This window comes from Pseudomonas fluorescens, assembly GCF_001648775.1.
Lineage (GTDB): Bacteria > Pseudomonadota > Gammaproteobacteria > Pseudomonadales > Pseudomonadaceae > Aquipseudomonas > Aquipseudomonas fluorescens_M.
In genome coordinates this window covers 113330-228672 of record NZ_LVEJ01000028.1, presented here as the reverse complement: position 1 = coordinate 228672, position 115343 = coordinate 113330, and the positions used below count along the sequence as shown (strand labels likewise).

General features: G+C 57.5%; 104 protein-coding genes (1 of these 104 cut by a window edge). 69 read left to right on the top strand and 35 right to left on the bottom strand.

Translation table 11 applies throughout. From position 1 onward, the window contains the following. Positions 1-41: 41 nt before the first annotated feature. Entirely contained in the window at positions 42-200 is a 159-nt protein-coding gene (locus tag A8O26_RS29210) for a DUF3309 family protein (RefSeq protein ID WP_169432680.1), read from the bottom strand. Between the two features lie 300 nt (positions 201-500). Here A8O26_RS29210 and A8O26_RS24860 point away from each other — a divergent pair, with 300 nt between their 5' ends. From A8O26_RS24860 to csrA, 3 genes are all read left to right on the top strand, one after another. Further along, entirely contained in the window at positions 501-1316 is an 816-nt protein-coding gene (locus A8O26_RS24860) for an SDR family oxidoreductase (RefSeq protein ID WP_064120337.1), read from the top strand. A gap of 63 nt (positions 1317-1379) precedes the next feature. Then, entirely contained in the window at positions 1380-1712 is a 333-nt protein-coding gene (locus tag A8O26_RS24855) for a YnfA family protein (RefSeq protein WP_064120336.1), read from the top strand. Between the two features lie 137 nt (positions 1713-1849). Next, complete coding sequence (gene csrA / locus A8O26_RS24850; RefSeq protein WP_064120335.1) at positions 1850-2035, top strand: carbon storage regulator CsrA; 186 nt, start codon at positions 1850-1852, stop codon at positions 2033-2035. A 5-nt stretch (positions 2036-2040) separates the two neighbouring features. On the opposite strand, the gene A8O26_RS24845 is transcribed toward csrA, so the two are convergent. The 5 genes from A8O26_RS24845 to mnmC all read right to left on the bottom strand — a co-directional run bounded on the left by A8O26_RS24845 (position 2041) and on the right by mnmC (position 9457). Next, positions 2041-2268, bottom strand: coding sequence for a YheU family protein (locus A8O26_RS24845; RefSeq protein WP_003192759.1), 228 nt, complete (start codon positions 2266-2268; stop codon positions 2041-2043). 171 nt (positions 2269-2439) lie between these two features. Then, complete coding sequence (locus A8O26_RS24840; protein WP_064120334.1) at positions 2440-3630, bottom strand: osmoprotectant NAGGN system M42 family peptidase; 1191 nt, start codon at positions 3628-3630, stop codon at positions 2440-2442. Positions 3631-3789: 159 nt separating this feature from the next. Next, positions 3790-5538: an N-acetylglutaminylglutamine synthetase gene (ngg, locus tag A8O26_RS24835; protein ID WP_064120333.1), complete on the bottom strand. Its 1749-nt coding sequence runs from the start codon at positions 5536-5538 to the stop codon at positions 3790-3792. Positions 5539-5541: 3 nt separating this feature from the next. Further along, a complete protein-coding gene (locus A8O26_RS24830) occupies positions 5542-7314 on the bottom strand; it encodes an N-acetylglutaminylglutamine amidotransferase (protein WP_064120332.1) in 1773 nt (590 codons plus the stop codon). A gap of 163 nt (positions 7315-7477) precedes the next feature. Next, positions 7478-9457, bottom strand: coding sequence for a bifunctional tRNA (5-methylaminomethyl-2-thiouridine)(34)-methyltransferase MnmD/FAD-dependent 5-carboxymethylaminomethyl-2-thiouridine(34) oxidoreductase MnmC (gene mnmC, locus A8O26_RS24825; protein ID WP_064120331.1), 1980 nt, complete (start codon positions 9455-9457; stop codon positions 7478-7480). A gap of 172 nt (positions 9458-9629) precedes the next feature. On the opposite strand from mnmC, the gene pap reads away from it, so the two are divergent. Both pap and A8O26_RS24815 read left to right on the top strand, forming a co-directional pair. After that, entirely contained in the window at positions 9630-11144 is a 1515-nt protein-coding gene (gene pap / locus A8O26_RS24820; protein ID WP_064120330.1) for a polyphosphate:AMP phosphotransferase, read from the top strand. Positions 11145-11246: 102 nt separating this feature from the next. Continuing rightward, positions 11247-12431 (top strand): thiolase family protein, encoded by a 1185-nt coding sequence (locus A8O26_RS24815; RefSeq protein ID WP_064120329.1) that lies wholly within the window; start codon positions 11247-11249, stop codon positions 12429-12431. Positions 12432-12566: 135 nt separating this feature from the next. On the opposite strand, the gene A8O26_RS24810 is transcribed toward A8O26_RS24815, so the two are convergent. After that, positions 12567-12761 carry a DUF6316 family protein gene (locus A8O26_RS24810; protein ID WP_064120328.1) on the bottom strand — a complete coding sequence of 65 codons (195 nt, stop codon included), beginning with the start codon at positions 12759-12761 and terminating at the stop codon, positions 12567-12569. A 210-nt stretch (positions 12762-12971) separates the two neighbouring features. On the opposite strand from A8O26_RS24810, the gene A8O26_RS24805 reads away from it, so the two are divergent. After that, positions 12972-13931 (top strand): DMT family transporter, encoded by a 960-nt coding sequence (locus A8O26_RS24805; protein WP_064120327.1) that lies wholly within the window; start codon positions 12972-12974, stop codon positions 13929-13931. Positions 13932-14053: 122 nt separating this feature from the next. On the opposite strand, the gene A8O26_RS24800 is transcribed toward A8O26_RS24805, so the two are convergent. Beyond that, the gene (locus tag A8O26_RS24800; protein WP_064120326.1) at positions 14054-15448 is read right to left on the bottom strand and encodes a class II fumarate hydratase; all 1395 of its coding nucleotides are present in this window, start codon (positions 15446-15448) and stop codon (positions 14054-14056) included. A 193-nt stretch (positions 15449-15641) separates the two neighbouring features. Here A8O26_RS24800 and A8O26_RS24795 point away from each other — a divergent pair, with 193 nt between their 5' ends. The 5 genes from A8O26_RS24795 to A8O26_RS24775 all read left to right on the top strand — a co-directional run bounded on the left by A8O26_RS24795 (position 15642) and on the right by A8O26_RS24775 (position 19967). Next, positions 15642-16163, top strand: coding sequence for a DUF2059 domain-containing protein (locus tag A8O26_RS24795; protein ID WP_016986973.1), 522 nt, complete (start codon positions 15642-15644; stop codon positions 16161-16163). 12 nt (positions 16164-16175) lie between these two features. Beyond that, positions 16176-16475 (top strand): BolA family protein, encoded by a 300-nt coding sequence (locus A8O26_RS24790; RefSeq protein WP_064120325.1) that lies wholly within the window; start codon positions 16176-16178, stop codon positions 16473-16475. A 102-nt stretch (positions 16476-16577) separates the two neighbouring features. Then, positions 16578-17519: an oxygen-dependent tRNA uridine(34) hydroxylase TrhO gene (trhO, locus tag A8O26_RS24785; RefSeq protein ID WP_064120324.1), complete on the top strand. Its 942-nt coding sequence runs from the start codon at positions 16578-16580 to the stop codon at positions 17517-17519. A gap of 35 nt (positions 17520-17554) precedes the next feature. Beyond that, positions 17555-18157 carry a DsbA family protein gene (locus tag A8O26_RS24780; RefSeq protein WP_172828209.1) on the top strand — a complete coding sequence of 201 codons (603 nt, stop codon included), beginning with the start codon at positions 17555-17557 and terminating at the stop codon, positions 18155-18157. Beyond that, positions 18150-19967: an ABC transporter ATP-binding protein gene (locus A8O26_RS24775; protein ID WP_064120322.1), complete on the top strand. Its 1818-nt coding sequence runs from the start codon at positions 18150-18152 to the stop codon at positions 19965-19967. The genes A8O26_RS24780 and A8O26_RS24775 overlap by 8 nt, the downstream gene beginning before the upstream one ends. 1 nt (position 19968) lies before the next feature. Here the strand turns inward: A8O26_RS24775 and A8O26_RS24770 are convergent, their stop codons facing one another. Beyond that, on the bottom strand, positions 19969-24393 hold the full coding sequence (locus tag A8O26_RS24770; protein ID WP_081265255.1) for a hypothetical protein: 4425 nt from the start codon (positions 24391-24393) through the stop codon (positions 19969-19971). Positions 24394-24626: 233 nt separating this feature from the next. Between A8O26_RS24770 and A8O26_RS24765 the strand changes: the two genes are divergently transcribed. Both A8O26_RS24765 and A8O26_RS24760 read left to right on the top strand, forming a co-directional pair. Beyond that, positions 24627-27086: an EAL domain-containing protein gene (locus A8O26_RS24765; protein WP_064120321.1), complete on the top strand. Its 2460-nt coding sequence runs from the start codon at positions 24627-24629 to the stop codon at positions 27084-27086. Positions 27087-27165: 79 nt separating this feature from the next. Beyond that, positions 27166-27927 carry a TenA family transcriptional regulator gene (locus A8O26_RS24760; RefSeq protein ID WP_437339889.1) on the top strand — a complete coding sequence of 254 codons (762 nt, stop codon included), beginning with the start codon at positions 27166-27168 and terminating at the stop codon, positions 27925-27927. Positions 27928-28064: 137 nt separating this feature from the next. Here the strand turns inward: A8O26_RS24760 and A8O26_RS24755 are convergent, their stop codons facing one another. The 5 genes from A8O26_RS24755 to A8O26_RS24735 form a co-directional block, all read right to left on the bottom strand. Further along, complete coding sequence (locus A8O26_RS24755; protein WP_064120319.1) at positions 28065-28991, bottom strand: GGDEF domain-containing protein; 927 nt, start codon at positions 28989-28991, stop codon at positions 28065-28067. Positions 28992-29352: 361 nt separating this feature from the next. After that, positions 29353-30093, bottom strand: a complete 741-nt coding sequence (locus tag A8O26_RS24750; RefSeq protein ID WP_064120318.1) for a YciK family oxidoreductase — start codon at positions 30091-30093, stop codon at positions 29353-29355. Positions 30094-30146: 53 nt separating this feature from the next. Then, positions 30147-30818 carry an N-acetylmuramic acid 6-phosphate phosphatase MupP gene (gene mupP, locus A8O26_RS24745; protein WP_038364376.1) on the bottom strand — a complete coding sequence of 224 codons (672 nt, stop codon included), beginning with the start codon at positions 30816-30818 and terminating at the stop codon, positions 30147-30149. Positions 30819-30822: 4 nt separating this feature from the next. Then, the gene (gene ubiG / locus A8O26_RS24740; protein WP_064120317.1) at positions 30823-31521 is read right to left on the bottom strand and encodes a bifunctional 2-polyprenyl-6-hydroxyphenol methylase/3-demethylubiquinol 3-O-methyltransferase UbiG; all 699 of its coding nucleotides are present in this window, start codon (positions 31519-31521) and stop codon (positions 30823-30825) included. Between the two features lie 56 nt (positions 31522-31577). Beyond that, positions 31578-32912, bottom strand: a complete 1335-nt coding sequence (locus A8O26_RS24735; protein ID WP_064120316.1) for a TRZ/ATZ family hydrolase — start codon at positions 32910-32912, stop codon at positions 31578-31580. 108 nt (positions 32913-33020) lie between these two features. Here A8O26_RS24735 and mtnA point away from each other — a divergent pair, with 108 nt between their 5' ends. From mtnA to A8O26_RS24645, 18 genes are all read left to right on the top strand, one after another. Beyond that, on the top strand, positions 33021-34097 hold the full coding sequence (gene mtnA / locus A8O26_RS24730) for an S-methyl-5-thioribose-1-phosphate isomerase (RefSeq protein ID WP_064120315.1): 1077 nt from the start codon (positions 33021-33023) through the stop codon (positions 34095-34097). Positions 34098-34520: 423 nt separating this feature from the next. After that, positions 34521-37295 carry a DNA gyrase subunit A gene (gene gyrA, locus A8O26_RS24725; RefSeq protein WP_064120314.1) on the top strand — a complete coding sequence of 925 codons (2775 nt, stop codon included), beginning with the start codon at positions 34521-34523 and terminating at the stop codon, positions 37293-37295. 223 nt (positions 37296-37518) lie between these two features. Next, entirely contained in the window at positions 37519-38604 is a 1086-nt protein-coding gene (gene serC, locus A8O26_RS24720) for a 3-phosphoserine/phosphohydroxythreonine transaminase (RefSeq protein ID WP_064120313.1), read from the top strand. After that, a complete protein-coding gene (gene pheA / locus A8O26_RS24715) occupies positions 38604-39698 on the top strand; it encodes a prephenate dehydratase (protein WP_007908404.1) in 1095 nt (364 codons plus the stop codon). Before serC ends, pheA begins: the two co-directional genes overlap by 1 nt. Positions 39699-39711: 13 nt before the next feature. Beyond that, positions 39712-40824, top strand: a complete 1113-nt coding sequence (gene hisC / locus A8O26_RS24710) for a histidinol-phosphate transaminase (protein ID WP_064120312.1) — start codon at positions 39712-39714, stop codon at positions 40822-40824. 28 nt (positions 40825-40852) lie between these two features. Beyond that, positions 40853-43060 carry a bifunctional prephenate dehydrogenase/3-phosphoshikimate 1-carboxyvinyltransferase gene (locus tag A8O26_RS24705; protein WP_064120405.1) on the top strand — a complete coding sequence of 736 codons (2208 nt, stop codon included), beginning with the start codon at positions 40853-40855 and terminating at the stop codon, positions 43058-43060. Continuing rightward, complete coding sequence (gene cmk / locus A8O26_RS24700) at positions 43057-43746, top strand: (d)CMP kinase (protein WP_064120311.1); 690 nt, start codon at positions 43057-43059, stop codon at positions 43744-43746. Before A8O26_RS24705 ends, cmk begins: the two co-directional genes overlap by 4 nt. 119 nt (positions 43747-43865) lie before the next feature. Beyond that, positions 43866-45548 (top strand): 30S ribosomal protein S1, encoded by a 1683-nt coding sequence (gene rpsA / locus A8O26_RS24695; RefSeq protein WP_007908431.1) that lies wholly within the window; start codon positions 43866-43868, stop codon positions 45546-45548. 213 nt (positions 45549-45761) lie between these two features. Then, a complete protein-coding gene (locus A8O26_RS24690) occupies positions 45762-46040 on the top strand; it encodes a hypothetical protein (RefSeq protein WP_064120310.1) in 279 nt (92 codons plus the stop codon). A gap of 153 nt (positions 46041-46193) precedes the next feature. Further along, complete coding sequence (gene ihfB, locus A8O26_RS24685; protein WP_007899751.1) at positions 46194-46490, top strand: integration host factor subunit beta; 297 nt, start codon at positions 46194-46196, stop codon at positions 46488-46490. A 27-nt stretch (positions 46491-46517) separates the two neighbouring features. Further along, positions 46518-46757: a LapA family protein gene (locus tag A8O26_RS24680; RefSeq protein ID WP_064120309.1), complete on the top strand. Its 240-nt coding sequence runs from the start codon at positions 46518-46520 to the stop codon at positions 46755-46757. A gap of 225 nt (positions 46758-46982) precedes the next feature. Then, the gene (gene rfbB / locus A8O26_RS24675) at positions 46983-48059 is read left to right on the top strand and encodes a dTDP-glucose 4,6-dehydratase (RefSeq protein WP_064120308.1); all 1077 of its coding nucleotides are present in this window, start codon (positions 46983-46985) and stop codon (positions 48057-48059) included. Next, positions 48056-48949 carry a dTDP-4-dehydrorhamnose reductase gene (rfbD, locus tag A8O26_RS24670; RefSeq protein ID WP_064120307.1) on the top strand — a complete coding sequence of 298 codons (894 nt, stop codon included), beginning with the start codon at positions 48056-48058 and terminating at the stop codon, positions 48947-48949. Before rfbB ends, rfbD begins: the two co-directional genes overlap by 4 nt. Continuing rightward, entirely contained in the window at positions 48946-49836 is an 891-nt protein-coding gene (rfbA, locus tag A8O26_RS24665; protein ID WP_064120306.1) for a glucose-1-phosphate thymidylyltransferase RfbA, read from the top strand. Before rfbD ends, rfbA begins: the two co-directional genes overlap by 4 nt. A 258-nt stretch (positions 49837-50094) precedes the next feature. Then, positions 50095-51537, top strand: coding sequence for a mannose-1-phosphate guanylyltransferase/mannose-6-phosphate isomerase (locus tag A8O26_RS24660; RefSeq protein WP_064120305.1), 1443 nt, complete (start codon positions 50095-50097; stop codon positions 51535-51537). A 154-nt stretch (positions 51538-51691) separates the two neighbouring features. After that, on the top strand, positions 51692-53056 hold the full coding sequence (locus A8O26_RS24655; RefSeq protein WP_064120304.1) for a phosphomannomutase/phosphoglucomutase: 1365 nt from the start codon (positions 51692-51694) through the stop codon (positions 53054-53056). A gap of 100 nt (positions 53057-53156) precedes the next feature. Beyond that, positions 53157-54380, top strand: a complete 1224-nt coding sequence (locus A8O26_RS24650) for a hypothetical protein (RefSeq protein ID WP_155740687.1) — start codon at positions 53157-53159, stop codon at positions 54378-54380. Next, positions 54377-55756, top strand: a complete 1380-nt coding sequence (locus A8O26_RS24645) for a glycosyltransferase family 4 protein (RefSeq protein ID WP_064120302.1) — start codon at positions 54377-54379, stop codon at positions 55754-55756. Before A8O26_RS24650 ends, A8O26_RS24645 begins: the two co-directional genes overlap by 4 nt. Positions 55757-55820: 64 nt before the next feature. On the opposite strand, the gene A8O26_RS24640 is transcribed toward A8O26_RS24645, so the two are convergent. The 8 genes from A8O26_RS24640 to A8O26_RS24605 are packed head-to-tail and all read right to left on the bottom strand — an operon-like array spanning position 55821 to position 63829. Next, positions 55821-57128 carry a glycosyltransferase gene (locus tag A8O26_RS24640; protein ID WP_064120301.1) on the bottom strand — a complete coding sequence of 436 codons (1308 nt, stop codon included), beginning with the start codon at positions 57126-57128 and terminating at the stop codon, positions 55821-55823. After that, the gene (locus tag A8O26_RS24635) at positions 57125-58159 is read right to left on the bottom strand and encodes a glycosyltransferase family 4 protein (protein WP_064120300.1); all 1035 of its coding nucleotides are present in this window, start codon (positions 58157-58159) and stop codon (positions 57125-57127) included. The genes A8O26_RS24640 and A8O26_RS24635 overlap by 4 nt, the downstream gene beginning before the upstream one ends. Then, positions 58156-59190: a glycosyltransferase family 4 protein gene (locus tag A8O26_RS24630; protein ID WP_064120299.1), complete on the bottom strand. Its 1035-nt coding sequence runs from the start codon at positions 59188-59190 to the stop codon at positions 58156-58158. The genes A8O26_RS24635 and A8O26_RS24630 overlap by 4 nt, the downstream gene beginning before the upstream one ends. Before the next feature lie 2 nt (positions 59191-59192). Further along, entirely contained in the window at positions 59193-60293 is a 1101-nt protein-coding gene (locus tag A8O26_RS24625) for a DegT/DnrJ/EryC1/StrS family aminotransferase (RefSeq protein ID WP_064120298.1), read from the bottom strand. A gap of 10 nt (positions 60294-60303) precedes the next feature. After that, on the bottom strand, positions 60304-60933 hold the full coding sequence (locus A8O26_RS24620; protein WP_064120297.1) for an acetyltransferase: 630 nt from the start codon (positions 60931-60933) through the stop codon (positions 60304-60306). Beyond that, complete coding sequence (locus A8O26_RS24615; protein WP_064120296.1) at positions 60923-62242, bottom strand: FkbM family methyltransferase; 1320 nt, start codon at positions 62240-62242, stop codon at positions 60923-60925. Before A8O26_RS24615 ends, A8O26_RS24620 begins: the two co-directional genes overlap by 11 nt. A 6-nt stretch (positions 62243-62248) precedes the next feature. Further along, complete coding sequence (locus tag A8O26_RS24610) at positions 62249-62992, bottom strand: ABC transporter ATP-binding protein (RefSeq protein ID WP_064120295.1); 744 nt, start codon at positions 62990-62992, stop codon at positions 62249-62251. A gap of 12 nt (positions 62993-63004) precedes the next feature. Beyond that, a complete protein-coding gene (locus A8O26_RS24605; protein WP_253757015.1) occupies positions 63005-63829 on the bottom strand; it encodes an ABC transporter permease in 825 nt (274 codons plus the stop codon). A 482-nt stretch (positions 63830-64311) separates the two neighbouring features. Here A8O26_RS24605 and gmd point away from each other — a divergent pair, with 482 nt between their 5' ends. The 18 genes from gmd to fabF all read left to right on the top strand — a co-directional run bounded on the left by gmd (position 64312) and on the right by fabF (position 83380). Next, positions 64312-65343: a GDP-mannose 4,6-dehydratase gene (gmd, locus tag A8O26_RS24600; RefSeq protein WP_064120293.1), complete on the top strand. Its 1032-nt coding sequence runs from the start codon at positions 64312-64314 to the stop codon at positions 65341-65343. After that, a complete protein-coding gene (locus A8O26_RS24595; RefSeq protein WP_064120292.1) occupies positions 65343-66239 on the top strand; it encodes a GDP-mannose 4,6-dehydratase in 897 nt (298 codons plus the stop codon). Before gmd ends, A8O26_RS24595 begins: the two co-directional genes overlap by 1 nt. Further along, positions 66240-67385, top strand: a complete 1146-nt coding sequence (locus tag A8O26_RS24590) for a glycosyltransferase family 4 protein (RefSeq protein ID WP_064120291.1) — start codon at positions 66240-66242, stop codon at positions 67383-67385. It begins immediately after the preceding gene. Then, positions 67382-68494 carry a glycosyltransferase family 4 protein gene (locus tag A8O26_RS24585; RefSeq protein WP_064120290.1) on the top strand — a complete coding sequence of 371 codons (1113 nt, stop codon included), beginning with the start codon at positions 67382-67384 and terminating at the stop codon, positions 68492-68494. Before A8O26_RS24590 ends, A8O26_RS24585 begins: the two co-directional genes overlap by 4 nt. Positions 68495-68771: 277 nt before the next feature. Beyond that, on the top strand, positions 68772-69512 hold the full coding sequence (locus tag A8O26_RS24580; RefSeq protein ID WP_064120289.1) for a metallophosphoesterase: 741 nt from the start codon (positions 68772-68774) through the stop codon (positions 69510-69512). A gap of 728 nt (positions 69513-70240) precedes the next feature. Then, on the top strand, positions 70241-71767 hold the full coding sequence (locus tag A8O26_RS24575) for a hypothetical protein (protein WP_064120288.1): 1527 nt from the start codon (positions 70241-70243) through the stop codon (positions 71765-71767). Between the two features lie 72 nt (positions 71768-71839). Continuing rightward, positions 71840-72838, top strand: coding sequence for an NAD-dependent 4,6-dehydratase LegB (locus tag A8O26_RS24570; protein WP_064120287.1), 999 nt, complete (start codon positions 71840-71842; stop codon positions 72836-72838). A 7-nt stretch (positions 72839-72845) separates the two neighbouring features. Continuing rightward, on the top strand, positions 72846-73553 hold the full coding sequence (locus tag A8O26_RS24565; protein ID WP_064120286.1) for a sugar phosphate nucleotidyltransferase: 708 nt from the start codon (positions 72846-72848) through the stop codon (positions 73551-73553). Beyond that, positions 73495-74409 carry an NAD-dependent epimerase/dehydratase family protein gene (locus tag A8O26_RS29580; RefSeq protein WP_081265253.1) on the top strand — a complete coding sequence of 305 codons (915 nt, stop codon included), beginning with the start codon at positions 73495-73497 and terminating at the stop codon, positions 74407-74409. The genes A8O26_RS24565 and A8O26_RS29580 overlap by 59 nt, the downstream gene beginning before the upstream one ends. A gap of 3 nt (positions 74410-74412) precedes the next feature. Continuing rightward, a complete protein-coding gene (locus A8O26_RS24555; protein ID WP_064120284.1) occupies positions 74413-75360 on the top strand; it encodes a glycosyltransferase family 2 protein in 948 nt (315 codons plus the stop codon). Continuing rightward, on the top strand, positions 75353-76036 hold the full coding sequence (locus tag A8O26_RS29575) for a class I SAM-dependent methyltransferase (RefSeq protein WP_172828206.1): 684 nt from the start codon (positions 75353-75355) through the stop codon (positions 76034-76036). Before A8O26_RS24555 ends, A8O26_RS29575 begins: the two co-directional genes overlap by 8 nt. Beyond that, entirely contained in the window at positions 76033-76407 is a 375-nt protein-coding gene (locus tag A8O26_RS30530) for a GtrA family protein (RefSeq protein ID WP_064120404.1), read from the top strand. Before A8O26_RS29575 ends, A8O26_RS30530 begins: the two co-directional genes overlap by 4 nt. A 114-nt stretch (positions 76408-76521) precedes the next feature. Next, entirely contained in the window at positions 76522-77493 is a 972-nt protein-coding gene (locus A8O26_RS24545; protein ID WP_064120403.1) for a UDP-glucose 4-epimerase family protein, read from the top strand. Continuing rightward, positions 77490-78539, top strand: a complete 1050-nt coding sequence (locus A8O26_RS24540) for an MraY family glycosyltransferase (protein ID WP_064120283.1) — start codon at positions 77490-77492, stop codon at positions 78537-78539. The genes A8O26_RS24545 and A8O26_RS24540 overlap by 4 nt, the downstream gene beginning before the upstream one ends. Before the next feature lie 84 nt (positions 78540-78623). Further along, the gene (locus A8O26_RS24535) at positions 78624-80618 is read left to right on the top strand and encodes a polysaccharide biosynthesis protein (RefSeq protein ID WP_064120282.1); all 1995 of its coding nucleotides are present in this window, start codon (positions 78624-78626) and stop codon (positions 80616-80618) included. Positions 80619-80728: 110 nt separating this feature from the next. Next, complete coding sequence (locus A8O26_RS24530; protein ID WP_064120281.1) at positions 80729-81064, top strand: ComEA family DNA-binding protein; 336 nt, start codon at positions 80729-80731, stop codon at positions 81062-81064. Between the two features lie 215 nt (positions 81065-81279). Beyond that, the gene (locus A8O26_RS24525; protein ID WP_064120280.1) at positions 81280-82083 is read left to right on the top strand and encodes an SDR family NAD(P)-dependent oxidoreductase; all 804 of its coding nucleotides are present in this window, start codon (positions 81280-81282) and stop codon (positions 82081-82083) included. Positions 82084-82105: 22 nt separating this feature from the next. Further along, positions 82106-83380, top strand: a complete 1275-nt coding sequence (gene fabF, locus A8O26_RS24520; protein ID WP_064120279.1) for a beta-ketoacyl-ACP synthase II — start codon at positions 82106-82108, stop codon at positions 83378-83380. On the opposite strand, the gene A8O26_RS24515 is transcribed toward fabF, so the two are convergent. The 3 genes from A8O26_RS24515 to eat form a co-directional block, all read right to left on the bottom strand. Next, positions 83377-83931 (bottom strand): TetR/AcrR family transcriptional regulator, encoded by a 555-nt coding sequence (locus A8O26_RS24515; protein ID WP_064120278.1) that lies wholly within the window; start codon positions 83929-83931, stop codon positions 83377-83379. The genes fabF and A8O26_RS24515 overlap by 4 nt on opposite strands. 138 nt (positions 83932-84069) lie before the next feature. Then, positions 84070-84237: a DUF2897 family protein gene (locus A8O26_RS29205; RefSeq protein ID WP_064503201.1), complete on the bottom strand. Its 168-nt coding sequence runs from the start codon at positions 84235-84237 to the stop codon at positions 84070-84072. A gap of 129 nt (positions 84238-84366) precedes the next feature. Beyond that, a complete protein-coding gene (eat, locus tag A8O26_RS24510; protein ID WP_064120277.1) occupies positions 84367-85731 on the bottom strand; it encodes an ethanolamine permease in 1365 nt (454 codons plus the stop codon). 397 nt (positions 85732-86128) lie between these two features. Between eat and kdpF the strand changes: the two genes are divergently transcribed. From kdpF to A8O26_RS24480, 6 genes are all read left to right on the top strand, one after another. Next, positions 86129-86218, top strand: a complete 90-nt coding sequence (gene kdpF / locus A8O26_RS24505) for a K(+)-transporting ATPase subunit F (protein WP_007899818.1) — start codon at positions 86129-86131, stop codon at positions 86216-86218. 8 nt (positions 86219-86226) lie between these two features. After that, positions 86227-87921, top strand: coding sequence for a potassium-transporting ATPase subunit KdpA (kdpA, locus tag A8O26_RS24500; RefSeq protein ID WP_064120276.1), 1695 nt, complete (start codon positions 86227-86229; stop codon positions 87919-87921). Between the two features lie 10 nt (positions 87922-87931). Then, the gene (kdpB, locus tag A8O26_RS24495) at positions 87932-89989 is read left to right on the top strand and encodes a potassium-transporting ATPase subunit KdpB (RefSeq protein ID WP_064120275.1); all 2058 of its coding nucleotides are present in this window, start codon (positions 87932-87934) and stop codon (positions 89987-89989) included. A 295-nt stretch (positions 89990-90284) separates the two neighbouring features. Beyond that, complete coding sequence (gene kdpC / locus A8O26_RS24490) at positions 90285-90830, top strand: potassium-transporting ATPase subunit KdpC (RefSeq protein ID WP_064120274.1); 546 nt, start codon at positions 90285-90287, stop codon at positions 90828-90830. A 132-nt stretch (positions 90831-90962) separates the two neighbouring features. Next, a complete protein-coding gene (locus tag A8O26_RS24485; RefSeq protein WP_064120273.1) occupies positions 90963-93614 on the top strand; it encodes a sensor histidine kinase in 2652 nt (883 codons plus the stop codon). Positions 93615-93662: 48 nt separating this feature from the next. Further along, positions 93663-94361: a response regulator gene (locus A8O26_RS24480; RefSeq protein ID WP_064120272.1), complete on the top strand. Its 699-nt coding sequence runs from the start codon at positions 93663-93665 to the stop codon at positions 94359-94361. Between the two features lie 91 nt (positions 94362-94452). Here the strand turns inward: A8O26_RS24480 and A8O26_RS24475 are convergent, their stop codons facing one another. Further along, a complete protein-coding gene (locus A8O26_RS24475) occupies positions 94453-95499 on the bottom strand; it encodes a patatin-like phospholipase family protein (protein ID WP_064120271.1) in 1047 nt (348 codons plus the stop codon). Between the two features lie 216 nt (positions 95500-95715). Here A8O26_RS24475 and A8O26_RS24470 point away from each other — a divergent pair, with 216 nt between their 5' ends. From A8O26_RS24470 to A8O26_RS24460, 3 genes are all read left to right on the top strand, one after another. Further along, on the top strand, positions 95716-95994 hold the full coding sequence (locus A8O26_RS24470) for a hypothetical protein (RefSeq protein ID WP_064120270.1): 279 nt from the start codon (positions 95716-95718) through the stop codon (positions 95992-95994). Between the two features lie 79 nt (positions 95995-96073). Next, positions 96074-96844, top strand: coding sequence for a CHAD domain-containing protein (locus tag A8O26_RS24465; RefSeq protein ID WP_064120269.1), 771 nt, complete (start codon positions 96074-96076; stop codon positions 96842-96844). 232 nt (positions 96845-97076) lie between these two features. Next, entirely contained in the window at positions 97077-97871 is a 795-nt protein-coding gene (locus A8O26_RS24460; protein ID WP_064120268.1) for an acyl-CoA thioesterase, read from the top strand. A 1-nt stretch (position 97872) separates the two neighbouring features. On the opposite strand, the gene A8O26_RS24455 is transcribed toward A8O26_RS24460, so the two are convergent. From A8O26_RS24455 to A8O26_RS24445, 3 genes are all read right to left on the bottom strand, one after another. Beyond that, on the bottom strand, positions 97873-98238 hold the full coding sequence (locus A8O26_RS24455; protein ID WP_034155260.1) for a terminase: 366 nt from the start codon (positions 98236-98238) through the stop codon (positions 97873-97875). A gap of 213 nt (positions 98239-98451) precedes the next feature. Next, the gene (locus A8O26_RS24450; RefSeq protein WP_064120267.1) at positions 98452-99930 is read right to left on the bottom strand and encodes a methyl-accepting chemotaxis protein; all 1479 of its coding nucleotides are present in this window, start codon (positions 99928-99930) and stop codon (positions 98452-98454) included. Positions 99931-100068: 138 nt separating this feature from the next. After that, complete coding sequence (locus A8O26_RS24445; RefSeq protein ID WP_253757012.1) at positions 100069-100941, bottom strand: TatD family hydrolase; 873 nt, start codon at positions 100939-100941, stop codon at positions 100069-100071. Positions 100942-101177: 236 nt separating this feature from the next. On the opposite strand from A8O26_RS24445, the gene A8O26_RS24440 reads away from it, so the two are divergent. The 3 genes from A8O26_RS24440 to A8O26_RS24430 all read left to right on the top strand — a co-directional run bounded on the left by A8O26_RS24440 (position 101178) and on the right by A8O26_RS24430 (position 103703). Beyond that, a complete protein-coding gene (locus tag A8O26_RS24440) occupies positions 101178-102599 on the top strand; it encodes a transglycosylase SLT domain-containing protein (protein WP_064120266.1) in 1422 nt (473 codons plus the stop codon). Positions 102600-102711: 112 nt separating this feature from the next. After that, the gene (locus A8O26_RS24435; RefSeq protein WP_007908568.1) at positions 102712-103146 is read left to right on the top strand and encodes a DoxX family protein; all 435 of its coding nucleotides are present in this window, start codon (positions 102712-102714) and stop codon (positions 103144-103146) included. A gap of 248 nt (positions 103147-103394) precedes the next feature. Beyond that, positions 103395-103703, top strand: a complete 309-nt coding sequence (locus A8O26_RS24430) for a hypothetical protein (RefSeq protein WP_064120265.1) — start codon at positions 103395-103397, stop codon at positions 103701-103703. 6 nt (positions 103704-103709) lie between these two features. On the opposite strand, the gene greB is transcribed toward A8O26_RS24430, so the two are convergent. The 3 genes from greB to A8O26_RS24415 are packed head-to-tail and all read right to left on the bottom strand — an operon-like array spanning position 103710 to position 107429. Beyond that, complete coding sequence (greB, locus tag A8O26_RS24425; RefSeq protein ID WP_003226818.1) at positions 103710-104207, bottom strand: transcription elongation factor GreB; 498 nt, start codon at positions 104205-104207, stop codon at positions 103710-103712. A 34-nt stretch (positions 104208-104241) separates the two neighbouring features. After that, a complete protein-coding gene (locus A8O26_RS24420; protein ID WP_064120264.1) occupies positions 104242-106746 on the bottom strand; it encodes an ABC transporter permease in 2505 nt (834 codons plus the stop codon). Then, positions 106746-107429, bottom strand: a complete 684-nt coding sequence (locus tag A8O26_RS24415; RefSeq protein WP_007908572.1) for an ABC transporter ATP-binding protein — start codon at positions 107427-107429, stop codon at positions 106746-106748. The genes A8O26_RS24420 and A8O26_RS24415 overlap by 1 nt, the downstream gene beginning before the upstream one ends. A 10-nt stretch (positions 107430-107439) precedes the next feature. Here A8O26_RS24415 and A8O26_RS24410 point away from each other — a divergent pair, with 10 nt between their 5' ends. The 3 genes from A8O26_RS24410 to A8O26_RS24400 all read left to right on the top strand — a co-directional run bounded on the left by A8O26_RS24410 (position 107440) and on the right by A8O26_RS24400 (position 109516). Then, positions 107440-108045: an arylesterase gene (locus A8O26_RS24410; protein WP_064120263.1), complete on the top strand. Its 606-nt coding sequence runs from the start codon at positions 107440-107442 to the stop codon at positions 108043-108045. A 57-nt stretch (positions 108046-108102) separates the two neighbouring features. Then, complete coding sequence (locus A8O26_RS24405) at positions 108103-108396, top strand: hypothetical protein (RefSeq protein WP_007908575.1); 294 nt, start codon at positions 108103-108105, stop codon at positions 108394-108396. Between the two features lie 148 nt (positions 108397-108544). Further along, positions 108545-109516 carry a L,D-transpeptidase family protein gene (locus A8O26_RS24400; protein ID WP_064120262.1) on the top strand — a complete coding sequence of 324 codons (972 nt, stop codon included), beginning with the start codon at positions 108545-108547 and terminating at the stop codon, positions 109514-109516. Positions 109517-109642: 126 nt separating this feature from the next. Here the strand turns inward: A8O26_RS24400 and oprI are convergent, their stop codons facing one another. Continuing rightward, the gene (gene oprI, locus A8O26_RS24395) at positions 109643-109894 is read right to left on the bottom strand and encodes an outer membrane lipoprotei OprI (RefSeq protein ID WP_003199355.1); all 252 of its coding nucleotides are present in this window, start codon (positions 109892-109894) and stop codon (positions 109643-109645) included. 639 nt (positions 109895-110533) lie between these two features. Between oprI and A8O26_RS24390 the strand changes: the two genes are divergently transcribed. Further along, positions 110534-110815 (top strand): GNAT family N-acetyltransferase, encoded by a 282-nt coding sequence (locus A8O26_RS24390; RefSeq protein WP_003226804.1) that lies wholly within the window; start codon positions 110534-110536, stop codon positions 110813-110815. A 60-nt stretch (positions 110816-110875) separates the two neighbouring features. On the opposite strand, the gene A8O26_RS24385 is transcribed toward A8O26_RS24390, so the two are convergent. Beyond that, positions 110876-111952 carry a 3-deoxy-7-phosphoheptulonate synthase gene (locus A8O26_RS24385; protein WP_064120261.1) on the bottom strand — a complete coding sequence of 359 codons (1077 nt, stop codon included), beginning with the start codon at positions 111950-111952 and terminating at the stop codon, positions 110876-110878. A 130-nt stretch (positions 111953-112082) separates the two neighbouring features. Then, positions 112083-112526 carry a PilZ domain-containing protein gene (locus A8O26_RS24380; RefSeq protein WP_064120260.1) on the bottom strand — a complete coding sequence of 148 codons (444 nt, stop codon included), beginning with the start codon at positions 112524-112526 and terminating at the stop codon, positions 112083-112085. Between A8O26_RS24380 and A8O26_RS24375 the strand changes: the two genes are divergently transcribed. From A8O26_RS24375 to A8O26_RS24360, 4 genes are all read left to right on the top strand, one after another. After that, positions 112525-112911: a thioredoxin family protein gene (locus A8O26_RS24375; protein WP_064120259.1), complete on the top strand. Its 387-nt coding sequence runs from the start codon at positions 112525-112527 to the stop codon at positions 112909-112911. The two genes, A8O26_RS24380 and A8O26_RS24375, sit on opposite strands and share 2 nt — an antisense overlap. Beyond that, positions 112908-113879, top strand: a complete 972-nt coding sequence (locus A8O26_RS24370) for a putative 2-dehydropantoate 2-reductase (RefSeq protein ID WP_064120258.1) — start codon at positions 112908-112910, stop codon at positions 113877-113879. Before A8O26_RS24375 ends, A8O26_RS24370 begins: the two co-directional genes overlap by 4 nt. Before the next feature lie 22 nt (positions 113880-113901). Further along, positions 113902-114807 (top strand): 5'-nucleotidase, encoded by a 906-nt coding sequence (locus tag A8O26_RS24365; RefSeq protein ID WP_064120257.1) that lies wholly within the window; start codon positions 113902-113904, stop codon positions 114805-114807. 97 nt (positions 114808-114904) lie between these two features. Then, positions 114905-115343, top strand: partial view of a universal stress protein gene (locus A8O26_RS24360; RefSeq protein ID WP_064120256.1) — the 5' portion only. It continues 65 nt past the right edge of the window; the window shows 439 of its 504 coding nt (coding positions 1-439); its start codon is at positions 114905-114907; its stop codon lies off the right edge, out of view.

Sequence of the window (115343 nt, the reverse complement as noted above, 5' to 3'; positions counted from 1 at the left end):
AGAGGCCCTGAACAGGGCCTCTTTTTTTGCCGGTTACATCGTTATATCCGACCGAGTAACAGCAGCACCAACAGCACCACCAACACCACGCCGATAATGCCCGACGGACCGTAACCCCAACTTCTGGAGTGCGGGAAGACCGGCAGACCACCGATCAGCAACAGGATCAGGATAATGATAAGAATTGTGCCCATGTCGATTTCCTTGTTGATAGTGTTCGAGAAGTCTTGGTATTCAAGGGCGACTGGAGACTAAGTAATTCCAGACGGCTTACCAATTCCGACTGGTGCGGGTGAAAGAAAATTCAATGTTTTTTTAATGTATTTGGATCGCAGACTTATTTCCTTTTTACCTTCGGCTAGTTCAGAACTCAGACCGTTTCGGGGAATCCAACGCGCCACGGTTTGCCCCCACCATTCAGCAATCTGATGGAGCGTGGGCGGGCGCCGATCCTTCGCTACACTGCGCGCATCTTCCCCGGAACAACAAGGCTGTCTGCTATGCAAAATCGCATGATGATCACTGGTGCGGGCTCGGGCCTGGGTCGCGAAATCGCGCTGCGCTGGGCGCGTGAAGGCTGGCGACTGGCCTTGTCCGATGTCAGCGAACCCGGCTTGCAGGAAACCCTGAAACTGGTCCGCGAGGCGGGAGGTGACGGGTTCATTCAGCGCTGCGATGTGCGTGATTACAGCCAGCTCACCGCGTTCGCTCAGGCTTGCGAAGAGAAACTCGGCGGCATCGACATTATCGTCAACAACGCCGGTGTAGCCTCGGGCGGGTTCTTCAGCGAGCTGTCGCTGGAAGACTGGGACTGGCAGATCGCGATCAACCTGATGGGCGTGGTCAAGGGCTGCAAGGCGTTCCTGCCGCTACTTGAACAAAGCAAAGGCAAGATTATCAACATCGCTTCAATGGCGGCGTTGATGCAAGGCCCGGCCATGAGCAACTACAACGTGGCCAAGGCCGGGGTCGTGGCGTTGTCGGAAAGCTTGCTGATCGAGCTGGCGCAACAGGAAGTGGGCGTGCACGTGGTGTGTCCGTCGTTCTTCCAGACCAACTTGCTGGATTCTTTTCGCGGTCCCACCCCGGCGATGAAAGCGCAGGTTGGCAAGTTGCTGGAAAGTTCGCCGATCAGTGCGGCGGACATCGCCGATTACATCTATCAGCAAGTCGCCGCCGGCGAGTTCATGATTCTGCCCCACGAACAAGGCCGGATGGCCTGGGCGATCAAGCAGAAGAACCCGCAGTTGCTCTACAACGAAATGACGGCCATGGCCGAGAAAATGCGCGCCAAGGCCAAACAGAGCAACGGCTGAACTTGCTCGCGAGGTGTCGCGTCGTTAGGGTGGCCGCAATAGTCACCCTGTCGAGACACATCAATGCTCAATTACCTGTGGTTTTTCCTCGCGGCGCTGTTTGAAATCGCCGGTTGTTTCGCCTTCTTCATGTGGCTGCGTCAGGGCAAAAGTGCGCTGTGGGTGATCCCGGCGTTGCTCAGCCTGACCCTGTTCGCGCTGTTGTTGACCCGCGTCGAAGCGGCCTACGCCGGCCGCGCCTATGCCGCTTATGGCGGGATTTACATCGTCGCATCGATTGGCTGGCTGATGGTGGTTGAGCGGGTTCGGCCGTTGGGATCGGACTGGATTGGCGTGGCGTTGTGCGTCATCGGCGCCAGCGTGATCCTCTTCGGACCGCGCTTTTCCGCCGCTTGATTTAGTGTTTTGCGGGAAACGTCTGACAGCCCGATGGCGAGCAGGGTGTAAGGCAAGACTGATTTCCTCTGCCGGCATTGTGCAGCGGCGTTCAGCCGCGCATCTTCAGGGTTCGCTAACCCTGAAGGACGTATCTCATGCTTGTACTCAGCCGTGTCGTTGGTGAGTTGATTTCAATCGGTGACGACATTACCTTGCGCGTGCTGTCGGTGAACGGATCCAGTGTGCGCTTTGGTGTCGAAGCACCGCAGAAGGTCAACGTGCATCGCTCGGAAGTCTATGAGCGGATCCAGCGCAAGCAAGCCACCGAAAAGGCCCGCTGAGGGTTTCAGTCGAACAGGTGCTTGGGCACGTCATGCTTGAGCATCAACTGGCACTGCTCGCTTTCCGGGTCGAAAACGATCAACGCCTGGCCTTTGGTCAACGCCTGGCGCACGCGCAATACGCGGGTTTCCAGCGGCGTGTCATCGCCATTGTCGGTGCCGTCGCGGGTGACGAAATCTTCGATCAGGCGGGTGAGGGTGTCGACTTCAAGAGCGTCGTAGGGAATGAGCATGGGCACCTCGGCTAAATCAATGACGGGATGCTACGGCGATTGTCGGTTGCCTGCCAGTTTTTGCGTTGACCGGTCTGGCCTCTTCGCGAGCAGGCTCGCTCCCACATTTGGAATGCGTTCCCATGTGGGAGCGAGCCTGCTCGCGAAGGCGATGGTTCTGCCAACAAAGATTTAACTGTCGGACCGCTGCCCCACCAGACTGTCCACCGACGGCACCCGCGTATCGCTCTCCATCTGCGTGTCATGTTCAATCTGGTGACTGAAGCGATCCAGTGAGGCATTGGCCGGCGCGGCATCGCTGGCGAACACCGGCGGGCTCAGAATGTAGGCGCCCAACAACCGGCTCAGCGCCGCCAGACTGTCGATGTGCGTGCGTTCATAACCATGCGTTGCATCGCAGCCAAAGGCGAGGAGGGCCGTGCGGATATCGTGGCCGGCGGTCACTGCCGAATGCGCATCGCTGAAGTAATAGCGGAACAGGTCACGGCGCACCGGCAGCTCGTTTTCACTGGCCAGGCGCAGCAAGTGCCGCGACAGGTGATAGTCGTACGGTCCGCCGGAATCCTGCATCGCCACACTCACCGCGTGTTCGCTGGAGTGCTGGCCAGGGGCGACCGGTGCGATGTCGATGCCGACGAATTCGCTGACATCCCACGGCAGCGCTGCTGCCGCGCCACTGCCGGTTTCCTCGGTAATGGTGAACAGCGGATGGCAGTCGATCATCAACTCCTGACCACTGTCGACGATGGCCTTGAGCGAGGCGAGTAACGCCGCCACGCCAGCCTTGTCGTCAAGGTGCCGGGCGCTGATGTGCCCGCTCTCGGTGAACTCCGGCAGCGGATCGAACGCCACCACGTCGCCGACGCTGATGCCCAGCGAATCGCAATCAGCCTTGGTCGCGCAGTAGGCATCCAGGCGCAGTTCGACGTGATCCCAACTGATCGGCATCTCGTCCACGGCGGTATTGAACGCGTGCCCGGAGGCCATCAGCGGCAGCACACTGCCGCGAATCACGCCGTTGTCGGTGAACAGACTGACGCGGCTGCCTTCGGCAAAGCGGCTCGACCAGCAGCCGACCGGCGCCAGCGTCAGGCGGCCGTTGTCTTTGACGGCCCGCACGGCCGCACCGATGGTGTCGAGGTGCGCCGAGACCGCGCGGTCAGGACTGTTTTTCTTGCCCTTGAGCGTCGCGCGAATAGTCCCGCGCCGGGTCATCTCGAAGGGGATGCCGAGCTCCTCAAGACGCTCGGCGACGTAACGCACGATGGTGTCGGTGAACCCGGTGGGGCTGGGAATGGCGAGCATTTCCAGGAGGACTTTTTGCAGGTAGTTGAGATCCGGTTTGGGGATTTGAAGGGTCATGGAAACTCCTGATGGGTTGAGCACATCGATGGTTTCGATGAGGAGGATTTGTGGGGCCTGCTGCGGCCCTTTCGCGAGCAAGCTCGCTCCCACATTTGGAATGCATTCCCCTGTGGAAGCGAGCTTGCTCGCGAAGGCGTCAATGGAAGCGCTGCATGATCAAAGTACAGCCGGCTGACTGTGCGGAAACAACAAATCGACAAACCGCTCCGCCGTCGGCTGTGGCTCATGGTTGGCCAACCCGGCGCGTTCGTTGGCCTCGATAAACACGTACTCCGGCTGATCCGCCGCTGGCACCATCAAATCCAGGCCAACCATCGGAATGTCCAGCGCCCGCGCCGCCCGCACCGCCGCATCGACCAGCGTCGGATGCAGAATTGCCGTGACATCCTCCAGCGTGCCGCCGGTGTGCAGATTGGCGGTACGGCGGACAAACAGATGCTCGCCGGCCGGCAAAATGCTGCTGTAGTCATAACCGGCCGCATGCAAGGTGCGCTGGGTTTCATGGTCCAGCGGAATTTTGCTCTCACCGCTGGTGGCCGCTTGGCGACGACGGCTCTGCGCCTCGATCAACGCACCGATCGAATGCTGACCATCGCCGACCACTTCGGCAGGCTTGCGAATCGCCGCCGCGACCACTTCAAAACCAATCACCACAATCCGCAGATCGAGACCTTCGTGGAAGCTTTCCAACAGCACACGGCTGTCGAATTGCTTCGCCGTTTCGATGGCCTGCTGTACCTCTTCGATGCTCTGCAAATCCACCGCCACGCCTTGGCCCTGTTCACCGTCGAGCGGCTTGACCACCACGCGTTGATGTTCATCGAGAAAGGCCAGATTGTCGTCGGCGTTGCCCGCCAGTTGCTGCGAGGGCAGGTTCAACCCGGCGCCTTTGAGCACCTTGTGCGTCAGGCTTTTGTCCTGGCACAGGCTCATGCTGATTGCGCTGGTCAGGTCGCTCAACGATTCGCGGCAACGCACGCGGCGGCCGCCATGGCTGAGGGTGAACAACCCGGCGTCGGCGTCATCGACCTGCACATCGATACCGCGCCGATGGGCTTCTTCAACGATGATCCGCGCATAGGGATTGAACTGCGCCTCCGGCCCCGGGCCGAGAAACAGCGGCTGGTTGATGCCGTTTTTGCGCTTGATGGCGAAGGTCGACAGGTTGCGAAAACCGAGCTTGGCGTAAAGGCTTTTCGCCTGCCGGTTGTCGTGCAGAACCGACAGATCCAGATAGCTCAGACCACGGCTCATGAAGTGTTCAATCAAGTGCCGCACCAACACTTCGCCAACACCCGGTCGCGAACATTGCGGATCAACCGCCAGGCACCACAGACTGCTGCCGTTTTCCGGATCGTTGAAGGCCTTGTGATGGTTCAGGCCCATGACGCTGCCGATCACCGCGCCGCTGTCTTCGTCCTCGGCCAGCCAATACACTGGCCCGCCCTGGTGATGCGGAGTAAGCAACGTTGCGTCGATCGGCAACATGCCGCGTGCCGAATACAGCTGATTGATCGCCTGCCAGTCCGCTTCACTCTGCGCGCGACGGATGCGGAAGCCGCGAAATACGCGTGTCGCCTGACGGTAATCGCTGAACCACAGGCGTAACGTGTCGGAGGGGTCGAGGAACAGTTGCGTCGGCTCCAGCCCGAGAATCTGCTGCGGCGCGGCGACGTACAGCGCGATGTCGCGCTCGCCGGGCTGCTCGTTGAGCAACTCCTGCGCCAGCGATTTCGGGTCAGGAAAGGTGTGGCCGATCAGCAACCGACCCCAGCCGCAATGCACCGCGATCGGCTCGGCGGCGGGGCTGCTGCCGTCTTCGGCCAGGCGCGCCTGCAAGCGTTCATACGACGGCGTCTGGCCGCGCAGCAGGCGTTGGTTGATGGCCGTAGCGTGAGGTTTCATCAATCAGATTCCTTGTTCACTGAGCCACAGGTTCAGGGCCGCCAGTTGCCACAGCTTGGAGCCGCGCAACGGGGTCAGTTGGCCTTGCGGATCAGTCAGCAATTTGTCGAGCATGGCCGGGTTGAACAGGCCGCGATCCTGACTCGGATCGAGCAGCAGTTCGCGCACCCAGTTCAGCGTATCGCCCTGCAAGTGTTTGAGACCGGGCACCGGGAAGTAGCCTTTTTTACGGTCGATCACTTCACTTGGGATGACTCGGCGCGCGGCTTCTTTCAGCACGTGTTTGCCGCCATCGGGCAACTTGAATTTGCCCGGTACGCGGGCCGACAGCTCGACCAGGCGATAGTCGAGAAACGGCGTGCGCGCCTCCAGGCCCCAGGCCATGGTCATGTTGTCGACACGTTTGACCGGGTCGTCGACCAGCATCACCGTGCTGTCCAGACGCAGGGCCTTGTCGACTGCCGCCTCGGCACCGGGTTGGGCGAAATGCTCTTTGACGAAGTCGCCGGCCGCGTCATGCGCGGTCAGCCATTGCGGTTGCACGGTGGCGGCATAGTCGTCGTAGCTGCGGTCGAAAAACGCATTGCGATAGGCTGCGTAAGGATCGGCCGCGCCGTCGACTTGCGGGTACCAGTGATAACCGGCGAACAGCTCATCGGCGCCCTGGCCGCTCTGCACAACCTTGCAATGCTTGGCCACTTCACGCGACAGCAGATAGAAAGCGATGCAGTCATGGCTGACCATCGGTTCGCTCATTGCGCGGAATGCCGCGGGCAGTTGCTCGATGATTTCTTTTTCGTCGATGCGCAGTTGGTGATGCTGCGTGCCGTAGTGTTTGGCGATCAGATCGGAATACTGAAACTCGTCGCCGCGCTCACCGCCGGCATCCTGGAAACCGATGGAAAAGGTCGACAGGTTCTCGACGCCGACTTCACGCAGCAGGCCGACGAGCATGCTCGAATCGACACCGCCAGAGAGCAGCACACCGACATCGACGGCCGCCCGTTGACGAATCGCTACCGCTTCGCGAGTGCTGTCGAGCACACGGTCGACCCAGTCTTCCAGCGTCAGATTTTTCTCGTCATCGTGCGGGCCGTACGGCAGGGTCCACCAGGTTTTCTGTTCGGTCGTACCGTCTGCTTCCACGCGCATCCAGCTCGCTGGCGGCAGCTTTTCGATACCAGCCAGCAAAGTGCGTGGCGCCGGCACCACGGCATGGAAATTCAGGTAATGATTGAGCGCCACCGGATCGAGGATCGGGTTGATGTCACCGCCCTTTAGCAGCGCCGGCAGGGCCGAGGCAAACCGCAAGCGCTGGCCGGTGCGCGACAGGTACAACGGCTTCACGCCGAGACGGTCGCGGGCGATGAACAGACGCTTGGCGTCGCGTTCCCAAATGGCGAAGGCGAACATGCCGTTGAGTTTCGGCAGCAGCGCTTCGCCCCAGGCGTGATAGCCCTTGAGCAGCACTTCGGTGTCGCCGCCGGAGTAGAAGGCGTAACCCAGCGCTTCGAGCTCAGCGCGCAATTCCGGGAAGTTGTAAATCGCGCCATTAAAGGCCAGCGACAGGCCGAGCTGGTTGTCGACCATCGGCTGCGCCGAGCCGTCCGACAGGTCCATGATTTTCAGGCGGCGATGGCCCAGGGCAATCGGCCCTTGAGCATGAAAGCCCCACGCATCGGGGCCGCGAGGCGCCAGGTGATGGGTGATTCGCTCGATGGCTGCAAGGTCTGCAGGTTGTTGATCAAAACGTAACTCGCCAGCTAATCCGCACATAAAATCCTTACCGGTTTTTCCGTTGGGGAGGGTATTTCTTCAGCGGCCAGAATGGCCGGTACTCAGAAACTGACCCGGTGCGGTTGTGGGAGTTTTAGAACGATAAGTTATAAGTGGGGCTGTCAGACCGGCGGGGCACCGTTGCGATGCCCCTGGTTTCCACTCATTTGCCGCGGATCAGACGGCGCAGGGCAAAGCGGTTTGGATGGCAGGCTTGGGCGACACTGCGTGGCAGCGGCAATGGTTCGTTATCGAGCCAGGCGGCGAGTAATTCACCTGACAGCGGCGCAGTAATCAGACCGCGCGAACCGTGGCCGCTGTTGACGTACAAACCATCGAGCCATGGGCAAGGGACGTCTGGCACCTGACGAGCGTCTTTGCTCAGCGCTGCGTAGCTATCGAGGAACGCGTCGCGGTCGGCGAGGGGGCCGACGATCGGCAGATAGTCAGGGCTGGTGCAGCGGAACGCGGCGCGGCCTTGCAGGCTTTCGACAGGCTGCTCGCTGATGTGCAGGCGCGCGACGAGATCGCTGGAAATCTCTTCGAGCATGGCCAGATTGCCTTGGTGTTCGGCGGTGGTGGGCGTCAGGTCATCGCTGTTGAAGTCGAAGCTGGCACCGAGGGTGTGCTCGCCCAGACGCGCCGGTGCGACGTAGCCTTCGGCGCAGACCACGGTGGTCAGCGCCTGGCTTTCTGCGGTTTCGGCAAGGCGAGTGATTTGCCCGCGAATACGCTTGAGCGGCAGCTCGGCACTTTGCGCAAAGCGTTTGATCTCGGCGGCACCGGCCAGCACCACGATTGGCGCGCTGGCGAGCAGTCGGTCACCGTCGAAGGCTTGCCACTGATCAGCGACCTTGCGCAGTTCCAGCGCTTCGCGATGGCTGAGCAGTTCGATGTTCGGTTGCGCCGCTTGTGCCAGACACAACGCGGGCGGGTGTACCCAGCCACCTTCGGGATAGTACAGACCGCCATGGGCCAGACCGATACCGGCGCGAGCCTGCGCCTCGGGTTGCTCCAGCCACTGCAACAAGTCTTGCGGGAATGCTGCCGCCAGTTGCGCGTGACGCTCGGCTTCCTTGGCGTTGAAGGCCAGTTGCAGAACGCCGCAATCATCCCAATCGGTGCCGCGTTGCAGGGTTTCCAGCAAGCGGCGGGTGTAGCCGAAACCGCTGACGATCAGTTGCGACAGCGCGGTGCCGTGAGCCGACAGCTTCAGATACAGCACACCCTGCGGATTGCCCGAAGCTTCTTGCGCCACACCATCGTGACGCTCCAGCAAACTGACCTGCCAACCGCGAGCGGCGAGACTGGACGCTGTGGCGCAACCGGCCAGACCGGCGCCGATCACCAGCGCGCGACGTTCACCGGTGAGCGGGGCAGGGCGGGCGAACCACGGTTTTTCCGGGGCGGGCGGTGCGACCTCTGCTGGCCAGCCGAGAAACTCGCCACGAAGGATTTCCCACTTGTGGCCGATGCCCGGCGTGCGCTTCATCTTGAACCCGGCAGCGTTGAGCAAGCGCCGAACCCAACCGGTACTGGTGAAGGTGCTGATCGTAGATCCCGGTGCCGCCAGACGTGCCAGTTCGACGAACAGTTCAGCCGTCCACATGTCCGGGTTTTTCGCCGGAGCGAAACCGTCGAGAAACCACGCATCGATCTGCGCATCGAGCTGCGGCAGTTGCTCCAATGCGTCGCCGATCAGCAAGGTCAGCGTGACGCGGCCGCCAGCCAGGGTGATGCGCTGAAAGCCTTGATGGATCGCGACGTAATGCGTGAGCAACTGATCGGCCAACGGTTTGAGTTCTGGCCACAGTGTCAGTGCCCGTTGCAGATCAGCCGGGCTCAGCGGGTACTTTTCAACACTGACAAAATGCAGCCGCGCACCGGCCACCGCGTGTTGCTCGAACAACTGCCAGGCGCAGAGAAAATTCAGCCCGGTGCCGAACCCGGTTTCGCCAATGACCAGTCGCCCACTCGTCGGCAACGCAGCAAAACGCTCGGCCAGGCGATTCTGTTCCAGGAACACATAACGGGTTTCATCCAGACCTGACTTGTCGGAAAAATACACGTCATCAAACACGCGTGAACGCGGGCGTCCTTGTTCATCCCAATCGAGTTGGGCGTGGGGCAATACGGGCTTCATGGCAGGCTCGGCAACGACAAGGCCGCCATTCTAGCTGATCGGGCGGAGGGTGCTTGATCCATGGCAAGGCTTGCGCCCGACGACTCGCGGACAATCCGCAACCTGCGGGAATTTCTGCGCCGCTGCTGTGCCCAATCCGCTAGTCTTGCTGAATCCTGGAAGGAGCCGTCCCATGTTTGAATCCGCTGAAATCGGTCACGCCATCGACAAAGACACCTACGAGGCGGCCGTCCCGGCATTGCGCGAAGCCTTGCTCGAAGCCCAGTTTGAATTGCAGCAGCAGAAGCGTTTCCCGGTGATCATTTTGATCAACGGCATCGAAGGCGCGGGCAAGGGCGAGACGGTCAAGTTGCTCAACGAGTGGATGGACCCGCGCCTGATCGAAGTACGCACCTTCGATCAACAGACTGATGAAGAGCTGTCCCGGCCACCGGCCTGGCGCTATTGGCGGATGCTCCCGGCCAAGGGGCGCATGGGCATTTTCTTCGGCAACTGGTACAGCCAGATGCTGCAAGGGCGGGTGCATGGCCTGTTCAAGGATCCGCGTCTGGATCAGGCGATTGCCGGTGCCGAACGTCTGGAAAAAATGCTTTGTGATGAAGGCGCGCTGATCTTCAAATTCTGGTTTCACTTGTCGAAGAAACAGATGAAGGCGCGGCTCAAGGCACTCGCCGATGACCCGCTGCACAGCTGGCGCATCAGCCCGCTGGACTGGCAGCAATCGCAAACCTACGACAAGTTCGTCAAATACGGCGAGCGCGTGCTGCGCCGTACCAGCCGCGATTATGCGCCATGGCATGTAATCGAAGGTGTCGACGCCCACTACCGCAGTCTGGCGGTCGGCAAGATTCTCCTCGAAGGTTTGCAAAATGCGCTGAAGCGTCCGGACGTGCATCCCCACGATGTCAGCGCCGCGCCGCTGGGCACACCGGTCGATCAATTGAACCTGCTCGACAGCCTCGACCTGACTCAGCGCCTGGACAAGAAAGACTACGAAGAACAACTGATCACCGAACAGGCGCGTCTGTCCGGGCTGATGCGCGACAAACGCATGCGCCGCCACGCCTTGGTGGCGGTGTTCGAAGGCAACGACGCGGCAGGCAAGGGCGGGGCGATCCGTCGGGTCGCGGCGGCGCTCGATCCACGTCAGTACAACATCGTGCCGATTGCCGCGCCCACCGAAGAGGAACGTGCGCAGCCATACTTGTGGCGCTTCTGGCGGCACATTCCGGCGCGCGGCAAGTTCACCGTGTTCGACCGCTCCTGGTACGGCCGGGTGTTGGTCGAGCGAATCGAAGGCTTCTGCACGCCGGCCGACTGGTTGCGCGCTTATGGCGAGATCAATGATTTCGAGGAGCAACTGGCGGACGCCGGAGTGATCGTGGTCAAGTTTTGGCTGGCCATCGACAAGGACACGCAGATGGAGCGTTTCCAGGCGCGCGAAGAGATCCCGTTCAAACGCTTCAAAATCACTGAGGACGATTGGCGCAACCGCGACAAGTGGGATGCCTACCGTGCCGCCGTCGGCGATATGGTCGACCGCACCAGCTCAGAGATTTCGCCGTGGACACTGGTTGAAGCCAACGACAAACGCTGGGCCCGGATCAAGGTGTTGCGCACCATCAACCGCGCACTCGAAGACGCCTTCGAGAAATCCGACAAGCATGCGAAGAAGCACAAGGACTGAACCGATGGACGCGCATACGCGGGGTGAATGATTGTCGCGGTCGGCAATGGGGTGGACTTATGCTCGGTCCACTCTCAACCGACAACAACAATGAGGTATGCCATGCGTGAAGTGGTGATCGTCGACAGCGTGCGGACTGGCCTGGCCAAATCCTTTCGCGGCAAGTTCAACCAGACCCGTCCCGATGACATGGCGGCTCATTGCGTCAACGCGCTGCTTGAGCGCAACGACATCGACCCGGCCAGCGTCGAGGATTGCATCGTCGGCGCCGGCTCCAACGAAGGTGCGCAGGGTTACAACATCGGCCGCAACGTCGCGGTGCTCTCGCGTCTGGGCACTGGCACGGCCGGCATGACCCTCAACCGTTTCTGCTCGTCGGGTTTGCAGGCGATTGCGATTGCCGCCAACCAGATTGCCTCGGGCTGCAGCGATATCATCGTCGCCGGTGGCGTTGAATCGATCAGCCTGACGATGAAAAGCGTCAACACCGATCACCTGATCAACCCGCTGCTCAAGCAGCAGACGCCGGGCATCTATTACACGATGGGCCAGACCGCCGAAGTGGTTGCGCGGCGTTATGGCGTCAGTCGTGAAGCGCAGGATCGTTATTCGCTGCAAAGTCAGATCCGCACTGCGCAGGCGCAAGCCGCAGGCCGCTTTAACGATGAAATCGTGCCGATGGCGGTGAAGTATCGCGTCGAGGACAAGAACACTGGCGAGGTGCAGATTCTCGATGGCGTGGTCGATCGCGACGACTGCAACCGCCCCGATACCACTTACGAAAGCCTCGCCGGGTTGAAGCCGGTATTTGCCGAAGACGGTTCTGTGACGGCGGGTAACTCGTCGCAGTTGTCCGACGGTGCGTCAATGACGCTGGTGATGAGTTTGGAAAAGGCCCTGCAACTGGGGCTCAAGCCGAAGGCTTTTTTTCGGGGTTTTACCGTGGCCGGTTGCGAACCGGACGAAATGGGCATCGGCCCGGTGTTCTCGGTGCCGAAACTGCTCAAGGCCAAAGGCTTGCAAGTGGCGGATATCGATCTGTGGGAATTGAACGAGGCGTTTGCTTCGCAGTGCCTGTACAGCCGTGACCGGCTGGAGATCGATAACGACAAGTACAACGTCAACGGCGGTTCGATTTCCATTGGTCACCCGTTCGGCATGACCGGATCGCGGCAGGTCGGGCATCTGGTGCGGGAGTTGCAGCGGCGTAACCTGCGTTACGGGATCGTCACCATGTGTGTGGGCGGCGGGATGGGCGCTACCGCGTTATTTGAAGCGGTGCGTTAACCGCCAAAAGATTTGTCGATTGATATACCGCATTCGCGAGCAGGCTCGCTCCCACAGGGTTCAGGGTGGACATATTTTCAATGTTCACCTAAATCCTGTGGGAGCGAGCCTGCTCGCGAATGAATTCACCACTGACTATCGGTTCGAATCCTGTAGTTGCATCCGCGAGATATAAGCCTTTATTTCCTGCTCAGCCTTCTCGGCACTGTCGAAAGGCCCCTCAAGGGTATTTTCCCGAGTACTGAAATACAGTTCGCCATTGACCCGACACAGCCGATCGCTGCGAAAGTGCGTGGCGGGGGCGTTGTCGAGAGCGCGCATTGCTAACATGACCGGTCTCCTTGGCTGATGTGCTGAAACGGATCCAATGAGCTTATGCCTGAAGCACTTGACGCGCCCGACCAGCCGATCAACGGCGCCGCGTCAATTTAATGCTGCGACCTGCACAGTTTCATTCGCGTCCTGGCCGTAACTGTCCCTGTGTGCCGATCCACGGCGCGCCTAGAATGGGCGCACTTGTCAGCAGGCTTTGGGGTTTCCATGCACATTTCTTCGGGTCGCTGGGTGTACGGCTTGTTCCTGGCGCTGCTGACCGCGTTTCTCTGGGGCATCCTGCCGATCAAACTCAAACAGGTGCTGCTGGTGATGGACCCGATCACGGTAACGTGGTTTCGCCTGCTGGTGTCCGGCGGTTGCCTGTTCATTTATCTGGCCGCGGTCAAGCGCTTGCCGAGTCGCAAAGTGCTCGGGCCCAAGGGTGGCTGGCTGGTGTTGATGGCGGTGCTCGGACTGGTCGGCAACTATGTGTTGTACCTGATGGGCCTCAATCTGCTCAGCCCCGGCACCGCGCAACTGGTGGTGCAAATGGGCCCGATCATGTTGCTGATCGCCAGTCTGTTTGTGTTCAAGGAGCGTTTCAGCATCGGCCAGGGCATTGGCCTTGCGGTGCTGTTGATCGGTTTTGTGCTGTTCTTCAATCAGCGGTTGGCCGAGTTGCTGACGTCGTTGTCGGATTACACCGCGGGCGTTTTGCTGGTGTTGCTGGCATCCACGGTGTGGACCTTTTATGCGTTGGGCCAGAAGCAATTGCTGACAGTGTGGAATTCGCTGCAGGTGATGATGGTGATCTACCTGTTCTGCGCCTTGCTGCTGACGCCGTGGGTGCATCCGCTCGAAGCGCTGAACCTCAGCCCGTTGCAGGGTTGGCTGCTGCTGGCGTGCTGCATGAATACCTTGATTGCTTACGGCGCGTTCGCCGAAGCGCTGGCGCATTGGGAGGCGTCGCGGGTCAGTGCAACGTTGGCGATCACGCCGTTGGTGACGTTTGGCGCGGTAGCGATCGCGGCCGGGGTCTGGCCGGACTATGTGCATGCCGAACAGATCAATGCGCTGGGCTATGGTGGGGCGGTGCTGGTGGTGCTGGGGTCGGCGCTGGTGGCGTTGGGGCCTTCGTTGATCGCCGGGCTCAAGGCGCGGCGGATGAAGATGGCGGCCAGTTAAATACAGTCGCTCCCATTCGCGAGCAAGCTCGCTCCCACATTCGACTGCATTCTCATGGTGGAAATGCGGTCCACTGTGGGAGCGAGCTTGCTCGCGAAGACGGATTTACAGCCGCTACAAAACTAACCCTTGGCGCCAGCCTCGATCATGTTTTCCGGGCGCACCCACGCATCAAACTCTTCATCCGTCAGATACCCCAACGCCAACGCCGCCTCACGCAAAGTCAGCCCTTCGCTGTAAGCCTTCTTGGCGATTTCCGCCGATTTGTCATAGCCGATGTGCGGGTTCAGTGCCGTCACCAGCATCAGCCCACGTTCCAGATGTCGGGCCATGACCTCCGCATCCGGCTCCAGTCCGGCAATGCAGTGCTGTTGGAAGTTACTGCAGCCATCGCCGAGCAGGCGAATCGATTGCAGCAGGTTGTGAATGATCACCGGTTTGTACACGTTCAACTGCAAGTGGCCCTGACTGGCGGCAATGCCGATGGTCACGTCATTGCCCAGTACCTGACAGGCGAGCATCGACAACGCTTCGCACTGGGTCGGGTTGACCTTGCCGGGCATGATCGAGCTGCCCGGTTCGTTGGCCGGCAGGCGCACTTCGGCGAAACCTGCGCGTGGGCCGGAGCCGAGCAGACGCAGGTCGTTGGCGATTTTCATCAGCGCCACGGCGAGGGTTTTCAGCGCGCCGGAGAGGCTGGTCAGCGGTTCGTGGCCGGCGAGGGCGGCGAATTTGTTTGGTGCGGTGACGAACGGCAGGCCAGAGAGCGCCGCCAGCTCGGCGGCAATCGCTTCACCAAAACCGTGCGGCGAATTCAGCCCGGTACCGACCGCCGTGCCACCCTGCGCCAGTTCACACACCGCCGGCAGTGCCGCACGGATCGCCCGTTCGGCGTAATCCAGCTGTGCGATAAAACCGGACAATTCCTGACCGAAGGTAATCGGCGTCGCGTCCATCATGTGCGTGCGCCCGGTTTTCATCAGCTTCATGTGCCGTGCGGCCAGTTCCGCGAGGCCGCCGGACAACTCGGCAATCGCCGGCAGCAGTTGTTCCTGCACGGCTTGCGCGGTGGCGATGCTCATGGCGGTGGGGAAGCAGTCGTTGGAGCTTTGCGAGCGGTTGACGTGGTCGTTCGGGTGCACCGGCGTCTTGCCGCCACGCGGGTTGCCGGCCAGTTCGTTGGCGCGACCGGCAATCACTTCGTTGACGTTCATGTTGCTCTGGGTGCCGCTGCCGGTTTGCCAGACGACGAGCGGGAACTGGTCGTCGTGCTGGCCGTCGAGTACTTCGTCGGCGGCCTGTTCGATCAGGCGGGCAATGTCGGCGGGCAGGTCACCGTTGCGGTCGTTGACGCGGGCGGCGGCTTTCTTGATCAGGGCCAGAGCGTGCAATACCGGCAGCGGCATGCGTTCCTGACCAATGGCGAAGTTGATCAGCGAGCGTTGCGTTTGAGCCCCCCAGTAAGCATCGTCCGGGACTTCGATCTGGCCCAGGCTGTCGGTTTCGATACGGCTCATCGTGCACACTCCTGTTGGTCTGTTTGCGCAGTTTAGGCCGGCTTCGGCCCCGGTGGTTCCATCGAACCGATTGTTGACCGGTAAAACCCGGGCAATCAAGCGCGGCAAGGCTCGGGGGTTGAGCCACGAGGTTTTTTAGGCGCAGAATGGTCGCCCTTGGGGTTTTACCTCGCCTAGCTGAAAAGGAAACTCGATGACTCGTCTTCGTGCCATCTGCACCGCGGTTGCACTGGTTTGCGCCAGCGGCCAGGTGCTTGCCGATACCGCCAGCCACAACGCCAGTGCTGAAGCTTTTCTGACCCTGGCGCACGCTGACAAGCTGGGCACTCCGGTGTACATGCAAGTGCAGCAAATGTTCGCTCAGCGTTTCGAACAGACCAAAGCCCCGGAAGCCAAGAAGGCCGTCCTGGAAACCTACCAGGCCAAGGCTAACGCTGCGCTGGACCAGGCCATTGGCTGGAACAAGCTGAAACCGGACATGGTCAAGCTCTACACCACTAACTTCAGCGAATCGGAGCTGAAGGATCTGGTCGCGTTCTACCAGTCGCCACTGGGCAAGAAAGTCCTGGAAAAAATGCCGCAGCTGACTCAGCAATCGGCCCAGATGACCCAGGCCAAACTGGAAAGCGCCGTACCGGTCGTCAACAAGCTGCTCGACGACATGACCAAAGAGCTGGACCCGAAAGGCGCTGCTGCGCCGGCCAAGAAGAAGTAAGCGGAGTTCGTGATGACCATGCAACAACGCATCGAATCGACGCTGGCCCTGCTTCAGCCTGAGCACCTGCAAGTGCTGGATGAAAGCCACATGCACAGTCGCGGGCTACAGACGCACTTCAAGGCAGTGGTAGTCAGTGCGCAGTTCGACGGCCTGAACCGGGTCAAGCGCCACCAGAAAGTCTACGGCACGCTCGGCGAGCTGATGGGCGAGTTCCATGCGTTGGCGCTGCACACCTACACCCCGCAGGAATGGGCAGAGATCGACGCCGCCCCGGCGTCGCCGACCTGTGCCGGCGGCAGCAAGCATTAAGCTTCGGTTTTTTGCTAGAATCCGCAACGCGCCGCTCACCCGGCGCGTTTTTTTTTGAATCCGGTTCACCCTTTGCGAGGGTAGCCACCTGGAGAAATACCCATGACACAACCGATTGTCGTGGCGGCACTGTATAAGTTCGTCACCCTCGAAGATTACGTCAACCTGCGCGAGCCACTGCTGCAAGCGATGGTCGACAACCAGATCAAAGGCACCCTGCTGATCGCCGAAGAAGGCATCAACGGCACGGTCTCCGGCACCCGCGAAGGCATCGACGGCCTGCTCGCCTGGCTCAAGAACGACCCACGCATGATCGACATCGATCACAAAGAGTCGTACTGCGACGAGCAGCCGTTCTATCGCACCAAAGTCAAACTGAAGAAAGAGATCGTCACCCTCGGTGTCGAAGGCGTCGACCCGAACAAAAAGGTCGGCACTTACGTTGATCCGCAAGACTGGAACGCGTTGATCAGCGACCCGGAAGTGCTGTTGATCGACACGCGTAACGATTACGAAGTGTCGATCGGCACCTTCGAAGGCGCCATCGATCCGAAAACCACCAGTTTTCGCGAATTTCCTGACTACATCAAAGAACACTTCAACCCGGCCGTGCACAAGAAGGTCGCGATGTTCTGCACCGGTGGCATTCGCTGCGAAAAAGCTTCGAGCTACATGCTCGGCGAAGGTTATGAAGAGGTTTACCACCTCAAGGGCGGCATTCTGAAGTACCTCGAAGAGGTGCCGCAGGAAGAAACCAAGTGGCAGGGCGACTGCTTCGTCTTCGACAACCGCGTGACCGTGCGCCACGACCTCAGCGAAGGCGACTACGATCAATGTCATGCCTGCCGCACACCGGTCAGCGTTGCCGATCGCACCTCGGAGCATTACGTGGCCGGCATCAGTTGCCCGCATTGCTGGGACACGCTGAGCGAGAAAACCCGCCGTAGCGCCATCGATCGGCAAAAGCAGATCGAACTGGCCAAGGCGCGCAACCAGCCGCACCCGATCGGCTACAACTATAAGCAAGCATCCACCGAGGCTTAATCATGTCAGCACGCCTGCTCTATGTGATGGATCCGATGTGTTCGTGGTGCTGGGGCTTTGCTCCGGTGGCCAAGGCATTGGTGGAGCAGGCGCAAGCAGCCGGGGTGGAGTTGCATCTGGTGGTCGGTGGCTTGCGCACCGGCAGCGGCTCGGCGCTGGAGCCGACCACGCGGCGCTACATCCTTGAGCACTGGCAAGCGGTCACCGAGGCCACCGGCCAGCCGTTCAAGTTTGACGGCGCCTTGCCCGACGGTTTTGTCTACGACACCGAACCTGCTTGCCGGGCGATCGTCACCGCGCGCAGTCTGGCGCCGGATTGTGCATGGACACTGGTCGGACTGATTCAGCAGGCGTTCTACGCCGAGGGCCGCGATGTCACTCAGGCCAGCGTGCTGGTCGAGTTGGCTGAGCAGGCCGGTGTACCGCGTATCGAATTCGCCGCGTTGTTCGATCATGCCGATCAGCACAAAGCGACTCAGGCCGATTTCAGTTGGGTGCAGGATCTCGGCATCGCCGGGTTTCCGACCCTGCTTGCCGAGCGCAACGGCCAGCTGGCGTTGCTGACCAACGGCTATCAACCGCTCAGCGAACTGTCGCCGTTGCTCGGCCGCTGGCTGGAGCGCGCTGCCTGTGCCTGACCTGGCCGATGACACGCCAGCCGTAAAGCGTGTCGACCGGCTGAGCTGGGCAGAAGTCCGGCGACTGGCTCTCACACACAAAAAATCCCTGTGGATCGCTAACGGCGTGGCCGTGCTGGCGACGCTGTGCAGCGTGCCGATTCCACTGCTGCTGCCGTTGCTCGTCGACGAAGTGCTGCTTGGCCACGGCGATGCGGCACTGAAAGTCATGAACCACGTGTTGCCAGGCATGTGGCAGCAAGCGGCGGGTTACATCGGCCTGATGCTGGTGGTGACGCTGACTCTGCGCTGCAGCTCGCTGTGCTTTGGCGTGTTGCAGTCGCGATTGTTTGCGCGACTGGCCAAGGACATCGTCTATCGCATTCGCGTGCGCTTGATCGAGCGCCTCAAACGCATTTCCCTCGGTGAATACGAAAGCCTCGGTAGCGGCACGGTGACCACGCACCTGGTCACGGACCTCGATACCCTCGACAAATTTGTCGGCGAAACCCTCAGTCGTTTCCTGGTGGCGATGCTGACGCTGGTCGGCACCGCGAGCATCCTGATGTGGATGCACTGGAAGCTGGCGCTGCTGATTCTGCTGTTCAACCCGCTGGTGATCTACGCGACGGTGCAGTTGGGCAAACGGGTCAAACACCTGAAGAAACTCGAGAACGACAGTACCTCGCGCTTCACTCAGGCGTTGAGCGAAACCCTCGATGCGATTCAGGAGATACGCGCCGGCAACCGTCAGGGCTTCTTCCTCGGGCGGCTCGGTCTGCGGGCGCAGGAAGTGCGTAATTACGCGGTCAACTCGCAGTGGAAAACCGACGCCTCGAACCGCGCCAGTGGGTTGCTGTTTCAGTTCGGCATCGACATCTTCCGTGCGGCGGCGATGCTCACGGTGTTGTTCTCCGATCTGTCGATCGGCCAGATGCTCGCAGTGTTCAGCTACCTGTGGTTCATGATCGGCCCGGTCGAGCAACTGCTTAACCTGCAATACGCCTACTACGCGGCGGGCGGCGCGCTGACGCGGATCAACGAGCTGCTGGCGCGTGCCGATGAGCCGCAATACCCCGGCGGTGTCGATCCGTTCAAGGGCCGTGACACCGTCGGCATTCAGGTGCAAGGCCTGAGCTTCGGCTACGGCGATGAACTGGTGCTGGATCAACTGGATCTGTCGATTGCTCCCGGTGAAAAAGTTGCGATTGTCGGCGCCAGTGGCGGCGGCAAAAGTACCCTGGTGCAATTGCTCCTCGGGCTGTACACGCCGCTGGCCGGCACCATCCGTTTCGGCGGCTCGACCCAGCAGGAGATTGGCCTGGAAACGGTGCGGGAAAACGTTGCCGTGGTGCTGCAACACCCGGCGCTGTTCAACGATACCGTGCGCGCCAACCTGACCATGGGCCGCACTCGCAGCGACGAAGCCTGCTGGCAGGCACTGGAAATCGCCCAGTTGGACGCGACCATCCGTGCCTTGCCGGAGGGTCTCGACAGCATCGTCGGTCGCTCCGGTGTGCGCCTGTCCGGCGGTCAGCGCCAACGCCTGGCGATTGCGCGGATGATTCTCGCCGAGCCGAAAGTGGTGATCCTCGACGAGGCCACCTCGGCCCTCGACGCCGCCACCGAATACAACCTGCATCAGGCCATGGCGCGCTTCCTCCATGGCCGCACCACGTTGATCATTGCTCACCGTCTGTCAGCGGTGAAGCAGGCCGACCGGGTACTGGTATTCGACGGCGGGCAAGTGGCCGAGGATGGCGACCATCAGCAACTGATTGCCGATGGTGGTTTGTACGCCAAGCTGTATGGGCATCTGCAACGCCTGTAGGTCATTCCCACATGACCTTCAGGCCATCCGCCGATCCGTTGAAGCCAAACTCTTTGACCACCACCGAACAGCTGGTGCAGGGCGGCAATGTGGTGACCACCTCGATGGAGGTGATCGTCGCCGGGTCCGGGTATTTTTCCCGCAGCACTTTGATCAGCTTGGCCTCGCTGTCCAGTGATGTCGGGCGAGTCGTCATTGTCGGTTTATAGTTTTCGATATTCTTTATCGTATGGGGAATGGCTAACAACCTGCCGTCTCCCGAGACATTCAGCGACGTCTCGGGGAATCTCCGGCCGGCATCTACGTTGAAGTATGTGGTGTTTTTTCCGACCTTGACGCTTTCGTTGGCAAACGGAGGGCTGAATAACGGCAGCTCTGAAGTCATGTCGTACTTGCCGGAAACACTGACATACACTTCACGCTCGCCGTCGGCTTTGACGATGTCGGCATAGGCGATGTTTCTGGCTTTCCCAGTGTATTGGCTAGGGGGAAGCAGGTTTTGCACTCTGGCGATGACTTGATCGGTGACCAGGTCGCTGTGCAAAATCCTTTCGAACACCGGGTAGAAGTGCCGCAAATCCTTGGGGATGGGTTTGCCAGCGCGCAGGGTATCGAAGATATCCGCCGCTCTCTGACGAAAATCCGCCGGGGCGTTTTGACTGCGAGACCATGAGGTCACCCCCTTGGCGCGCCGGCTGACAATCATGCGTGTGGAGTGATCGAACAACACCGCTTCGCCCGGACTGGTATCGACTTTCAGCTTGGTGAGCGTATTGGGCGGGATGGCATGGCCGCCAATCGGTATGGCGATCTGCTCCATGGTTTGCATCGCTCGCTCCACGGCTTCAATGCCGTAGATCCTTGCCATGTTGTTGGCGTTGAGCGAACCGGTGTAGACCGTGATCAATTCGCGACGCTCAACGTCCGACAGTGTCGAGGCTTTGAGAAACACCAGATTATCCTGCAGGCTCTTTCCGGGTAGAAGATTGGCCACATAGAAATCATCGGCGTTAAGGCGTGTAAATACATAGTGCTTCGATCCGTCGATGGCTTCGACAATGACTGCGCCGACTTCAAACAGGTGGAAGTCCTGCTGTTGAAACACATTGATTTGCAGGCGCCCATACAAGCCCTTGCGAAACACCATCAGGCCGTTGAGCCTGCTGATTGAGTCAAACGCATTGGCGCTCATCGGCGCATGGCCTTTAGGACGTGTATAGAGACTGTCGCCGAACCATGTCGCCCAACCTTTGCTTTCGTCATAGCTGCCGACAGCGGGCGTCGGAGCTGGATCGCGGGTGACCAAACGGGTTTCGCAGGATTGCCCTGGTGCGCGCTTTACCCGGCACGGTACGGCGATGAACCTTTCCGAAGTATCGATGTGAGTGGCGCGGCGCAAGGTGTTTGCGTCGAGTTGATAGGCGACATCATCGATAAACATCGTCGTACGGCCATCGACTTCAAGCACTTCACTGACGCTGGTCTGTTCGGAGATCTTTACGGTGACGTGCTGATCGGTGACTGCAACCGATCGGTAAGCGGAGCTGCCGATTGAAAACCTGTAGTTCTTGTCATTCAGCGACGGGCCGTACGGTTTGTTGGTGAGCGGGTCGACCATTCGATAATCGCGCTGCGGTGCACCAGCGGCTCGGCGAATCGGTATGTCGTCCACACCTCTGGAAGACCCCAGTTCATTGAAACCGCCAAGGGTTTTGTAGCGTCCCGGTTGGGTAATTTGTGGCAAGCCATTGATGATGTCGTAAGTGCCGGTTCTTGCGGCCAGTTTCTCGATTTTTTTGATCGCCAGCTTCAACAGGCTTTTGTTCAGGGCATAAAGCCCAACGAGCACGCCCTTCGTCAGCTGCGGTAGACCATTGAACGGGATGAACTCTTTCGCTGATGCCAACAGCAGTTTCGCGGACAGGTTCGAGAAACGCGGCAGGACCTGTTTGTAGCCCAGGCGCAGCGCAGTCGAGGCCAGCTTGACCGTGCCTGAAACGAATTTTCCGACCGGCATGCCAAACGACAGAATATCGGTCACGATGCCAAATATCGCCGCATGCCGTTTATTGGGATTGTCCGAGTCCAGATCGTCGAGGTTGCCGAAAAAGGGCAAGAATTTAAGAAGCTTTTCAAACAGCGAAGGGCCGTCCTCGCGCTTTTCGAGCTCGGTCTGTTGCCGGGCGTGGGCGTAGAGCATGGCCTCGTTGTAATAAAAGAACGACTGGGCGATGTATGTGGCCAGCTTTGAGCTGCCGGCTGAGGAAATCAGCGCAGGCGCATCGGCCGCTGGCGCCCCTGTAAACGTTTCACCCAGTTGTTCGATGATGGCGATACAGGAGGCGTCTTTCTTGGGGACATCACCTTTTTCATGAGCATCGCGATCAAACGGCACCGACGTCCCGCGCCGCACGTCGACGTTGACCGAGCCACGCCCGGTGCGCCAGTTCTCGCTGGTGATACGACCGTCGAGCAACGCGGTGGTCATGTCATTGCGCTCGCGGATGATCCCGGCGCGCGGCAGGCACTCGTACCATGAGGTTTTGCCGCGGTAGTCCAGCCTCAGGATAAAACCCATGCGCAGGCGTAGCGGCAGGGTCAGGCTGGGCTTCTCCTGACCCGACTCCAGCCCGGTGGTTGAATCGCGCAAGGTGTAGAGGCGCGTCTGACCATATTCGATGGCTTGCCGGGCATCATGCGGGAGGCGGAGGAACATTTCGCCGAGCAGGGTTTGATAGGCGGCTTTGGTGGCGGTGAGATAGCGGGTGTATTCGGTCTGGAACAGGTCATTGACGTCGGGCAGGGTCTTCGTAAGCAGCATTGGCGCAAGCCAGCTGGCCGTCGTGTGCAACGAACCGTCGGCGTTAATGCGCAATGTGCCAGTGGTCAGTGTTTCGCTGTTGGGGCGACTGATACTCCAGGTTCGGCCCTTGTGGCCCTTCCACATATACACCTCCTGGAGACTGACCCTGTGTTGCCGCACATCTGGAACCTGTCTGAAGCCGCCTCCTGAAGCTGGTTCGACGTACCTGGCCAGCTTTCGGCTGTCTCTGCTGAAATACAGATAGCCGAAAACCTTGCTGATTTCCCGATCGGCGATATCCGCTCTTTTCGGGCTGTCGACATCCATTTGCTTAAGGGCTTCGGTCAATTTGTTGATGTGCGTATCAAGTGCTTGCAGCGCTTGCTCTTGCTGCTCATCGCTGTACTGAGTGTCGGTGTGCGGCGGCAAGACGCCAGTGGCGACAGCCCAATCCACCGCCGGAGGTATTCGGCACCAGGCGATCAGGGCCAGTTCCTGTTCGCTGGCGACGGTGGACTCTTCCAGCGGAAAATCCACCAGTTGCTGAAAGGTCATGTGGGCCACGCGCTCAGGCTCGATCACTTCGGCCAGATTGAGCCCGTGGACGAAATTCACCCAGATGACGGAGCTTTTGTAGGGCAGGTCGGCCGGGATATCGGCGCGGTGGAAGTCGTTGGGAAATTCACAGCGGTACACACTGGCCAGCAAGACCGCTTCGGACGCCGTTGCGGCCCGGTTGCTTTGCAACAGGTGGTCCTCGAATTCACGCCAGATCGTCTGATAACTTTTGCCGTAGTGGCAGGGCTGTTGCCACGCATAGCCAGCGATAGCCTGCGCGGCGTCGGCAGCGCGCTGCCCCCAGACACGGATGGCACGGCTCAGGAGTTTGTTGCGTACCAGCGGCGAGGCCTGTTCTTCCGCCGCTTTGCCGAACCAGTCCAGCGCTACCAGTAATGCCTGGGCGAGGCGGCTGGCCTCGCTCGATTGGAGGATTTTTTCCAAGTACACCGTGGGTGTCTGGCGAATGTTCGCCAGCGTGGTTTCTGCCGGCAGTGTTTTCGCAAGATGGCTGAGCAACGACGTTTCAGTTGCCGGGAGGAAGTCGCGCACGGCCTGTTTTATTTTCGCGGCCGTCAGGCGTTCGAGTCCGGTGGCGAAGGACGCCGATTCTGCCGAGGGCAAGCGTTTTTGGTCACGCAGTGACTTGCGTTCGGCAGCGGTCGTTGTGCCGTTCAGCAGGTCGATGTCGACGCCGCTTTCCAGTTGCAGTGCATGCCGGGCGCGTTTTTCATCCAGCGCGTGCAGTGCCGCGTGATGTTGCGCCGGGTCGGCAGGGTCCCAGGGCGGCATGCCGTAGTACAACGCCATACTGGCGAGGCTGCACTGTCCATCCGGGTGCAGCAGCCCAGGCTTGTCAGGTGCAGTAGGTTGTTTGCCGGCCGCCAGGACCAGAGGGGCGAACGGCTGTGGTCGGATCAAGGTGTCGGTCAGGGCCGAGGCGACGGCAGGGATACTTCGCAGTTTCGCCAGCAACCTGCTGTACTCCTCCAGCAGCGCCTGATGTCGAATGGCAGCGGTGGCGGCGGGATCGGATTCGTCGGTGGAGGCAGACGGGGTTTGCATGATGCGTGGTCCTTTTGGTGATCATGGGGTCCGTGCGGTTTCGCCCGGCGGGCGGAGACCGAGGAGATGACCGCAGTAAATCGTTTCCAAAAGGTTGGGCGGTGGTACATATGTATGGCTGGCTGAACAAAGGTTGACGCAGGCGCCGCTTGCCTAGACAAGGAAGCCAACCTAGTCTCGTTGAAGCGATTTCGTCCGCACGACGAGCGGGCAGTGCTCATGCAAGGACTCTCATGAAGCAAAAGCGGACTCTCGGCACGCCACGGTTGTTAGGCATCGTCTGGCCATTCATTGCCGTCGTGTTGTTTCAGGCGCTGCTGGGCGGCGTCAGTCTTTACGTGCTTTCGGCCGTTCGCGGTTATGTCGCTGGCGAAAGCCTGTGGTCCAAGGGCCAGAAAGACGCGATCTACTACCTCAATTTGTATGCCGACAGCCGCGACGAGGCGATTTTTCTCAAATACCAGAACGCGATTGCCGTGCCTCAGGGCGGCCATCAGTTGCGGCTGGCGCTGGACCGCCAGCCACCGGATCTGGCGGCAGCGCGTGAAGGCATTCTCAAGGGTGGCAACCACCCGGACGACGTCTCCAGCCTGATCTGGCTCTATCTGAATTTTCGTCATTTCAGTTACCTGGAAACCGCCATCGACCGCTGGACAGTCGGTGACGCTTATCTGGTGCAACTCGATGACGTCGCCCGGGAGATGCAGCAGCGCATCTCGGACAATCAGGCCAGCTCGGCGGATATCCAGCGCTGGAAAGCTCAGATCCTCGCCATCAACGAAAGTGTGACGCCGGCGGCCAAAGCATTCAGCGATGCGCTGGGTGAAGGTTCGCGGATGATTCTGCGGCTGTTGCTGCTCACCAACATTGCCACGGCGCTAGGGCTGATCGTGTTGGCGCTGCTACGCACGCACAAACTGCTCAAGCAGCGCCATGCGTTTGCCGAAGCGTTGCAACTGGAGAAGGATCGGGCACACATCACTTTGCAATCGATTGGCGACGGGGTGATCACCACGGACGTCGCCGGCGCGATCGATTACATGAACCCCGCCGCCGAAGCCATGACCCACTGGAAGGCCGAGCAGGCGGCCGGCCTGCCGCTGGCGGCGCTGTTCAACTTGCTCGACGACAATGCCCAGGCCGAAGGCCTGACCCTGATCGAACACATCCTCAGCGGCAAGCTCAGTGGCGGCAGCGAACACTCCAAACTGATCCAGCGCCTGGATGGCAGCACCGTTTCGGTGACGCTGGTTGGTGCGCCGATCCGTAATGCCGGCAAGGTCAGTGGCACCGTGCTGGTGTTGCACGACATGACGCAGGAGCGGCAATACATCGCCAACCTGTCGTGGCAGGCCACCCACGATGCCTTGACCGGGCTGGCCAATCGTCGCGAGTTTGAATACCGCCTGGAACAGGCCCTGCACAACCTCACCCGTCAGCCTGGCCGGCACGCGCTGATGTTCCTCGATCTGGATCAGTTCAAACTGGTCAACGACACCTGCGGCCATGCCGCCGGCGATGAGCTGTTGCGGCACATTTGCACGCTGCTGCAATCGGGCCTGCGCGAGGGCGACACGCTGGCGCGGCTGGGCGGCGATGAATTTGGCATCCTGCTGGAGAACTGCGCGCCGGAGGCCGCCGAGAAAATCGCCGAGGCGCTGCGCCAGACCGTGCAGAACCTGCACTTTGTCTGGAAGGGGCGGCCATTTTTGACCACGGTGAGTATTGGCCTGGTGCATATCGCGCAGACCCCGACCACGCTCGAAGCGTCGCTGCGTGCTGCGGATATGGCCTGTTACATGGCCAAGGAAAAGGGCCGCAACCGCGTGCAGGTCTATCACGCCGATGATTCCGAGCTGTCCCTGCGCTTTGGTGAAATGGCGTGGGTGCAACGTTTGCACATGGCGCTGGAGGAGAATCGTTTTTGCCTGTACGCCCAGGAAATCGCCCCGCTGAAACACAGCGACGGCAAGGGTGGCCACATTGAAATTCTGCTGCGCCTGCACGATGAAGCAGGGCGGATGATTTTGCCGGACAGTTTCATTCCGGCCGCCGAGCGATATGGTTTGATGAGTCAACTGGATCGTTGGGTAGTGCAAAACGTATTTAAGGTTATTGCTCAATGTATTGCACAAGAACATCAAGGTCCTTTAGCGATGTGTGCGATTAATCTGTCAGGAATTACTATAGGAGATGACGCGTTTTTGCACTTCCTGCGCGAACAGTTTGTTAACTACGCCATACCGCCTGAAATGATTTGTTTTGAAATTACAGAAACCAGTGCTATTTCAAATTTGGGCAGCGCAATAAGATTTATTAATGAACTCAAAGGCTTAGGTTGCTACTTCTCGTTAGATGACTTTTGCGCCGGAATGTCTTCATTCGCTTATCTGAAACATTTACCTGTAGACTTCCTGAAGATCGACGGGAGTTTCGTAAAGGATATGCTGGACGACCCGATTAACCGCGCAATGGTCGAAGTGATCAATCACATCGGGCATGTCATGGGTAAGCAGACAATTGCCGAGTTTGTTGAAACAACCCAGATCGAGCAGGCACTGCTTGAAATTGGCGTAGATTACGCTCAGGGTTATGTCATAGAACGCCCGCAGTTGTTTACCTGTGACAGTTTGCAAAGTCGGCCCGCCAGACCGCAGCCGCTGTTATTCAAAGCGCCTGGCACGTTCCGTTGAAGTCTCTTGCCGATCCTTACAATCACAAATCAAAAGGAGCCGAACAGTGATCGACACATTCAACCGAACCGGACCCCTCATGGAAGCTGCAAGTTATCCTGGCTGGGCACAACAGCTGATTCTGGATTGCAGCGAGAGCAAGCGCCGGGTTGTCGAACATGAACTTTACCTGCGCATGCGCGATAACAAGCTCAGCGCCCGAACCATGCGCCAGTACTTGATCGGCGGCTGGCCGGTGGTCGAGCAGTTTGCGTTGTACATGGCGCAGAACCTGACTAAAACCAAGTTTGCCCGTCACCCGGGCGAAGACATGGCGCGGCGCTGGCTGATGCGCAACATTCGCGTCGAACTCAATCACGCCGATTACTGGGTGCACTGGAGTCGCGCGCACGGTGTCAGTCTGGAAGATCTCCAGGCCCAGCAAGTGCCGCCGGAACTGCATGCCTTGAGTCATTGGTGCTGGCACACCAGTTCTGCCGATTCGCTGATCGTGGCGATTGCCGCCACCAACTACGCCATCGAAGGCGCGACCGGGGAGTGGTCGGCGGTGGTCTGCTCCACTGGCGTGTACGCCGCGGCATTTCCTGAGGAAGACCGCAAGCGTGCGATGAAGTGGCTGAAAATGCACGCGCAGTACGACGATGCCCACCCGTGGGAAGCGCTGGAAATCATCTGCACGCTGGCGGGGCTGAACCCGAGCAAGGCATTGCAAGCCGAACTGCGTCAGGCGGTGTGCAAGAGCTACGACTATATGTACCTGTTCCTCGAGCGCTGCATGCAACTGGAAACCTCGGAGCGCTTGCTGGTGAGCCGCGAGCGCAGGGCGGTCGTCGAGAGCTGATTATCGGCGTCACGCATAACCAATGTGGGAGCGAGCCTGCTCGCGAAAGCGGTATCTCAGTCAACTCATGGTTGAATGTCAGATCGCATTCGCGAGCAGGCTCGCTCCCACACTGTTTTTCGCTGGTTTGAAAAGCTTTAGCCCGCCATCGCCAAGCGGTTTCGGCCTTCGCGCTTGGCCACGTACAGCGCACTGTCGGCACGCCGCAACAGACTCTCCGCCGACTCGCCCGGCAGCAAGGTCGAACATCCCAGGCTGACCGTCAGCTCGATCAATTGGCCATCGGCGTAATACTCGGCAGCCTGCGCCGCGTAGCGCAGCCGCTCGCCGACCATCGCTGCCGCTTCGCGGCTGGTGTTGGACAGCAGAATCAAAAACTCTTCCCCGCCATAACGAAACACCATGTCGACGTTGCGCAGTTGTGCCTTGATGGTGGCGGCGATCGCTTTGAGTACGTCGTCACCGGCGCTGTGTCCATGGCTGTCATTGACCCGCTTGAAATGGTCGATGTCGAGCATCAGCAGCGATAACGGCTGTTGATGGCGACGGGACATCTCGATCTCGCGCTGCAGGGTCTGCTCCATGGCAATGCGATTGCCGGCGCCGGTCAGCGGATCGCGCAAAGCGCTTTGAGTGGCTTCGCGATAGAGCAGGGCATTGCGCATCGGGTACAGCAAGGATGACAGCAACGATTCCAGCTGGCCTTGTTCCTTGTCGCTGAAACGCTGATTGCGGCGGAACGCCAATTCGCCCATGTGCTCGCCTTCGTGGCTGAGGCTATAGCTGATCGAGTGATGACCGCGGGTGCCGAATTCCAGGCGCAAGTCGCTGCCCTGATGCACATAGCTCAAGGCATCCAGCGGCACCAGACGCTGAACTTCGCGGAAAAACAGGCCAAGGATGCGTTGTGGCTCAAGACTGGTTTGCAGTTGCAGGCTCATTTGCTGGCGCAGTTGCGCCAGACTGGTCGGTCGCTCCAGCAGGGGAGGCACTTGACCAAAGCCCAGGCGTTGCAATTTGGCACTGTCAAAGTCAATTGCATTGGTCTGGGAGGGTGATTTCATGTGGCGTGAACCCTTAGCAGTAAGTCTGTCTTACAGGCTGGGTGAGAGCGGCTATGGGCTGCGCGTCATACTGATCCATCAGTCCCGTAGGACATTTGGCGTAAGTTTAGTCTGCCTGATGACGATTAGTCAGCTATCGAAATCGGCCTCGCCCCATTGCCATCACGTGGCTTGCATTGAGGAAAATTAGAGCGAAAGTCGTGCCATTCGGTTCGGTTTTATTTAAACCGTTTGGAATCAATGGTTTGACTGATGGAGGGGAAAAGGCGTGCTGGAAAATTGACTGAAATGTGACAGTCACCAGCGGCAAATGTATGCCGCGACAGGAATCTGCCGCGGCAACAAAAGCGACGTATGGCAGTTATTGCGCGTTGAATGCCTGACCATTGATGCCGTTGCTGTCCGGGCCCATCAGGTAGAGGTAGACCGGCATGATCTCCTCGGGCGTCGGGTTGTTCAGCGGGTTTTCGCCCGGGTAAGCCTGAGCACGCATGCTGGTCCGCGTGCCGCCCGGGTTGATGCTGTTGGAGCGCACTGGCGCGACGCCGTCGACTTCATCGGCCAGGGTTTGCATCAGGCCTTCGGTGGCGAACTTCGACACGCCATAAGCGCCCCAGTAAGCGCGACCCTTACGGCCGACGCTGCTGGAGGTGAACACCACCGAAGCGTCTTGCGACAGTTTGAGCAGGGGCAGCAATGTGCTGGTCAGCATGAACATCGCGTTGACGTTGACCTGCATGACGCGCATGAAGTTCTCGCCGGACAATTGCTCGATCGGCGTGCGCGGACCAATGATCGAGGCGTTGTGCAACAAGCCGTCGAGGTGGCCAAACTCGGTCTCGATCATTGCGGCAAGCTCATCGTATTGATGGGGCAGGGCGGTTTCGAGGTTGAACGGAATCACCGCCGGTTGTGGGTGGCCAGCCGCCTCGATCTCGTCATAGACCTGAGTCAGGTTGGCTTCGGTCTTGCCCAGCAGCAGCACGGTAGCGCCATGGGCGGCGTAGGTTTTCGCCGCCGCCGCACCGATGCCACGACCGGCGCCGGTGACCAGAATGACCCGATCCTTGAGCAATTCGGGCCGAGCTGAATAATCAAACATAAAAACCTCACAATCCATTCATGAAGACCTGCTTCACCCTGAGTCGAGTCAGATCAGCAGCTGCAAAGCGCGCTATCGAGTACCTTGCGCAATTCCGACGGATGATCCACCACCACGTCCGCGCCCCAATGCCGCGGATTATCGTCCGGGTGGATATAGCCAAACGTCACCGCAGCGGTTTTCGTACCGGCATCGCGCCCCGATTCGATATCGCGCAGATCATCGCCGACAAACAGCACCGTCGACGGATCCAGATCAAGCATCTTGCACGCAAGGATCAACGGTTCCGGATCCGGCTTGCTGTTTTTCACATGATCCGGGCAGATCAGCAGCGCCGAACGCTCGGCCAGCCCCAGTTGCTGCATGATCGGCTCGGCAAAACGCAGTGGTTTGTTGGTGACCACGCCCCAGATCAGATTGGCCTTCTCGATATCGGCGAGCAGTTCGCCCATGCCGTCGAACAGCTTGCTGTGCACCGCGCAGCCAACCAGATAGCGCTCCAGGAACTCCAGACGCAGTTCCTCGAAGCCCGGCGATTCCGGGTCCATCGAAAACGTCACCGCGACCATGGCTTTGGCGCCGCCGGAAATCTCGTCGCGAATGTGTTTGTCGTTGATCGGCGGCAGGCCACGATCGGCGCGCATCGCCTGGCAGATGGCGATGAAGTCCGGCGCCGTGTCGAGCAGGGTGCCGTCCATATCGAAGAGAACTGCTCTGATGGCCATCGGCTTATTCCTCGCGCAGGGTCTGGATCATGTAATTGACGTCAACGTCATTGGCCAGCTTGTAGTGCTTGGTCAGCGGGTTGTAAGTCAGGCCGATGATGTCCTTGACGGTCAGGCCAGCCATGCGGCTCCAGGCACCGAGCTCGGACGGGCGGATGAATTTCTTGAAGTCGTGGGTGCCGCGCGGCAGTAACTTCATGATGTATTCCGCGCCGACGATGGCGAACAGGTAGGCCTTCGGGTTGCGGTTGATGGTCGAGAAGAACACTTGACCGCCCGGTTTGACCATGCGGAAACAGGCGCGGATCACCGACGATGGATCAGGCACGTGTTCGAGCATCTCGAGGCAGGTCACTACGTCGAACTGCTCAGGCATTTCTTCAGCGAGGTCTTCGGCAGTGATCTGGCGGTATTCGACGTTGACGCCGGACTCCAGTTGATGCAATTGCGCGACCGCCAGCGGCGCTTCGCCCATGTCGATGCCCATCACAGTGGCGCCACGCTGGGCCATGGCTTCGCTGAGGATGCCGCCGCCGCAACCGACGTCGAGGACTTTCTTGCCGGCCAGGTTGACCCGCTCGTCAATCCAGTTGACCCGCAGCGGGTTGATGTCGTGCAGCGGTTTGAATTCGCTTTCACGGTCCCACCAGCGATGGGCCAGGGCTTCGAATTTGGCGATTTCAGCGTGGTCGACGTTGCTCATGTTAAATCCTCTGAAACTTGAAAAAGGCTGTAGCCGCGGATTGTGCTCCGCGGTGTTTACGATTCGGTGTGGCCGCTGATGCGCCGGCCCCAGGCCCGGGCGGTGGCGCCCAGCTGTTCTTCGTCGAGTCGGGTCAGGCGGCGGTCATCGAGCAGTTGTTTGCCGGCAACCCACAGGTGTTTCACGCAATCGCGACCGGTGGCATATATAAGCTGCGAAACCGGGTCATACACCGGTTGCTGCGCCAGACCGGACAGGTCGAAGGCGACGATGTCCGCGGCTTTGCCGATCTCCAGCGAGCCGACTTGTGCTTCGATGCCCAGTGCCCGCGCACCATTCAGCGTGGCCATGCGCAGTGCTCGGTGGGCATCGAGCGCGGTGGCCGAACCGGCGACGGCTTTGGCCAGCAGCGCGGCGGTGCGGGTTTCGCCGAGCAGGTCGAGATCGTTATTGCTCGCCGCGCCATCGGTGCCGATCGCGACATTGACGCCAGCCTGCCACAACCGCTCGACCGGGCAGAAACCGCTGGCCAGCTTCAGGTTCGACTCCGGGCAGTGGATCACGCTGGTGTTGCTTTCTACCAGCAACGCCAGGTCGTCATCGCTGATCTGGGTCATGTGCACGGCCTGGAAACGCGGACCGAGCAAGCCCAGGCGGCCGAGGCGGGCGAGCGGGCGTTCGCCACGCTGCTCCAGCGCTTGCTGGACCTCAAAAGCGGTTTCGTGGACGTGCATGTGGATCGAGGCGTCGAGCTCCTCGGCAATCACGCGGATTTTTTCCAGGTTCTCATCGCCAACGGTGTACGGTGCATGAGGGCCGAAGGTGATCTTGATCCGTTCGTGATGCTTCAAGTCGCCGAACAACTCGACGCCCTGACGAATGGCCTCGTCGGCACTGCTGGCGCCCGGAATCGGGAAATCGAGGATCGGAATGGCGATCTGCGCGCGAATACCACTGTTGTGCACGCGCTCGCTGGCGACTTTCGGAAAGAAATACATGTCCGAGAAGCAAGTGATGCCGCCCTTGATCTGCTCGGCGATGGCCAGATCGGTGCCATCACGGACGAAGTCTTCATCGACCCATTTGGCTTCGGCCGGCCAGATGTGATTTTCCAGCCAGGTCATCAACGGCAGATCGTCGGCCAGGCCACGGAACAGCGTCATCGCCGCGTGGCCGTGCGCATTGATCAGGCCCGGAGCGAGCAACACATCCGGCAATTCGCGCACTTCAGTGGCGTTACACTTCAACGCTTCGGCGCGGGGGCCGATAAACACGATGCGACCGTCGCGGATGCCCAGGCCGTGCTCCTTGAGCACAACGCCTGCCGGTTCGACGGGTACCAGCCAGGTCGGCAGCAATAATAAGTCGAGCGCAATGGCAGGTTTCGGCATCGAGGGTCGGTTCCAGTGCTTTTGTAAAGGATGGCGAAGTATACCCGAGCGTCTTCGCGGGGGGATCGCTATAATCGGCGGCTTTTGTTCATGAGTGCGGGGTGAGGGATGCGCGATCGACTGTTGGCTGCGGAGAAAGTGAAGGCCATCGATTGGCGAGATGGCGCGCTCCACCTGCTGGATCAGCGTATTTTGCCGTTCGAGGAAACCTGGATCGCCTACACCAGCGCCGCCGGCGTGGCTGAGGCGATTCGCACGATGGTGGTGCGTGGCGCGCCGGCCATTGGCATCAGTGCCGCGTATGGCATCGTCCTCGCGGCCCGTGCGCGGATCGCCGAAGGTGGTGATTGGTACGCGGCGCTGGAAGAGGATTTCGCCCTGCTGGCCGATTCTCGTCCGACCGCCGTCAACCTGTTCTGGGCGCTCGGTCGTATGCACGATCGTCTGGATCGTTTGAAGGAGAACGCCGATCCGCTGGCGGCGCTGGAAGCCGAAGCCATCGCCATTCATGAAAGCGACCGTGAAGCCAACCTGACCATGGCGCAGCTCGGCGTCGATCTGATCCGCAAACATCAGGGCAATGCCCAGGCGATTCTGACTCACTGCAACACCGGTGCACTCGCCACCGGCGGTTTCGGCACGGCACTGGGGGTGATTCGCGCAGCTTTTCTTGAAGGCATGGTCGAGCGCGTTTACGCCGACGAAACCCGTCCGTGGCTGCAAGGCTCGCGTCTGACTGCGTGGGAGCTGGCCAATGAAGGCATTCCGGTGACCTTGAATGCCGACTCCGCCGCGGCGCACATCATGAAAACCAAAGGCGTGACCTGGGTGATTGTCGGCGCTGACCGCATTACGGCCAACGGCGACGTGGCGAACAAGATCGGCACCTATCAACTGGCGGTCAACGCCATGCACCACGGCGTGCGTTTCATGGTGGTGGCGCCGAGCTCGACCATCGACATGAATCTGGCCAGCGGCGATGACATCCCGATCGAGGAGCGTGACGGTGCCGAATTGCTCGAAGTCGGCGGCAAGCGTGTCGGTGCCGACGTTGAAGCGTTCAACCCGGTGTTTGACGTGACTCCGGCGGACCTGATCGATGCGATCGTCACCGAGAAAGGCATCGTCGAACGCCCGGACACCGCGAAAATGGCCCAGTTGATGTGCCGCAAACGCCTGCATTGATTGGCTTGATGTCTGCGTTGTCCTCTTCGCGAGCAGGCTGGCTCCCACAGGTTTTGTGAGCACCACAAAACAATGTGGGAGCGAGCCTGCTCGCGAAGGGGCCTTAAAAGTCAATAAACATCCGCAAATCCGCCCTCAATTCTACGTTCAAAGAAGCTCTGAGCTTCTCTCGTCCCCGTTAAGCCTGTCACCGGTCAACTAACTATGCTCCATGCGCATCTGGGGGATAGGTGCGTGGCGGCCTTTGTGATAACATCCGGCGTTTTCCGAGGCAGCTCCACGGAGCTGTCTTTACTGCGCAAATCCGCGATCCAGTGTTGATTTGTCGTAAGTCGGCGCATGGCACTCGGCCTGCCCCGACGAGCTTCGTTGCTCCCACATGGATATGACGAAGTTTCACCAGAAAAAGGAATCAGGCTTCTCATGGGCGAACTGGCCAAAGAAATCCTCCCGGTCAATATCGAAGACGAGCTGAAACAGTCCTACCTCGACTACGCGATGAGCGTGATCGTCGGCCGTGCACTGCCGGATGCGCGCGATGGCCTCAAGCCCGTGCACCGTCGCGTACTGTTCGCGATGAGCGAGCTGGGCAACGACTTCAACAAGCCGTACAAGAAATCTGCCCGTGTTGTCGGCGACGTGATCGGTAAGTATCACCCGCACGGTGATACTGCGGTGTACGACACCATCGTTCGTATGGCTCAGCCGTTCTCCCTGCGCTACCTGCTGGTCGACGGTCAGGGCAACTTCGGTTCGGTCGACGGCGACAACGCTGCGGCCATGCGATACACCGAAGTGCGCATGACCAAGCTGGCGCACGAGCTGCTGGCTGACCTGCACAAAGAAACCGTGGACTGGGTGCCGAACTACGACGGCACCGAAATGATCCCGGCGGTCATGCCGACCCGTATCCCCAATCTGCTGGTCAACGGCTCCAGCGGTATCGCCGTGGGCATGGCGACCAACATTCCGCCGCACAACCTCGGTGAAGTCATCGACGGTTGCCTGGCGCTCATCGACAACCCTGAGCTGACCGTCGACGAGCTGATGCAGTACATCCCCGGTCCGGACTTCCCGACCGCGGCGATCATCAACGGTCGCGCCGGCATCATCGAAGCCTATCGCACCGGTCGCGGGCGCATTTATATGCGCGCCCGCTCGATCATTGAAGACATCGACAAGGTCGGTGGCCGTCAGCAGATCGTCATCACCGAACTGCCGTACCAGTTGAACAAGGCGCGTCTGATCGAGAAGATCGCCGAGCTGGTCAAAGAGAAGAAGCTCGAAGGCATCACCGAGCTGCGCGACGAGTCCGACAAGGACGGTATGCGCGTCGTGATCGAATTGCGTCGCGGCGAAGTGCCTGAGGTCATCCTCAACAACCTCTACGCGCAGACCCAGCTGCAATCGGTATTCGGCATCAACATCGTTGCGCTGATCGACGGCCGCCCACGCATCCTTAACCTCAAGGATCTGCTGGAAGCCTTCGTCCGTCACCGTCGCGAAGTGGTTACCCGTCGTACCGTGTTCGAACTGCGCAAGGCGCGTGAGCGTGGTCACATCCTCGAAGGCCAGGCCGTTGCCCTGTCGAACATCGACCCGGTGATCGCCCTGATCAAGGCTTCGCCGACGCCGTCGGAAGCTAAAGAAGCGCTGATCAGCACGCCGTGGGAATCCTCGGCCGTGGTGGCGATGGTTGAACGTGCCGGTGCTGATTCATGCCGTCCGGAAACCCTTGATCCGCAATACGGTCTGCGCGAAGGCAAATACTTCCTCTCGCCAGAACAGGCGCAAGCCATTCTGGAACTGCGTCTGCACCGTCTGACCGGTCTGGAACACGAAAAACTGCTGGCCGAGTATCAAGAGATCCTCAACCAGATCGGCGAGCTGATCCGCATCCTCAACAGCGCCGTGCGCCTGATGGAAGTGATCCGCGAAGAGCTGGAAGTGATCCGCGCCGAATACGGCGACCAGCGTCGCACCGAGATTCTCGATGCCCGTCTCGACCTGACCCTGGGTGACATGATCCCGGAAGAAGAGCGCGTCGTGACCATCTCCCACGGTGGCTACGCCAAGACCCAGCCGCTGGCTGCGTACCAGGCTCAGCGTCGTGGCGGCAAAGGCAAATCGGCGACCGGCGTCAAGGATGAGGACTACATCGCTCACCTGCTGGTTGCCAACAGCCACACCACGCTGCTGCTGTTCTCCAGCAAGGGCAAGGTGTACTGGCTCAAGACCTACGAGATTCCGGAAGCGTCCCGCGCCGCCCGTGGTCGTCCGCTGGTCAACCTCTTGCCGTTGAGCGAGGGTGAATACATCACCACCATGCTGCCGGTCGATCTCGAAGCCATGAAGCGTCAGGCTGATGAAGAAGAAGCCGAAGGCGTCGAGGCTGATGTAGAAGACATCGAAAACAGCAACGAGACCGACGAAGAGCGTCGTGCCCGTATCAAGGCTGCCGACCGCAAGAAGGCGCCGTTCATCTTCATGTCGACCGCCAACGGTACCGTGAAGAAGACCCCGCTGGTGGCTTTCAGTCGTCAGCGCAGCGTCGGTCTGATTGCGCTGGAGCTGGACGAAGGCGACATCCTGATCTCCGCTGCTGTCACCGACGGCGAGCAGGAAATCATGCTGTTCTCCGACGGCGGCAAAGTGACGCGCTTCAAGGAGTCCGAAGTTCGCGCCATGGGCCGTACTGCCCGTGGTGTGCGTGGCATGCGTCTGCCAGAAGGGCAGAAGCTGATCTCCATGCTGATTCCGGAAGAAGGCAGCGAAATCCTCACCGCTTCCGCGCGCGGTTACGGCAAGCGCACGGCGATCGCCGAGTTCCCTGAGTACAAGCGTGGCGGTCAGGGCGTTATCGCCATGGTCAGCAACGAGCGTAACGGCCGTCTGGTCGGCGCGGTTCAGGTGCAGGACGGTGAAGAGATCATGCTGATCTCCGATCAGGGCACCCTGGTGCGCACCCGTGTCGACGAAGTGTCGAGCCTGGGTCGTAACACTCAAGGTGTGACGCTGATCAAGCTGGCCAAGGATGAAACCCTGGTCGGGCTGGAGCGGGTTCAGGAGCCTTCGGAAGTCGAAGGTGAAGAGCTTGAAGGTGAAGAGGGCGAGGAATTCGAAGGCAGCGTCGTGAGCGACGATGCTGGCGAAGACCAGCAACTGGACGCCGCAGCAGACGAAGAACCGCAAGAATAAGCGGACAAACGAGGGGGCGGATGAGAATTCGCCCCCTTGTTATTTGTCCGGTATGAAATTTCGACGCCCATGGAGATCCTTGTGGGAGCGAGCTTGCTCGCGAAAGCGGAGTATCAGGCGACATTGTTGTTGAATGTCAGTCCGCCTTCGCGAGCAAGCTCGCTCCCACACACGATTGGCGTCGACTGATATGTGATACCACCAAATCAGAGCGAGATTGGATGTGAGCAAGCGAGCCTATAACTTCTGCGCCGGTCCTGCGGCGCTTCCTGAAGCTGTCCTGCAGCGCGCCCAGGGTGAACTCCTTGATTGGCACGGCAAGGGTCTGTCGGTCATGGAAATGAGCCATCGCAGCGATGAGTTCGTGTCCATCGCCACCCAGGCCGAGCAGGATCTGCGTGACCTGCTGAATATCCCGTCGAACTATAAAGTGCTGTTTCTGCAGGGTGGCGCCAGCCAGCAATTCGCGCAGATTCCACTGAACCTGTTGCCTGAAGGCGGCTCGGCCGACTACATCGACACTGGTATCTGGTCGCAGAAAGCCATCGAAGAAGCTTCGCGCTACGGCCACGTCAACGTTGCTGCCACTGCCAAGCCTTACGACTATTTCGCCATTCCGGGCCAGAACGAGTGGAAGCTGTCGAAAGACGCCGCTTACGTTCACTACGCGCCGAACGAAACCATTGGTGGTCTGGAATTCCAGTGGATCCCGGAAGTCGGTGACGTGCCGCTGGTGGCCGACATGTCCTCGGACATTCTCTCGCGTCCGGTCGACATCTCGCGTTTCGGCATGATCTACGCCGGCGCGCAGAAGAACATCGGCCCGAGCGGCATCGTCGTCAACATCATCCGCGAAGACTTGCTCGGCAAGGCGCGCTCGCTGTGCCCGACCATGCTTGACTATAAAGTCGCGGCCGATAACGGCTCGATGTACAACACCCCGCCGACCCTGGCCTGGTACCTGTCCGGTCTGGTGTTCCAGTGGCTGAAAGAGCAGGGCGGCGTTGAAGCCATCGCCAGGCTCAATGACGTCAAGCAGCGCACGCTGTACGACTTCATCGACGCCAGCGGCCTCTACAGCAACCCGATCAACAAGTCGGACCGCTCGTGGATGAACGTGCCGTTCCGTCTGGCCGATGATCGTCTGGACAAGCCGTTCCTCGCCGGTGCCGACGCGCGTGGTCTGCTCAACCTCAAGGGCCACCGCTCTGTGGGTGGCATGCGCGCCTCCATCTACAACGCCGTCGACATCACTGCGGTTAACGCGCTGGTGGCGTACATGGCTGAATTCGAGAAGGAACACGGCTGATGTCCGAGCAAGAACTCAAGGCACTGCGCGTTCGCATTGACGCTCTGGACACCAAAGTCATGGAGCTGATCAGTGAGCGTGCGCGTTGCGCCCAGGAAGTCGCGCGAGTAAAGATGGCCTCGCTGGCCGAAGGCGAAGTGCCGGTGTTCTATCGTCCTGAGCGCGAAGCTCAGGTGCTCAAACGCGTGATGGAACGCAATCAGGGGCCGCTGGGCAACGAAGAGATGGCGCGGCTGTTCCGCGAAATCATGTCGTCGTGCCTGGCACTGGAGCAACCGCTGAAAGTGGCTTACCTCGGTCCTGAAGGCACCTTTACCCAAGCTGCCGCGATGAAACACTTCGGTCACGCTGTCATCAGCAAGCCAATGGCCGCGATCGATGAAGTGTTCCGCGAAGTGGCGGCCGGAGCGGTGAATTTTGGCGTGGTCCCGGTGGAAAACTCCACCGAAGGCGCGGTCAACCACACGCTGGACAGCTTCCTCGAACACGACATGGTCATCTGTGGCGAAGTCGAGTTGCGTATTCACCATCACCTGTTGGTCGGTGAAAACACCAAGACCGACAGCATCAGCCGCATCTATTCCCATGCGCAGTCGCTGGCCCAGTGCCGCAAGTGGCTGGACGCGCACTACCCGAATGTCGAGCGCGTCGCGGTTTCCAGCAACGCCGAAGCGGCCAAACGGGTCAAAGGCGAGTGGAATTCGGCGGCGATTGCCGGCGACATGGCGGCGGGTTTGTACGGCCTGACCCGTCTGGCCGAGAAGATCGAAGACCGTCCGGACAATTCGACGCGCTTTTTGATGATCGGTAACCAGGAAGTGCCGCCGACCGGCGACGACAAGACTTCGATCATCGTGTCGATGAGCAACAAACCCGGCGCGCTCCATGAGCTGCTGGTGCCGTTCCACGACAACGGGATCGACCTGACTCGTATCGAAACCCGTCCGTCGCGCAGCGGCAAATGGACCTACGTGTTCTTCATCGACTTCGTCGGCCATCACCGTGATCCGTTGATCAAAGGTGTGCTGGAAAAGATCAGTCAGGAAGCAGTAGCACTCAAAGTGCTGGGTTCCTACCCGAAAGCAGTTCTCTAAGGGGTGGTAGCAAATGAGTGGCAATTTCCTCGCTCTGGCACAGCCGGGCGTGCAACAACTTTCGCCGTACGTTCCGGGCAAGCCTGTGGACGAACTGGCGCGCGAGCTGGATCTGGATCCGGCAAAAATCGTCAAACTGGCCAGCAACGAAAACCCGTTGGGTGCCAGTCCGAAAGCCTTGGCGGCGATCCGTGAAGAGCTGGCCGAGCTGACCCGTTATCCGGACGGCAACGGTTTCGCATTGAAATCGCTGCTGGCCGAACAGTGCCGCGTAGACCTGAATCAGGTCACACTGGGCAACGGTTCCAACGACATTCTTGAGCTGGTCGCGCGTGCCTATCTGGCACCGGGCCTCAATGCCGTGTTCAGCGAACACGCGTTTGCGGTGTATCCGATCGCCACTCAGGCCGTTGGCGCGCAAGCCAAAGTGGTGCCAGCGAAGGATTGGGGGCATGACCTGCCTGCAATGCTGGCGGCCATCGATGCCAACACCCGCGTGGTGTTCATCGCCAACCCGAACAACCCGACCGGCACCTGGTTCGGCGCTGAAGCGCTGGACGAGTTCCTGCAGGACGTTCCGGAGCATGTGCTGGTAGTGCTCGACGAGGCTTACATCGAGTATGCCGAAGGCAGCGACTTGCCGGACGGTCTGGACTTCCTCGCCGCTTACCCGAACTTGCTGGTCTCGCGCACCTTCTCCAAGGCTTATGGTCTGGCAGCCCTGCGTGTTGGCTACGGCCTGTCGACTCCGGTGGTAGCGGACGTGCTGAACCGTGTACGCCAGCCATTCAACGTCAATAGCCTCGCCTTGGCGGCGGCTTGTGCTGCATTGAAGGACGAGGAATATCTGGCGCAAAGCCGTCAACTCAACGAATCGGGCATGCAGCAGTTGCAGGCCGGTTTCCGTGAGCTGGGCCTGAGCTGGATCGAATCCAAAGGCAACTTTATCTGCGTCGATCTCGCTCAGGTCGCCGCCCCGATTTTTCAGGGCTTGCTGCGCGAAGGCGTGATCGTGCGTCCGGTGGCCAACTACGGCATGCCTAACCACCTGCGGGTGACCATCGGGCTGCCGGCAGAAAACAGCCGCTTCCTCGAAGCGCTGCGCAAGGTTCTGGCTCGTGGGTGATGTCACTGCACTGCAATCTGCTGCACCTATGATCGGGCGCCTTGTGGTGGTCGGTCTGGGGTTGATCGGTGGTTCGTTTGCCAAAGGCTTGCGTGAAAGCGGCGTGTGTCGCGAAGTGGTCGGGGTCGATCTCGACCCGCAATCGCGCAAGCTGGCGGTCGAGTTGGGTGTTGTGGATCGTTGTGAGGATGACTTGGCGGCTGCCTGTCAGGGTGCTGACGTGATTCAACTGGCGGTGCCGATTCTGGCCATGGAAAAAGTGCTCGCGCGGTTGGCGAGCATGGATCTGGGCTCGGCGATTCTGACCGATGTCGGCAGTGCCAAAGGCAATGTCGTGCGCGCGGCAACCGAAGCGTTTGGTGCTATGCCGCCGCGTTTCGTGCCGGGCCATCCGATTGCCGGTTCCGAGCAGAGCGGGGTGGAAGCCTCCAATGTCGAGCTGTTCCGCCGCCACAAAGTGATTCTCACACCGCTTGAGCAAACCGATCCGGCCGCATTGGCTGTGGTCGATCGTCTGTGGCGCGAACTGGGTGCCGACGTCGAGCACATGCAGGTCGAGCGTCACGATGAAGTGCTGGCTGCGACCAGTCATCTTCCGCACCTGCTGGCCTTTGGTCTGGTCGACTCGTTGGCCAAGCGCAATGAAAATCTTGAGATCTTCCGTTACGCTGCGGGCGGTTTCCGCGATTTCACAAGAATCGCCGGAAGCGACCCGGTGATGTGGCACGACATCTTTCTCGCCAACCGTGAGGCTGTCCTGCGCACACTCGATACATTTCGCAGCGACCTCGACGCCTTGCGCGACGCGGTCGATGCAGGGGATGGGCATCAATTGCTGGGCGTTTTCACTCGCGCCCGGGTTGCCCGCGAGCATTTCAGTAAAATCCTGGCCCGCAGGGCCTATGTGGACGCTATGAATTCCAACGATCTGATCTTCCTGGCTCAACCTGGTGGCCGCCTGTCCGGTCGGATTCGCGTACCGGGTGACAAATCCATTTCCCACCGTTCGATCATGCTCGGCTCGCTGGCCGAAGGCGTCACCGAAGTCGAAGGCTTCCTCGAGGGCGAAGATGCCCTGGCGACCTTGCAGGCATTTCGTGACATGGGCGTGGTCATCGAAGGCCCGCACCACGGCCGCGTGACCATCCACGGTGTCGGCCTGCATGGCCTGAAACCGGCGCCGGGCCCGATCTATCTGGGCAACTCCGGCACTTCGATGCGTCTGCTGTCCGGCCTGTTGGCTGCGCAGAGCTTCGACAGCACGCTGACCGGCGATGCCTCGCTGTCCAAGCGTCCGATGAATCGCGTGGCCAATCCCCTGCGTGAAATGGGCGCCGTAATCGAAACCGCTGCTGAAGGTCGTCCGCCGATGATCATTCGTGGCGGGCACAAGCTCAAAGGCCTGACCTACACCATGCCGATGGCCAGTGCGCAGGTGAAATCCTGTCTGCTGCTCGCTGGTTTGTACGCTGAAGGCAAGACCACTGTGACCGAGCCGGCACCGACTCGCGATCACACCGAGCGCATGCTGCGCGGCTTCGGTTATCCGGTCAGTGTTGAAGGCGCTACGGCTTCGGTCGAGTCTGGCGGCAAGCTCACTGCAACTCATATTGAAGTCCCGGGCGACATCTCGTCGTCGGCGTTCTTCCTGGTCGCGGCCTCGATCGCCGAAGGTTCGGAGCTGGTGCTTGAGCACGTCGGCATCAACCCGACCCGCACCGGCGTCATCGACATCCTGCGTCTGATGGGTGCGGACATCACTCTGGAAAACCAGCGCGAAGTCGGCGGCGAGCCTGTGGCTGACCTGCGCGTGCGAGCAGCTAAACTCAAGGGTATCGAGATTCCGCAGGCGTTGGTTCCGCTGGCGATCGACGAATTCCCGGTGCTGTTCGTCGCCGCTGCCTGTGCCGAAGGGCGCACCGTGCTGACCGGCGCCGAAGAGCTGCGGGTCAAGGAGTCGGATCGCATCCAGGTGATGGCGGACGGCTTGCTGGCGCTGGGCGTCAAATGCCAGCCGACCCCGGACGGCATCATCATCGACGGCGGCCAGATTGGCGGCGGCGAAGTGCATGGTCACGGCGATCACCGTATCGCGATGGCCTTCAGTGTGGCCTCCCTGCGTGCCACTGCACCGATCCGCATTCATGATTGCGCGAACGTCGCGACGTCGTTCCCGAACTTCCTCGCGCTGTGCGGGCAGGTCGGTATTCGTGTGGCACAAGAGGCTCAGTCGTGAAAAACATTGCACCGGTCATCACCATCGATGGGCCAAGCGGCTCGGGCAAAGGCACCGTAGCCGGGATTCTGGCCAAGCGTCTGGGCTGGAACCTGCTGGATTCCGGTGCGCTTTACCGTTTGCTCGCCTTCGCTGCGCACAACCATGGTGTCGACCTGACCAATGAAGAGCTGCTGAAGAAACTCGCCGCTCATCTGGATGTTCAGTTCATCGCGGCGACCGAAGGTCAGTTGCAGCGCATCATTCTGGAAGGTGACGAAGTCAGCGATGTCATCCGCACCGAAAGCGTCGGTTCGGGTGCTTCGCAGGTGGCTGCATTGCCCGCCGTACGCGAGGCGCTGCTGCAGCGCCAACGTGCATTCCAGGAAACGCCGGGCCTTGTCGCCGATGGTCGCGACATGGGTACGGTGGTATTTCCGGACGCACCGCTGAAGATTTTCCTGACCGCCAGTGCCGAGGAGCGGGCGCGCCGTCGATATTTGCAGTTGAAGGGCAAAGTCGAGGGTGTTAGTCTGTCGAGTCTGCTAGATGAGATCCGTGCACGCGACGAGCGTGACACCCAGCGAGCGGTAGCCCCGCTTAAGCCGGCGGCTGACGCCATACAGCTGGATTCCACGGAGTTGTCCATCGATCAGGTGCTGGAACGCATCATGAGCGAGATCGCCATTCGCGATATCGCCGGGTGACCAAGAAGGCCGCAGGGGACCAGTCATAGTCCTGTGGTGCTTCTTTTTAATGAAACTAACCCACACCGTCTGGGGTGTGGAGATGGGCGTATCCTTCGCCCTCATTTACAGGAATTAAAATGAGCGAAAGCTTTGCGGAACTCTTTGAAGAAAGCCTAAAAACCCTGAACCTTCAGGCAGGCTCCATCATCACCGGTGTTATCGTTGATATCGATTACCAAGCTCGCTGGGTAACCGTTCACGCTGGCCTGAAGTCTGAAGCACTCATCCCGCTTGAGCAGTTCTACAACGACGCTGGCGATCTGACTATCAATGTCGGTGACGAAGTTCACGTTGCGCTGGACTCGGTTGAAGACGGTTTCGGTGAAACCAAGCTGTCCCGTGAAAAAGCCAAGCGCGCTGAATGCTGGATCGTTCTGGAAGCAGCCTTCGCAGCTGAGGAAGTGGTCAAGGGCGTTATCAACGGTAAGGTTAAAGGCGGCTTCACTGTCGACGTTAACGGCATCCGTGCGTTCCTGCCAGGTTCCCTGGTTGACGTCCGTCCAGTGCGCGACACCACGCACCTGGAAGGCAAAGAGCTGGAATTCAAGGTCATCAAGCTGGACCAGAAGCGCAACAACGTTGTCGTTTCCCGTCGCAGCGTCCTGGAAGCCGAGAACTCCGCCGAGCGTGAAGCTCTGCTGGAATCCCTGCAGGAAGGCCAGCAAGTCAAAGGTATCGTCAAAAACCTCACCGATTACGGCGCATTCGTCGATCTGGGTGGCGTGGACGGCCTGCTGCACATCACCGACATGGCCTGGAAGCGCATCAAGCATCCTTCCGAGATCGTCAACGTTGGTGACGAAATCGACGTTAAGGTTCTGAAATACGATCGCGAACGCAACCGTGTTTCCCTGGGCCTGAAGCAACTGGGCGAAGATCCATGGGTTGCTATCAAAGCCCGTTACCCAGAAAGCACTCGCGTTACCGCTCGTGTAACCAACCTGACCGACTACGGCTGCTTCGCTGAGCTGGAAGAAGGCGTTGAAGGTCTGGTACACGTTTCGGAAATGGACTGGACCAACAAGAACATCCACCCTTCGAAAGTCGTACAAGTCGGCGACGAAGTGGAAGTTATGGTTCTGGACATCGACGAAGAGCGTCGTCGTATCTCCCTGGGCATCAAGCAGTGCAAATCTAACCCATGGGAAGATTTCTCTGGCCAGTTCAACAAGGGCGATAAAATCTCCGGCACCATCAAGTCGATCACCGATTTCGGTATCTTCATTGGTCTGGACGGCGGCATCGACGGTCTGGTTCACCTGTCCGACATCTCCTGGAACGAAGTGGGCGAAGAAGCCGTACGTCGTTTCAAGAAGGGCGACGAGCTGGACACTGTTATCCTGTCGGTTGACCCAGAGCGCGAGCGTATCTCCCTGGGTATCAAGCAACTGGAAAGCGATCCGTTCTCCGAGTACGTTCAAGAGAACGACAAAGGCGCCATCGTTAAAGGCACTGTGAAAGAAGTTGACGCCAAAGGCGCCATCATCGTTCTGGCCGACGATATCGAAGCGACTCTGAAAGCCTCCGAAATCAGCCGTGACCGCGTTGAAGACGCGCGCAACGTTCTGAAAGAAGGCCAGGAAGTAGAAGCCAAGATCATCAGCGTTGATCGCAAGAGCCGCGTAATCCAGCTCTCCATCAAGTCGAAAGACGATGCTGAAGAGAAAGAAGCTATCCAAAGCCTGAAGGCTGAAGAAGCTCCTGCTGGCGACACCACCATGGCGGCACTGCTGCGCCAGGCAATGGCCAAACAGAACTAAGTTCTGCTTGATCATTAAAAAGGGCGACTTCGGTCGCCCTTTTTTGTGCCTGCGATTTACTGAAAAGCAAGAGCCTGTTCTGCGGATGGGGTGCGGGTGAAACCAAATCATTCTCCTGGTGGTCTGTTTCTTTAATCGGATCAATCGCCTATTCACGACTAAGCTAGGTCTTAAGCGTGTAGTCGTCGGGTTTTGCCTGGCATAAGGAAGTGAATGAACAAGCTCATCGTCATTGTGGTTGTGATGTTCTTGGCGGGCTGTACTACCAGTGCCAAGACCCACGCCGTGCGCGGAGTCAGCGGTATAGAGATCGACTGCTCTGGATTGGGGTCGGGCTGGGAGAAGTGCCAGAAGCGTGCAGCGAAGGAGTGCAAGGGGGCGGGCTACAAGGTTTTGACGCGATCTGATGAGGCCAAGGATGAAGACGAGTTTCCTTTTGGCTTTAATCCGGCAGGTTACGTGACTCGAACGATGCTGGTGATATGTCGTTGAGTGCGGGGTTATCCGGTTTGGCGATTTGCTGCCCTGAAAATGGGCGTTTTGGTGCCGAGGAAGATATGTCAATCCCTGGGCTGTTCAAAATCTTCCGGGCATGCTAAAACCTTTCAAGCGCTGATCTAGCTGCTTGAAAAAGAAGGGAAAAATATGACGAAGTCGGAGTTGATCGAACGAATTGTCACCCATCAAGGGCTGCTCTCATCCAAGGATGTGGAGTTGGCCATCAAGACCATGCTTGAACAAATGTCCCAATGTCTGGCCACCGGTGATCGTATCGAGATCCGCGGGTTTGGCAGCTTCTCTTTGCACTACCGTGCGCCGCGTGTCGGCCGCAACCCGAAGACCGGCCAGTCGGTGAGTCTTGACGGTAAATTCGTTCCGCACTTCAAGCCAGGTAAGGAGTTGCGTGATCGAGTCAACGAAGAAGAGGAGGAGGGGCTTTGACAGTCGCTATCTATCAAGGAGTTACTCATGCGTAACCTCAAGCGCATACTTCTTGGCGTATTTCTCTTACTACTGGTATTGGTCATTCTGGCGTTCGTGCTGGAAAACCAGCAATCGGTTTCGCTGATGTTTCTCGGTTGGTCTGGTCCGCAACTCCCGGCATCTCTTGTAATAGTTTTGGCATTGCTAATCGGGATGTTGATTGGGCCAATACTTGGCTGGATTTTGGGCCGTTCGTCCCGCGCTGCGCGCAAGCATCTCGTCTGAAAGCGATAGTTGCGGGCGTCTGTCGAAATTGCGTTCACCCGGTCCATATCCATTCGTAAAACGTTCATTAAGCTGTAAAATGCCGCCCTTATTCGATTGCGGCATGTTTGCGCGTCGTCAATGACTGACTCCAGTAGAAGCCTTTCGCTTTAAAGGTTTTTGCAATCATGGATTAGACAGCGCCCGGTCCGCGGTGCTGTCAGCAACTCAAGGGTATGGTTTCGCGTGAAAATTCTAGTGACCGGCGGCGCCGGGTTTATTGGCTCGGCAGTTATCCGTCATATCATTTCCAATACATCCGACTCCGTAGTGAACGTCGACAAGCTGACGTATGCCGGTAATCTTGAATCATTGGCGCAAGTCAGTCAGGACGAGCGCTATGTGTTCGAGCGCGTGGATATTTGTGATCGCCAGCAGATAGAGCGTGTGCTGCAAGCGCACCAACCGGATGCAATCATGCACCTGGCGGCAGAGTCGCATGTCGATCGTTCGATTTCCGGTCCGTCCGAGTTCATCCAGACCAATATCATTGGCACCTACACCTTGCTTGAAGCTGCGCGGCACTACTGGCTGGCCCTGGACGATGCGCGCAAGGCGGCGTTCCGTTTTCACCATATTTCGACGGACGAAGTGTACGGCGACCTTGAAGGGCCGGACGAGCTTTTCACCGAAGAAACGCCGTATCAGCCGAGTTCTCCGTATTCGGCCAGTAAAGCCAGTTCCGATCATCTTGTTCGCGCCTGGGCCAGAACCTATGGCCTGCCGACGCTGGTGACCAACTGCTCGAACAACTATGGCCCGTGCCATTTTCCCGAAAAGCTGATTCCGCTGATCATCCTCAATGCACTGGAGGGCAAGCCTCTGCCGGTGTATGGCAAAGGTGATCAGGTGCGTGACTGGCTTTACGTCGAAGATCATGCCCGCGCGCTATACAAAGTCGTGACCGAGGGCGTGATCGGTGAGACTTACAACATCGGCGGTCATAACGAAAAGCAGAACATTGAAGTGGTGCAGACGCTGTGTGCCCTGCTTGACGAATTGCGCCCTGATTCGGCTCATCGCCCGCACGCCAATCTGATCACCTATGTTCAGGACCGTCCTGGCCATGACCAGCGCTACGCAATCGATGCCAGCAAGATCCAGCGTGAGCTGGGCTGGACGCCACAGGAAACTTTCGAGACCGGGATCCGCAAAACGGTTGAGTGGTATCTGAATAATGCTGAATGGGTCGCGCATGTGAAGAGCGGCAGCTACCAGCAGTGGATCGACCAGAACTATGCGGATCGTTCGAGCAAGTCATGAAGATTTTGCTGTTGGGCAAGAACGGGCAGGTGGGGTGGGAATTGCAGCGCTCGCTTGCTCCGCTGGGGCAATTGATCGCCCTCGACCGGCACCCTGCAGAAGGGCTTTGCGCAGATCTTGCCGACCTCGACGGGCTGCGCGCGACAATTCGCAAGATTCGTCCCGATATCATCGTCAATGCGGCGGCTTACACCGCCGTTGACAAAGCCGAAGCGGAGCCGCTACTGGCTGAATGCGTGAACGCCGCTGCCAGTCAGGTCATGGGCGAAGAGGCTGCGACGCTGGGCGCATGGCTGATTCACTATTCGACCGACTATGTATTTAACGGCCAAGGGGCGACGCCTTGGGTGGAAACCGACGCGGTTGATCCGCTGAATCAATACGGCGTCAGCAAGGTAGCCGGTGAAAACGCCATTATTGCCTCTGGCTGCAAACATCTGATATTTCGCACCAGTTGGGTTTATGGCGCGCGAGGCGGTAACTTTGCCAAGACCATGATGCGCTTGGCCAAGGAGCGCGAGACGCTGAACGTTATTGTCGATCAGATCGGTTCGCCAACGGGGGCTGACCTGATCGCCGATGTCACGGCGTTGGCCATTCAGCGCGCCATCCTGGATCCGCACTTGTCTGGCGTGTATCACCTGGTCGCTGGTGGTGAAGTGTCCTGGCATGGCTATGCCTCGTTTGTAATTGATTTTGCCCGAACTCATGGCGAAGAGTTCGCAGTGAGTTCGATCAATGCCATTCCCACCAGTGCCTATCCAACGCCAGCATGCCGTCCATTGAATTCTCGTTTGAATACACGGAAGTTGTGTGACGCCTTTTCTTTATACTTGCCGGATTGGCAAAGTGGTGTAACCCGAATGCTCAGGGAAATTCTGAATAAATGATCAAGACTAACCGTAAAGGCATCATTCTGGCTGGCGGCTCGGGGACGCGGTTGCACCCGGTCACGCTGGGGGTGTCCAAACAACTTCTGCCAATCTACGACAAACCGATGATTTTTTATCCGTTGTCGGTTCTTATGCTGGCAGGAATGCGTGAAATTCTGATCATTTCCACTCCTGAAGACTTACCCAATTTTCGCAAGTTGCTGGGTGACGGCAGCCTGTATGGTATCGAGTTGAGTTATGCCGAGCAGCCAAGTCCGGACGGGCTCGCGCAGGCGTTCATCATTGGCGAAGAGTTCATCGGCGAAGACCCTTGCTGCCTGATCCTCGGGGACAATATTTTCTATGGACAATACTTCACCGAGAATCTGCGCTCTGCCAGCGCGCAACCTTCGGGCGCAACCGTGTTCGGTTATCACGTTTCCGATCCGGAGCGTTTCGGGGTGGTGGAGTTCGACGCCAATGGCAACGCGCTGAGCATTGAAGAGAAGCCGCAAAAGCCGAAGTCCAATTACGCGGTAACGGGGCTGTATTTCTACGATAATCAGGTCGTGGAGATCGCCAAGAACATCAAGCCTTCAGAGCGCGGCGAGTTGGAAATCACCGACATCAACCGTGCCTATCTGGAGCAAAAGACCCTCACCGTCGAAATGCTCGGGCGTGGTTTTGCCTGGCTGGATACCGGTACGCACGATTCGCTGCTTGAGGCCGGACACTTTGTGCATACCATTGAGCATCGTCAGGGGCTGAAAGTCGCCTGCCTGGAAGAGATTGCATATCACAACGGCTGGATTACGGCAGAACAGGTCGAAGCTCAGGCTCAGCGCCTGAAAAAAACCGGTTATGGGCAATATCTGCAGAAGTTGCTGGATCATCCCGCACGTTGATGATGAATGGTCCCTCGCGATCCATCCATTGCTTGTAATTGTCGAGTTATTAATGATGGCTGCCGCTGTAGAATGGTCAACAGGATTGAGCAATGTATTCGGCCTTTGCAGGGCATAAGCGTCATGGGTCCGCTTGCCGTGAAGCGAGCAGGCGGGGCAAGGATTTTGCACTGGTTACGGTGCAGAAACGACTAGAAACATAACTGAGCCTGCTTTCCTGAAGATGACCCACAGGAAAGGGGATTAAGGACTTAGAGCATGGAACTGATTCCCGTAATTTTGTCTGGCGGAGTGGGTAGCCGTTTGTGGCCCGTTTCCCGTGAAGCCCATCCGAAGCCTTTCATGGATTTGCCTGGTGGCCAGAATCTGATCCAGAAGACATTTCTGCGTGCTTCCCGTCTGGAAGGTGTCGTAGAAGTCCTTACGGTGACCAATCGTGAGTTGCTGTTCAAGACCGAAGACGAGTACGGAGTAGTCAACACTGCAAAGCATGCACAAGGCTTTATCCTTGAACCGTTCGGCCGTAACACGGCAGCAGCGGTAGCGGCAGCGGCGCTGCAGTTGGAGGCTACCCATGGCCCTGACGCCCATATGCTGGTGTTGGCAGCCGATCACTTGATCAAGGATGAAAAAGCGTTTGCCACGGCTGTGGCTAACGCCGTTGCTCTCGCCAGCGAGGGCTGGCTGGTCACCTTCGGGATTCAGCCAACCTATCCTGAAACCGGCTTTGGCTACATCGAAGCGCAAAAGGATGCACCGCTCAAAGGTGGCTTGAAAGTTGCGCGTTTTGTCGAGAAGCCAGATCTGGAAACTGCCCAGGCCTACGTCAGTGCCGGCAACTATTTCTGGAACTCGGGCATGTTCTGCTTTCGAGTGGGCACCGTTCTGGAAGAACTTCGCCAGCATGCGCCCGATGTCGTGGACGCCGTAGCCAAAACCATTGAAGCGTCTCGCCTGACCTCGTCCAGCAAGTATCGTTGCCTGGCGCTGGACAGCGAAAGTTTTGCTCAGGTGCCGGATATCTCCATCGACTATGCCCTCATGGAGCGTTCGCAGAAGGTGGCGACCATTCCTTGCGACATCGGCTGGAGTGATATCGGCTCCTGGAACGCAGTGAGCGAATTGACTGCACCGGACGAGAATGGCAACCGCTTCGAAGGTGAAGTGCTGTCCCATGGCTCGCGCAACAACTACGTGAACAGTGAAGGGCGCTTGACTGCGCTGGTCGGTGTTGAAGACTTGCTGGTCATCGACACGCCTGACGCGGTAATGATTGCTCATAAAGACCACGCTCAAGACGTGAAGCATATCGTCAACCAGCTCAAGGCTTGCAGCCATACGGTGCACTTGCTGCATCGCACGGTCCATCGTCCATGGGGTACCTATACCACTCTGGAAAATGGCGAGCGCTTCAAGATCAAGCGCATTGTTGTAAAACCGAAGGCGTCGCTGTCATTGCAGATGCATCACCACCGCAGTGAGCACTGGATCGTTGTTAGTGGGATGGCAGTCGTGGTCAACGACCAGCAGGAATTGATGCTTAATACCAATGAGTCGACGTTCATTCGTGCCGGCCATCAGCATCGCCTGATGAACCCGGGCGTGATTGACCTGGTCCTTATTGAAGTGCAAAGCGGCGATTATCTGGGTGAAGACGATATCGTCCGTTTTGAGGATAACTACGGCCGCGTCGACAAGTAAAAAGCGGGCTGGAAGTCATAAGCCTGATCGGTGATTGTTCATCCGGTCAGGCTTATTTGCATGTGTTCACCCGTGACTTCAATCCATATCGATGACGCACGGCCATGGCTCTCCCTTCCATGTGCCGTCTTAGATTCCAAGGCAAGAGATCAAAATGCATACCCCTATCAAAACCCGATGCTTCAAGGCTTATGACATCCGGGGCGAAGTGCCGTCCGACCTCAACGAAGACGTTGCCTATCGGATTGGCCGTGCAATGGTTGTCGAGTTGCGAGGCAAAAGCATCGTGTTGGGCCGGGATATGCGACTGGAAAGCCCGATGCTAGCTGATGCGATGACCCGCGGCCTGAGAGAGGCTGGCGCGGATGTCATCGATATCGGATTGTGCGGAACTGAAGAAGTCTATTTCGCCACCAGTGCTTTCAATGCCGACGGTGGAGTCATGATCACTGCCAGCCACAACCCCAAGGGCTACAACGGGATGAAGCTGGTCAAGTCGCAGTCACGCCCGATCAGTGGCGACACCGGTCTCAATGCGATTCGTGATCGAGTCGAAAGCGGTGATCTCGGAGCGCTGGCCGACGAGGCGGGAGAAGTCCGCCATGAGCTGGATAAAAGTCAGTACATCAAGCACTTGCTCACTTACATCGACGTTGCGGACCTCAAGCCGCTGAAAGTGTTGGCAGACCCTGGCAACGGCGCCGCTGGTCCGGTCCTGCAGGCCTTGATCGACAAGCTGCCCTTTGAGTGGGTACTGATCAATGCCGAGCCGGACGGCAACTTCCCCAATGGCGTCCCTAATCCGCTGTTGCCGGAAAATCGTGAGCTGACCCGGCAGGCTCTGCTCGCCAACAGTTGTGATGTCGGGCTGGCATGGGACGGCGACTTCGACCGTTGCTTCTTTTTCGACGAAACCGGCCGCTTTATCGAAGGCTATTATCTGGTCGGCCTGTTGGCGGAAATGCTGCTCAAGCAACATCCTGCAAGCAAGATCATTCATGACCCGCGTCTGACCTGGAATACCATAGATCAGGTAGAACAGGCGGGCGGTGTGCCTGTGCTGTGCAAGACAGGTCATGCCTTCATCAAGGAGCGCATGCGCCTCGAAGACGCCATTTATGGCGGCGAGATGAGCGCTCACCACTACTTCCGTGATTTTGCCTATTGCGATAGCGGCATGATTCCATGGTTGTTGGTCACAGCGCTGATGTCCACAACGGGCAAAACTTTGGCGCAACTGGTGGATGAGCGTATCGCTGCTTATCCGTGCACCGGCGAGATCAACTATCGGGTAGAGGATGTGCCGGCGATGCTGCACAAAGTGCTGGAGCACTTCCTGCCGCTCAACCCTGAGCTAGATAGAACGGATGGCATCAGTGTTTCCTTCGCCGATTGGCGCTTCAACCTGCGCGGCTCCAATACCGAGCCACTGTTGCGGCTCAATGTCGAGGCCAGAGGCGATCAGGATTTGATGTGGGCGCGTCTGAAAGAGATCGAATTGTTGATCAAGGGCGCTTGAGTCACTGGTTCTTTGGTATCCAACGGCGCCTGTGCTTCGGTGAGCGAAACATTGCGGTGCGGTCGTGGGTTGTGAAATATCAATTCAATAGGTTCATATTTTGAAAACGGTTTTATTGTTAAGTACCTATCCGATCGCCAGTCCCCGACACGGTGGACAGGTCCGGGTTGCCAACATCGCGAAAACCTTTGGCGAAAATGGCTGGAGCGTTACCCACCTGGCCGTTTACGAGCCAGAGGGCTATCCGCCGTCGACGCTGGGCTCCAATGATGTCAGCTTTCCCGCTGGCAGCACTTTCAGGAAGTACAAGGGCACGTATGTGCCGTTGATCAACGATTTGCTGTCGGGTGAATTCGCCGCTTCGGAACAGGGCGGGTTTGCCGAAATCCTCAAGAAACTACCTCCCTTTATCGACGTGATCCATGTCGAGCAACCCTGGTTGTGGCCGTTGGTTCTGAAGATCAAGCAACTGCCGCAATATGCCAATGCTTGTCTGATTTACGGCTCGCAAAACATTGAGGCTCCGCTAAAGCAGGAAATCCTCGACAGTTACGCGATCAAAGGAACTGAGTCAGTCATTGCTGATATTGAGGCACTTGAGCGCAAGGCGACTCTGGAAGCCGATATTGCCGTGGCCGTAACCCAGGCTGATTACGACATCCTCAAGGCTTGGGGGGCGAAGAAACCGCTGCTCGCTTCCAACGGTATCGCGCCGTGGTCGGCCAAGCCGGAGCTGCTGAAGAGCTGGAAAGAACGTCTGCCGCCGTCGCCCTGGATTCTCTATGTCGCCAGCGCTCATCCACCTAATTTCAAGGGCTTCAATGAATGCCTCGGAAGTTCTCTGGCCTGCATTCCCCCGGACAGCAAACTGGTGGTAGTTGGGAGTGTGTGTGAGCACTTGGAATCGACCCTTCGCGACAGTCGCTGGGGGCAGTTGAACCTGTCGCGTCTGCAGTTGCTGTATATGCTGCCGGACGAAGACCTGGATGCCGTGAAAACGCTGGCGCATGCGTTTCTGTTGCCTATTCCCCATGGCGGCGGTTCCAACATCAAAACCGCCGAAGCCATCTACTCGGGCAAGTACGTGATCGGTACCGAATCGGCTTTCCGGGGTTTCGAACAGCACTTGGGCCTGCCGGAGATCAGTGTGGCGCGTACGCCGCAAGAGTTTCACGCGGCGATTCGCATGCGTCTGACCGGGTCGGCAACGATTGACGACAACGGGCCGGACAAAGCGTCTCGCGAGCCGCTGACCTGGGCCCGAAGCCTGGAATCGATCCCGCGTGCAGCGGCAGAAGTCATTGAAAAGAAGGCGCAAGCATGATCACCTGGTTTGATGTAACGACCATCCTTGGCTGGCGCCGGCCAGCGGTAGGCATTATTCGTACTGAGGCGGAGGCTGCCGCTCACGCGCTTGAATTGATCGCTGCGGGCGAAGAGGTGAAGTTCTGCTTCTATAACTCTGCGACGGGTTACAGCGCGATCGACGCTGCAGAAGTGGCTGCGACCCTCAAGCGAATTTCCGGCTCACACCAGACTATGCCAGGCAGTGTAGCCGCAGTCAGCTCGAACAAAAGTTCGATCGAGGCTCGGTTGAAGGAAAAGGCGATCAAGGTTCTGAATCGCCTTCCGCCTAAATTGAGCGGGCGCATTTATCAGTTTTTTCAATTGCGCCGCACTTCCATCGTTGAGGCAGTGATTGGTGTTCGACACTTGAGGTCGGCGACCAGAGCATTTTTCAAGCCAGCCAATCGTAGTCATGTATTTACTCCATCGCCCGCGAAGGCGCAGGCCGCCAGTCATCCCTTTGCCGAAGGCGACAGTTACATTTCGGTAGGGTTGGATTGGGAAAACAAAGATCTTCCGTATCTTTATCGGCTGAAGAAGGAAGTCGGTCTGCGCGTCGTTTTGTGTTGTTACGACGTCATCCCGGTTCGCCTGCCGCACCTCTGCGTTGGCGATGTGGCTGCTCGATTTGCCAACTACTTTACCGATGTTGCCTGGTGCGCTGACAAGATACTTTGTATCTCCGAGTGTACTCAGAGAGACCTCCTGGCTCTGTTGAGCGAGCTAGGGGCGCCTACTCCTGAAACAATAGTGGTTAAACTAGGCTGTCAAGTCTCTCATACGTTGGATGCTAATATAAGCGCTGAGGTTAAAGCTATATTGGAAGACAAGTTTATCTTGTTTGTTTCAACCATTGAACGCAGAAAGAATCATGAAGTAATGTATCGCGCCTATACACGTTTAGTGGACAAGGGGGTGACTCGTCTCCCTAAGTTGGTGTTCGTCGGTATGCCGGGGTGGGGTGTGAATGAGTTTTTAACTGATATCGGACTCGACCCAAGAACTAAAGAATACATCCGAGTGCTGAACAATGTGTCTGACTCCGACTTGATGCGTTTGTATCAGAGTTGCACGATGACCGCTTTTCCGTCGTTGTATGAAGGGTGGGGGCTTCCAGTGGCTGAAAGTCTTGCCGCCGGTAAATACTGCCTAGCTTCTAGCGCTGCATCGGTTCCGGAGGTGGGGGGTGATTTGTTGGACTACCTAGACCCTTGGAATATTTCGGAGTGGGTGGATGCGTTGGAGAAATATCTGTTTGTACCGGGCGAGTTGGCGTTAAAAGAAGCTGACATAAAACATCGCTACAAACCTATCAGTTGGAAAGAAACGGCTGGTAAAATATTAAAAGGTTGATGGCTGTTTTTAGTGAGTCGACGGCTTTAAATGCCCGTCGACTCACTAACATTAGAGCAATAAATTAATGCGGATAGCTTTCGTTGAAAATGGCCAGTGGGGCAAGTGACTCACTGTTTTGTATTATGCTGGTGTCGGTGCCCCAGCCGTGAAGTATGCCTGCGTAATACGATGCCGCGTTCAGCGAGGGAATGTTTCTGATGCAAGTAGAACTGATATCGAATAACTGAGTGGCATAGTTTTCAGCCGTGAATGTCAAACTTGCCCATTTTTGCGCTTCCTGACCTCTTTTCTTCAATAGGTCAGGATTGGCATGGAGAGACAGTAGCGTTGCTCTAAGCTCTTCGATCTCATGCTCATGGTTTATTTTTAGAACGTATTGCTCGGGAAGCTCGCTGTAAAAGCCCGTATTGGTGACAATTGTGGTTTTTCCATAAAGCATTGCTTCGATTGCTGAAGCAGATGCTGCCTCCAGGCTAGGCCAGCGCAGGCAGCTAATTACATCTGCGTCGATAATAGCGAGTGCGAGGGTGTCGCCGTCAACCTCTCCCGAAATCTCAACATCTACGCCTTGGCTTTGCGCGAGTTCGAGGATTTTAGTTTTCACTTCAGGTTGAATGGCACCTACCAATCGATAAGACACTGCCTCTCGAAGCGTTGGGTTGCCGCCAATAGCCTTGATGCAGCTTTCAACTCTCTTATTGGGGTTCACATGTCCAATTGTCAGTAGTTTGAGCTTGGTCGTTGGCAAGTGCTTTTGCTGTGTTCCTGCAAGTGAAAGGCCGGGGGAGTCATAGGCCAACGGGACTACACGCACGGGGCCGGGGCAAGAGCTCAAGACTCTATCGCAACCCCAGTTGCTATGAGTCACCACACCGTTTGCCATTGAACAAATCCACTCCGTCATGGGGGACTGATCTTTGGTAAATGCTATGAATTCTTCATGACCACTAATGCTGTAAAAGCGCTCCGCAGTCTCTGTCGAATAATAAGTCTTAAGAACTTTTTTAGCCTGCTCAGCATTATGTTGAGACCAGTCCCAAAAAAGATGGCCCAAGAAAAAATCATGAAGGCAAACTATCCCGCCAAAGCGTGCCAGCCAATCAATATTGCCTTGGTGAAATTCATAGTTGTCTCCAATCTGATGAATACAAATATCAGAGCGCTCGATGGTGGCCTCGACATCGGCCGTGTCTCTCCAGGAAATAACATCGCATCCGAAATCATGTGTTTCGGAATTTAGATGGTCGGTCATTTCCGTGCGGACAACGACTACTTCATGGTTTTGAGATCTGAGAGCATGCGTCACTAGACTAGTCATTCGGCCAATGGCCGAGGTTTTAGTGGCCGGAGTGAAGATTAGAAACTTCATTTCAGAAGCGCCTCGATGGTTTCATTCCAGTTGATACCCAGGCTATTCCATAGTGCGTTTGCGGCAGCCCCGTATTCGATAGTTGTGGATCTGTTTGCGACTACGGCGCTCATGGTGGCCGCCAGGCTTTCAATGCTAGGTTCTGCCACCCAGCCGGTCACACGGTCCTTAACCAATGCTAATACTCCGCCGCTGTCTGTGGTGGTGATCAGCGCCTTGGAGGCGGTGGCGGCTTCCATGGTTACATAACCCATCTCTTCATCGAATGGTATATAGGCGACAGCCATTGCCCCATTTACGTAGTCAGCATAGGTAGAGCGTGGCAGAAAGCGCAGATCCAGTCGAACTCTGTCCGTTACACCCAGTGTTTGGGCCATTTTAACCAGTTTCTCGGCATCCGCTGGAGAGTCCGGAGGCCCGGCGATAATCAACTTGACGCGCTTATCGGTCTTAACCAAAGCCTGCAGGAGCAGGTGCTGGCGTTTCATGTTGTTGACTCTACCGCCAGCAAAAATATAGTCCCCGTGGGTGCCATTGATAAATGCTTCTGGGTCATTGACGGGGGGCACCAATACGGTGGAGTCAAACCCGTTGTTTTTCAAAAGGCGTTGGCGAGTATTTTCCGAGATGCTGTAGATATTCCGACTATTAGAAAAGCACTCGTTATCTGCATTCAGAATCGTGGAGCGAATATCTTCTCCACTTTTGCCGGGCGGTAGATTGGTTTGACCTACATCGAATAAATCGTAAGCTTGGCGATACTGGTGAACTAGCCACAATGTTTTTCTTTGATGCTGAATCAAGTAGGCTGGAAACTTAAGCGCGATTACATGATCCACGTTCATCAGTTCGAATGCGCGCGCCATCAACATCTGTGAGGGGATTTTTGTCGAGGGTTCCCATTGAAATGGAATGCGCAAGATCTCTGATTCGTGTCCCGCAAGAATAAGATTCTTTCGTAAATTAGCGGCGAGTTCCTCAGCACCACCCCATAAGAAAGGCGCCATGTTGTTGACAACCAATACTTTCATGCTAGGAGTCGCTCCAGGACGTGTTTCCAGGAAATGTTCAAGTCAACCAAACGTTGTTTTGCGTTGACGCCCATGGCTGCGGTGTTGGAGCGATTCAAATAAAGGCTGTCCATTGCCGCTGCAAGGGACTCTGGCGTGGGCTCAGCTATAAGCCCGTTGAAGCCATCCTGTACAAGTTCTAGAACGCCGCCCGAGTCCGTTGTAGTCAGGATCGCCTTGGAGGAGTGGCTGGCTTCCAGGCTAGGATAGCCATAGGAGTCCTCATCCACCGGTAGATAGGCAGCCGCTAGGCATTCTGCGAATTGCTCAACTTTTTCTTCTTCGGTAATCCAGCGATTGTCCAGAAAAACCCGGTCGGTAAGATCAGCTGCGTTAATTATTTCTTCAATCGATTTGGGATAGTCTGCCCCGGCACTTGAGCCTAAAAGCCTTAATCGAACTGGTGTCTTGGTAAGCGCCATAGCCTCTACCAGCAAATGTTGGCGTTTATGGTGTTCCAGTCTGCATATATACACAATTTCATCATTTTGACCTGAGCAATGGTAACGCTCAGGTTGAAAAACTGGCGGGTACAAAACTTCGCTTTTAACGCCGTTGTAACGTTCGAGTCTCGTCGACACAACTTTCGAATTTGTAAACACCGCTTTTGCTTCACGCAGTGCTTGATCATCAACTGAAAACAGAGCGTCGCGAAAACCGCGGAACTTTTCGTCGTCAGGGTATGGGCGGTATTCAGACTCCCATAGATCATAAAAAATGCGCACGTGGTGTATAAACCACAAAATTTTATGTCGGTGCGGAATTAAGTGAGATTGCGGGCGAAAGCAAATGATACGGTCGGCGGATTCAAGATCTACCCAGCGCAATGCCATCATCTGCTGAAACAAAGTGTCGGGATTGTCTATCTCTGGTAGATAGACAATTTCAACTTGGTGGCCTGCTTCCTGTAAGGTGGTCGCAAGCCAGTCCACGATGTTACGGCCTCCGCCGAATACGAATGGCACCATTGTAGAACAAAGCGCAATCTTCATTTTTACAATAGAACCTTTTTCAAGCTATCCGCTATACGAAGAATGTCTTCTTGAGTCAAATCCTGGTGCGTTGGCAAGTTAATGCCGCGGCCGGACCAAAGATCTGCAATTGGGTAGATACCGTCTTCTTTGTAAGGCGGCAGTACATGCATCGGATAAAATACCGGCCTTGTTTCGATGCCCAGATCGTCCAGCATCTTCATCACGGTATCACGCTTGTTCTCGTCGCCGTCGCGCAAGAAAATGTTGTACATCCAGAAAACTTGCTTTGCCCAAGTAGCTTGGGTTGGAAGTACAATCTTGTCTTGCAAGTCTTGAAGGGCATCGTTGTACCAGGCTGCTAGACGGTTGCGCTCAGACAGTGCTGTATCGATGTTTTCCATTTGTGCCAAGCCAATGGCGGCTTGAATATTCGTCATCCGGTAGTTGTAACCGACGACAGGAAACCAATAGCGACGTTGTGGGTCCATTCCCTGGCCGCGCAATAGACGAAGCTTGGCAGCCAGCTCATCGTCATTGGTTGTGACCATTCCACCTTCACCGGTGGTGATGATCTTGTTGCCAAAGAAGCTGAAGGTGGCACAGGTGCCCAACGTGCCGACTTTCTTGCCTTTTACTTCGGCTCCGTGCGCTTCTGCCGCGTCCTCTACAACCCAGAGATTATGTTTGCGAGCGATGGCGTCAACCACGTCCATTTCAGCAGGATGACCATACAAATGAACAGGAATAATGCCCTTTGTTTTCTCGGTAATCTTGCTCTCGATTTCCTGCGGATCAATGTTCATGGTCTCGGCGCAGACGTCGACCAGGACCGGAATCGCGCCGCAGTAACGGACAGCGTTAGCAGTAGCGATATAGGTCACAGTTGGAATGATTACTTCATCCCCGGGCTGAAGATCCAGAGCTACCAATGCAAGGTGTAGTGCAGTCGTGCCATTGTTTGTTGCTATTGCATGTTTGACGTCGCAGAATTTGGCGAAACTTTCTTCAAATGCGCCGATGTACTTTCCGTTTGACGAGATCCAGTTGGTATCAAGGCAGTCGAGTACATACTTTCGTTCGTTTCCAGCCATTTTTGGTTGCGCTACAGAAATACGTTTCATGCTACATCCTTTAAATTTTATTTATAGCTTTGGCTGGAACACCAACGACCGTGGCTCTCGAGTCGATATTCGAGATTACCACGCTTCCTGCACCAATCATCACGAACTCACCCACGCGAATGGTAGGAATGATCTTGGTGCCGATACCCACAAATGACTCTTTGCCGATCTCTACATTGCCGGCAAGGGCAGATTGTGGGGCGATGTGAGCAGCGCGTCTGATTTGGCAGTCGTGGTCAACCGTAGCCCCGGTATTGATGATGCACAAGTCATCAATTGAGGCTTCCGCGTTTATCACGGCGCCAGCCATTACCGCCACACCTTTGCCTATCTTGGCAGACGGGGAAATGACGGCGTTTGGACTAAGTGCGTTGACCAACTCGAAACCCAGGTCGATGGCAGACTGGGCCAGGCGATTTCTCAGGGCATTTGAGCCGATGGCCACGAACACTTTCCTATAGCCTTCTTTTCCCAGTGTCGCGAGGTAATCATCGGACTTGAGCACTGGCACCCCCACGCAGGTGTCTGAGCTGTCTGTGGAGCCAATACAGAAAGCGACTACGTCGCCCTGTGCCCGTAGCAGCTCAATGCAAACTTTTGCATGGCCGCCAGCGCCTATTACCACGATTTCACTCTTCATGCTTTGTTTCCAATGTATCGGTATCGGCAGTCCCGCTCTTGGCAAAAAACAGGTTTACGGACTCCGCTGCCTTGAGCTTCTCAATGCTGTAGGTCTCAAGTTCGCCGGAAAGAGCATTGATGACCTGATAGTCGAAACCTAGTCTGGTAAATTTTTCGAGCCAGTCTGTAAGGGTATGACCAGATCGCTCCAGGTGGGAAAGGCCTAATTCTACGATCAGTTTGATTTGCGGATTATTCTCTATCACTCGACTGGCCCCCTCAAGGACGTCTAGCTCTGCACCTTCTGCATCAATCTTCAGTAGGTGTACCGCCTGGTCCGGCTCTATGATTTCATCCAGGGTAGTCAGGTTGACTTGTACGGGCGGGGGGGCTAAACCGGCAGGGGTATCCAGCTTAAACAGTGAATGGTGGCCACTTGTTGCTCCCAGATTGAGTAGCTGCGAGCCTGACTTGTTTGATACCGCCAGTTGGTGGATTTCAGCAATGTTTGAAAAACCATTGATCCACATCGTTTTGTCGATCAAAGCCTTCGTGGGGCCAAACGGTTCGAAACCTATTATTTTTCCGGAGCCTTTCATGACCTGAGCTGCGGCGAGTATGTGCATGCCGATATTGGCGCCAACGTCGATATAACCATCACCGGGCTTGAGTATGTTTTGGATGAGCCGGCGGGTGCCAGGTTCCAGTTCTCCAGCTTCGAGCAGGACCGCGATCAATGCATGATCACTTGCTGAGCACAGAACAAAGCCGACTTCGGTCCTGATCATCAGCTCATCGGAGCCACAGTTCACGGCGACGCGTCGGGCAGAAGCGTATGTGTAACTTTCAATTATTTTGATTTGCTGACGCTGTTCACTGAATGCGACTCGCTGAGCGCGTGTGAGTTGAGCTGTTTGTTTCGCAGTTATTTGTTGGGTCGATGCTATGGATTGTTGGGTCGATACTATGGACGCGACCTGCTGTTCCAGCGCTTCGAGTTTGGAGAGTAGAGCTTCGGTGGCTGCTTGCTGTCGCTGCGCGATATCGACGAACTTGTCATTAAGGCCTGCGAGGAAATAATGGCGAATACGGAAGACGATTGGCTTTATTAGCGGCCTTAGGCACCTGTAGGCGTGCTTTGCAATGAATCGCAGTGCTCGTTTGACGCTAGTTCTCAAGCTGGTGTGCTGGACATAGGTTTCTTCGGCGGGCAGTGGATCTGCAGGCAGGTGATCTTCAGGTAAAACATTAGCGGCGCTTTGCATCCGCTTGGAAGCGGATGAAAGCGCGGTGCCGACATGGATGTTTTCGCGTTTTATCGTCTTCATTAGTGCCTAAGCTCCAAAATACGCGGCGGTGACGGTTTCTGGATCGCCGTCCATTTTAATCTTGCCGTGTTCCAGCCATAGAACCCGATTACATGTGTGCATGACCAGTTCGCGGGAGTGGCTGGCAATGACCAGAATATTGGTCGACTTTACAAGCTCATTCATTCGTACTTCGGCTTTTTGCTTGAAGCCTTCATCGCCCACAGATAGCCATTCATCCATCAACAGGATTTCAGGTCTGACTGTGGTAGATACGGCAAAAGCCAGACGCAAATGCATCCCGGTAGAGTAAGTGCGCAATGGCATATCCACGAAGTCACCCAGTTCGGAGAACTCAATGATCTCATCGAGCTTATTTGCGATTTCAGCCTTGGTCATTCCAAGGAGGCCGCCACGCAGAAAGATGTTCTCCCTGCCGGTTGCCTCCGGATCGGTGCCCAGGGATATGTCGATTAGCGAACCGATTTCTCCGCTGATTCGGGCGGTGCCAGAGGAGGGTTCGTATACGCTGCTAAGCAAACGTAACAAGGTGCTCTTGCCTGCACCGTTATGCCCCAGCAGGCCGACACGATCACCTTTGTTGAACGTGAATGTCAGGTCTTCCAGGGCTCGGACGACTACACGACCTTGTTCGTCGGAGCCAAGTTGTCCGCCGGTTGCAACCTGAATTAGTCGCTTTTTCAAGGAGCGGCCGTTGGCGTTGTAGATTGGGAAATCCACGCAAACATTTTTGAATTCAATAGAGGACATTAGGATTTCTTCTTAGAGCCAGTAGGCGATTCGGCGCTTGTATCGGCCGTAGATCACGAGTGCGATGAGCCATCCGGCGGCCGCCATTCCAAGCGAAACCCACCAGTTGGTGTCGGTCGGCATCTGTCCGATAAGAGGGGAGCGCACGATGGAGATCAGGTGATAGGCCGGGTTCAGATCCAGTAGATAAAGACCAGCTCGTTGCGGCAGCAGGCTTGGCATCCACATGATTGGAGTGAGGTAGAAGACGACTTGCAGCAGACTGCCGATGATTTGTGGAAGATCACGATAACGTGCACACAAAACTGCCAGCAGCAACGAGATCCAGGCCAGATTCACGACTACGATGAGCATGCCCGGGATGCTGACTAGTGAAATCCAGGTCAGTGGCTTGCCGACGGCCAGCAGCACTAGCGGGAAGATCAGGATGTTGTGACCCAGAATCAATATATTCCGCCAGATCATGCGCAATATGTGGGTGAACATTGGAATCGGCAGTTGCTTGATGATCCCTTCTGCGGCAATGAACCCGGTGCATCCTTCATTTATGACGGTTGACATAAAGCCCCAGAGAATCATGCCGATCGCGAGGAAAGGCAGAAATTCCTGGATGGGCGAATTGAATATCTGACCGAAAACGACACCAATGGTGCCGATCATTACCCCCATGCTGATTGTTAGCCAGAACGGACCGAGCGCGGACCTTCTATAACGCTGACGAACGTCTTGCCAGCCAAGCATCCCTACCAAAGCGTATCGCCTTGTCGCAGCGATGATGTCGGACAGGGCGATACTTACTGAACCATTGCGCATTAAAGACACCAGATTATTGATCAAAAAAACACGCCATTTTAGGCTGGCGTCAGGGGAGTGTCACTCTTTCTGGTTTTTTTCTTTCAGACTTCAGTCGGTTGTTTGAATCGTTGTCTGAACCGCTCCCGATGTTGCTTTTCATGCCCCACGGTGACGTGTCATGGGCGCGCCTCCAGAGGGTGGGGCTGATGGCTTGTACATCCCAGGCTGGAAGGTATAAGGAAATGCTGACTTGTCGCGCCTGAGACTGCCTTTCCGGATGTTACGCAGCACTTAAACCACAGGATTGAATCGCTCAGTCAGGCGCTTTGGAGGGCAGGTCGAACAGTCGCTCGCGATGATGGCAAAAAACGCCTGTCAACTCATTGGTTACAGCTTGGGTATCGTCCTGACGGAGTGCATTCTGTATGATCTGCAAGATTTTGAGGCTCGGTTGGTCGGAGCCAAACGGCATATATATGCAAAAGGGCCTGTTTAGGCGCTCAAATGGAGTTTAGAGGATTCGCATGAAAGCTATCGTTACTGGCATCACTGGGCAAGACGGCGCCTACCTGGCGGAACTGTTGCTGGGCAAAGGTTATACGGTGTATGGCACCTACCGTCGGACCAGTTCTGTCAATTTCTGGCGTCTGGAAGAACTTGGCGTAAGCCAGCACCCTAACTTGCATTTGGTCGAGTACGACCTGACTGATCTGTCGGCCAGCATTCGCCTGCTTCAGACCACCGAAGCCACCGAGGTATACAACCTTGCGGCCCAAAGCTTTGTGGGTGTGTCGTTCGACCAGCCATTGACCACTGCGGAAATCACTGGTCTGGGCTGTGTAAATCTTCTGGAAGCGATCCGTATCGTCAATCCGAAAGTGCGCTTCTACCAGGCATCGACTTCCGAGATGTTCGGCAAGGTGCAGGCTATTCCACAAGTCGAGAGCACTCCGTTCTACCCTCGTAGCCCTTATGGTGTTGCCAAGCTGTATGCGCACTGGATGACGATCAACTACCGTGAGTCGTACGGTATCTTCGCCACCAGCGGTATCCTCTTCAACCACGAATCGCCACTGCGCGGTCGTGAGTTTGTGACCCGCAAAATCACCGACTCGGTCGCTAAGATCAAGCTCGGCCTGCTCGACAAAATCGAACTGGGCAATCTCGATGCCAAGCGCGATTGGGGTTTTGCCAAGGAATACGTCGAAGGCATGTGGCGCATGCTGCAGGCTGACGAGCCGGATACTTTTGTGTTGGCGACCAACCGTACCGAAACCGTGCGTGATTTTGTTTCGATGGCTTTCAAAGCTGTCGGCATCAACATTTCGTGGGCTGGCGTGGCGGAAGACGAGCAAGGCACGGACGCGGCAACGGGCAAAGTGCTGGTCACCATCAATCCAAAGTTCTACCGTCCGACCGAAGTCGAGCTGTTGATCGGTGATCCGGCCAAGGCCAAGGCTACGCTGGGTTGGGAGCCGAAAACCACATTGGAGGAGCTGTGCCGGATGATGGTCGAAGCAGACCTTCGTCGCAACGAACAAGGATTCTCGTTCTGATGAGTATTGCCGGTAAACGCGCGCTGATTACAGGTATTCAAGGTTTCACGGGTCGCTACATGGCCGCCGAGCTCGAAGCTAACGGCTATGAAGTGATCGGATTGGGTTCTCAGCCCTCCGATGAACCTGGTTATTACCAGGTCGATCTGGCCGACGGTGCGGCGCTTCGTGATTTGCTGGCAACTATTCAACCTGATGTGGTGGTTCACCTCGCCGCGTTGGCATTTGTGGGACACGGTGCTGCCGACGCGTTTTATCGGGTCAACCTGATAGGAACGCGTCATTTGCTGGAGGCGATCGCTGCCTGTGGCAAGCAGCTGGACTGTGTGTTGCTCGCCAGTAGTGCCAATGTTTATGGTAACGCCTCCGCCGGCTTGCTGAGCGAGTCGACACCGCCGGCACCTGCCAACGATTACGCTGTAAGCAAGCTGGCCATGGAGTACATGGCCAGCCTCTGGCATAACCGGTTGCCCATCGTTATCACTCGCCCGTTCAACTACACCGGTGTCGGCCAGGGTGACAATTTCCTGCTGCCGAAGATCGTTTCGCATTTCCGTCAGCGTGCTAAAAAGATCGAGCTCGGCAATCTCGATGTCTCTCGAGACTTCAGTGATGTCCGGGCCGTAGTCAAGGCTTATCGTGGCTTGATAGAAGCCCGGCCTTTGGGGCAGACAGTCAATGTCAGTTCGGGTAGCAGCCATACTCTTCGAGAAGTTATCGACATGTGCGCGGCTTATACCGGGCACCAAATCGAAGTCGAAGTGAATCCAGCGTTCGTCCGCGTCAATGAAGTGAAGATGTTGTGCGGTGACAATGCACGTCTGATCGAGTTGGTTAAGGGGTGGCAAACACCTCGGCTTGAAGAAACGCTGAGCTGGATGCTGTCGGAGCAATAAATGAAGCTGGTTTTATCTGTTGAGCCGATTAGATTTCCTCTGACTGGTATTGGCCGTTATACCTATGAGCTCGCGCTCAAACTTCAGCAGAGCACTGAAATTACAGACCTGCAGTTTTTTGCCGGTCGACGCTTTTTGCCTGAGTTGCCGACGGCCGCCAACGAATCCGGCAGTGGCTATGGTTTGAAGCGCGCAGTGCAGAAGAGCTTTCTCGCTGTGGAAGCCTATCGGCTGCTGATGCCTATGCTGCGCAAGGCTGCTTTGAAGGGACATGGCGATTTTCTGTACCACAGCCCCAATTACTATTTGCCGCCCTTTGCGGGGCGTAGCGTGGCGACGTTTCACGACCTTTCGCCTTTCACTTGGGCCCATTGCCATGCGCCGCAATTAGTTCGATATCTGCAAAAAGAACTGAAAACGACGCTGGTCAGGGCTGACGCGCTGATTACCGATTCGGAGTTTACTCGTCAGGAACTGGCTAATTACTTCTCTTGGCCCATCGAGCGGATCCACACTGTTCCGCTGGCTAGTTCGCCGGAATTTTACCCCAGGTCTCCCGATGAGCTCAGTACAACATTGGCCAGGCATGGCCTGGAGGCAAACGGTTACACCCTCTTCGTGGGCACCATCGAGCCGCGCAAGAACATCGAAACGCTGCTCGCTGCCTATAGCCGGCTCCCAATGGCAGTGCGCACGCGCTGGCCGCTCATTCTCACTGGCTACCATGGCTGGCGTAACGATGTCGTCCATCAAAAGCTTGAATGCGCGAGGCGCGAAGGCTGGGCCCACTACCTCGGGTTTGTACCGAGTGAGGATTTGCCTCTGCTTTTTGCGGGGGCGCGCCTGTTTGCCTTTCCATCACTCTATGAGGGCTTCGGCTTGCCGGTGCTCGAGGCCATGAGCTCCGGTGTGCCGGTGGTGTGCTCCAATAGTTCGTCGCTACCCGAGGTGGCTGGGGAGGCCGCACTGATGTGCGCGCCGATGGATGTCGATGAGCTGACCCGGCTGCTTGAGCGCGGCCTGACTGACGCGGCGTGGCGCGAGACCGCCGTTGCCAAAGGAATGCAGCACGCACAAGGTTTTTCCTGGGAGCGCTGCGCCCGGGAAACCCTGCAGGTCTATCGAAGGGTGCTCGACGGAAAATGATCAAGGTTCTGCATTTTTTCAAAACCTACTACCCGGAAACCATGGGGGGGATCGAGCAAGTCATTTTTCAGATCGCCCAAGGCGGTGCCGAACACGGTTTTTCCTCGCAGGTGCTCTATCTCAGTGAGCGCGGTGCTGCTCGAAACGAAGCGGTTGGCAATCATGTAACCCACCGCTCAAAACTGGATTTGCACGTGGCCTCGACAGGCTTCTCGCTGTCGGCATTCAAGGATTTTTCGCAGCTGGCGAAAGAGGCTGATGTGGTTCATTACCACTTCCCTTGGCCGTACATGGATCTTGTCCATTTTGCGACCCGTCACGGTAAGCCATCGGTCGTCAGCTATCATTCCGATATCGTGAAGCAGAAGACGCTGCTCAAGCTCTATCAGCCGTTGATGAACCGCTTTCTGTCTAGCGTGGATTGCATTGTTGCGTCCTCCCCTAACTACGCGCAGAGCAGCCCGGTGTTGAATAAATTCCGGGATAAGGTGGAGATCATTCCATATGGGCTGGACAGGGCGACATATCCTGTCGCATCTGCGGAAAGGCTTGCTTACTGGCGCAGTAAGGTCGGTGAGAAGTTTTTTCTTTTTGTGGGGGCGTTGCGTTACTACAAAGGGCTCGACTACTTGCTCGACGCGGCAAAAATCAACGGGCTACCTGTTGTGATTCTGGGCGGAGGGCATCAGGAGGCGGAACTCAGGGAGCAGGCGTTCCGGCTCGGGATTTCCAGCGTGCACTTTTTGGGTGGTTTGGGTGACGACGATAAGGCCGCACTGCTGACGCTGTGCCATGCGTTTGTGTTTCCATCGCACCTGCGCTCGGAATCGTTCGGCATCTCGCTGCTCGAGGCAGCCATGTATGGCAAACCGCTAATTTCCTGTGAGATCGGTTCGGGTACCACTTACATCAACATTGCTGGTGAAACCGGCTTGGTTGTTCCTCCGCGGGATGCTGTTGCTCTTTCCGCTGCGATGGTGCGGCTTTCGCAAGATTCAGTGCTTGCCGAGATCATGGGGCAGCGTGCATTGCAGCGATATGAGGACGTGTTTCGTGCGGACTCAATGGTGGCTGCCTACGCAACTATTTATAAAAAGTTGTTGCAATAAAAGCTTAAGCTGAGCTATCAAAAATTGGACCTCCACCATAGAAGTACCGAGAGAACGCATTCGTAAGGGTAGTAGTGTCGACCCAGCGACCCAGCAATTGACTCTTTTTAATGAGACTGAAACTATTGCTGAACCTGCGACGTTGCTCCAGCCTAGCATTGACTGCACTGAAGTTGGGGTCTCTTCCGTCTGCTCGCCTTTTCAATTGTATAAAAACAACGCTCCCACAAAATGATATGCTTTTCGATTGCCTGCAATCCTACCCCCAGTAATAGTCATGCACAAACCCACTCCTTCCCCCGCAGTTAAGTCATACGCCGCCAATAGCAATGGTCGTGATTTTATTGTGGGCGACATCCATGGCCACTTTAAGCTCCTAAGCTCACTTTTGAAACAAGTCAAGTTTAATGCAGCGCAAGATCGCATTTTCTCAGTAGGTGATCTTGTTGACCGTGGGCCAGATTCAGAGCAAGTAACTGCATGGCTGAAAGAGCCGTGGTTTCACGCAGTGCGCGGTAATCATGAACAAATGATCGTTGAGTGCATGTCGGGTTGCGGAGATATGGCAAGGCATACTCGAAATGGAGGCGCGTGGCTCTACGACCTGCCATCTATCGTTCAACTCGATATTTCTAGAGCATTACATGCCCTCCCAATCATGATTGAGTTAGATTTATCGAATGGTCAGAAAATCGGAATTGTACATGCCGAAGCACCACTTCTTCTAAAGACCGATGGCTGGGAAGAAGCTAAAGTCTCTATAGCCTGCGAGCTTGGTGAGGAGGCCCAGCAGCAGGCTCTTAAACTGGCTCTGTATTCGCGAGCAAAAATTGATCACCAAGATCACTCCCTAATAAAAGGACTAGATAAACTTTACGTCGGTCATTCAACGGTGTCCAACGTAATGAGCTTGGGGAATGTAGTATACATCGATACCGGCTGCTCTTTTGCAGATGGGGCATTAAGCTTGATAGAGTTAAACAGCGGTATTGTTAGTACGGTAATTATGAGTGAATAGCCGACCATGCAAATGGTGGTGTTCCTGAAAACTGTGATCGACGGAGTCATTCGGTCGCTAGATATTTAGATCAAGTTCTACATTGTGTGCACTGGCTTTTGGTTTGCTTGCTGGGGGGAAGCCGTCATTGTTTATTGTACCCCTGACGCTCTCGGTATCAGCCATACTCGTCGCGAATGGGCTCGATGACAGTGCACGCAAGATATCGCGGTCATTCTGGCAGTATACATCATGGTCTCCAAACCAAAAAACGGCTTGGCGGGTACGTTTTTGCAGTTGGAGCTGGGCGCGCATGACTGCGCTAGCCAGGTTGTTCATTCCTTATCCGCGCGAGCTGTCCATGCATCCCCATCCCATATCCTGCTTCCGCGCTAAACCTAAGGCAGGAGTCGTATGCGATAAATCTGCACGTACGGATCTCCGCAGCGGTGGCAGGCATTCCCATTTCTAGTGCTACCAAAGAAGCGCGGTTTTGAAGACTGTCATCGTGAGCAGTATGCTCAGCGATGCTGGTCATCCAGCCTTTGCATTGAGCCTTAGGACCGCCTGATTTCAGTCGAAAAGTGGGCGGCTTGGGTGTTCGTCATAGCGAAAAGCATCAATGTGGATAATGCGACCCGAGCTGATAAAAAATGTGACATCACCTCCTCTGTAGATTAGAGTAACGCGCGCCACGTAATTACGAGCCAGCATGTCCCTTGAGTGGCTTGATTTTAAAAGGAATTCGAATGATCAATGTTTCAGCTAGCCCGGAAAAATTGATCCCGGTGCCATCGCCATTGAGTGTTGTGAGCAAGCGTAGGCTGATAATTCTTGAGTCTTTTACAGTCTTAACTCTGATGGCTTTGACTTTCTGGTCAGTAGGGCCGTTGCTTGAGGAGTGGGACTTGTTTCGTGCGTTTAATGAGCACGGTTTGGCTTACATCCAAACATTCGCCCCATCAATTCCAATGCGTCCGTTGCATTTAACTGCATATGCATTGCAATGGTTTCTTGGCGCTGGCCAGCCTGTTGGGGTAGCGCTTGGTACTGGTTTGTTGATGATAATACGTTACTTAGTCGCTAGATGGGCCGTGACGCCATTGTTGTTTGGGTATGATCGCTGGGTAGTAGCTGTTTTGGCGGCAACACTTGTGTTCTGGCCAGGAGTTTGGTTGGGGCGTTATGGTTCTGCACAATTTTCGGCCATATTGTTTTTTGTTGCTCTTGGATTTTCGATTCGACTATATCAGCGTTGGTCCACTATATGGGCAATAGGCTGCGCCGTTAGTGTTGCACTGATGTTGGCCATGTATCAGGGGTTGACGTTGTGTTTGGCGGCTATACCGTTTGCTTCGCTCGTGTGGGGTAGAATCAGTGATGCAAAAATTGCGGGTTCGTTTTCAAAGTTCAATAATACTATCCGTATCTGTTTCGCCGTTGGGGCAGGGTTTGTGCTGTATGGCACATACTGGCTTGTCGTGTCCAAAATGGTTGGTGATACAGGGTACGAGGGAGCTCTAGTTGCCGATAGTGCTAGGCTATTTACTGCGGCTGGGCTATGGGCGCATATTGAAGCGGCGTATAAGACGGCTTACGGGCAAGAGCCGCAGTTGCTTCCGCTTTTGCTAATGATGGCTTTTGTGCTGTGCAAGGGGTCGCTAGAGAAACTTGAAACACCGAGTTCTCGGATATATGCAGCCGGGCTGGTATGTTTTCTTGTGGGTTTGCTGCCCATCTTATCAATGATTTATGTCAGTGTTTTGCATATCGGCGATGTGGATCGAGTTCTCTTCCCTGTGTCTGCGGGTTTTGTCCTGGTATGTATTTCGCTCTTGGCACACTTTGGAAAAGACAACTCAAGCAATCTTGCATTGTTCAATGCCTCGGTTGTGGTTGTTGCTGTGCTGACTTCGAGTGTTTTAGTCGCTTATGGAACTCGGCACTATGTCCAACTTCAACGAAGTGTCATAGATCAAACATGGTCTGCCGTCGAGAAAGGTAATTGGACGTCAGTTATGATCCGCGACACCACGGGAACATTAGGAGATGTTTACACGTTTCTGGGGCCAACCTTAGGCGAAGCGAGTACTGTTCTAGGGCGAAACCTGACCGCAAGTATCTGTACTCCTTTATCAGTTGATCGTCTCCATCCTGTCGCCCACAGATTCCCTATTCCAACTACTCCTCGCTGCGAAGAACTGCCCGTGACGCCTGACTCAACGCTCGTCCTGACCGCAAGAAGGATTAATGGCGTGCTAATGGTCGGGCCATGACTGCATATTGTAGTTCACTACAATATCGTCAGCTTGTTTAGTTAATAACTCATTTTTTAGGCGGTGAATCAATTGAATCTTGTAGGTAAAAAAGTACTCGTCACCGGTGCCGATGGTTTTATCGGCAGTCACCTCGTTGAAGCATTGCTTGCTCATGGATGTGATGTACGTTCGTTTGTTTACTACAATTCATTTAATAGCTGGGGCTGGTTAGATTCCTTGCCGCTTGACGTAGTTAAAGGTCTTGATGTCTTTGCAGGAGACATCCGCGATCCTCATGGTGTTGAGCTAGCTATGCAGGGATGTGATGTGGTATTCCACCTCGCGGCACTCATCGCCATTCCTTTTTCCTACCACTCACCTGACTCATACGTTGACACCAATATCAAAGGTACGCTCAACGTCTTACAGGCCGCGAAAAAGCTGAATGTCGAACGTGTACTGGTGACATCGACGTCCGAGGTTTACGGCACAGCGCAGTATGCTCCTATCGATGAAAAACATCCCTTCCAAGGCCAGTCACCCTACAGTGCGACAAAGATTGGAGCGGATCGACTCGCAGAGTCATTCTATCGGTCCTTTCAAACTCCTGTCACAATTGTTCGTCCATTCAATACTTACGGTCCACGACAGTCCGCCCGAGCAGTTATTCCAACAATCATCACTCAGCTCTTGCTGGGAGCGACAGAGCTTAAGTTAGGAAGTTTGGCGCCGACGCGGGATTTTAACTACGTAAAAGATACGGTTCAGGGGTTTATTGCGCTGGCGAGTTCTGATGAAGCAGTAGGGCAGGAGGTCAATATTGCCACTAACTCAGAAGTTTCTGTTGGTGATATTGCTAAAGTTTTAATTGATGAATTAAATCCGAACGTCAAGATTGTGACGGAAGACGACCGACTGCGTCCTGATGCATCCGAAGTGTTTAGGCTAATTGGTGACAATACACTTATTAAGTCCTTGACTGGCTGGACACCTGAGTACGACTTGCGCCACGGATTGCAAGATACTATTCAGTGGTTTAAGCATCCTGAAAATCTGGCTCGCTATAAAGCCTGGCTATATAACATTTGAGGTGTGTATGAGAGCGATTATACTTGCAGGTGGTAAAGGCACTCGTCTTCGTCCCTATACAACCTTGATTCCAAAACCACTTGTTCCATTGGGTGGGAAGTACTCGATTCTAGAAATCATTATTTTGCAATTGCGCAAAGGTGGTTTTACACACATTACATTGGCTGTGAACCATTTATCACATCTAATCATGGCTTATTTCGGTGACGGCTCCAGGTTTGGTCTGAAAATCGATTATTCCATTGAGGAGACAGAGTTAAGCACAATTGGTCCGCTTACTCTTATCCCTGATCTGCCAGAAAATTTTTTGGTTATGAATGGTGATATTTTATCTGACTTGAACTATCGGAATTTTCTCGACTCGCATGTTCAGAATGGTAGCAAAGTTTCGGTTTCGGCCTATCGTCGCAATGTGAAAGTTGATTTCGGCGTACTCAAATATGATGAAGCTGGCAGTCTGACTGCATTTGTGGAAAAACCTGTTTACGATTTTGATGTGAGTATGGGGATCTACTGTATTCACAAGTCGGTGATCGACTCGCTGTCCAAGGGCGAGCCTTATGGATTTGATCATCTAATGATTGATGGGCTTGCAGCGGGTAAGCCAGCAACCATTTGTCCATTTTCTGGATATTGGCTCGATATTGGCCGCCCTGATGATTATCAGTACGCTGATGAAAATTTTGAAGAATTGTCGGCCAAGTTGGGGCTTTGAACGGATGTCAACTGTATTGGTTACCGGTGGTGATGGAACGCTTGGGAAGTCGGTAACGGCGGGTCTGCGTTCATGTGGATATGATGTTGTATGTGGCACTCGACGTGCTTCACCGAACGAAACACATTGTTACTTGGACGTTACGGACCCTGTCAATGTATCAGCGGTCATTCATTCGGTTAAACCTTCCGCGATTATCCATTTGGCGGCCACCTTTGTAGGTGACTACGACGTAGCATTTGCAACAAATGTTCTTGGGGCAAAAAATATCCTTTCTGCGGTGAAGGAGTCAGGCCAGCCAACACGCGTAGTATTGGCTGGCTCGGCGGCTGAATATGGATTGGTCTCCCCCGAAGAAAACCCTGTTCGGGAAAGCCATATACTTCGTCCGGTATCAATCTATGGACTGACCAAATCTTGGCAAACGAACTATGGACTCATGTGTTCCTATCAGGGGATGGATGTTTTAATTGCCAGAATTTTTAATCTTGATGGAGTTGGGCTCTCAGATCGGCTCTTTGTCGGTCGCATCAGTCAGCAAATCCAAGAGGTAGTTTCAGGTATGCGACAGCGCATCGAAGTCGGTTCGCTGGATGCGGTACGGGATTATATTTCCATTACTGATGCTGCACTTCATCTGATAAAAATTACCGAGCGGGGGCGTTCGGGAGAGATATATCATGTTGCAAGTGGACAGCCGATCAAGATGCGTGACTTCCTCATGCAGCGACTGAGTACGGTAGGATTGGACTTCAGTATTGTTGACGAGGGTGCCGCTCTTAATGTTCGTGCCGGCTATGATGTTCCAGTGATTTACGCTGACATCAGCCGAACCGTTGCACTTCTGGACGAGTAAAAAATGACTATTACCAAGCTTACTATTGTGGCCCCCGTCTTCAATGAAGAGGCTGTCATCGCTCAGTTTCATTTGCGAGTTTCTGCGACATTGTCCACCCTGCAGGATGTGGATTCACAAATTATTTATGTTGTTGATAAGTGTACTGATAATACACTTGAAGTTTTGCGTTGTATTGCCAAGGACGATTCTCGGGTCAAGGTGTTGGCAATGTCTTCTCGGTTTGGGCACCAAATGTCGCTCTTGGCAGGTATTGAGCAAGCATTAGAAGCGGATGCTATCGTTATGATGGATAGCGATTTGCAGCATCCCCCCGAGTTAATTCCGGTATTAATAAAAAATTTTCTCGAAGGCGCGGATGTTGTTTATACCGTTCGAAGTGACACCCTGGATGTTAACCCTATCCGCAAGGCATTGGGGAACCTATTCTACAAGTTTTTAAACCGCCTTTCTGATGTAGAAATCAATCCTAATGCCGCTGATTTTCGGCTGATCTCTCGTCGAGTTGCCAAGATCCTTGCTGAGGGGTTCGCAGAACGTAATATGTTTCTGCGAGGTTTGTTTTCGTGGATCGGTTTTAAACAGGTTGGGATTGAATACGTTGCAGAAAAACGGGCTGCCGGAGTTTCTAAGTATTCTTTTTCTCGGATGGTACAGCTTGCGATATCGGGTATCCTCTCATTCAGCACAAAGCCTCTACAAATAGGGATATTTGTCGGTATTTCGTTTTCGGTAGTGGCTTGTCTACTGATGTTTGCGACTCTGTTCACCTTCATGTTTGATCGCTCATTGCCTAGCGGCTGGACAACAATTGTTATGCTTCTTCTTCTTTTTAACGGTATCCAATTGTTTGTCATTGGTGTGCTAGGTGTTTACCTTGGTGGCATCTATGAGGAAGTTAAGTCTCGGCCTAGATACATACTTGAAGAGGAGATCTCATACCGTGAGTAAAAAAGTCGACTTTGATAATTTCACCGATAATTACAATGAGCTTCTTCGGGAAAGTACTCAGTTTTTTTCGTCCAGTGAAGAGTACTTTGCAAAGTATAAAATTGGATTGGTTCGCGCGCAAATTGACCGTCCAGTAAAACGGATTCTGGAATACGGATGTGGAATTGGCCGAAATATTCGTTATCTGCAGGAGGCGTTTCCAGGTTCAGAAATTATTGGTACTGATATTTCTGAAGCTAGCCTGAGTATCGCTGCATCCGAAAATCCGGATGTACGATTTGAGAAGGAAGGCCCCGATACTGACATTGGTCTCTTCGACCTGATATTTGTAGCAGGCGTTTTTCATCACATTCCTCCCTCTGATCGGATCGAAGCTTCGCGGCTATTAGCAAGACGACTAGCAAATAACGGGGAGCTGTATGTTTTTGAACATAACCCCTACAATCCGGTGACCAGAAGCATTGTCAATAATTGTCCATATGACGCGGATGCAGTGCTCCTCAAACCTTCAGAGCTAAGTGGGCTATTTGAGCGGGTTGAATTGTTTGCCCACGGACAAGGCTACTGCCTCTTTATTCCACCCAAGTTTTCTTGGCTTGCGCCTCTTGAAAAGTATCTCGAGTGGCTTCCGCTTGGAGGGCAGTATTGGGTAAAAGCGACTCACAAAACAAAATGAAACAATTAATTAAGTTTTTGGTCGTCGGTGTACTGAACACATTGCTGGGCTATGCGATTATTTTTGCCTGCATGTATCTTTTAGGTGCCACAGCAGTGGTTAGCAACATAATTGGGTATATGACGGGGCTCGTTCTGTCTTATGTGCTTAATCGTAAGGTTACGTTTCAGAGTACTTCAAAGTCGAAGGCAGAGATTTTTCGGTTTTTACTTGTATTCTTGGTGGCGTACCTTGCTAACTTAGGAGTTCTTCTGATGTTGATTCGCATCGAGGGAGTCCATGAAGGAGTGGCCCAGGTTCTTGCAGGTATAATTTATGTGTTCGTTTCTTTTTTCTTGAACAAATATTACGTATTTTATCATGCTTCTTAATTACGTCTAGAAGATTGAATATTCGACCACTCTTTAGAATTGAAGTCGGCGTGGTTTGCTTCCTAAACTATTTATATGGGTAGGACGACGTTGATAGGTAGCTTTCAGTCACCAATGAGCTTTAAGACATTCCTGGTTACCGGCGGCAGCGGTTTTGTGGGGCGGGCGTTAATCGACCGATTGGCGTTGTTATCAGAGTATTCCGTGATCGCGCCGGTCAGGGATATGTCTATGAGTTTCCCCTTGGGTGTGCGTTCGATACCCATTACCAGTCTCGATGCAGCGTTTGACTTGAGTAACGTGCTGAAGGACGTCGACTGTGTTGTGCATGCTGCCGCGCGGGTTCACGTCATGAATGACGTTTCTGCTGATCCGCTGGCTGCGTTTCGCAAGGTGAATGTCGAGGCTACCTTGAACCTCGCACGCCAGGCTGCGGCGTCCGGGGTGAAGCGTTTTATATTCATTAGTTCAATCAAGGTGAACGGTGAGGGTACTGAGTCGGGCATTGCATTCAACGCCGATGACGCACCTGCTCCGATTGACGCCTATGGGATCTCGAAGCTTGAGGCGGAGCAAGGCTTGCAGGTGCTTGCTGCAGACACAGGCATGGAAGTGGTCATCATCCGTCCTGTGCTGGTCTATGGGCCTGGTGTCAAAGCCAACTTTCTCAGCATGATGCGCTGGTTGTACCGTGGCGTTCCCTTGCCGTTTGGCGCTGTCCACAATCACCGCAGTCTCGTCGCCATAGATAATCTGGTGGACCTTATCGTGACCTGTTCCCATCACCCAGCGGCCGCCAATCAAGTGTTCCTGGTCAGTGACGGCGAGGACGTGTCGACCACGCAGTTACTACGCAAGTTGGCGGGCGCCTTGGGCAAATCTGCCATATTGTTGCCAATACCTGCCCCGTTCATGAGCAGTGCGGCAGCATTACTGGGCCAGCGAGCGTTGTCGGATCGTATTCTCGGGTCCTTGCAGGTTGATATCAGTAAGAACCGACAATTATTAGGCTGGACTCCTCCGGTCACCTTCGATAAAGCGTTGAGCCTGACGGCGCAACATTTTCTGGATTCCCGTAAATCATGAGTTATGGCTGGTTTATCCCTGTCATCGTTGTCGTGTCTTTTTTCCTCACTTGGACGCTGCGTCGTTACGCTCTGTCTCGAAGTCTGATGGATATTCCTAATGCCCGCAGCTCTCATTCGGTCCCCACTCCTCGAGGAGGCGGGGTTGCAATTGTCCTGGCGTTTACATTAGCGCTGGGAATGCTGTTATTCGCAGGGCTAATGTCGTCTTCGGCGTTTTTTGCGATTGCTGGAGGGGGAGCACTGATCGCCGTTATCGGATTTATGGATGATCACGGACACATCGCGGCCCGTTGGCGTTTGTTGGGGCATTTCGCTGCATCAACGTGGTTGCTGTTCTGGTTAGGTGGATTGCCGGCCGTCGAGATATGGGGGGGGGCTTTCGACTTCGGGTGGTTTGGCCATGTGTTAGCAGCGTTCTATCTTGTATGGCTGCTCAATCTTTATAACTTTATGGACGGTATAGACGGGATAGCCAGTGTCGAGGCAGTTTGCGTGTGTCTTGGCGCCTGTATTTTGTACTGGCTGTCAGGCGCGTTTGATTTGGTCTGGGCGCCGTTGCTGCTGGCCGCTGCGGTTCTGGGATTTCTGGGCTGGAATTTTCCGCCGGCAAAAATATTCATGGGTGATGCGGGAAGTGGCTTTCTCGGCATCGTACTGGGGGGATTATCTCTTCAGGCTGCGTGGAGCAGCCCGGCGCTGTTTTGGGGATGGCTAATTCTGCTCGGTGTATTTATCGTCGATGCTACCCTCACACTGTTTCGTCGTCTGCTGAGGGGGGACAAGGTTTATGAGGCGCATCGGAGTCATGCCTATCAGTTCGCCGCCAGGCAGTTTGGTCGACATCTACCGGTGACGCTCGCAACCGGGCTGATCAATCTATGCTGGCTGCTGCCGATTGCTATAGCCGTGACACACTATGGTTTAAGCGGCGTAGGCGGTGTCCTTTTGGCCTACCCCCCGTTAGTCATTCTCGCAGTCAAATTTCATGCGGGCGAACTTGAGCAGACCGCGGAGAGCGGTAAAGATAACAAGACTGTTATTTAGGTTTAGAGTAATGGCGCTGGGTTGATGTGTTACGCCACGGGCATCAGTAGTTGAAAGAGGGATGCAGGAGTGCTTGAAGAGTTAATGGACAAGGTCAGAGAGCGTCTCGTTGGGCTTCCACGGCGGCGCAAACGACTGATACAGGTTGGCACAGACATTTTTCTGGTCTGGATGGCTTTGTGGTTGGCGTTCATCGTGCGCTTGGGTATCGATGATATGTACAACCCCTTCAAAGTCCACTTCTGGCTGTTCGTCTGCGCCCCTGTTGTGGCCATTCCATTGTTCATTCGCTTCGGCATGTACCGTGCCGTCATGCGCTATTTCGGCAACGATGCACTGATCGCGATTATCAAGGCTGTCAGTTTATCTTCGCTGATTTTGGCCGTAGTCGTTTATTGGTACAGCAATCACGAAGCGGTTGTGCCTCGCTCGATCATTTTCAATTACTGGTGGTTGAGCCTGGTCATCATTGGAGGATTGCGGTTATGTATGCGGCAATACTTCATGGGGGACTGGTTTACAGCCGCGCAGCATGTTCCTTTTGCCAACCGTGACGATGGTCTGACCAAAGTTGCGATATACGGCGCAGGTGTTGCAGGCAATCAACTCGTTGCCGCACTGCGCATGGGGCGCGTTATGCGCCCTGTTGCCTTTATCGATGATGACCCGGGTATTTCCGATCGCTCGATCTCGGGCCTGCAGGTCTACAAACCCAAGCATATACAGCAGATGATCGACGTCACAGGCGCGCAGGAAATCCTTCTCGCGTTGCCATCGTCGACTCGTGCTCGTCGCCGGGAAATTCTCAACTTGCTGGAAGGCTTTCCACTGCATGTTCGCAGTGTGCCGAATTTTTCCGATCTGGCGAGTGGCCGGGTCAAGGTCGAAGATATTCAGGAAGTCGATATTGCAGACCTGCTGGGGCGCGATGCCGTTCCAGCTCAGCCTGATCTTTTGGAGCGTTGTATCAAAGGCAAGACTGTCATGGTCACAGGTGCCGGTGGTTCGATCGGTTCGGAGCTGTGTCGGCAGATTTTTGCGTTGGAGCCAACCGCGCTTCTGTTGTTCGAACACAGTGAATTCAATCTCTACAACATTCTTTCAGAGCTGGAGCAACGCAGCTCTCGAGAGTCGGCGCCGGTTCGATTGCTTCCCATACTCGGGTCCATACGCCACCAGGACAAATTGCTCGATGTGATGAAAACCTGGAAGGTTGACACGGTTTATCATGCGGCCGCCTACAAGCATGTGCCCATGGTCGAACACAACATCGCCGAAGGTGTACTGAACAATGCGATCGGAACGCTCAATACAGCTCAGGCTGCCTTGCAATCCGGCGTAGCGAATTTTGTGCTGATCTCGACCGATAAGGCGGTGCGGCCCACTAATGTCATGGGCAGTACCAAGCGCTTGGCGGAGTTGACGCTTCAGGCGCTCAGTCGTGAAGTCGCGCCAGTGTTGTTCGGAGACAATGCAAAAGTTTCCCGGGTTAACAAAACCCGTTTCACGATGGTTCGCTTCGGCAATGTGTTGGGCTCCTCCGGGTCGGTTATCCCGTTGTTCCACAGCCAGATCAAGTCCGGCGGGCCGCTGACCGTCACTCATCCGAAGATAACCCGTTATTTCATGACCATCCCCGAAGCCGCGCAGCTCGTTATTCAGGCCGGTTCAATGGGGCTGGGTGGCGATGTGTTTGTGCTGGACATGGGCGAGCCGGTGAAAATCGTCGAACTGGCAGAGAAGATGATCCACTTGTCCGGTTTGAGTATTCGTTCCGATCGCAATCCGCAGGGCGACATTTCCATCGAGTTCACGGGATTGCGTCCAGGTGAAAAGCTCTATGAAGAGCTGTTGATCGGTGACAACGTTGCTGCAACGCCGCATCCGATGATCATGACGGCCAATGAGGATCATCTGCCTTGGGAAGTGTTAAAGGTCAGGTTGGCCAATTTGTTGGCGGCGGTTGATGAAGATGATTATTCGCGCGTTCGCCAGTTATTGCGCGAAACCGTCAGCGGCTACACCCCCGATGGCGAAATTGTCGACTGGATCTATCAGCAACGTCGTCTCGAGCCCTGATTGTTTCACATTCTGTAACGCTCGCATTTTTGACATACACCCATCATGACCTACGTTTGGAGAGCAGCTTCGGAAAAGCTGCTTTCTCAAACGATGATGGAGCGTCAAAAATGCGTACCGGTTACTTCTGTTCTCTGATTTTTGCTTTCCTTGCCAGCGCTTCGATTGCTGCGATCGCCGCACCCTCGGCGCCAGCGGAGTCACCCAAAGCGCCTTTGGTGATGGATACAGCAGCACCTGGACAAAGCGCAAAAGTCGATCTCAACGATGCCGATGCGGCAACGCTGCAAAAAGAGCTGGCCGGAGTAGGTGAAGCGAAGGCGAAGGCGATTGTTGCATATCGGGAAACAAACGGGCCGTTTTCATCGGTAGATGAGTTGCTGGAAGTGAAGGGTATCGGCAAGGCGATCCTTGATCGCAACCGTGACAAGCTGGAAGTCAACTAAGCTGAGTGTATAAGCCAAGAGGCCGGTCATTGACCGGCCTTTTTCATTTGGCGCAGTGCTTGGCTGCGGGTAGGAGTGGAGAGGGCACCCGTCGGACGATGTAAAATTATGGCTATCATATTGCCGTTAGATTATGCCTATAATAATTTTCCGGGGCGTCGAGCCGACACGTCTCATCGGCAACTTCCTTCATCAAGCATTCCAGGAGCACTCTCATGAATTCCGCACACTCCCAAGGTACTGCTCTCGTCACCGGCGCATCGTCGGGTATCGGTGCGGTTTATGCTCAGCGCCTGGCGGCGCGTGGCTTTGATCTGCTGCTGGTTGCCCGTGACAAGGACCGTCTGGAAAGTGCTGCTAGCCAATTACGTGAAGCCCATGGCGTCCAGGTTGAAGTGCTCAAGGCCGATCTGACACAGAAGGATGACGTGCTCAAACTCGAACAACGTCTTCGCAGCGATTCCAGCATTAGTTTGCTGGTCAATAACGCCGGTGTGGCGGCGGACGGATTGCTGGCCAACGCCGATATGGACCAGTTGGAGCGACTGATCCAGTTGAACATCACCGCTGTCACGCGTCTGGCCTCGGCGGCAGCCGCCAGTTTCGCCAAGGCCGGTCGTGGCACGATCATCAATATCGCCTCGGTGGTGGCGTTGTTTCCGGAACGCTTCAATGCAACCTACAGCGCCAGCAAAGCTTATGTACTGAGCCTGACCCAGTCACTGAACACTGAACTCGAAGGCACCGGCGTGCAGATTCAGGCTGTGCTGCCTGGTGTAACCCGCACTGAAATCTGGGAGCGCTCCGGTATCGATGCGAGTGGCATTCCGGCAGAAATGGTCATGGAGGCGGGCGAGATGGTCGATGCGGCGCTTGCGGGTCTGGATCAGGGCGAATTGATCACCATTCCTTCGCTGCCTGACGCTGGAGAATGGCACGCATTTGTTGCTGCTCGCCATGTCATGGCACCGAACCTTTCCCGCAGTTCCGCAGCCCAACGCTACAAGTCCGGCAATTGAATTGATCAGAGGTCACCACGGTATGGATTCGCGTCGAATAGTCGTCACGGGCATGGGCCTGGTTTCACCCTTGGGCAGCGATCTTGAAGTCGTATGGCAGCGTTTGCTGGCCGGGCGTTCTGGTTTGCGTAACTTGCCTGAGGCAACGGTCGCTGATTTACCCACACGAGTCGGCGGCGCGGTGCCGACGCTGGAGGAGGACGCTGAAGCAGGATTTGATCCGGATCGCGCCACGCCACCCAAGGAACAGAAGAAGATGGACCGCTTCATTCTGTTCGCCATGGAGGCTGCACGGCAGGCGCTGGAGCAGGCTGACTGGCATCCTTCAGAAAGCAAAAGCCAGGAGCGTACCGCAACGATCATCGGTTCCGGTGTCGGTGGTTTCGGTGCGATTGCCGACGCCGTACGCACGACCGACAGTCGTGGTCCTCGGCGTTTGTCACCGTTCACTATTCCATCCTTCCTGGTCAATCTGGCTGCCGGGCATGTCTCGATCCAGCATGGTCTGAAGGGGCCACTGGGTGCTCCGGTGACGGCCTGTGCTGCTGGTGTTCAAGCGATAGGAGATGCCGCGCGTCTGATTCGAGCCGGTGAAGCCGACATCGCGGTGTGCGGCGGGGCGGAAGCCTGCATCGACCGGGTCAGTCTGGCGGGCTTCGCGGCAGCGCGGGCCCTGTCCAGCGGTTACAACGACACCCCGCAGCGCGCCTCGCGGCCGTTCGACAGCGGGCGCGACGGCTTCGTGATGGGCGAGGGCGCGGGCCTGTTGGTGATTGAATCCCTCGAGCATGCCTTGGCGCGTGGCGCGACACCGCTGGCGGAGCTGGTTGGTTATGGCACCAGCGCCGACGCCTATCACCTGACGGCCGGGCCTGAAGACGGCAGTGGTGCGCGGCGGGCGATGACGCTGGCACTGGCACAGGCGGGTATCAAACCGGATCAGGTGCAACACCTCAATGCTCACGCGACCTCGACGCCAGTGGGCGACCTCGGCGAACTGGCGGCGATCAAAGCGTTGTTTGGCACGCAGAATAAAATCGCCGTGACTTCGACCAAATCCGCCACTGGGCATTTGCTCGGCGCTGCCGGTGGGCTTGAAGCGATTTTCACGCTATTGGCAATCCGTGATCAGGTGGTGCCGCCAACACTGAACTTCGACAATCCCGATCCGGCGAGCGCAGGTGTGGATATCGTCCATGGCGAGGCGCGGTCAATTCCGATCGAATATGCACTGTCCAACGGTTTTGGCTTCGGCGGGGTCAATGCCAGCGTATTGTTCAAGCGCTGGCAGGCTTAGTCCCGGTTCTTGAGGTGATCGCGGGTGACGTCGAGGATGCTTTGCGCAAACTCGGCATCCGCGACACTGCGCGACAGCAGCAGCGCGCCGACCAGGGTCGACATGATGACAATCGCGCGATCGGCGCTGCTCTCGCCTTCGAGGTTGTTCTCGATCTGCTCCAGACGTGCCTTGAGTAGCGTGTCACTGGTGGTGCTCGGCTGTCCGCGCAGGCCCAGTTCCGAAGAAATGGTCGGCAGCGGGCAGCCTTCATGCGGGGACGTTTGATGCCATTCGGACAGATATGTCTCGATAAAGACATCGAGAGGGTTGTCTTGGGAAAAAATCTCGGCACATAACCCATCGACCTGGTTGCCGGCCTCCTGCAAGGCCTTCTCCACCAACTCGTCCTTGGACTTGAAGTGCGAATAGAAACCGCCATGGGTCAGCCCCAGTGCTTTCATCAAGGGTTGCAGGCCGGTGGCACCGATTCCGTCCTTGCGAAATCGCGCCGAGGCTTCCTTGATGATGCGCTGATGGGTCTGGGCTTTATGGTCCTGCGTGTAACGCATGTGGAGCTCTCCGCAACAATGCCCCCATCTTAACCACTGAAAATTAAATGGTGACTGTACTTCTACTTCTAAAAAGCATGCAGATAAGTCCAATCGTGCTCGCAAAAACAAACCCCGCCTGATCAGGCGGGGTTTTTGTCAGCGGTCTTGCGCTTCTTTCGCGTCAGCTTCGGCGTTGCGTTCAGCCACGCGTTTGCGCTCTTCATCGGTCAGTTCGACCTTGTTGGCGGTGTCGCGCAGCATCATCAAACCGCCAACGATCGAGCCGATTGCAACGACCAGAATCAACCAGGCATACCAAGGCATAACGGCTCTCCTTAAAGGCAGATCGACGGACGAGGATTTCGCCGTGCGACGCTGCATACCACGTTTGAGCGAAGTGACTTCGCAGTGGTTCCATTCTAGGCCGCTTGCACCCGGTACACCCGAAATCCCTCAATGACCTGTCAGCATCGCATCGGCCGGAGCATTGGCGCGCAGTTGACCGGTGAGCAGGAAGTAGCCGAAACCGACGGCCATGAAACCGAGGAAGATCAGCCCGATCAGCGCGTTGAACCACGCCATCGCCACCAGGCACACCACTGCCAATACCAGCGCGATCAGCGGAATCAACGGATAGCACGGCGCGCGGAAAGTGCGCTCCAGGTTCGGCTCCGATTTACGCAGTTTGAACAGGCTGAGCATGCTCATGATGTACATCACGATCGCCCCGAACACCGCCATGGTGATCATCGCGGCAGTGAGGGTCATGCCGCCGAGGTTGATCAAACCGTCGCTGTAGATCGCGGCGATGCCGATGATGCCGCCGACGATGATCGCCCGGTGCGGCGTCTGGAAGCGCGACAATTTTGCCAGCGAAGCCGGCAGGTAACCGGCGCGGGCGAGGGCGAAGAATTGGCGCGAGTAGCCGAGGATGATCCCATGGAAACTCGCGACCAGACCGAACAGGCCGATCCACACCAGCATGTGCAGCCAGCCGGAGTTGTCGCCGACCACGGTTTTCATCGCCTGCGGCAGCGGGTCGTTGATGTTGGCCAAGGTGCGCCAGTCACCGACGCCGCCGGCAAAAAACATCACACCCATCGCCAGCAACACCAGGGTCAGAATGCCGCTGATGTAAGCCTTGGGGATCGTGCGTTTCGGATCCTTGGCTTCTTCGGCGGCCATGGCCGCGCCTTCGATGGCGAGGAAGAACCAGATCGCAAACGGAATCGCCGCGAACATCCCGGCAATCGCCGGTGCGCCGAACACATCGGAACCGGCCCAGCCATTGAGGGCGAAATTGCTGAAGCTGAACGCCGGCGCGACCACGCCCATGAATACCAACAGTTCAGCGACGGCCAGCACGCAGACGATCAACTCGAATGTCGCGGCCAGTTTCACGCCGAGAATGTTCAAACCCATGAAGACGATATACGCGCCGACCGCCGCATGTTTCGGGTCGAGCGCGGGGAATTGCACATTCAGATAAGCGCCAATCGCCAAGGCAATCGCCGGCGGAGCGAAAACGAATTCGATCAGCGTTGCCAGTCCGGCAATCAATCCTCCCTTCTCGCCGAACGCACGGCGGCTGTAGGCAAACGGCCCGCCGGCATGGGGAATTGCCGTCGTCAGTTCGGTGAAACTGAAGATAAAGCAGGTGTACATGGTCGCGACCATGAATGAGGTCACCAGAAACCCCAGCGTGCCGGCCACACCCCAGCCGTAACTCCAGCCGAAGTACTCGCCGGAAATCACCAGTCCGACGGCGATGCCCCACAGGTGCAAGGTGCCCAGCGTGGGTTTGAGTTGTGTGTTCATGCGGTTGCTCCCTGAAGGTTGGCAAAGCTCGGGGAGGGCGCGTGCAGTGGCCGTGCCATTGCTGTGAAACAAGTCGTAAAGAGTTGAAAGCTGTCGTATCGGGGATGTTCGCGGTGGGATTGCTGCTTTTTGTGCGCCAGTTGGGTGCGATGGTGTCGGTTATGCCGTCTTCGCGAGCAGGCTCGCTCCCACAATTTGCAATTCATTCCCCTGTGGGAGCGAGCTTGCTCGCGAAGGCGCCAGCCCAAACACCACAAAGCTCAGCTGTAACGCCCGCATAAACCCACTCTTTACGCTTTCTTTATGCCCCACCGCACCCCTCGGTCTCGTTCCTTTACAGCCTCCTTTCCGACAATGCCTGCACACACGGCAATACGCCGTAACACGGAGATCTTCCATGAGCGTTCTGGACGGGGTGTCACTGCTACTGGCAGTGGGGCTGTTCATTTATCTGTTGGTTGCGCTGTTGCGCGCGGATCGGAACTAGGAGCGGCTATGCACAGTTATGACTATTGGCTGATCCTCGCGTTCTTTGCGCTGGTCTTGCTGCCGGCGCCGCTGCTCGGGCGCTTCTACTACAAAGTGATGGAAGGCCAGCGCACCTGGCTGACGCCGATTCTCGGCCCGGTCGAGCGCGGTTGCTATCGCATCGCCGGCGTCGATGCGGACGCAGAACAGAGCTGGCAGAAGTACACGCTGGCATTGCTGGCATTCAACCTTGCCGGTTTCCTGCTGCTGTTTGCGATTCTGCTGTTCCAGGATCACTTGCCACTGAACCCGCAAAATCTGCCGGGCCAGGAATGGACTCAGGCGTTCAACACCGCGGTCAGTTTCATGACCAACACCAACTGGCAGTCCTACAGCGGCGAAGCGACCCTCAGCTACTTGAGCCAGATGGTCGGCCTCACCGTGCAGAACTTCGTCAGCGCCGCCACCGGCCTCGCCGTGCTGGTCGCGCTGTGCCGTGGCATCGGCCGTAAATCGACGAAAACCCTCGGCAACTTCTGGGTCGACATGACCCGCGCCACCCTCTATGGCCTGCTGCCGCTGTGCCTGTTGCTGGCGCTGTATCTGGTCTGGCAGGGCGTGCCGCAAACCTTCGCGCAATATGTGAATGCGGTGACGATGCAGGGTGTCGATCAAGTGATCCCGCTCGGCCCGGCCGCCAGTCAGATTGCGATCAAGCAACTGGGCACCAACGGTGGTGGCTTCTTCGGTGTCAACTCGGCGCATCCGTTCGAGAACCCGACCGCGTGGAGCAACCTGTTCGAAGTCGCTTCGATCATCCTGATCCCGGTGGCGCTGGTGTTCACCTTCGGCCATTACGTCAAGGACCTGCGTCAGAGCCGCGCGATCATCGCCTGCATGCTGGCGCTGTTCCTGATCGGCGGCGCGACGTCGCTGTGGGCCGAGTATCAACCGAACCCGACACTGAATAACGCGGCCGTCGAACAGACCGCACCGCTGGAAGGTAAAGAAGCACGCTTCGGCACCACCGCCACCGTGCTGTGGTCGGTGACCACTACGGCGGCCTCGAACGGTTCGGTCAACGCCATGCACGACAGCCTCAACCCGCTCAGCGGCATGGTTGCACTGGTCAACATGATGGTCGGCGAAGTGATCTTCGGCGGCGTCGGTGCCGGGCTCTACGGCATGTTGCTCAACGTGCTGATCGCGGTGTTCCTTGCCGGTCTGATGATTGGGCGTACGCCGGAATACCTCGGCAAGAAACTCCAGGCGCGGGAAGTGCAATTGCTGGTCGTCACACTGTTGGTGATGCCGGTCGGCGTGCTGGTGCTTGGTGCGATTGCGGCCGCGGTTCCCAGCGCGGCGGCCACTATCAGCAACCCTGGCCCGCACGGTTTCAGCCAGTTGCTCTATGCCTATACCTCGGCGAGCGCCAACAACGGTTCGGCGTTCGGTGGCCTGAGTGCGAACACGCCGTTCCACAACCTGATGCTGGGCCTGGGCATGTTGATCGGTCGCTTCGGCTACATCCTCCCGGTGCTGGCGTTGGCTGGCAGCCTGGCGATGAAGAAAACCGCGCCGATCGGCCAGAACAGCTTCCCGACCCACGGCCCGCTGTTCGTGACCCTGTTGACCGTGACCATTTTGCTGGTGGGCGGTTTGACCTTCCTGCCGACTCTGGCGCTCGGCCCGATTGCCGAACACCTGAGCATGGGTTTCTGAGGACTGAATGATGAATATGCCCGCAATCAAACCGGCTGCCGTCAAGGCGCCGGAACAGGCGAAAACCGCGATCTCGGCCCTCTGGCGCCCGGCGCTGGTGCAAGCTTTCGTCAAACTCGACCCTCGGCAATTGAAGCGTTCGCCGGTGATGCTGGTGGTCGAACTGACCGCGATTTTCACCACCGTGCTGTGCTTCATTCCCGACGCCGATGTGCCGACTTTCGTCGCCGCACAGATCGCCCTGTGGCTGTGGTTCACCGTGCTGTTCGCCAACTTCGCCGAAGCCTTGGCCGAAGGTCGCGGCAAGGCCCGCGCCGACAGCCTCAAGGCTGGCAGCGAGGGCCTCAGTGCGCGGCGCAAACTGGCCGATGGCAGCTTTCAAGTGGTGCCGGCGGCGAGCCTGCGCAAGGGCGATGTGGTGCGCGTCGAAGCGGGGGAGATGATCCCCGGTGACGGCGAAGTCATCGAAGGCATTGCGGCGGTCAACGAAGCGGCGATCACTGGTGAATCGGCGCCGGTGATTCGCGAGTCCGGCGGCGACCGATCGGCCGTCACCGGCAACACGCGGCTGGTGTCCGACTGGTTGCTGGTGAAGATCACCGTCAACCCGGGCGAGTCGACCCTCGATCGCATGATCGCCTTGGTCGAAGGCGCCAAACGTCAGAAAACCCCGAACGAAGTGGCGCTGGATATTCTGCTGATCGGCCTGACGTTGATCTTCCTGCTGGTGGTGGTGACCCTGCAACCGTTCGCCCATTTCGCCAACGGCAGCCTGCCGCTGGTGTTCCTGGTGGCGCTGCTGGTGACGCTGATTCCGACCACCATTGGCGGTTTGCTGTCAGCCATCGGTATCGCCGGGATGGATCGTCTGGTGCGCCTCAACGTGATTGCCAAATCCGGTCGCGCCGTGGAAGCGGCGGGCGACGTGCATGTGCTGCTGCTCGACAAGACCGGCACCATCACCTTCGGTAACCGTCGCTGCAGCGCGGTGTATGCCGCCCCCGGTGTGAGCGGTCGTGATTTGGCCGAGGGTGCGCTGTTCGCCTCGCTGGCGGATGACACGGCGGAAGGTAAATCGATCGTTGAGTACCTGCGCGGTCTGCATCCGCAACCGGAGCCTGCACTGGAAACCCTGACGGCCGTGCCGTTCAGCGCTGAAACCCGGTTGTCCGGCGTCGACTATCAAGGTCGCGTGTACCGCAAAGGTGCGGTGGATTCGCTGCTGAGTTTCCTCGGCCAAAAACGCGCGGATCTGGCCCCGGCGCTGTCGCGGGAAATCGACAAGATCGCCCAGAGCGGCGGCACCCCGTTGCTGGTCTGCGCCGACGGCAAATTGCTCGGTGCGATTCACCTCAAGGACGTGGTCAAACCGGGCATCCGCGAGCGCTTTGCCGAACTGCGCAAACTGGGGATTCGCACGGTGATGGTCACCGGCGACAACCCGTTGACCGCTGCTGCGATTGCTGCTGAAGCAGGCGTTGATGACGTCCTCGCCGAAGCCACGCCGGAGAAAAAACTCGCGCGTATTCGTCACGAGCAGAACGACGGTCGTCTGGTGGCGATGTGTGGCGACGGTGCCAACGACGCACCGGCGCTGGCGCAGGCTGACGTCGGCATGGCGATGAACGACGGCACCCAGGCGGCACGCGAAGCGGCGAACATGGTCGACCTCGACAGCGACCCGACCAAGCTGCTGGACGTGGTGCAGATCGGCAAGGAATTGCTGGTCACTCGTGGTGCGCTGACGACCTTTTCCATCGCTAACGATGTGGCCAAATACTTCGCGATTCTGCCGGCGCTGTTTGCCTCGATTTATCCGCAACTGGGTGTGCTGAACATCATGCAGCTGACCAGTCCGCAGAGCGCGATTCTCTCGGCCATCGTCTTCAACGCCTTGATCATCGTCGTACTGATTCCGCTAGCGCTGCGCGGTGTGCGCGTGCAAGCGGCGAGTGCGGCGGCGTTGCTGCGGCGCAATCTGTTGATCTACGGACTGGGCGGGATTCTGGTGCCGTTCGTGGGGATCAAGGCGATCGACATGCTGCTCACGGCGCTGCATCTGGTGTGAGGCTGAAAAGAGCCCCTCACCCTAACCCTCTCCCGGGGGGAGAGGGGACTGACCGAGTGGTTAATCAGAGATACACCGACCTGAGATACCGAGCCGAGCTCAGGTTTTGAAAAGCACCGAAGGTGTTTACGGAAGCTGCACCGACCGGAGAAACCGAGCCGGGCTCAGGTTTTGAAAAGCACAAAAATCGGCTCCCTTTCCCCCTCGCCCCCTTGGGGGAGAGGGCTGGGGTGAGGGGGAAAAGATCTCCCTGACACGCCACCAAAGTTTGCCCAACGAATTCGAGGATCTTGCAATGACCACAATGATACGTCCGGCCCTGAGCCTGCTGGTGCTGATGACCCTGGTCACCGGCGTCGCCTATCCACTGGTGGTGACCGGCGTCGCGCAAGTCGCCTTCCCCGCACAAGCCAATGGCAGCCTGGTGCACGATGCCGATGGCAAAGTCCGCGGCTCGTCGCTGATCGCCCAGGATTTCGTCGGCGATGCGTGGTTCCATCCACGTCCCTCTGCCGGTGCGTTTGCGACGGTTTCCAGCAGCGCGAGCAACCTGGCGCCGAGCAATCCGGCACTCGCCACGCGGGTGATCGATGAGGCCAACAAACTGCAGGTTCCTGGCCAGGGCCCGGTGCCATTGGCCTTGCTGACCACCTCCGGCAGTGGTCTTGATCCACACTTGCCACCGGCAGCAATTGCCTATCAACTGGCGCGTGTTGCGGTGGCGCGAAACCTGCCGGTATCGACCTTGCAGCAACTGCTCGATGCGCACATCGAACAGCCGCTGGTGGGGCCGCCGGTGGTGAATGTGCTTGAGCTGAACATGGCGCTGGAAAAACTGTAGCTCTGTGGTGCTGCCATTCGCGAGCAAGCTCGCTCCCACAGGAGGACGCGTTCCAAATGTGGGAGCGAGCTTGCTCGCGAAGGGGCCATAACGGACACCGAATCAATATCAGGAAGAGAGAGAGCATCAAGCATGAGCGACTCCGGCCGCGCCGACGCGCTGTTAGCAGACCTGCCCCGTGACGGCCGCGGCCGGTTGAAAGTGTTCCTCGGCGCCGCCCCCGGTGTCGGCAAAACCTACGCCATGCTCCAGGCCGCCCACACGCAACTGCGTCAAGGTGTGAAAATCATCGCCGGCGTCGTCGAAACCCACGGCCGCGCCGAGACCGAAGCGCTGCTTGGCGGCTTGCCGCAACAACCGTTGCTGCGCTCGGAATACCGTGGCGTGATGCTCGAAGAAATGGACCTCGACGGCCTGCTCGCAGCCAAACCGAAGCTTGTGCTGGTCGATGAACTGGCCCACAGCAACGCCCCCGGCAGCCGTCACGCCAAGCGCTGGCAAGACATTCAGGAACTGCTCGCCGCCGGCATCGACGTGTACACCACGGTCAACGTCCAGCACCTGGAAAGCCTCAATGATCAGGTGCGCGGCATCACCGGTGTGCAAGTGCGCGAAACCCTGCCGGACTGGGTCCTGCAGGAAGCCTACGAACTGCTGCTGATCGACCTGCCACCACGCGAATTGCTCGAGCGTCTGCGCGAAGGCAAGGTCTACGTGCCGGAACAGGCACGCGCAGCGATCGATGCGTTTTTCACCCAGACCAACCTCACCGCCCTGCGCGAACTGGCGATGCAAACGGCCGCCGCGCAGGTCGATAACGATCTCGCCCAAGGCTATCGCCAACTCGGTCAGGCCGCGCCGGCAGTGCGTGGACGATTGCTGGTCGGCGTCGATGGTGATGCGCAAGCCGAACGCCTCGTGCGCCATGCCAGTCGCGTCGCCCAGCGCCGGCACCTGCCGTGGAGTCTGGTGCATGTCGACAACGGCAGCGTGCGCGACGAGCAATCACGTCTGCGTCTGCAAAGTGCTCAGCAACTGGCCGAGCGTCTCGGTGGTGAAGTGGTGTTGCTGCGCGCCGGCGAGGTGGCGAAAACCCTGATCCAGCACGCGGCCGAACGCCGCGCGAGTCTGGTTCTGGTCGGCCAGTCACGGCCGCGTCTGCGCCGTCGGCTGTTCGGCGGCGGTCTCGCGGCGCGCTTGCTGCGTCAGGCTCACGGGCTGGAAATCAACGTTCTCGATAGCGATCAGCAACAGCATCAACCGCGCCCGCGCAACGCGCTGACCCTGGTCTGGTTCGACTATGCGCTGGCGCTGGTGGCGACCGTATTGGCGAGTGCCTTGGCGTGGGCGGTGTCGAGCGTGTTGCCGCTGCCGAACATCTCGCTGGTGTTCCTCGCGGCCGTGTTGCTGGTGGCGGTGCGCAGCAGTCTTGGCCCGGCGCTGGCCTGCGCGGCGCTGTCGTTTCTGACCTACGATTTCTTATTCATTCCACCGAATTTTTCTTTCAGCATCCAGCGCGAAGAAGACGTGCTGACCCTGCTGTTTTTCCTGTTGATGGCGGCACTCACCGGCAACCTCGCGGCGCGTCAGCGTCGGCAATTGCAGGCGTTGCGCGACACCCAGCAAGAGACCAGCGAGCTGCTCGACCTGTCACGCAAACTCACCGCCGCCACCGACCGCCAGGCCGTGGTCAGCGCGGCCGCGCAGCACCTCAACGGCTGGAGCGATCTGCAACTGTGCCTGCTCAATCGCGATGGTCAGGGTGGCTGGAAAGTCGAGACCGGCGGGCCGTTGCAATTCAGCGAGTCCGAGCGCGCCGCCGCCGATTGGGCCTGGCAACACGATCAACCGGCAGGCATGGGCACTGGCACGTTGCCGTTCGGGCGTTGGTGGTGGTGGCCGCTGTCGGTCGAGGACGGGCCGCTGGCGCTGCTCGGTGTTTGCGCGAAAGAGGGCCAGACCTTGAGCGGCCAGCGTCGGCGTTTGCTCACGGCGTTGAGTCAGCCACTGGCGCAGGCCTTGGCCCGCGCGCAACTGGCTGACGATCTCGAAGCCGCGCGTCTGCATGGCGAAACCGAACAACTGCGCAGTGCGTTGCTGGCCTCGGTGTCCCACGACTTGCGTACGCCGCTGACCGCGATGCGCGGCAGCATCGACAGCCTGCTGGCCCTTGGCGAAGCGATCCCGCTGGAGGACCGGCGGGAACTGCTCGAAGGCACCCGCGATGAAGCCGAGCGTCTCGACCGCTACATCCAGAATCTGCTCGACATGACCCGTCTGGGTCACGGCGCACTGAAGCTGGCGCGGGACTGGGTGTCGCCCGCCGACATCGTCGGCAGTTCGCTCAACCGATTGCGCGCAGTGCTGGCGCCACTGCAAGTCAGCACCGACGTGGCGGCCGAGCTACCGCTGTTGTTTGTCCACGCCGCGTTGATCGAGCAGGCGCTGGTCAATGTGCTGGAAAACGCCGCACGCTTTTCGCCAGCCCACGGTCGTTTGCAACTGAACGCGGGAGCGAATGACGAGGAGATTTTCTTCTCGGTCAGTGATGAAGGTCCGGGCATTCCCGAAGATGAGCGGGCGAAGATTTTCGACATGTTCTACACCGCTGCCCGTGGCGACCGTGGTGGTCAGGGCACCGGCCTGGGCCTGGCGATCTGTCAGGGCATGGTCGGCGCGCACGGCGGGCGCATCAGCGTGGCTGACGGTATCGACGGACGCGGCACCTGCATCACCTTGCACTTGCCGTTGCAGACGCAACCGGGGATGGACGATGAAGGCTGAAGCGGACTGCGCTACTCTCTTGCCACTCTTTTGTGTTGATGTGAATTCATGAGCCAGACCGCGACTATTTTGGTCATCGACGACGAACCGCAGATCCGCAAATTCCTGCGCATCAGCCTCACCTCTCAGGGCTACAAAGTGCTGGAGGCCGGCAACGGTGCCGAAGGCCTTGCGCAAGCGGCGCTGAACAAACCGGACTTGCTGGTGCTCGACTTGGGCCTGCCGGACATGGACGGCCAGCAAGTGCTGCGCGAATTTCGCGAATGGGCCACGACGCCGGTGCTGGTGCTGTCGGTGCGCGCCAGCGAAGGGCAGAAGGTCCAGGCGCTCGATGGCGGCGCCAATGACTATGTGACCAAGCCGTTCGGCATTCAGGAATTCCTCGCTCGGGTGCGTGCGCTGTTGCGTCAGGCCCCAGCCGGGGAGGCCCAGCAAGCGGCACTGAATTTCGGTCCGCTGACGGTGGATCTGGCCTATCGACGAGTGCTGCTCGACGGTGTCGAAGTGGCGCTGACCCGCAAGGAATACGCGGTGCTGGCGCAACTGGCGCGGCATCCGGGACGGGTGATTACCCAGCAGCAATTGCTCAAGGATATCTGGGGCCCGACGCACACCGAAGACAGCCATTATCTGCGGATCGTGGTGGGACATTTACGGCAGAAACTGGCGGACGATCCGACGCGGCCGCGGTTTATTGTCACTGAAGCCGGGGTTGGCTATCGGCTGATCAGTGACAACAATCTTTAGCCATTGGTTGTCCCGGCAGACGCCATCGCTGGCAAGCCAGCTCNNGGAGCTGGCTTGCCAGCGATGAGGCCCTTACAGACTGCGGAGAACTTCAGGGCTCTCGGTTCTGCTCACTCTCATACCGATCCAGCGTATCCCGCGCAATCTCGCGCCCCAGCGCGATCAACTCCGGCGCCTTGTAAAACTCGAAAAACCGGCAAACCCGCTTGGGCACATTGATCAGGATATCCGGCGGATACCCGGCGATCTTGTACTGCGCCAGCGAAGTCTGCATCACCTCGAAACTCTGGTTGATCAAGTCCAGCAATGACGCCGGCCCGACGTTGTCGATGATGAACGAGCCGGTCGCCGATTTCGGTGCGCCTTCACGCTCAGGGGCGGCGGCCGGCTGTTGGTTCTCGGGTTCGGCACCTTCGAGCCATGGATTGATATCGGCGGCTTCCGCGCGCAGGGCTTCCTGTTCGAGCTTCAACAATTGCTCGGCCTGTTTACGCCGGAATGGCATCTTCGAACCCAGCGAACTGATCAAGCTGTCGAAGCGCGAGCGGAACGCGGGCGGGCGCTGGATCACGGGCAATTTGTAGTGACGCTGGTTGGTCGAGTTGAGATTCACCGCAATGATCAGATCACAGTGGCTCGACACCACCGGCACGATCGGCAACGGGTTGAGAATGCCGCCATCGACCAGCATGCGATTGCCTTGCATCACTGGCGTGAACAGGCTGGGGATTGCCGCCGAGGCGCGCATGGCTTGGTGCAGGCAACCTTCCTGAAACCAGATTTCCTGTTGGTTGGTGAGGTCGGCGGCGACGGCGGTGTAGGGGATGCGCAAGTCTTCAATGTTGATCTCGCCGACGATCTTGCGGATCTGCCCGAAGACCTTCTCGCCGCGAATCGCACCGAGGCGGAAACTCACGTCGACCAGTCGCAGCACATCCAGATAATCGAGACTTTCGATCCAGTTCTTGTAAACGTCGAGTTTTCCGGCGGCGTAGATGCCGCCGACCACCGCGCCCATCGAACACCCGGCAATACAGGCGATGTCGTAACCACGCCGTTCGATCTCTTCAATGACCCCGATATGGGCATAGCCCCGGGCGCCACCGGAGCCCAGCACCAGAGCGACACGCTTTTTCATCAAACTTCCTCCCGACAAGGTTGCACAATGCACCCATCGGCCAAGTGGCTCAATCGCCGAGGTCGTTGAGTGCGCCGGTGACGTCGTTTTTTCGATACTGCATGACCCTTCAGCGCTATCCTTCTCAGCTGCGCGGTTTCACCCGCCGGCAAGGCACTTTTTCGCAGCCTTACCGTCTTACCTGCACGACTGTTGACCTAATTTGAGGTGTGAGTGATGAAAGCCTGGATCTGTGTGCCGTTGATGGCTCTGGCATTGGCCGGTTGCGCCGGTAAGACTGCTTACCGCGACAGCTGCGGCAGTCAGCTCGACGCGGCGTGGCACGAACTGGATCTGGCCAAGGCCGAAGGCTTTGCCGGCACGGTGAGTTACTCCAAAGCCCTGTCGTTGCTGACGGCGGCGAAGACTCAGCAACAATTCGAAGGGTTCGAAGGTTGCAGCAACAAAGCCGAGAAGGCGCGCTTCTACATTCGCGAATCCCGCGCCGGGCGCTAAGCTGCTGACGTGAAGCAAGGATGCTGCGAACACTGGGCGGCAGAATGATCCTTCAAGCCATTTGAATCAGGAGCGAGCGATGTCTGCGTTGGTTGACCGGTTGGTGGCTCATGTCCTGAGCCTGGAAGTACGGCTGCTGGCCTGTCAGGCACGGCTCACTGCACGGACCGACCCCGAAGCGCTGCATGATCTGCGTACCACGGTGCGCCGCTTGCGCAGCCTGTTGCGGCCATTGCGTGGCTTGCCGGGTGTCGAGCAACTGGAAGACGCCGCGTCGGCGGTGGGGCAATTGACCACGCCGTGGCGCGATCGTGAAGTGCTCGCGGCGTATCTGCTCCAGCATGATCAGCCTGAGGCCGCGCAACGGCGCATGGCGCAGATGGCCGAGGCTTATCCGGCACTGGCGGCGAGTGCCGAAGTGGCGTCGCTGTTGATGATTCTCGACGCCTTCCCGCGTTTCCTGCGCGCCTCCCAGCGTCAGGGCTTGCTCAAGGGCCTGGATAAACGCATCGAAAAACGTCTCGGCAAACAATGGCAGAAACTCGACCAGGCGCTGCACGATCCGGCGCACGACCGTCATCGCTTGCGCTTGCTGATCAAACGCGTGCGCTACGGCATCGAAGCCTATCCCGAACTGGACCGCTTGCCCGAGGCAGCGCTGGCGCGATTGAAGTCGGCCCAGGGCGCGTTGGGTGACTGGCACGATTGCTGGCAGTGGTTGGCGAAGGCTGAGCTTGAGACGGATCTTCAGCCCTGTGTCGCCACTTGGCAGGCGACCATGATCCAGGCCGAAATCAAGGCCGATCAAGTCCTCGAAAAACTCAGTTCAGCCTGCTTCAAAAAATCCTGAAATCACCACATTCCCTGTGGGAGCGAGCTTGCTCGCGAATGCGTTCTGTCAGGCGGTACATTCTTTCCTGACACCCCGCTTTCGCGAGCAAGCTCGCTCCCACAGGGTGTTGTGTGTGCCGGGAAGTGCGCTAAGGCCTTTCTGTCAGTCCATTTGACCGGTATAGACGCTGCGGCGCTGTGCAGGTCTGGTTAAGATCGCTGCATTCATTTCTGCTTTTCCGAGGTTTGCCATGCGCTTTAGCGATCTGCTCGAGGCGGTCCGCCGCCAACCAGAACTGACGATTCCTGCCGAATGGGGCCAGGGCCGTGCCAGTTTCGGTGGTCTGGTGGCCGCGCTGCAATATGAAGCCATGCGCGCAAAAGTACCGGCGGATCGCCCGGTGCGTTCTCTGGCGATCACTTTTGTCGGCCCTGTCGAACCCGAAGTCCCGGTGAGTTTCGAAGTGGATGTACTGCGCGAAGGCAAAGCCGTCAGCCAAGTCATGGGCCGGGCGATGCAGAATGGCCAGGTGGTGACGATCGTTCAGGGCAGCTTCGGTGCTTCGCGGCCTTCGGAGGTGGCAGTCGAAGCGTATCCGGCGCCATCAATGAAACACTGGGACGAGTGCCAGGAGTTGCCTTACATCAAAGGCGTGACGCCAGAATTCATGCGTCATTTGGCGATGCGCTGGAGCGTCGGCGGCATGCCGTTCACCGGCACTCAATCGCGGCTGATGGGGGGCTGGGTGCGGTTGCGCGGAGATGTCAAAGAAGAGCCGGTCAATGAGGCGCATCTGCTGGCTTTGGTGGATGCGTGGCCGCCCGCGCTGTTGCCGTATCTGAAGAAGCCTGCACCCGGCAGCACGCTGACCTGGACCATTGAATTCGTGCAGCCGCTGCACGATTTGAGCACGCTGGACTGGTGCCAATACCTCGCCGACATCGAGTATGCCGCCGATGGCTACGGCCATGTCGCCGCCAAGCTGTGGAGCGCAGAAGGGGAATTGATTGCGATGAGTCGCCAGACCGTCACGATCTTCGCCTGACTCAGTGGCGACGGTGGCGCTCACGCCAGGCGCGCCACCAGCCACCGCTGAGGAAGAAGCGCGGAAAAGTCAGAAACTGCTCGACCAGCAAGCGTGACACTGCATCTTTGCGATCACTGAACGGCTCGGAGGCTTGCGCCTCCAGGCTGTGGCCGTGGCGCTGCAAACCCAGCGCCGCAATGATACCGATCACGCCGATGGCCACACTGGCCAGACTCAGGCTGAACACCCCGGACACGATCAGCAGAAAGGCGACGATGAACAACGGCACCGCAATCAGGTGCAGCACCAGATTGGTCGGGTGCTGATGATTGCCGGGGTACGCGCGCCATTGCCACGCGGGAAGGTTGGGGTGACGTTTGCCCATGTTGACTACTCCTCGATCCATGTTGAACACATGGTTGAAGAATAGGCCGGGGCGCGGAGGGCGGCGAATCAAGGTTGGCTATTGAAGCGATAGGCGTCATCGCCGGATTCGATGCTGCCGCGTTTGAAGCCTTCGCGAGCAGGCTCGCTCCCACAGAGGATTTATGAGCGCCCCAGATCCAATGTGGGAGCGAGCTTGCTCGCGAAAGGGCCTTCAGAGTTTCAATTGACCTATGGCCTTGTTGAGTTCCCCAGCCAACGTCGCCAGCTCATTACTGGTCGTCGCCGAATCCACAGTCTGCTGCACGGTGTTCTCGGTCACATCACGAATACTCACCACCGCCCGGTTCATCTCTTCGGCAACCTGACTCTGCTGCTCCGCCGCCACGGCGATCTGCGTGTTGCTCTCACGCATTTGCGCGACCGCGCCGGTGATTTCCGCCAGCGCTGCACCAGCCTCCTGCGCCTGCTGCACGCAATCGTCAGCCTTGTACGAACTCTCCTGCATGAAATCCACTGCATCGCGAGTGCCGGCCTGTAACGCCGAGACCATCGTGGTGATCTCGTCAGTCGAGGTTTGCACGCGTTTGGCCAGATTGCGCACCTCATCGGCGACCACCGCAAACCCCCGACCCATCTCGCCGGCGCGAGCAGCTTCGATGGCGGCGTTGAGGGCGAGCAGGTTGGTCTGTTCGGCGATGCTGTGAATCACGCTGACCACGCCGTTGATCTTCTGACTGTCCTCGGCCAGCCGTTGAATCATCTCGGCCGTTTGCTGCACACCGCTGGAGAGCCCGGCAATCGAATGTTGTACCCGCGCAACCACTTGCTGACCGCTGCCGGCGAGGCCATCGGCGGTCTGCGACAGATCGCGAGTGGCACCGGCGTGCTGGGCGATGTGATAGACCGTGGCGGTCATTTCATTGATCGCCGTGGCCGCCTGGTCGGTTTCGCTCTGCTGACCGAGCATGCCATGACGCACTTCGTTCATGCTCGACGCCAACCGCGCCGCGCCGACATCCAGTTGCCGCGCCGTGTTGGCCACCGTGGTGACGACGCGTTGATAACCGGCTTGCATGGCGTTGAAGGCATTGGCCATTTGCCCGACTTCATCTTTGCCGGCCAGCGGTACGCGAGCCGACAGGTCGCCGGTTTTTTCCACGTGCAACATCACGTCTTTCAGGGTGTTGAGCTGGCTGAGCAGGAAGCGGATCAGCAACTGCGAGGCACACAGCATGGCGAACATCAGGATGAACACGGCTACCGCATAATTGGCGAAACGCTCGCTGAACACCTGGCTCAGGCTCGGGCCATAGGCGATCACGGCGACTTGCTGCCCGTCAGCGCGGCTGAACACTTCGGCGCCCATCAGCGGGTTGTCGCCGAACAGCGGCAGGTGATTGATCTCGTTCCAGCCATTGCTGGTGATTTCCAGCAGCGGTTGGTCGTTGAGGCGCGGCGCCTCACCGCGATTGAATGTCAGTACCTGATCGGTTTTAGGCAACGGCTGCCCTCCCGGCCAGGCCTTGAGCAGTTGCGCCTGGGCTTGAGCGGACACCTGTGAAGCGTGACTGCGCGCCTGTTGTTCGAGCTGCACGGCGTACAGCACCAACAGCAGAGTGGTGACGAAGGCGACCGCATTGACCGCCCAGAATTTGTATTTCAGCGAGATATTGCTAAGCCAGGCACCCATGGAGGTCTTCTCTGATAGCGGAAACAGTTTCGGCAAGGTGCCAGCATTGTGCCGCTATGCAGATCTGCGGATCTTGATGCACATCAACAGAACACATCTATCCCCTGTGGGAGCGAGCCTGCTCGCGAAGAGCGCGTGTCAGTCGACATCATTGCTGTCTGAACCCTCGCTTTCGCGAGCAGGCTCGCTTGTATGTTTAGACTTGAAGGGGTGGGCGGGGAGGTTGTAGAACGCGCGGGCACACGCGGTGGTGTGCGCCGCCAGATCTTCTTCGGTCTCGCCGCGATGCAACGCCACTTCGCGCAGCACTTCAGTCAGATAGGCCGGCTCATTGCGGCCGTTTTTCGGCTTCGGTCGCAGGGTGCGCGGCAGCAGATACGGCGCATCACTTTCCAGCATCAGGCGCCCACGTTTGATCTCTTTCACCAGCGGATGCAAATGCGTGCCACGGCGCTCGTCACAGATCCAGCCGGTAATCCCGATGTGCAGATCCAGATCGAGATAGCTGAACAGGGCTTTCTGTTCGCCGGTGAAGCAATGCACCACAGCGGCGGGCAGGTGATCACGGAAGTCTTTCAGAATTTCCAGCAGACGCTGGCTGGCATCACGCTCATGGAGGAACACCGGCAGTTGCAGTTCAACGGCCAACGCCAAATGCTCTTCGAGGACTTTTTCCTGCTGCGGGCGCGGCGAGAAATCACGGTTGAAATCCAGGCCACATTCGCCCACGGCAACGACGTTTTTCTCTTGCAGCAGACTGCGCAAACGACGGGCGCTGTCAGCATTCCAGTCACTGGCCGAATGCGGGTGAATACCGGCGGTGGCAAACAGTCGCTGACCACTGTCATCGAGTTGCCGGCAGAGCTCCAGGGCTTGCTCGCTGCCCTCGACGCTGGTGCCGGTCAGCACCAGTTGGCAGACCCCGGCGGCATAGGCGCGATCAAGCACGGCCTGGTGATTGTCGGCGAAACTTGGGTTGGTCAGGTTGACGCCGATATCGATGAGTTGCATGGTTGCTACCTCGGGCCGAAGGCCGGAAAGCATACCAGAGCTGTAGATTCATAAGAAAAGCCAAGAACTACAACGAGTTAGAGCTGTCTCTTGATGCCGCGACGCAGCCCGGTTTGGCAGAAGTGCCATTACTGTGCCAGTCTCTCGCACTTTGCCAGCGCTCCAGGCGCTCTGTTTTCGTCGGTGATATCGACCGCTCAGCGGTGAGATCGCCCCGTATTCTTTCCGGAGAGTGGATGGTTCGTCCCTCGGTTTTGCTTCTGTTGTGTGGATCGCTGCTACTGCCGATGACGGCGGTTGCGCGCCTGCCCGGGCCGCTGCAAGCCGTGCCGGCGGCCAAGGTGCGCGACTTGTCCGAGATTCGCAGCAGTCGCGTGTTGCGCGTGCTGGTCAATCAGAGCCGCAACAGTTCCGGCGAAGTTCAGGGCCAGGCCATTGGCGTCGAATACCATCGTTTGCGCGCTTTCGAGCAATACCTCAACGGCCACGCCCGTGATGGCCAGGAAATCACCCTCAAGATCATTCCCAAAGCCAAGGATCAATTGCTCGGCGCGTTGCAACGCGGCGAGGGCGATCTGGTCGCTCCCGGCGAATTGCTCGATCTGCAACCGGGCTTTGCCGTGGCCAGCAGCGAACCGATCGCCAGCAACGTGCCGCTGGTATTGGTCGGGATCAAGGGCGAGCGACGCTACACCAAAGTCGAGCAACTCGCCGGCAAAACCCTGGCGTTGCCCACCGGCAGTGCGGCAGGGGAGGCGGTCAGTCAGCTCAATCAGAAACTGGCGCTGCACAAACTGGCGCCGATCAAGATTGAATGGGTCGATCCGACACTGGCGGTCGAAGATGTGCTGGAAATGGTCCAGGGCGGGATTTTCCACCTGACCATCGTCGAACAACCCATTGCCGAGCGCTGGGGCAAGATCCTGCCGAAACTGCGTTTTGATCGCCAACTGATGATCAGCGAGCCGGGCGAAGAGTATTGGTTCGTGCGCCGCGATGCTTCGATGTTGCGCGCAAGCATCGACCGCTTCCTTGGTGGTTACAAGAAGCCGTCCAATGAAGACGTGGCGTTTCTGCGCATCTATCGGCGCCTCTATCAAGTTCACTATCCATTGGCCAAAGCTGACCGTCAGCGGCTGGAAAAACTCCGTCCGACCCTGCAAAAACACGCTGACGCGCAGAACATGGACTGGCTCAATCTGGCCGCGCTGGCATTCAAGGAATCGGCACTGCAGCCCAGCGCGCGTAGCGGCAGCGGCCCTACCGGACTGATGCAAATCACCCCGTCCGCCGCCCAGCGTGTCGGTGTCAACAATATCCAGAATCTCGATGCGAACGTGCAGGCCGGGGCCAAATACCTGGCGATGATCCGTCGCAAATTCTTCAGCAGCCCCAAGCTCAATGAGCGCGAACGCATGGCGTTCACCCTGGCGGCTTACAACATCGGCCCCGAGCGCGTGCAGGGCATGCGTGCCGAAGCCCGACGCCGTGGCTTGAACCCTAATCAGTGGTTCTTCCAGGTCGAGCGCATCGCCATGGAGCAGGTAGGAATGGGGCCGGTCAGCTATGTTAATAGCGTGAACAAGTATTACTTGGCGTTCGACCGGGAGCGGGAGTCGTTGGAGCCCGGGGCGCAAAAAGTCGTCTCACGTAAATGATCTAATAAATTGATTGTTATGGCGGAATATTTGCGCTTTTAACATGAAATTAACTGATTAATATAGCGGCCAACCAACACACATAACTCCTCGCAAAAACAAGGAATGCCTCATGAGCTCTCTGATCAACAAAGTCCTGTTTACCCGCGCCGGCTACGGTCTGACCATCCTGCGCATTGCTGTCGGCGTGATCTTCGCAGCTCACGGTTCGCAAAAACTTTTCGGTCTGTTCGGTGGTTACGGCCTGGCAGGCACCGCCCAGTACATGGACAGCATCGGCCTGCACCCGGGCTACCTGATGGCCACGCTGGCCGGCGGTACTGAGTTCTTCGCTGGCCTGGCCTTGATCATCGGTCTGCTGGTGCGCCCGGCGGCGCTGGGCCTGACCTTCCTGTCGCTGGTGGCGATCTTCACCGTACACATCAGTAACGGTTTGTTTATGGCCAACAACGGTTACGAGTTCGCCCTGGCCCTGCTCGGTGGCAGCCTCGCCGTTCTGATCGAAGGCGCCGGCAAGCTTTCGGTAGACCGCGCCATCGCCGGTTAAGCGCTCTGGCTCACGGAAAAGGCCCGCATTGTGCGGGCCTTTTTTGTTGCGGCTGATTCTTGACACTGATCGGTCACGTTCTCTAGGATGTTGCCCATGCGCCGATTTAAACAGCTACTTGCGGGGCGCCAGGTGACTTCAACAGTTGCCGTCAGAAGCCGGAACAGGGCTTCGAAATACCGCTAAAGCGCTGGTTCGGTGTTGCCTCTCACCTGCCATGCAGACTTTTGAGGCAGAGACACGACACGATGAATGCACTACGCCCTCCAGCACGTCCCGCGCCGATCACGGCACATATCACCCAGCGCAACCCGAAAATCCTCCTTGGCGGCAAACATCAGCCGACGCTGTTGCGTTATCTCGATGGCTGGCCACGTCGCAGCGGCGGTCCTGCCGCATTCCTGATCCAGTTCGTTGAAGACGGCGAATCGCTGGCGCGTTTTGCCAGTGACAGTTTTGATCTGGCGGTGATTCAGGCACCGACTGCGGAAGATGCACCGGAAATGATCAAGCAACTGACCCGCGTCGCGCGGCAGGGCTTGATCACCCGCCGCTGATACGATTTACGGATAGTCGATGGCGACGATGTAAACGAATTGCTCGCCGGTCGGCGTCTGCACCCGGACTTCAGCATCCAGCGCCTTGCCGATCAAGGCGCGGGCCAGTGGCGAGTCGATGCTGATCAGGCCCAGTTTCAAATCCAGTTCATCCGGGCCGACGATGCGGTAGCGCGACTGCTTGCCGTCTTCGTCTTCGATGGTCACCCAGGCGCCGAAGTAGACCTTGTTCGGATCGCTGGGTTTTTCGCTGACGACTTTCAACGCTTCCAGGCGTTTGGTCAGAAAGCGCACGCGACTGTCGATCTCGCGCAGCATCTTCTTGCCATAGGTGTATTCGGCGTTCTCCGAGCGATCGCCCTGTGCCGCGGCCTCGCTGACCGATTGTGTCACCTGCGGGCGGCGCACGTGCCACAGCTCATGGAATTCGGCGCGCATCCGCGCTTCACCTTCAGGGGTGATCAGCGCGGTGCCGGCGGTGCGGGGAGGGCGATAACGGCTCATGGCAACTTCTTGTGATTAAGACCGCTTGAGTCTATCAACCCTCGCGCAACACTGTCAGTGGACTTGCATTGAGCGCCCGGCGCGTGCCGAACACACCGGCACCCCCAATCAGCGCGGCGCCAATTAATGGCAGCACCAACAACCATGGATGCGGATGCCACGGCAGATCAAAGGCGTAGCGATACAGCACCAGACTCACCACTTCCGAGCCTATCGCCGCGAGCAAGCCGCTGACTGCACCGAGCAAGCCGAACTCGATGCGCCGTGCCTTAATCAGCAACTGTCGCTCCGCGCCCAGAGCACGCAGCAGCGCACCTTGGCGAATACGTTCGTCGAGCGTCGACTGCAAGCCGGAAAACAGCACCGCCATCCCCGCCGCCAAGACAAACAACAATACGTATTCAACGGCCAAGGTGACTTGGGCGAGGATGCTGCGCAATTGTTCGAGCAGCGCTTCGACTTGCAGAATGGTCACTGCCGGGAAGGTCCGCGACAGATCAACGATCTGCTGATCATGTCCGGGTGCCAGATAGAAACTGGTCAAATAAGTCGCCGGTAGATCTTTCAGCGTGCCGGGCTGGAAGATCATGAAGAAGTTCGGCTGGAAATTGTCCCAGTTGATCTCGCGCAGGCTGGTGACCTTCGCTTCACGATTGACCCCGCCGACGCTGAACACCATGTGATCGCCGAGTTTGAGCTTGAGGCTTTCGGCGACTTTGCCTTCCACCGAGACACCGGGAACATCATCCGTAGGTTGATCCTTCCACCATTCCCCGGCGGTGAGCTTGTTGCCCGCAGGCAGATCCGCCGCCCAGGTCAGGCTCAAGTCGCGCTGCACCGCACGGTCACCGGCCGAATCCTTGCTGACGATTTGCTGCACGGCTTCGCCATTGATGCTGATCAGACGCCCCGGCACCACCGGATACAGTGGCGCCGCTTGTGCGGAGACTTTGATCAGGTGATCGGTGAAGGCCTGTTTGTCTGCCGGCAGAATATTCAGGGCAAAGTAGTTCGGCGCATTTTTCGGCAGTTGGTTTTGCCAGGTGTCGAGCAGTTCGCCCCGCAGCAGGGCAATCAAGGCCATCGACAGCAGAATCAGGCCGAATGCCAGCGACTGACCGGCCGCTGCCAAGGGATGGCGCAGCAACTGGCCCAGGCCCAGGCGCCACGGCAACGAAGCACGGGCGAGCATCCGCCGCAGGCTTTGCAGCAACAACAACAGCAAACCGCCCAATAGCAACGCGGCGACCACGCCCCCGCCGAGCAGCGCGAAGGTCAGCAGCAGATCCAGGCTCAAGCGCCACATGATCAGGCCGAGCGCGCCCAAGGCTGCGCCGTAAACCATCCAGGTACTCGACGGGATCGGCAGCATGTCGCGGCGCAGCACACGTAACGGCGGCACACGCCCCAGCGCAGCGAGGGGCGGCAAGGCGAAACCCGCCAGCGCCACCAGTCCCGTGCCGATCCCGGCGATGGCTGGAAACAGACCGCCCGGTGGCACATCGCTTGGCAACAAATCATGCAGCAGCGCGAACAAGCCCAGTTGCGCCAGCCAGCCCAGCAGCGCGCCGCTGAGCGCGGCGAGCAAGCCCAGCACGGTCAGTTGCAAACTGAACAACAGCATGGTTTCCCGGCGCGATAATCCCAGGCAGCGCAGCAACGCGCTGGCATCGAAACGGCGGCTGGCGAAACGGTTCGCCGACAGCGCCACGGCGACACCGGCCAACAGCACGGCGACCAGACTGGCCATGTTCAGATAACGTTCGGCCTTGCCCAGCGCACCGCCAATCTGCCGGTTGCCATCGCGGGCGTCCTGAATGCGCTGGTTGGCGGCGAGCCCGGGTTTGATCAATTGCCGATAGGTTTCCAGCGCCTGCGGTTCACCGCGCCACAGTTCGCGGTAACTCACCCGGCTACCGGGTTGCACGACGCCGGTGGCGGCGAGGTCATCGAGGTTGATCATGACCCGCGGCGTGAGGCTGTAGAAGTTGCCGGCGCGATCCGGTTCATAGGTCAGCACGCGGGTCAGTTTCAAGGTCTTCATGCCGACATCGATGCTGTCGCCGATCTTCAGATCCAGTGCGGTCAGCAGGCGTGCCTCGACCCAGGCTTCGCCGGGTTGCGGTTCGCCACCGGTTTGTTCGGCGGCGAAAGGCGCAGGTGCGCTCTTCAGTTCACCGCGCAACGGATAGGCGCGGTCGACGGCTTTGATGCTCGACAACTGAATGCCGTTGTCGGTGGCGATGACGCTGGAAAACTCCACCACCTGCGCATGATTCAGGCGCAGCTCGGTACCACTCCTGATCTGTTCTTCACGGGCCGGGGAGCTGCCCTCAAGTACCAGATCAGCGCCGAGAAACTCAGTGGCGCGCAGCATCATGGCGCCGTTCAGGCGGGCGCCGAAGTAACCGATGGCAGTACTCGCCGCCACCGCCACGACCAACGCGAAGAACAACACGCGCAATTCCCCGGCACGGGCATCGCGCATCAGTTGGCGCAGGGCGAGGCTGAACAGACGCAACAGCGGCAAACGTGCCATCAAGGCTCCAGAGGGGCGACCAACAGCCCGGCTTCAAGACGGATCAGGCGCCGGCAACGATGAGCCAGGCGTTCGTCGTGGGTCACCAGCACCAGGGTGGTGCCGCGTTCCTTGTTCAATTCGAAAAGCAAATCGCTGATGCGCTCGCCAGTGTGGCTGTCGAGGTTGCCGGTCGGCTCGTCGGCGAACAGTACGTCGGGCTCGGCAGCAAAGGCGCGGGCGATGGCCACACGCTGTTGTTCGCCACCGGAGAGCTGGCGCGGCGAGTGCGTCAGACGTTGACCGAGGCCGACGCGCTGGAGCAGCTCAGTCGCCCGCTCACGGGCGTCTTTGCGGCCATCGAGTTCCAGCGGCAGCATGACGTTTTCCAGCGCATTGAGGCTGTCGAGCAACTGGAACGACTGGAAGACGAAACCGACATGCTCGGCTCGGATGCGCGCACGCTGGTCTTCGTCAAGATTGCTCAGGCCTTGCCCGGCGAGGATGACTTCGCCGCTGCTCGGCAGGTCGAGGCCGGCGAGCAGGCCGAGGAGGGTGGATTTGCCCGAACCGGATGCGCCGACGATGGCCAGGCTGTCGCCCTTGTTCAGTTCCAGGCTGAGTTCGTGCAGGATAGTCAGTTCACCTTCCGCGCTGGGAACCACTTTGCTGAGGTTCTTCGCGGTGAGAATGCTTGCGCCCATGGAGAATCCGATGCGTGTGTGGTTTTTGAGTGCTGGCCTGGCCTTGATGTGCATGGCCCAGAGCGCAGCGGCGGGTACTGTCCTGATCGTTGGCGATAGTATCAGCGCCGGTTTCGGACTGGATACCCGCTTGGGGTGGGTGTCGTTGCTCGAACAACGGCTCAAACAGGAGGGTTTCGACGACAAAGTGGTCAATGCCTCGATCAGCGGCGACACCAGTGCCGGAGGCCAGGCGCGGCTGCCCGCGCTGCTTGCAGAGCATAAACCGGCACTGGTGATCCTCGAACTGGGTGGCAATGATGGCTTGCGCGGAATGCCGCCAACTCAATTGCAACAAAATCTTGCCTCGATGATCGACAGCTCCCGCCAGAGCGGGGCCAAGGTGTTGCTGTTGGGCATGCAACTGCCGCCCAACTACGGCAAGCGCTACACCGATGCTTTTGCCGAGGTCTACGGCAAACTCGCCGACGATAAAAAGATCCCGCTGGTACCGTTTTTCCTCGACGGCGTGGGCGGTCATCCGGACTTGATGCAGGCCGATGGTCTACACCCGGCGGTCGGGGCTCAGGGCAAGTTGCTGGAAAATGTCTGGCCGACGCTAAAACCGCTGTTATGAGGCTTTTCTAAGGGCAGGCTTTCGGCTAATGTGGCGCCCCCTTATTTGGAGCCCCCGATGTCGCGTTCTGCCTGGTCCCTGTTTGCCTACCAACTGATCGAGCCTGACGAGCAGCTGGACCTGTTCGCCTGCCAGGAAGTGCGGGTGCATCTGGTGACCCGGCAACTCGAACTCGGTGGCTCGGCTGATCGCACCCTCTGCGGCAGCCTGCTGCCGGCGCAACCGCGCTGGTCGAGCGTGGATCGCCGGGTGTTTCAGGATCAGCGCCTGTGTTCGCTGTGTCGGGCGATTCTTGAGTCGCAGAAGCGCGGGACGTCGCCGATCTGGCCGGAGCTGCGTTTCGAGCTTTAAACCCAGAGCTCGCCCGATCGCGGCCGAGCCTGCGGCAGCGCTTACATGAAGACTTCTGTCTGCCTATCGGGCCGTCTCCCCGAATATTCAAAGTGCGGTGTACAATCGCGCTCTTATACCCTTGATGATCATGCGAAGGATTTTCCGGATGTTGCCGCGCTTTCCTGCCGTCACCCGCTGCCTGTCACTTGCCGCCCTGTGTGTGGCCGGTCCCGTTGCTGCATTGGAGTTTCCCCTGCCACCGCCCGGTGAAGACATCATCGGTCAGGTGCAGGTGATCAAAGCCAAGTACGAAGACACCTTCGCCGATCTGGGCACGAAGTACGATCTGGGCTACTCGGAGATGGTCGCGGCCAACCCGGGCGTCGATGCCTGGTTGCCGGGCGCCGGTACCGAAATCGTCCTGCCGACGCGGTTCATTCTGCCGCCGGGTCCGCGCGAAGGCATCGTTATCAATCTTGCCGAATACCGCCTCTACTATTTCCCGAAAGGCCGCAACGTGGTGTACACGTTCCCGCTGGGGATCGGTCGTGAGGGTTGGGGCTCGCCGATCGCGCACACCTCGATCACCGCCAAGACACCAAACCCGACCTGGACGCCTCCAGCGTCGATCAAGGCTGAACACGCTGCGGATGGCGATCCACTGCCAAACGTGGTGCCGGCCGGCCCGGACAATCCATTGGGCCCGTTCAAGTTCACCCTGGGCACGCCGGGTTACCTGATCCACGGTTCGAACAAGAAATTCGGTATCGGCATGCGCACCAGCCACGGTTGCTTCCGCATGTTCAACAACAACGTGCTGGAAATGGCCGGCATGGTGCCGGTCGGAACGTCGGTGCGCATCCTCAACGATGCGTACAAGTTCGGCAGCAGTGGCGGCAAGGTTTATCTGGAAGCGCACACGCCGATCGACGACAAGGGCAACCCGTCGGTGGTCGACAAGCACACCGCAGTGATCAACGCGATGCTCAAGCGTGAAGACGTCACCAGCAACCTGCGCGTGAACTGGGATGTGGTGCGTGATGTGGTCGCGGCCGAAGATGGTCTGCCGACCGAAATCGGCACGCCGAATACGTCGGCGCCGATGGTATCGAACGTACCGATCGACTTGCAGCAGTAAGTCACGGTGCAGAACCCGCCGATGCGTCAGGCATCGGCGGGTTTTTTATTGCCTGAACAAAAGCTGCAGGCAATAAAAAAGCCGACCCGAAAATCGGGTCGGCTTGATAACAATCCCGAAGGATTATTACTTGCGGCTAGCTTTGTCCAGCATGCGCAGAGCACGCTCGTTAGCTTCGTCAGCAGTCTGTTGTGCTTTTTGAGCAGCAGCCAGAGCTTCATCAGCTTTACGGTAAGCTTCGTCTGCACGAGCCTGGGAGCGAGCAGCTGCGTCTTCAGTAGCGGTCAGACGTGCTTCGGTTTCTTTCGATGCGCTGCTGCAACCGGTAGCCAGAACTGCGGCCAGAGCCAGAGCAGAGAATTTCAGAACGTTGTTCATCGTGTTCCCCTTCAAGGACTTTCAAATTAAGTGGCTGTCTCCTCACGATTGAGGAAATAGCCGGCGTACATACTACCCATTACTTGTAGTAAGTAAACTGACGTAGCGCAAGAAGCAAAAAAAATTGTAGGCGCTGATTCTTTTTCGAGCAACTTTTAACTGCGCTGTTTAAAAAATACCCAGCTACAAGCCCCGAGCTGAGCGAGTTATTGCGAAAAAGTTCCCGTTACTGCGTGCTGTTTTTGCAGTCTTGGCTAAAGTCTTTCTAGATGAATTCGTCCACACTTTTGTTCCGATTTTGCGCGCTGCTTCGCTTATCTTTGTGCATGTTGAGGTGACTTTAAAAAAGGCCGTACGTCTTAAGTCTCAACATCCGGCAATGGACAGGTTAGCGGCCCGGGAAGATCTTCTCCCGAACCGTCCCGGCGTCAATCGGAGCAACCCCGGTCAACCCACGTGATGACGAGTGCACCTTGAGCATTTTGGCCATTGGTGCCTACTATTTATCAGGTGCTCGGTTGCGCGAGATCGGTGTGGCTCTTCTCGGTGTCCATCAGGCACGGGGTGGCGTAGATGTTCCTTCGCCGGAAAAACATCGGTAAGGTAGGGGTCAGAATTCAAGACCCGCGAGGAGTAGTGATGAGCGAGGCGTTGTCCATCCACCATGACCAGGCTGGTCATCAGTTCGAGACCAATGTGGACGGTCATCGTGCCTACCTGACTTATATGGATCTGGGGAAACAGACCCTGGATATCTATCGCACGTTCGTGCCCAACGCCCTGCGCGGCCGTGGCATAGCGGCAGCGCTGACCGAGAGCGCGCTGCAGTACGCTGAAGAAATGGGCTACACGGTGATTCCGTCGTGCTCCTACGTCGAGCGCTACATGGAGCGCCACCAGCGCCGCGCTGCAAAGATCTGAACCGCACACACAAAAACGCCGGGCAATGCCCGGCGTTTTTTTATGCCTGCGAAACGTTGATCAGCTGCGCTGGCGTTTCGGCAACACGTCCTTGAGCTTGGCGTGCATGCTGCGCAGGGTGTTCTCGGTGGCGGACCAGTCGATGCAGGCATCGGTGATCGACACGCCGTATTGCAGGTCGGCGAGGTCTTTCGGAATCGCCTGGCAACCCCAGTTCAGGTGACTTTCGACCATCAGGCCGATGATCGACTGGTTGCCTTCGAGGATCTGGTTGGCAACGTTCTCCATCACCAGTGGTTGCAGGGCCGGGTCCTTGTTGGAGTTGGCGTGGCTGCAATCGACCATGATGTTCGGCTTGATCTTCGCCTTGTCCAGCGCCTGCTCACACAGGGCAACGCTGACCGAATCGTAGTTTGGCTTGCCGTTACCACCGCGCAACACCACGTGACCGTAGGCGTTGCCTTTGGTGGTGACGATCGACACGCCACCTTCCTGGTTGATACCGAGGAAGCGGTGCGGGCTGGACACTGACTGCAAGGCGTTGATCGCCACGGTCAGGCCGCCGTCGGTGCCGTTCTTGAAGCCGACGGCCGAGGACAGGCCCGAAGCCATTTCACGGTGAGTCTGCGATTCGGTGGTGCGCGCGCCGATGGCCGACCAGCTGATGAGGTCCTGCAGATACTGCGGGGAGATCGGGTCGAGGGCTTCAGTGGCGGTCGGCAGGCCTTTTTCGGCCAGATCCAGCAGCAACTGACGACCGATGTGCAGACCGTCCTGGATCTTGAACGAGTCGTCCAGATACGGATCGTTGATCAGGCCTTTCCAGCCGACGGTGGTCCGTGGCTTCTCGAAATACACGCGCATGACCAGGTACAAGGTGTCGCAGACTTCCTCCGCCAGCACCTTGAGGCGATCGGCGTATTCGTGGGCAGCCTTGATGTCGTGGATCGAGCACGGGCCGATCACTACGAACAGACGGTGGTCGGTGCCATCAAGAATGTTGCGAATGACTTCGCGGCCCTTGGTGACGGTGCGCAGGGCAGCGTCGCTCAGAGGGATATCACGCTTGAGCTGATCGGGAGTGATCAGGGTCTCGTTAGAGGCGACGTTTAGGTCGTTGATCGGTAAATCAGCCATCGTTTACTCGTCAGGTCACGGGTGCCGGCCGCCAGCGATCCCCGCGCGGCGGAGCACAGCAGATTTAAGCGCGTCGGGGAGCGGAACCTTAGCGCGTAAAGCGCCTGCTCGACAATGGGCAAAAGGTGCTTTAGTCCAGCGCTGGCTGCGCAAAAGCCTTGCGCACACTGTCGTGGGAGAACTCGTCGGCGTGTTGCTCGACCCATTGCAGGGCTACCGCCTGAATTTCTTGCAGGTCATCGTGGGTTTCGTGCATGCGGCAGTAACGCTCGATCTGACACACCTGCTCACCCATTCGCGCGCTGAACAGCGTCTGCTCATCGGTAAACGCGATGCCCACCAGATAGCCTTTTTTGCGCCGCAGGCACCACGCCACATAGCCCGGATAACAGATGTCGGCATTCAGGGTCGGCATGCGCACTTGCAAAGCGGTGCCATGGCGCCAGGCACGGTGGTAATTGCAAGCGATGCCGCCGAGGCTGATAGTGTGCAGCTGTTGCCTGGAAATACACTCAGGCTTGAGCAAGGTTAATTCAACCGGCACCTCGTCCGGATGAGGTATGAAACGTCCCATGAGCACAGACTCCCTGTGTCGGCCATTTGACATTGTTTCCCCCAGTATAGTGGTCGAATCCGAACTGACCGATTTCGACGCCGACCAACGGCTGCTGGCGATGAACGGCGTTTCGCTGGTGATTTTCACCAGCGTCGGCTGCGCCAGTTGCCGTTACGCCCGCGAGGTGTTGCCGGACATGGCCTTAGCCATCGATCGCCTGTGCTGGATCGATGCCGGCGATAACGGCGGGTTGGTCGAGCGTTATCAGGTCTTTCATTTGCCGGCGCTGTTTGTGGTGCGCGACGGCGAGTTCTTTGGGGCATTGCACACACGCCTGACAGCCGATGCGCTGAATGCGGCGCTGGCGCAGGCACTGGGTCGAATTGCAGAGGAGTTGCCATGATGGGGGCAGTGAATAAACCGGGGTTGGATAAACCGAAGGTGGGGATTATCGGTACCGGTGCAATTGGCGGGTTCTACGGCGTGATGCTGGCGCGTGCCGGCTTCGATGTGCACTTTCTGTTGCGCAGTGAGTTTTCGGCGGTGGCTGAACGCGGTTTGCAGGTGAACAGCGCGGTGCATGGCCCGCTGACGTTGAATCCGGTGCAGGCCTATTCGGCGGCCGAAGACATGCCCAAGTGCGACTGGCTGTTGGTTGGGGCGAAGACCACCAGCAATGCCGGTCTCGCGCCTTCTATCATTCAAGCGGCCAAACCGGATGCGAAAGTACTGGTCCTGCAAAACGGCCTCGACGTCGAAGACAGCTTGCGTGAATTGCTCCCCGATTCCCTGCATCTGTTGGGCGGCTTGTGCCTGATTTGCGTGCACCGCGACGGCCCGGGTCTGGTGACCCATCAGGCGCTCGGAGCGGTCAACGTGGGCTATCACAGCGGTCCGGCCATTGATGACGTTGCGCGCATGGCGATCGTCGAGGAGGGCTGCGGGCTGTTTCGCAGCGCCGGTCTGGATTCCCAGGCCATGCCCAATCTGCAACAGGCGCGCTGGCAAAAACTGGTGTGGAATATTCCCTACAACGGCCTCTCGGTGTTGCTCGGTGCGGGCACCACAGCGCTGATGGCCGATGCCGACAGCCGCGAGTTGATCCAGGCGTTGATGGCCGAAGTGGGGCTGGGCGCCAAAGCCTGCGGTCACGACGTGCCGCCGGGATACGCCGACTACCTGTTTATGATGACCGAGAAAATGCCCGACTACTGGCCGAGCATGTACCACGACTTTTTACACAAGCGCCCGCTGGAGCTGGAAGCGATCTACGCTCGGCCACTGGCGGCGGCAAAAGCGGCAGGCTGTGAGCTGCCGCGCATCGAAGCGCTGTATCGCACTTTAGGTTTTATCGATCGACGTAACGTTTAAGTCGATCGCTTTGGGGGAAGGCATGGCCAAGAACATCGATGACAAACTGGTGCTGGCGATTTCGTCGCGCGCCTTGTTCGACCTGAGCGAGAGCCACAAGGTCTATCTGTCGAGCGGCGTCGAAGCCTACCGGCAATATCAGATCGAGCACGAAGACGAGATTCTGGCCCCCGGCGATGCTTTCCCGCTGGTGGAAAAACTCTTGGCACTTAACAGTCGCCTCGGCCGTGCACGGGTCGAGGTGATTCTGGTCTCGCGCAACAGCGCCGACACCGGGCTGCGCGTATTCAACTCGATTCATCATTACGGTCTGGCGATTTCCCGCGCGGCGTTTGTCGGCGGGCGCAGTCCTTATCCGTATCTGAAAGCGTTCGGTTGCGACCTGTTTCTTTCGACTCATGCTGAAGATGTGCGCGCGGCGCTGGATGCCGGTTTCGCCGCTGCAACCATTCTGTCCGGTGGCGCCAGCCGCGCGGCCAGTGATGAATTGCGCATCGCCTTCGACGGCGACGCGGTGATTTTTTCCGACGAGTCGGAGCGCGTCTATCAATCCGGCGGCCTGGAAGCGTTTCAGGCCAAGGAGCGTGAAGCCGCGCGCGAGCCTTTGCGCGGCGGGCCATTCAAAGGCTTTCTGGCGGCGCTCAATTTGCTGCAACGCGAGTTTCCCGATGATGACTGCCCGATCCGTACGGCGCTGGTCACCGCGCGGTCGGCGCCAGCGCATGAGCGGGTAATCCGCACCTTGCGCGAGTGGGATATTCGTCTCGACGAATCACTGTTCCTGGGTGGCCTGACCAAGTCGGCGTTTCTCGAAGCGTTTGCCGCGGACGTGTTTTTCGACGATCAGGCCGGTCACTGCGAACTCGCCCGCGAAGTCGTCGCCACCGGCCACGTGCCGCACGGCATCAGCAACGAGCCGTCGGTCTAAAGCCCTTTGGTTCAAGACGTTGCGTCGCACGTCGTACTCGTCAAGGCACTGCTAAGCTGAATCAAATCTCCGCCATGTTGGCTTGCGAGGAGGTCATATGATTCGTTCGATGCTGTATGCCACTGACCTCGGTCTGTACGCACCGTTAGTGATGCAGCATGCCCTGGCATTGGCGCGAACGTTCAATGCCGACTTGTATGTGGTGCACGCCGTGGAGCCGATGGGGCTGTTTGCCGAATCGGTGTTGCAGAGTTACCTCGACGAGCAGGCATTGAACGATTTTCACAGTCAGGGTCTGAAAACAGTCATCGCCAATATCGAGCAGCGGGTGCTGGAAAGCTTTCGCGAAGAATTGGGCGAGGAGGGCGAGCAGGATCTGCAGCGCATTCGTGCGGTCCGCGTGCTGCAGGGCGATCCGTCGCAGGTGATTCTCGACCAGGTGGAGAAACTCTCGGTCGATTTGCTGATCGTAGGAAGCCACAGTCACGGGGTGGGCGCGGAAACGCCATTGGGGCGCACGGCGGCTCGGGTCCTGC

Coding starts and splice junctions, on each gene's coding strand:
- A8O26_RS24860 (WP_064120337.1), top strand. CDS start 501: ATGCAAAATCGCATGATGATCACTGGTGCGGGCTCGGGCCTGGGTCGC.
- A8O26_RS24855 (WP_064120336.1), top strand. CDS start 1,380: ATGCTCAATTACCTGTGGTTTTTCCTCGCGGCGCTGTTTGAAATCGCC.
- csrA (WP_064120335.1), top strand. CDS start 1,850: ATGCTTGTACTCAGCCGTGTCGTTGGTGAGTTGATTTCAATCGGTGAC.
- A8O26_RS24845 (WP_003192759.1), bottom strand. CDS start 2,268: ATGCTCATTCCCTACGACGCTCTTGAAGTCGACACCCTCACCCGCCTG.
- A8O26_RS24840 (WP_064120334.1), bottom strand. CDS start 3,630: ATGACCCTTCAAATCCCCAAACCGGATCTCAACTACCTGCAAAAAGTC.
- ngg (WP_064120333.1), bottom strand. CDS start 5,538: ATGAAACCTCACGCTACGGCCATCAACCAACGCCTGCTGCGCGGCCAG.
- A8O26_RS24830 (WP_064120332.1), bottom strand. CDS start 7,314: ATGTGCGGATTAGCTGGCGAGTTACGTTTTGATCAACAACCTGCAGAC.
- mnmC (WP_064120331.1), bottom strand. CDS start 9,457: ATGAAGCCCGTATTGCCCCACGCCCAACTCGATTGGGATGAACAAGGA.
- pap (WP_064120330.1), top strand. CDS start 9,630: ATGTTTGAATCCGCTGAAATCGGTCACGCCATCGACAAAGACACCTAC.
- A8O26_RS24815 (WP_064120329.1), top strand. CDS start 11,247: ATGCGTGAAGTGGTGATCGTCGACAGCGTGCGGACTGGCCTGGCCAAA.
- A8O26_RS24810 (WP_064120328.1), bottom strand. CDS start 12,761: ATGTTAGCAATGCGCGCTCTCGACAACGCCCCCGCCACGCACTTTCGC.
- A8O26_RS24805 (WP_064120327.1), top strand. CDS start 12,972: ATGCACATTTCTTCGGGTCGCTGGGTGTACGGCTTGTTCCTGGCGCTG.
- A8O26_RS24800 (WP_064120326.1), bottom strand. CDS start 15,448: ATGAGCCGTATCGAAACCGACAGCCTGGGCCAGATCGAAGTCCCGGAC.
- A8O26_RS24795 (WP_016986973.1), top strand. CDS start 15,642: ATGACTCGTCTTCGTGCCATCTGCACCGCGGTTGCACTGGTTTGCGCC.
- A8O26_RS24790 (WP_064120325.1), top strand. CDS start 16,176: ATGACCATGCAACAACGCATCGAATCGACGCTGGCCCTGCTTCAGCCT.
- trhO (WP_064120324.1), top strand. CDS start 16,578: ATGACACAACCGATTGTCGTGGCGGCACTGTATAAGTTCGTCACCCTC.
- A8O26_RS24780 (WP_172828209.1), top strand. CDS start 17,555: ATGTGTTCGTGGTGCTGGGGCTTTGCTCCGGTGGCCAAGGCATTGGTG.
- A8O26_RS24770 (WP_081265255.1), bottom strand. CDS start 24,393: ATGCAAACCCCGTCTGCCTCCACCGACGAATCCGATCCCGCCGCCACC.
- A8O26_RS24765 (WP_064120321.1), top strand. CDS start 24,627: ATGAAGCAAAAGCGGACTCTCGGCACGCCACGGTTGTTAGGCATCGTC.
- A8O26_RS24760 (WP_437339889.1), top strand. CDS start 27,166: ATGGAAGCTGCAAGTTATCCTGGCTGGGCACAACAGCTGATTCTGGAT.
- A8O26_RS24755 (WP_064120319.1), bottom strand. CDS start 28,991: ATGAAATCACCCTCCCAGACCAATGCAATTGACTTTGACAGTGCCAAA.
- A8O26_RS24750 (WP_064120318.1), bottom strand. CDS start 30,093: ATGTTTGATTATTCAGCTCGGCCCGAATTGCTCAAGGATCGGGTCATT.
- mupP (WP_038364376.1), bottom strand. CDS start 30,818: ATGGCCATCAGAGCAGTTCTCTTCGATATGGACGGCACCCTGCTCGAC.
- ubiG (WP_064120317.1), bottom strand. CDS start 31,521: ATGAGCAACGTCGACCACGCTGAAATCGCCAAATTCGAAGCCCTGGCC.
- A8O26_RS24735 (WP_064120316.1), bottom strand. CDS start 32,912: ATGCCGAAACCTGCCATTGCGCTCGACTTATTATTGCTGCCGACCTGG.
- mtnA (WP_064120315.1), top strand. CDS start 33,021: ATGCGCGATCGACTGTTGGCTGCGGAGAAAGTGAAGGCCATCGATTGG.
- gyrA (WP_064120314.1), top strand. CDS start 34,521: ATGGGCGAACTGGCCAAAGAAATCCTCCCGGTCAATATCGAAGACGAG.
- pheA (WP_007908404.1), top strand. CDS start 38,604: ATGTCCGAGCAAGAACTCAAGGCACTGCGCGTTCGCATTGACGCTCTG.
- hisC (WP_064120312.1), top strand. CDS start 39,712: ATGAGTGGCAATTTCCTCGCTCTGGCACAGCCGGGCGTGCAACAACTT.
- A8O26_RS24705 (WP_064120405.1), top strand. CDS start 40,853: ATGATCGGGCGCCTTGTGGTGGTCGGTCTGGGGTTGATCGGTGGTTCG.
- rpsA (WP_007908431.1), top strand. CDS start 43,866: ATGAGCGAAAGCTTTGCGGAACTCTTTGAAGAAAGCCTAAAAACCCTG.
- A8O26_RS24690 (WP_064120310.1), top strand. CDS start 45,762: ATGAACAAGCTCATCGTCATTGTGGTTGTGATGTTCTTGGCGGGCTGT.
- ihfB (WP_007899751.1), top strand. CDS start 46,194: ATGACGAAGTCGGAGTTGATCGAACGAATTGTCACCCATCAAGGGCTG.
- A8O26_RS24680 (WP_064120309.1), top strand. CDS start 46,518: ATGCGTAACCTCAAGCGCATACTTCTTGGCGTATTTCTCTTACTACTG.
- rfbD (WP_064120307.1), top strand. CDS start 48,056: ATGAAGATTTTGCTGTTGGGCAAGAACGGGCAGGTGGGGTGGGAATTG.
- rfbA (WP_064120306.1), top strand. CDS start 48,946: ATGATCAAGACTAACCGTAAAGGCATCATTCTGGCTGGCGGCTCGGGG.
- A8O26_RS24660 (WP_064120305.1), top strand. CDS start 50,095: ATGGAACTGATTCCCGTAATTTTGTCTGGCGGAGTGGGTAGCCGTTTG.
- A8O26_RS24655 (WP_064120304.1), top strand. CDS start 51,692: ATGCATACCCCTATCAAAACCCGATGCTTCAAGGCTTATGACATCCGG.
- A8O26_RS24645 (WP_064120302.1), top strand. CDS start 54,377: ATGATCACCTGGTTTGATGTAACGACCATCCTTGGCTGGCGCCGGCCA.
- A8O26_RS24640 (WP_064120301.1), bottom strand. CDS start 57,128: ATGAAGTTTCTAATCTTCACTCCGGCCACTAAAACCTCGGCCATTGGC.
- A8O26_RS24635 (WP_064120300.1), bottom strand. CDS start 58,159: ATGAAAGTATTGGTTGTCAACAACATGGCGCCTTTCTTATGGGGTGGT.
- A8O26_RS24630 (WP_064120299.1), bottom strand. CDS start 59,190: ATGAAGATTGCGCTTTGTTCTACAATGGTGCCATTCGTATTCGGCGGA.
- A8O26_RS24625 (WP_064120298.1), bottom strand. CDS start 60,293: ATGAAACGTATTTCTGTAGCGCAACCAAAAATGGCTGGAAACGAACGA.
- A8O26_RS24620 (WP_064120297.1), bottom strand. CDS start 60,933: ATGAAGAGTGAAATCGTGGTAATAGGCGCTGGCGGCCATGCAAAAGTT.
- A8O26_RS24615 (WP_064120296.1), bottom strand. CDS start 62,242: ATGAAGACGATAAAACGCGAAAACATCCATGTCGGCACCGCGCTTTCA.
- A8O26_RS24610 (WP_064120295.1), bottom strand. CDS start 62,992: ATGTCCTCTATTGAATTCAAAAATGTTTGCGTGGATTTCCCAATCTAC.
- gmd (WP_064120293.1), top strand. CDS start 64,312: ATGAAAGCTATCGTTACTGGCATCACTGGGCAAGACGGCGCCTACCTG.
- A8O26_RS24595 (WP_064120292.1), top strand. CDS start 65,343: ATGAGTATTGCCGGTAAACGCGCGCTGATTACAGGTATTCAAGGTTTC.
- A8O26_RS24590 (WP_064120291.1), top strand. CDS start 66,240: ATGAAGCTGGTTTTATCTGTTGAGCCGATTAGATTTCCTCTGACTGGT.
- A8O26_RS24585 (WP_064120290.1), top strand. CDS start 67,382: ATGATCAAGGTTCTGCATTTTTTCAAAACCTACTACCCGGAAACCATG.
- A8O26_RS24580 (WP_064120289.1), top strand. CDS start 68,772: ATGCACAAACCCACTCCTTCCCCCGCAGTTAAGTCATACGCCGCCAAT.
- A8O26_RS24575 (WP_064120288.1), top strand. CDS start 70,241: ATGATCAATGTTTCAGCTAGCCCGGAAAAATTGATCCCGGTGCCATCG.
- A8O26_RS24565 (WP_064120286.1), top strand. CDS start 72,846: ATGAGAGCGATTATACTTGCAGGTGGTAAAGGCACTCGTCTTCGTCCC.
- A8O26_RS29580 (WP_081265253.1), top strand. CDS start 73,495: ATGATTATCAGTACGCTGATGAAAATTTTGAAGAATTGTCGGCCAAGT.
- A8O26_RS24555 (WP_064120284.1), top strand. CDS start 74,413: ATGACTATTACCAAGCTTACTATTGTGGCCCCCGTCTTCAATGAAGAG.
- A8O26_RS30530 (WP_064120404.1), top strand. CDS start 76,033: ATGAAACAATTAATTAAGTTTTTGGTCGTCGGTGTACTGAACACATTG.
- A8O26_RS24545 (WP_064120403.1), top strand. CDS start 76,522: ATGAGCTTTAAGACATTCCTGGTTACCGGCGGCAGCGGTTTTGTGGGG.
- A8O26_RS24540 (WP_064120283.1), top strand. CDS start 77,490: ATGAGTTATGGCTGGTTTATCCCTGTCATCGTTGTCGTGTCTTTTTTC.
- A8O26_RS24535 (WP_064120282.1), top strand. CDS start 78,624: ATGGACAAGGTCAGAGAGCGTCTCGTTGGGCTTCCACGGCGGCGCAAA.
- A8O26_RS24530 (WP_064120281.1), top strand. CDS start 80,729: ATGCGTACCGGTTACTTCTGTTCTCTGATTTTTGCTTTCCTTGCCAGC.
- A8O26_RS24525 (WP_064120280.1), top strand. CDS start 81,280: ATGAATTCCGCACACTCCCAAGGTACTGCTCTCGTCACCGGCGCATCG.
- fabF (WP_064120279.1), top strand. CDS start 82,106: ATGGATTCGCGTCGAATAGTCGTCACGGGCATGGGCCTGGTTTCACCC.
- A8O26_RS24515 (WP_064120278.1), bottom strand. CDS start 83,931: ATGCGTTACACGCAGGACCATAAAGCCCAGACCCATCAGCGCATCATC.
- A8O26_RS29205 (WP_064503201.1), bottom strand. CDS start 84,237: ATGCCTTGGTATGCCTGGTTGATTCTGGTCGTTGCAATCGGCTCGATC.
- eat (WP_064120277.1), bottom strand. CDS start 85,731: ATGAACACACAACTCAAACCCACGCTGGGCACCTTGCACCTGTGGGGC.
- kdpF (WP_007899818.1), top strand. CDS start 86,129: ATGAGCGTTCTGGACGGGGTGTCACTGCTACTGGCAGTGGGGCTGTTC.
- kdpA (WP_064120276.1), top strand. CDS start 86,227: ATGCACAGTTATGACTATTGGCTGATCCTCGCGTTCTTTGCGCTGGTC.
- kdpB (WP_064120275.1), top strand. CDS start 87,932: ATGAATATGCCCGCAATCAAACCGGCTGCCGTCAAGGCGCCGGAACAG.
- kdpC (WP_064120274.1), top strand. CDS start 90,285: ATGACCACAATGATACGTCCGGCCCTGAGCCTGCTGGTGCTGATGACC.
- A8O26_RS24485 (WP_064120273.1), top strand. CDS start 90,963: ATGAGCGACTCCGGCCGCGCCGACGCGCTGTTAGCAGACCTGCCCCGT.
- A8O26_RS24480 (WP_064120272.1), top strand. CDS start 93,663: ATGAGCCAGACCGCGACTATTTTGGTCATCGACGACGAACCGCAGATC.
- A8O26_RS24475 (WP_064120271.1), bottom strand. CDS start 95,499: ATGAAAAAGCGTGTCGCTCTGGTGCTGGGCTCCGGTGGCGCCCGGGGC.
- A8O26_RS24470 (WP_064120270.1), top strand. CDS start 95,716: ATGAAAGCCTGGATCTGTGTGCCGTTGATGGCTCTGGCATTGGCCGGT.
- A8O26_RS24465 (WP_064120269.1), top strand. CDS start 96,074: ATGTCTGCGTTGGTTGACCGGTTGGTGGCTCATGTCCTGAGCCTGGAA.
- A8O26_RS24460 (WP_064120268.1), top strand. CDS start 97,077: ATGCGCTTTAGCGATCTGCTCGAGGCGGTCCGCCGCCAACCAGAACTG.
- A8O26_RS24455 (WP_034155260.1), bottom strand. CDS start 98,238: ATGGGCAAACGTCACCCCAACCTTCCCGCGTGGCAATGGCGCGCGTAC.
- A8O26_RS24450 (WP_064120267.1), bottom strand. CDS start 99,930: ATGGGTGCCTGGCTTAGCAATATCTCGCTGAAATACAAATTCTGGGCG.
- A8O26_RS24445 (WP_253757012.1), bottom strand. CDS start 100,941: ATGCAACTCATCGATATCGGCGTCAACCTGACCAACCCAAGTTTCGCC.
- A8O26_RS24440 (WP_064120266.1), top strand. CDS start 101,178: ATGGTTCGTCCCTCGGTTTTGCTTCTGTTGTGTGGATCGCTGCTACTG.
- A8O26_RS24435 (WP_007908568.1), top strand. CDS start 102,712: ATGAGCTCTCTGATCAACAAAGTCCTGTTTACCCGCGCCGGCTACGGT.
- A8O26_RS24430 (WP_064120265.1), top strand. CDS start 103,395: ATGAATGCACTACGCCCTCCAGCACGTCCCGCGCCGATCACGGCACAT.
- greB (WP_003226818.1), bottom strand. CDS start 104,207: ATGAGCCGTTATCGCCCTCCCCGCACCGCCGGCACCGCGCTGATCACC.
- A8O26_RS24420 (WP_064120264.1), bottom strand. CDS start 106,746: ATGGCACGTTTGCCGCTGTTGCGTCTGTTCAGCCTCGCCCTGCGCCAA.
- A8O26_RS24415 (WP_007908572.1), bottom strand. CDS start 107,429: ATGGGCGCAAGCATTCTCACCGCGAAGAACCTCAGCAAAGTGGTTCCC.
- A8O26_RS24410 (WP_064120263.1), top strand. CDS start 107,440: ATGCGTGTGTGGTTTTTGAGTGCTGGCCTGGCCTTGATGTGCATGGCC.
- A8O26_RS24405 (WP_007908575.1), top strand. CDS start 108,103: ATGTCGCGTTCTGCCTGGTCCCTGTTTGCCTACCAACTGATCGAGCCT.
- A8O26_RS24400 (WP_064120262.1), top strand. CDS start 108,545: ATGTTGCCGCGCTTTCCTGCCGTCACCCGCTGCCTGTCACTTGCCGCC.
- oprI (WP_003199355.1), bottom strand. CDS start 109,894: ATGAACAACGTTCTGAAATTCTCTGCTCTGGCTCTGGCCGCAGTTCTG.
- A8O26_RS24390 (WP_003226804.1), top strand. CDS start 110,534: ATGAGCGAGGCGTTGTCCATCCACCATGACCAGGCTGGTCATCAGTTC.
- A8O26_RS24385 (WP_064120261.1), bottom strand. CDS start 111,952: ATGGCTGATTTACCGATCAACGACCTAAACGTCGCCTCTAACGAGACC.
- A8O26_RS24375 (WP_064120259.1), top strand. CDS start 112,525: ATGAGCACAGACTCCCTGTGTCGGCCATTTGACATTGTTTCCCCCAGT.
- A8O26_RS24380 (WP_064120260.1), bottom strand. CDS start 112,526: ATGGGACGTTTCATACCTCATCCGGACGAGGTGCCGGTTGAATTAACC.
- A8O26_RS24370 (WP_064120258.1), top strand. CDS start 112,908: ATGATGGGGGCAGTGAATAAACCGGGGTTGGATAAACCGAAGGTGGGG.
- A8O26_RS24365 (WP_064120257.1), top strand. CDS start 113,902: ATGGCCAAGAACATCGATGACAAACTGGTGCTGGCGATTTCGTCGCGC.